Below are 115,343 nucleotides of genomic sequence, written 5' to 3' on the forward strand. Positions count from 1 at the left end.
AGGCGCGTTCAGCTACTACGCCACCAGATACTGGTCGAAGCGCGCAGGCTTCATCTCCGGATGGAACTACTGGTTCAACTATGTGCTCGTCTCCATGGTGGAGCTATCCGTGGTCGGCTCGTTCGTCAATTACTGGTTCCCGTCGATTCCGCAATGGGCGTCGGCTGCGTTCTTCCTCGTAGTCATCATGGCCGGCAACCTGCTGGGCGTCAGCAAATTCGGCGAATTTGAATTCTGGTTCGCCATCATCAAAATCGTCGCCGTCATCGCCATGGTCATCGGAGGCCTGTTCGTCATCATCGCCAACGTGCCTACGTCATCAGGCGTGGCCGCATCATTCGCCAATCTCATCAACATCGACGGCGGATTCCTACCGAACGGCCTCATGACGAAAACCGCGGACGGCCAATGGACGGGCCTGCTCATGGCGTTGGTAGTCGTCATGTTCAGTTTCGGCGGCACCGAACTGATCGGCGTGACCGCAGGCGAAACCGAAAATCCGCGTGTCACCATTCCAAAGGCCACCAATGGCATCATCTGGCGCATACTCGTGTTCTACATCGTCGCATTGGGCGTCATCATGGCCGTAGTACCATGGAACACCATCGACGGCACCTCCAGCCCGTTTGTGCAGATCTTCGATTCCGTCGGTGTGCACGCGGCCGCAGGCATCCTGAATTTCGTGTGCCTGACCGCCGTGATGAGCGTCTACAATTCCGGCCTGTATTCAAATTCGCGCATGCTGTATTCGCTGGCCAAGCAAGGCAACGCCCCCGCATATCTGGGCCGTGTCAACTTCCACGGCGTGCCGCTGGCGGGCGTGCTCACTTCCGCTGCGCTGACCGCGGTGGCCGTTGTGGTCGTCTTCGTCTGGCCGGAATTCGCCTTCAACTATCTGATGAGCATCGCGACGATTTCAGCAATCATCAACTGGACCATGCTCATGGTCACCGAGCTGAAATTCCGCAGGAAGATCGCCGCAGGCGAAGGCCCCGGCGAACTTGCCGGATTGAAGGGGCGCGAGGCGCTTGACCGCATTCAGTTCAAGCTGCCGTTCGCTTCCGTGACGCCGTATGTGGTGATTGCGTTCCTCGCGATGATCGTGGTGCTGATGTGCTTCTCCCCCAGCTATCGCATCGCCGTCGTGGCCGGCGTGATCTGGCTGGCGGTGCTGTTCGGGGCGTATCAGGTGACGCAGAGGAAGTAGCCGGAGACTTCACAGCCGAAGCGGCTGCCGCATAAGCCATATACAAGGCCTTGCAGATTTGTAGTTAAAACCTGCAAGGCCTTGCAGATTTGTAGTTAAAACCTGCAAGGCCTTGTCGTGTTTTCGCATGCCTGCTTGTTGCGACGTTTTGGGGAGGGCAAAACGCTAGTAGTCTCCCCATTCAGTCACAAAACACCCTTTTTGCGACTGAATGGGGAGACCGGATGAGTTTCGACCTCCGCAAACCGTCACCAGCGGTACAGGACAGGCCGTAGACCGCCCTCAGCGGTACAAATCGGGGAGCACGTCCAATTCGAGGACGATATGCAGCCAAACGATTTGGGCATCACCTTGGCATGCAATACCGAACCCGTCGCCGTGCGCTACGCGTGGCGCAGCTGGGGTCCCGCCCCACTGCTCAACGGCGCCCCAACATGCCAAATGGCCGCCACCCCGATCGGGGTGGCGGCCATTTGGCATAAGAACCGTGTCCTTAGGCGACGCCCATTACGGTCACAGGCTCACTGCACCTGGGCGCGAGCGATCTTGCCGGTGAAGGAGTTGGCTTCATCGGCGTCCTTGGCAGCACCGTTGTTCCAGGAGAACATGGCACGCAGCTTCGGGCCGACGGACTCGATGCGGACGTTGGAGTACTTCTCCTGCAGTTCCTTGAACTTCGGAGCGCCGGCGTCCTGATCGTCAATGAACTCCTTGGCGAAGGAGCCGTCCTGAATGCGCTTCAGGTGGTATTCCATGCGCTTACGGCAATCCTCGTTGATCACGGTGTTGGTGTAGTCGCCGTACTGAGCAGTGTCAGAGCAGGACCAACGAGCCTTGTTCAGACCGCCTTCGTTCATCAGGTCGACGAGCATCTTCAGCTCGTGGCAGACCTCGAAGTAGGCGATTTCCGGCTGGTAGCCAGCGTCGGTCAGGACTTCAAAGCCCATTTCGACGAGCTTGTTCACGCCGCCCATGAGGACGTTCTGCTCACCAAACAGATCGGTTTCGGTCTCTTCCTTGAAGGTGGTCTTGATAGCGCCTGCGCGCAGAGCGCCCAGAGCCTTGGCATAAGCCAGGCACATTGCCCAGCCGTCACCGCGCGGATCCTGCTCAACGGCCACGACGACCGGGACGCCACGGCCAGCGGCGTACTCACGACGAACGATGTGGCCCGGGCCCTTCGGAGCGACCATGAAGACCGGATGGTCTTCGGTCGGCTTGATGTAGCCGTAGTGGATGTTGAAGCCGTGGGCGAAGGCAACGGCTGCGCCCGGCTTGATGTTCGGCTCGATGTCATCCTTCCAGATGTTGCGCTGGAACTGATCAGGAGCCAGGATCATGATGATGTCGGCTTCAGCGGCGGCTTCCGGCACGGACTTGACTTCCAGGCCCTGCTCCTTGGCGAATGCGACCGACTTGGAGGTCGGGCGCAGGCCGACGACAACGTCTACACCGGAGTCACGCAGGTTCAGTGCGTGAGCATGGCCCTGAGAGCCGTAACCGATGATGGCGACCTTCTTGCCCTCGAGCACGGAGAGGTCTGCATCGTTCTCGTACCAGATTTGTGCTGCCATTGTGGCGCTCCTTTGAATTTGATTTTCGGGCTCCCCTAATCAAGAGTCCACGTTTCTGATTGTTCATATACGGACGGCCGTTCGCCGTCCGTTCGGGCGTTGCCCCATTATTTTTTTCGGTCAGGAGGATTTTGTCCTCAAATCTGGGGACCATCCTAACCATAGATTTTGCGCGTCACGGGCGCCCCGTCCAAAACGTGAACGCCCGCGCACAAACTTGTTACCCGAGGTCACTTCGTGAAATCGACGTCCTTAGTCTCATGGCAACTCACGACCGCTACCAAGCAGCACACGGCCATGGCGCCAAGGTACAGGCCGACAGAGTGCACACCCCAGTTGGCGGACAGCCAGGTGGCGATGGTCGGTACGAAGGCGGCGCCGACGATGGCAGCCAGGTTGTAGCCGATGCCGGAGCCGGAGTAGCGCACGTTGGCGTCGAAAAGTTCCGGCAGGAAGGCGCCGATCGGACCGAAGGCGGTACCCATCAGGGCAAAGCCGACGCACAGGAACACCATGTTGGCCAGGAAGTTGCGGGTGCCGACGACATCAGCATTCAGCAGGAACGGGAACAGGACGGCGAATACGACCAGCAGCACCGAAGAGGTGATGATCACACGACGACGACCGAAACGGTCTGCGTTCACGCAGGAAATCACGATGAACAGCGCGAACACGCACACGGCGAGCATGAGCATCAGCAGATATTCCTGATTGGTGAAGCCCAGACCGCCGCCGCCTTCGCCCGGCTCCTTGGTCCCCCATGCGAGCGACCAAGTGGCCAGCGTGTAGAACAGCGTGTAGGTGACGGCCACGAGGAAGGTGGCCTGCAGTACTTGCTTCCAAGACTTCTTGAACACTTCGACGAGCGGAGCCTTAACGACCTTCTTCTGCTCCTGGGCCATGCGGAAGATCGGGGTTTCCTCCATATGCACTCGCACGACGAGGCCGACGATCACGAGGATTGCACTCAGCAGGAACGGCACGCGCCAGCCCCATGCGAGCATTGCTTCCTGATTGTTAAAGCTTTCGAGCACGAAATACGTGCCGTTGGAAAGGAAGAAGCCAATCGGCGCGCCCAGCTCCGGGAAAGATCCGTACAATGCGCGCTTGTTTTCCGGCGCGTTCTCAGTAGCAACGAGCGCGGCGCCGGACCATTCACCACCCAGGCCGATGCCTTGGATGAAGCGGCACAGGCACAGCAGCACGACGGCGGCCAGCCCCCACTGGTTGTAGGTCGGCAGGCAGCCGATCAGGAAGGTTGCCACGCCCATAGCCATCAGAGAGACGACCAACGTAGTCTTGCGGCCCATGCGATCGCCGAAATGGCCGAAAATCAGTGAGCCGACCGGGCGTGCGATGAATGCGACGGCGAAGGTCACGAGGCTCAAGAGCAGCGCGACGGTCGGATTGGTGGTGTCGGAGAAGAAGATGTGCGGGAAGTAGTTTGCCGCGGCGGTGCCGTAAGCGTAGAAATCGTAGAATTCGATGGCGGTGCCGACCATCGATGCCGCGATGACGGTTTTCACCGAATCGCGCACCATTGCGGCGGCTTTTCCAGTCGTAGCGTCGACTGCAGTCATATCAATGCTCCCAAAAATCGTGGTATACGTCCGTTTTTGGCTGAGCCTTCCGCATTTCGTCGCTGTGCCTTATGGGCTATATATGACGAAACCCTGCGTTTTGCAGGGTCTTACTTGGTTGAAGCCGAACCCTGCCACGCGTGGGACGGGGTTCAAGCCATGCTCGATCAGCCCGCCAACGACGACGGGATAATAATTCGTGCGGCTTGCATTGCATATGCATACATTCCAGTCATCGCGGCGAACCTCCTTTCGGGCTTTGCAAATCCTTCATGCTGAACCGTTGTTCAACTTTCGCTGTGCAATGTAGGTCTTGCCTGCGTCCACATTCCAGCAATAGTTCACTATTTGGACGCTGCCGTTTGCGCAGTAACAGTAAAAATTGTGATTGCGATCTGTAATCACAACAAAGAGGCGGCACCTTCCATATACGAAGACGCCGCCGCTTGCAATCGGGAAACCAGCAATAATACCGTGTGATTCAGGCGCGTACTGCGATTGCGGCAAGGCCGGACAGCACTACCGCAACGACCGCCGCAAGCAGCAGCACAGCATATGATGCGCCGGTTGTGGACATTAATGCCGCGCCAGCGACGATGCCAATCAGCATGCCGACGCTGCCGGCGAATTGCATCACGCCAACATATCGTCCGGATTCGCGGACATCCGGCAGCACCGACATTGCCATAGACTGTCCGACACCGTCAAACAATGCAAAAGCGAATCCACCGAGCGCGGCAAACGTCACCATTGCAGACGTCGACGGCATAGCCCAAACACCCATCAATCCCAGCGCATACAACACGCAGGCAGCAATCGTCGGAATGCGCAGATCATCGAAATGCCACACAATCGGCCCCAATACGAACGCGCCAATCAGCGATGCGACAAATGACGCGACCGCCATCATACACACCGTAACAACGGTAGCGGCCAGCCCGCTCATGGCATCAACAATGTAGTAGGCGACGATATACCACTGGAACACGCCAGTCAACGCGACCGCAGCCATCATCATCATGCGGGACACGCATGCGAACGTGAATTTCGGCGCGTTTTTCGGCAGACGATATGCGGCGAAAAATTCGGTTTTACGACGCACGGCGATTTCTTCGCTGGAACGTTCGCGCGGCAACACCAACACCGAAAGGATGCCAGAAATGGCGAAAGCAACTGCGTAATGTGGGAAAGCGGCGGCCGAATCGTTAGCGGAAAGAGCACCGAAAATCACGCCCAGCAGCTGGCCGAGGGCGAGGCCGACACCGCGCCAGGCGTCGGCTTTGTCGCGGAATTTGTCGGGGATTCGCTCGCCGAATGCGGAGGCCAGTGGAATCGCCATCATAATGTAGCCAAGCTGCAGCAACACCCAGCAAACCGTCATGAAAGCGACTTGGCCAGCACCAAGAAGCAGCGTGAACAGACCTGCAATCAAGCCACCGGAGATAATCCACGGCGTACGGCGGCCGAAAGATGTACGCGTATTGTCGGACTTCTGCGAAATCAGCGCATTGCACAGCACCGAAGCGACCACGCCGACGCTCATCAGCGTGGCAAGCGACATTGTACGGCCTTCTCCAGCGACGACTGCGATGCGAACGGGCACCAGCACAACATTCAATGCCGCCCAGGGGATGGTGATGAACAATGCGGCCAGCATGAAACCGATTTTCATGTGTGCCACTTCGCCGCGCGACGGGCGGTATCCGTCGGCGTCCACCATCGGGTCGCGCAAATCGAGGAAGGATGATTCCATATTCGGCACGGCAACGTCGATGCTGGCGGCTGCAGTAACCGGCGAGCCGGCGGCATTGAGGCGCGCCGCCTGTACTTCAGGCTTTTCGTTGGATGACTGCGGCTTACGCGGAGTTTGTTTGACGGTCAGCCGCGCGATGGCGCTTTTTTCTTCCGGACTCAGGACCTTGTCGAAATCAGGGTGATCGTCGATGCCGGGACGGATGAAGACCTGGCCGGGCAATGGCGGCGGGGTTGGTGTGGATTCGGTATCGTTGTTTTCTTCTGTCATCTTTTTCTCTCGCGTCAAACTACATCACAACAAAGAAAAACCACCCGCATGCGACTGCAACAGCGCATTACGAGCGGTTTATCAACATACCTGCATGCTATCAGGGCGGCGCGAAATGACGGACGGAAGACAACGACGGGCGGGAGACAGCGACGCGCCACGCGCTGTACGAACACGTGATGTTGCCGCTGACCGCCTAGGCCGGCAATGCCGGCGGGGACGCAAGACGCATTCTAATGCCGCGTACTGTCGCCCTGCACGAAGGTGACGGGAATCAAGTCCATGGCCTCAGTGATATCGTGTGGGGACAGGTCGTCTTCAGGCCCCACACCGACAATCCCGACCATGGACGCATCAAGCTTGCCGCCCTCGGCTTCGCGCGCCTGCAGCAATCGATGCACCAACCGCCGTGCAATGGCCCGACAATCCTGCCGTACACACGTCAATGCGACGCCCGCCGCATCAGCGACGAACGTGCCATCATACGCGACGATCTGCAAATCGTCCGGAATGCGAATGCCACGCCGGATGGCCTCTTGTGCGCAATACGCCACCACATGGTCAGCCCCGACGATGACATCGGCATCAGGATATCGGTCCAGCACGGACAGCGCGATTTTACGCTGCATCCCGAATTCCGCGACGTCGCCCACTTCCACGTAGTCATAGCGGACTCCGCTCTCGGACAGCAGGCCTTCCATTGCGGTGTGAAAACGCACCGTAGGGAACGTGGTGCCCATGCCACCGGCATAGTCGACGAATTGCGAACGCGGCCCTCCCATCGCCACGACATGCCTCACGCCGGTCTTCAGCAGATGCTCGGCAATCAGCCGTCCGCCCCTGTCATGATCCGAGCCGACAGCGGGGATGCCATCGCCCAGATACCGATCGAACGCAACGACCGGACGCCCGATGGAAGTCCAATACTCCGGCGGATAATCCGTATGAGACGCCATAATGATTCCGTCCACCATATGGCGGCGCAGCATATCCACATATTCTTTTTCGCCCTTGGTGCCCTCGGATGTAGAGCACAGCATCATGTGCAAGTCGTGATCGGAGAACTCGTGATGGATGGCCGAGATCAGCGCGGAGAAGAACGGATGCCGGATGGATGGGACAACGACCCCGACGATATCGGTACGATCGCGATACAGATTACGGGCAAGCTCGTTGGGGATGTAGTTGAGGTCCTTCATCGCGGATTCCACACGTGCACGCATATCATCGGAAACATATCCGCTATTGTTCACCACCAACGACACCGTGCTGAGCGAAACTCCGGCCTTCTTGGCCACGTCACGCATGCCGACCATTACTCCTCCATCCTTCATACAACAAATTTCCGACGACGCCCCAGCGAAAGAACGCGCATTACAGGATACTCAGGCGCTCACCATTGAGCGCGACGCATGCTGGAAGGCCGTCACGATTGGCAGGCAGTACAACAACATGAGCAGATTGACCATCATCAGGTCGAACACGACCCCCATAATGCAGAAGAACGCATTGTTTCTGATCAAAAAAAAACTTGGCCATGCCAGCATCCTCATGCATAAGACGCACCGTGTCGACATTTACCGGCGCGACAACGTATGACAAAGGCGGCGCCCTCTTCGCGAAGGCGCCGCCCCCAAACGAACCAATCAGGCGATAACCGGAGGGTTGGCGATCAGATCGTCGGTGCGATGCGAACCGCTGGCATCCGTCCAGGAGAGCGAAGCAACCGGGGTCTCGTTGTCCACGCCAAGCCCACGTCCCGGTTCGAAGGTGAGGCTGGCCGAAGTGGACTTTCCCTTCCACGTGAAGGTGATGGCCTTGTCGCCGTCCACTTCGTAGGAGAATTCGCCGTCGAAGGCATCGAGCATGTTGCGTAGTCGGCACAGCGCGTTCAGGGCTTTGACCACCGGGCGCTGAAGGTTTTCGTCGATTTCCTCGACCGTGTAATAGTGACGGTTGATGTCACGTCCGACATTACTGCGACGCAGCAGATCCATATCGTTCTTGCCGGCGAGTGCACCGACATAGTAGACCTGCGGCACGCCTGGCAGGAAGAACTGCACGGCGCGAGCCGCGATGTAGTGCTGGTCGTTGCAGCCCAGCGCGGAATAATACGTGCTGTTGACCTGGTAGAGGTCCAGATTGGAGGCTGCGGCGCCGGTGGCGGCCTGAGATTCGCCATTGGTGTTCGCGTGAATGGTGTTGACCAGATTGTCCACGTCTTCGTCCGGGATCAGCCCCTTCAAGCTGCGATCGAGCTGGTCGGATCCGATGTCGATGACACCGATGCCGTCATGCGTATCAAGCACGGTGACGGCGTTGTTCGGACGTACTTCCGTCCAGTGGGCGACCGGCTCGACATGTCCGGTGGACAGGCTGTGCAGCAGCAGCGGCGGCAGGGCGAAGTCGTAGACGCGGTCAACCTTGGACGCGATTTCAATCTGCTTCTTGTAGTAGGAGTGCACTTCAATGAGGATCTCCAGGCCGCGCTTGACACCTTCCTCACGCAGACGGGAGATCAGCTTAAAGGTCTTCGGTGTCATGAAGCAACTGGTACCGGCTTCCTTGGCGCCGTATCCGACGGCGTCGAGACGGATGTAGCTGACATGGCTGGCGGCCATCTGGTCGAAGATCGACATCAGGTATTCCCAGCCCTTGTCGGAATCGGTGTCGATATCGACCTGCTGCGGAGTGAAGCTCACCCACACCAGACGGGTCTTGCCGGCGAATTTGTAGTGGGTGAACGGCAGACCCGGGCGCGGGCGGTAAATGCCGGCCAGGTCCTCTTCGGTGGCGCCGTTCGGGAACACGGAGCTCATGGTAAGGAACATCGGATAGTATTCGGATTCCTCGCCCTTGGCGAGCACGTCCTGGAACTGCTTGGATTCCCAGCTCATGTGATTGACGATGGCGTCGACCATGATGCCGTGGGTTTTGGACAGTTCCGCGACATCGTCCCAGTCACCCAACCGCGAATCGACTTTGGTGTGGTCGATCGGGTCAAAACCTGCGTCAGCGCCGTCAAAAGGCGTGAAGAACGGCAGAATGTGAACGCCGTCGTATACGCCGTCGAAACGGGTACGCAGAATATCCGTCATTGATGCAATTGTGCCCTCACCCAGCCGGTCCGCATAGGTGATGAGCTGCACTTTGTTCTTCATTAGCCCTCCCTGGCCTCGGCGCATCATGCCGCCAATTTCATCGTTCGAGACGGGACGGTCCAATCGACCTCCCCGCTATCGAACCGGTTCGACAATAATAACGCAAAGAGTCTGCCTTCACACGACTTCGCGTGTCGAACCGGTTTTGCGCGACGAATCGAATTATGGCGTCCGCCGTCACCGGATATTGCGAATACGCATGATAAGCCCAGCCGCAACCAACACCACGACAATGCAGACGGGGAACACCAGCTGGTAGTTGTTGGTCATCGCCACGATAGCCGACGTCAGGGCAGAACCGATCACCGAGCTCAACGTATTGGCCATGTTGAGCACTCCCAGATCCTTGCCCGCCTCCTTCGGGTTCGGCAGAATGGACACATTCAACGCCTGATCGATTGCGTTATACACGCCATAGCCGAAGCCGGCGATTCCCGCGAACAGGTACATGCCCATCTCATTCGGAATCAACCACGGCATGGCCGCACCGACCGCGAACAGGCAGCTGGACAGCGCGACCGGCAACTTCCTCATGCCAAGGTAATCGGCGACCGGCCCTGCGACCACGGCCGCAACCAGGGAGGCGACCATGGTGACCACCGACATCTTCGCAATGATCGTCGCGGCGGCGTTCGAGACACCGACGGCGTCCATGCCCGAATCAGCGAGTATGTAGTACTTGATGATGTACAGCTGATACCCCGTGATCATCTGATAGCCGGCGACCATCATCATGCGGCCGAACAACGCATAATAAAAATTCGCGGATCCCTTGCCGTGCGGTGGGACGAATGCACGCAGAATCATGGCCAGGCTCAGCTGCTCACGAGGTTCGTCAACGTTGGAAGGCTCGCGAGGCCAGATGCCCACAACGACAATGCCGATCAAAGCGAAGCCGAGGGCACCGACCATGAAGCCCATCGGAACATTGTTGATCATCAGCGAGCCCACCAAGGAGCCGGCGGTCTGGCCCAGCACACCACCACCGCCCATGAACGAAGACACCGTGCCACGGAACTTATCCGGCACGCGATCGGACATCGTCGCGACGAACGGGGCGTTCATCCAGTTATAGAACAGCTGAATGCCGCACCACAGCAGCAGAATCAACGGCAGGGACTTCGCATGGACCAATCCATACACGCACAAGCCGCACAGCACACCGCCAGAAGCGATCCACAACGTGCGCTTGCCGAAACGGGACCGCGTCAAATCGGAGAACGTGCCGAACACGATGTTGGCGACCAACGCCACCACGGAACCGACACTGTTGATCAGGCCAATGAATGTGGCCCTTTCGCTCGGCGCGATCTGATCGACCAACTGCGGGACCAGGATACCGGACAGCGAAGTCCACACGATACCGGTGACAATCAGGCTGATGGTAAAGCCGGCGCCCAAGCGAAGCACGCCAACCACGCCAGGATGCTCACCATTGGCCGCGGCCAGAGAATCATACGAGTCAACCGATTCTGCGCCGACCGCCCGCGTCATTTTGCCATTGTTGCCCATAGAGTTGTTCCTCTCTTGATTCCCTGCATCAACATGACCCGCAGACCTCGGCATGGCAAAAAGAAATCACGCATCGAATTGCATTCATAAGAATCTCCACCGCCGAAGTCTCGACTCAGACGTAATACGTCGTCCGCGGCGCATGGGACATCATCCCTTTGCCATCGAACCGGTTTATGCTAATGCAAAACCACACCAGTTCGCATATTGTCCGCGTGTCGAACCGGTTTTATACAGCAGTCGGGAAAACCTTAGCGCCATGCCTAACATGCCATACGCGCATGTGTCACAACGCATTATCGGGTGAGAGAGACGAACCACCAGCCTAAAGCCACACACATCATTGGAACGACGACGGTTGCCAAGCAGTACGCACCGGCAACGGAAAAACGATGCTGACGGACAAGCGTGACCATTTCATTGATGGCCGTCGAAAATGTGGAGAAGCCCCCCAGGAACCCCGTCACAAACAGCAGATACGCATTCGAATCAGCCACACCGTAAAACGCCGACGCTGCAGCGATGCCGGCGAACAACGTCGCCGACACATTGATCACGAACGTGTTCAAAGGAAACGCGTTCTTCCAGCGCTGCTGAATGGACGTGTTCACCACGAAACGCGTCATCGCGCCCAGTCCGCCGAACAGGCACACACCCAAGAACAGCATCAGCGAGCCTCCCCCGTAATCGGATCAGCCACGACCGGGATCTCATCAGTGCTCGGATGCGCGCCATCGAACGGCGTCGGCACGACCACCCCCTCCGCGACTTGCGGGCGTTTCTTGTGATGCTCGGTCAACATGCGCACCGCAACCTGCGCCGCACGTTTCGAAGCCAGCTTCATCGCCACCGACACCGCAGCAAAGGCCACCATCAAACCGCACAGAAAGCTTACCGCCGTATACACGACGAATCCCACATATTCACCAGCCTGCAACGCATGGATGTTCTCGATCACCATTGCCGACAACGTGGAAAACCCGCCGCACAATCCCATACCAACGCCACGATTCGCCAATTGACGAACACGCTTATGAATCCACGTCGCCTGCGCCCAATACGCGGTCAAAAACGCAAACACAAAGCAGGCCAGCATATTCGCCACGAACGTTGCAGCGTGAAAAGCGCTGAACGCGCCGGTCTGTGCAGCCGCGGAAGGCATAAGCAGCGACAGGCCATAGCGCAGCGCTGTACCAACGCAGCCGCCTGCAAACACGACGACATACAGCATCACATCAGCCAACGGATTAAACCGCGCCTGCATACGCTTCATCGGCGCCAGCGGAATCTTCGGAGGATTGCCAGACGACGCGGGATTCACGCCAGCCGGCTGCAGTGTATCCATGGTGTTTTCTCCATCCTTTACGCAACGACGATGCCACTACACATCAACCGTACAAAACGCAATCCACCGCAAGCTGGCCGCATATCAATCATCAAACATGCCAAATATCGATGTGCACCGATGCCGGCAGCAGCAACAATATGACGGCCGACCACTGTCTTGCAACGGTCGGCCATGACATTTACGGAACATGCGAATCGTGATCCGATTGGAATCATCCGTTCAATCAATTCAGCCTAGCAGTGAATTGATTTCGATGATGTGATCGCGCTGCGGTCCGGTGCCGATCGCAGAGATGCGGCAGCCGGAGATCTCTTCCAAATGCTTCACATACGCCTGACAGTTGGCCGGCAGCTCCTCGAAAGAGTGCATTTGGGAAATGTCCTCGTCCCAGCCCGGCATGGATTCGTAAATCGGCTTCGCAGCGGTGAAAGCGGCCTGATCAGTCGGCATCTCGTCGAAACGTTCGCCGTCAACGTCGTAGGCCACACAGATTGGAATCTTCTTCAGCCCCGTCAGCACATCCAACTTGGTCAGCACGATGTCGGTCAGGCCATTCACGCGGGAGGCGTAACGGTTCACCACAGCGTCGAACCAGCCGCAGCGACGAGGGCGGCCGGTAGTCACACCATACTCATGGCCCTGGGCTCGCAGCCAATCGCCGTCCTCGCCGAACAGCTCGGTCGGGAACGGGCCCTCGCCGACGCGGGTCACGTATGCCTTCGAAACGCCAATCACACGTGTAATCTTCGTCGGGCCGACGCCAGTGCCGGTGCAGGCGCCGCCTGCAGTCGGGTTGGAGGAGGTCACGAACGGGTAGGTGCCGTGATCGACGTCTAGCATCGTGGCCTGGCCGCCTTCGAACAGCACGGTTTTGCCTTCATCAAGAGCCTTGTTCAAAATCAGGGAAGTGTTGGCAACGTACGGTTTCAGACGCTCACCCAGCTTCAACAGCTCCTCAGTGGTGGCGTCAACGTCGATGGCGCGACGGTTATACAGCTTGACCAGCATCTGATTCTTCTGATGTAGGCTGGCCTCGACCTTGTCATGCAAATGGTCGGCATTGAACAGGTCGTGCACTCGGATGCCAACGCGGTTGATCTTATCGGCATACGCCGGGCCGATGCCACGGCCGGTGGTGCCGATCTTATGCTTGCCGAGGAAACGTTCGGTCACCTTGTCGAGCACACGATGATACGGCGCAATCACATGCGCTTCTTCACTCACCAGCAGACGGGAGCAATCAACGCCACGGGATTCCAAGCCGTCGATCTCTTCAAACAGCACTTCCGGATCAACCACGACGCCGTTGCCGATCACCGGGGTCGCACGCGGGCTCATGATGCCGGACGGCAGCAGATGCAGCGCATAGGATTCATCGCCGACGACAACGGTATGGCCTGCATTGTTGCCGCCGTTGAAACGCGCGACATAATCGACGCTGCCGCCGATCAGATCCGTTGCCTTGCCTTTGCCTTCATCGCCCCATTGAGCACCGATCAACACGATTCCAGGCATGATTGCACCTCCGCTTGAAGCCCGATTCCGCCGGGCAATAAGCCTACCGTAGGCCCTCTACTGAAAGGTGGTGATTGTCCTTATTTCAAGCACGCGCTGCGCGAGGAGCTTACCGCATATCCCCAAACCGTTAGAACCACGTGGCTCTAACGGAACATGGCTCTCAATCTCGCCGTTTTCGTTAAAACCACGTGGTTTTAACGCCCCATCCTCGCTCCAATCTATCGCATCAACATGGAATTGCTCACGGAGTCTAATGCAATTGCGAGTAAGGGTTTTAAGGCACCTCTCGAATACCTATCTACACGCCCGCCCTCGGAACTCATCATTTTCACAGGCGACGCGCGGCAATGTGAACAACTTCGTCTCTTCGTCCACACCCGCCATTCTTCATATGCCACACCGGCACAATCCCGTATCGTATGACCATGTCCAAGGAAGTGCAACACCGCATCGACGCGCTTTTCGAAAAAGCAGCGATTACTCGCACGTACGTCATGCCAAAAGAGCCAGCTGACAGACAGGCCATGATACGCCGTGTCGCTGCCGGTACGGTAATCTCGCCTCTCACCGGGCTGTTCGTAGACACGGTCACATGGGACAGTCTGCAATATCACGAACGCATCGCACGTTTGCTACGTACAATCTGCCAGCGACACCCCGATTGGATATTATGTGGCCCATCTGCCGCTGGCGCTCACAATTTTTCCAACAACTTATATTTACATCGAAAAATCCATGTAGTCACCCGAATGCAAGCCCACTCTGGAATACATGGCGCAGTTTACTCACATTACATTCCCGAACCAATTCGTTCCGTTACCATCGACGGCATGCGGGTCACAGATTCCATGCGAACAATGCTGGACTGCGCCCGCGTGCTGGATTTCGAAAATGCGATGATCATCTGTTCTGCAGCGCTGCGCGCAGAACAAATCCCCAATTCACAGCTACAGGAATACGTGGAAGGACATCCACGTATCAAAGGCATTATTCGAGCGCGTTACGTCGCCGAAAAAGCCGAACCACTATGCGAAAACGGCGGCGAAGTCGCAGCATTGTGCGCTTTTCACGAAATGCATTTCAAAAAACCGGAGCATCAAAAAAAATTTGCTAGTCCTCTTGATGGGCATGAAATTCGCCCTGATTACGTGTGGACACGTGATGATGGCACCTTGATTGCAGGTGAATTGGATGGATTACAAAAATACACAGATTTGCGAATGACGCGCGGCTTGAGCCAAGCTGAAATATTGATGCGCGAAAAGGATCGCGAAAGCGAATTGAATATGTTGGGGATTGACGTTGTGCGATTCCAAATGCAGCATGTCCGCAACAAGGAGGCGCTGCAGCAACGACTAAACGCCGCGCGAGTCCCGCACGAGCTCAATCCATCACGTTCGCCATTTGCACGCTTTCAATGCAAGGCTTACTGACCTTGGTACGCACTGTGCACCACCTTTGCACCATTACCGACTAAACCCAAAGTATCTCCGCAAACCGTTAAAACCACGAGGTTTTAACGAAACTGGCCCTTCCACGCTATATGAACCGTTAAAACCTCGTGGTTTTAACGAAACGGGAGATTCGAACTCGCTGCGGCTCAGGCGGATTCTTGGGAGCAACACAGCGCAGAGCGGCGATGCTAAGGCGAAAGGGACGTGGTACACTGGCACAGTATGTGTCGGTGACTTTGACAGTGTTTGACGCTGAAGATGTGCACTAATCACCCTGCGGATGTAGTTCATCGGTAGAACGAAAGCTTCCCAAGCTTTAGAGGCGGGTTCGACTCCCGTCATCCGCTCCATTAAAAAAATATTGAGGATTCAATAATTTTTGCCCCCACACACAGGTTGTGACAATGTTTCGTCGCCAATGCCCGTCTCTACGATGTGATGCGAGAGCTGGTATTAATCGGCCGTCTATATCTTCTCCGGACAGATAAAAACGGTGCCGTGACAACACACACCGGCACCGTCTTTCCGTCTTCGAAACGGCAACATGCGGGCTTTGCCACCATTCTGCGAAGCTAAGGGAAAAGGCTTGGGCATCCTCATGCGAACAACCGATTTTCCTTGGAATTCCAACGGTGCAACCGTTGGTTGCGGGAAATACCGGTCGCTTTTTGCCGAAGCAACCAAAAGATGATGGCATGCAACCACACATCTGATGCAAGCTGAAGCTCTCCGATTGTATGCGAAGATGAAATCAGCGAAGGTCAGGTGATCGTGATGAGTTTCAGAGAGAATCTGCAGTATTTGCGCGGCTCCCGCAATATGACGCAGGAGCAGTTGGCGATGTTGCTGGGCGTATCCCGTCAGGCGATTTCCAAGTGGGAGTCGGAAAAGGCGTATCCGGAAATGGATAAATTGCTGATGATGTGCGATCTGTTCGGATGCACGCTGGACGATTTGGTGATGGGTGACGTACGGCATCCCTCGTCACCTGCGATGCAGGCCGCCGCCGTGAACGGAACGGCCACCGCGGACGATATGGCAGACTTCGGAGGATTGCCGGCAGCCGCGCCGATTTCGTCGGAGACATCAAGGACACAGTGCCGCCCGCAGGATGTCGTCGGCTATGACGAGCACATGCGTCGCTTTGCCTGGCAGATCGCGACCGGCGTGGCACTGATCATCGTCGGCTTAGGCGTGGGGCTGTTGTTCGACGGCAACGATTTTCCATTGTTCCTGTCCCTCATCATCGGCGTGGTGGCAGGCCTCTCGTTTTTGATTCCGGGCGGCCTGGCACACGGCGAATTCGTTCGGAGGCATCCGTATATCGAGGATTTCTATCAAGCCGAAGACCGTATGAAAGGCGTGCATGAGCTTGCGATTGGTATAGTGGCCGGCATCGCCTTGATTTTGGTCGGCCTGTCCGCATTGATATATTCCGACGAGGTGCTTGCGGCGAAGGACGGATGGTCGGTAGGCATGATGCTGTTGTTCGTTGCGGCGGGTGTGTTTTGCCTCGTACTGTTCGGCATGCGATATGGCCGTTTCAACATCGCCGAATACAATCATGAGGCGGAACAGGAGCGCGACGCCCAGTCACAGGAATATCAGCGCGACAGGTACGGCAAGACCAACGAAGCGGTGTGCGGCATCATCATGATGCTCGCCACCATCATCGGACTGTCGATGCTGTTCATCGGCAAATCCCAACTGTTTTGGCTGGCCTGGCCCATCGGTGGAATCCTGTGCAGCATCGTCTCCCTGATCATGAAGATTCTGCGCGCGTGGCATGACGACGATCATGAACATTGACCAACAGGCCGCGGCACCGTTCATGCCATACCATGCCGACGCCGATTCGTCGACTGCCATGAATCGGGGCGTCGTCCAATCCGCGTAACCAACATCACACCCACATGCGGCGGTTCTGTCTGCGGCACGGGCGTCATAGCGAGATAATGGAAACATGACAATCGCAACCCCTGAACGTTATGCCGAAATGCTTGATGCCGCCCGCCATGGCGGTTATGCCTATCCCGCCATCAACGTGACGAGCACGCAGACGCTGAATGCTGCTTTGCAGGGGTTCGCCGAGGCTGAATCCGATGGCATCATCCAGGTTTCCGTCGGCGGCTCCGCGTATTTTTCCGGCAAGACCGTGAACGATCGCGTTACCGGATCGCTTGCTTTCGCGGCGTTCGCACATGAAGTCGCCGCGCAATATCCGAATATCACCGTCGCCTTGCATACCGACCATTGCGCGAAACAATATCTGGACAAATGGGTGCGTCCGCTGCTCGCGTATGAGGCGGATCAGGTGAAGCATGGACAGGAGCCGACGTTCCAATCGCATATGTGGGACGGTTCGACCGTGCCATTGGAGGAAAATCTGAACATCGCCGAGGAGCTGCTGGAAAAATCCGTGAAAACGCATACCGTGCTGGAAATCGAAATCGGCGCGGTCGGCGGCGAAGAGGACGGACACCGGGCGGAAATCAACGAGAAACTATATTCAACACCCGCCGACGGCGTGCGTGTGGCCGAGCGTCTGGGCTTGGGCGAACACGGCCGTTATATGGCAGCGTTCACGTTCGGCAATGTGCATGGCTCATACAAGCCAGGAGTCGTGCAGCTACGACCGAAGCTGCTACACGACATTCAGCATGAAGTGTGGCAGGCCGCACATGATGGCCGTCTTAAGTCGGTGGGAGCCTCAGCCGTTTCCACCTGTTCGCTGCCTGACATCCCCGAAGGCAAGCCATTTGCGCTGGTATTCCACGGCGGCTCCGGATCGACGCCGGAAGAAATCGCGGAAGCTGTTTCGTACGGCGTGGTCAAGATGAACATCGATACTGATACGCAGTACGCGTTTTCGCGCGCGATTGCGGGGCATATGTTCCGCAACTATGACGCTGTGCTGAAGATCGACGGAGAAGTCGGTGACAAGAAGCTGTATGATCCACGCTCATGGGGCCGCGAGGCTGAGGATGCGATGGCCGCCCGCGTGGTCGAGGCGTGCGTGCAGCTGGGATCCGCCGGCAAGGCGCTCAAGTAGGCGGCACCGACTCTCCCTTTCGCAATACCCACCGGATTTTAACGTTTCCCACCCCGGCGATCCCCCATTTCCGATCCCCCATTCCGTTACAACCACATGGTTATTACGAAATGTGAGGCGATATTGGGATTTCAGTATTGAATTTGATTGGGGAAGCTGGTGTCGACGCCTTGGGCCCGCATTTCCTGACTCATCTGCATGAGGCGGGCGATGCGATCTTCGGTCGGCGGGTGTGTGGAAAACAGCTTTGACAGGCCCACTGAAGAGAATGGGTTGGCGATCATGAGAGCTGCAGCAGCCTGCGTGCCTGCGGTTTTCGGCATGTGATTAACTTGCGCGCCGTACGCGATTTTATTCAGCGCGGATGCCAACGCCTCCGGATCTCTCGTCAGACGGCTCCCGTCTTCATCGGCATCATATTCGCGCGTACGCGAAATAGCCATTTGAATCAGCGATGCCGCAATCGGAGCCAGAATCACACTCAGCAGCACGCCGACCAATCCAAGACCTCCGGCGGCACCATCGCGCGAATCCCGTGAATCACGACCACCACCCGAATACAGCAGCGCATATCCCAAGTACGAAATAACCGTTGCCAATGCGGAAGCCACCGCCGACGTCAGAATATCGCGGTTGTACACATGCATCAGTTCATGGCCGAGCACGCCGCGGATTTCACGCTCATTCAACAATTGCAGTATGCCTTGCGTGCAGCAGACCGCCGCGTGACGCTCGTTGCGACCCGTCGCAAACGCATTCGGACTCATCGTCGGCGCGACATAGATGCGGGGCATCGGCTTGCCGGCCTTCGCGCTCAACTCACGCACAATGCCATATAGCACAGGCGCCTCATGCTCGCCGACAGGGCGGGCATGCATCGATGCGATCGTGATGCGATCGGAAAACCAGTAAGACAAAAACGTAGCGCCTACGCCAATCAACAGGTACAGGCCCAACATTCCACGTTGCGCGCCGGTAGCCCACCAAATCAGCATGATGACGGCCCACATCAACGCAAACAGCAACGTCGTCTTCAGGCCATTGCAGTGGCCGTGCACGCGCAGTTTTCCATCCATACGGCCAGCCTAAACGGGCTGTCTGAAATTTTACTGGACATCAGCCGAAGAAGAAAGTTTCACGTGAAACCTCGCATGGGCGCCCCCCTATCGGCGAACATGGTGGGCATCGCAGAACGTATCACATGTCAGAGGTATGAATATCATCCAGCACCATCACCAGATCGGACAACAATGAATACTCATCACACGCGTCGGACAACACCGCCAACGACCAGCAGCACAACCACCAATACGGAAATCAACGTAATGATCATGCGATGCCGGCGCATTGCAATCACCGCATGGTAGCCACTCCCCTCCATCATCACATGGCGCCCGCCCACAGCATTCCCCCGCTATGCCTTCGACGACGTCGGCCTCAGACCGGGAAACTCATCGATGGGGTCGAAAACGGGAGACATTGTGATGCCGGTCCTTTCAAAAAAATGCAGTCAGTCGCGTCTCTTCTCAAACAAGAGCCGAGGTCACAGGCATTGCATGCCCGCGAACCTCGGCGAAATATGAGAATCATCTGCTCAATAGATGCAAGACCACCGGTCAGACGGGATGAACATCCACCGTCCTTGGACGGTCGCTAATCAGGCGTGCGCCAAAGCGCGCATCTGATCGGGCTCGATGACCTTCTTGTGCTCACGGCCTTCCTTCGCCCCCTCGGCGCGTTCGAAAGCGTCGATCTTCTTCCACCCGGCGAAGTCGATCGGTTTGACGCCGCGTTCCGCCAGCAAGCGGTCGATGGATTCCGGATCGCGATCCTCAGCCACGCGGCCGCCTTCGGCGGCCTTCGAAAGATCTTCGAGCATGTTGGTCACGATCATCAGGGCGTCGGATTTGGTCGAACCGATTAGGCCGACCGGCCCGCGCTTCGCCCAACCGGTGGCGTACAGGCGTTCACGCACATCGCCGCCTTCGGCTTCGGTCGTGATGCGTCCATCACCATTGGCATTGGCCAGATGCGCATGCTTCATGTCATAGGCGACGCCCGGCGCTTCAGCCGGCTGATAGCCAATCGCGTGATACACGGCCTGCACTGGATATTCCTCGAATTCACCAGTACGTGTCATATGGCCATCCGCAGAGGTTTCGGTCTTCTCCACGCGAATCGCGCACACCCTGCCATCCTCGCCCATCACTTCGACCGGAGCGGAATTAAAGTGAACATAATACTTGCGATTGGCCGGATTGCCTTCGAAATCGACGTCGCCATCGTCTTCCATGTCTTCGGCCATCTCGCGGATCGCAAACAGCTCTTCGACCATCTGACGGGTCAACTTATCCTTGCCGGCCTCCTCGATGGTGTCGTCATCCAATTCGAAATCGTCTTCGTTGATGATCAGCTGCACGCCCGGCAGCTTCTCCATTTCACGCAATTCCTGCACGGAGAACTTGGCCTGAGCCACGCCACGGCGAATGAACAGATGCAGCACGCGGGCCTTGTTCGCCCTGATGCCTTCGTACACATTATCCGGAATGTCGGTTCGGGCCTTCAGATCGTCAGCGTTGCGCATGAGTTCGCGCGCCACGTCCATGGCAACGTTACCGCCACCGATGACGGCGACTTCTTCGGCCTCCAGCGGCCATTCGCGGGCGCCGGTCGGATACCCGTCATACCATTCGACGAATTTCGCGGCACCGTACACGCCATCCAGATCAGCGCCCGGCAGTCCAAGCGGCTTGTCTTCGACCGCGCCGGTGGCGAACAGCACCGCATCATAGCGGGCAAGCAACTCGTCCAGCGTCACATCCTTGCCGAATTCCACGTCGCAATACAGGTGGATGTTCGGATTGTCGAGCGTCTTTTCCAGCGCGTCGGCAATGAATTTAATGGACGGATGATCCGGAGCGACACCGTAACGCACCAAACCGAACGGCACCGGCAATTTTTCGAACAGGTCGATACGGGCGCTTTCACCCAGGCCCAGCTCCGCACCGGTCTTCTTCAGCTGGCGCAGGAAAATGTCGGAGGAGTAGACGCCGGCCGGGCCAGCGCCGATTACAGCAATACGAAGTTCATTAGTCTCAGTCACGCTTTACAGGGTATCGCAAACCGGCGAATCGCGACAGAGGGGTGTATGGATTAGACGGCGACATCGGGGCGGCGCCGATGGGGCTCCGGCAGCCGCCGTCCAATCATCAGCGAATCCGCTTAATCCTTATCGATCAACGCGGTCAGCGCCCATAGAATCGACACTACGTCAATGGCTTCCTGCATGAACGCACCGGCCACCACCGGAATCAGATTGCAGGCGGCGGCGACCATGCACACCAACGCCAAGCCGAGGCCAAGGCAGACAGCCTGCAGCATCACGCGCTTCGTGCGGCGCGAAATGGAGATGGCCTTCGGCACGCAGGCGATATCGTCATTCATAATGATCACTTGCGCCGATTCGGACGCAGCTGTGGACGTGCCGTCGGTAATAGCCATGCCAATATCGGCCGCCGCCAACACGGGCGCGTCGTTCACACCATCGCCGACCATCATGGTGATGGCGCGGGTCAGTGATTCGCCGGTGAACTTCGATAGCAGACGATCCCACCACGGCACTTCGCGCTTTTCGAGCGAAGCATTGCGGACGATGGCCAGCTTACCTTCCGGCAGCAGTTCGGCGTTCACGTCGGTGATGCCGACTTCGTCCGCAATGATGCGGGCGGATGCCTCCTTGTCGCCAGTGACCATGGTCAGCTCGTTGACGCCCATTTCGCGCAGTTTGTTCAACGAGGAGACGGCATTGGCACGTGGCACGTCCTTCAATACGATGCGCGCGGCAAGACGGCCGTCGACGGCTACGAACGTGGCCATTTCGTCCGGCGCAAGCGCACCGAATATGTCGGTCGGCTTCAACGATTCCAACGGCACGGTGCTGCTGACATCCTCCATGACATAGGCGAAACGACCGACGCGCAGACGATGCCCGTTGACCTCACCGCCGACGCCCCTACCGGCATCTTCGACCACATCGCGCACGACCGGTGCGAGTCGGCCGCCGCCATCGACGCGCTTGGCCGCTTCAATACCGGCCGTGGCGATACCCTTGGCAAGGATATGCACGGAATACGTTTCGATGATGCCCGCCAGTTTCAGAATTTCGTCGGACGACATGCCGCTGGCGACGGCGGTTGACGACGACAGCGTCACGCTGGGTGTGTCCACGCGCACGACCTGCGGTTTTTTGACGGTGAGCGTACCGGTTTTGTCGAAGAAGATATGGTTAACGCGGCCGAGGAATTCCAACACCTCTTGCGTTTTGATGAGCACGCCAGCCTTGGCGAGGCGTCCTGTACCTGCGATGTAGGCAACAGGCGCCGCAATCAGCAACGGGCACGGGGTGGCCAGTACCAGCACTTGGGCGAAGCGCATGGAATCGCCGGAGACGAACCATGCGACACCCGCGATGACGAAGGAGATGACAGTGAACGGCACGGCGAGCAGGTCGGCGGTTTTGACGACTGCGGCGCGCGAATTCTGTGCGGACGACACCAATTCGAGGATGCGCTGGTACTGGGAGTCACAGGCCAATTCGGTGGCGCGCATGGTCAATGTCGCCGATCCATTGATGGCGCCGGACATAACGCGTGCACCGGCGTAGACTTCGCGCGGCACGGGTTCGCCATTGATGTTGCTCAGGTCGAGCGTGGCCGAATTGCTGAGCAATTCGCCATCGACGGGAACCGTTTCGCCGGGCAGCACGACAAGGACATCGCCGCATTTGACGCCTTCAACGGGAACAGTGTTGAAGTGTGATTGTTCCGCGAAGGATGATGCTTCCGATGACGTCGCTTCACGGAAACCGTCGGCGGCGACGCGGCGCGATGCGGGATCGTTGATGTTCTGCGGTCCGACGCCCGGCAGCGTGGCGACGTGCGCGATACGTGGCGCAGCTTCCAGCAAGGCGGTCAAATTGCGTTCCGCTTTGGAGTGCGCATATTCTTCAATGGCCTCGCCGGAGTAGATCATCAGCAGAACGGCCCAACTGGCCCAGTACTCCCGTACGGCGAGCGTGGCGAGGATGGCCACGACGGCAAGGATGTCAACGCCGAGATGACCGTGGCGGATATCATCGACTATGCCTCGAATGGTGTCGATGACCGTGTAGATGACCAGCAGGATGACGATCCACTGGCCCAGACTCGGATTGGCCTGCCAAGACAGTTCGCCCCACGGGCGGAAATCCCACCAGAACGCCAACGGCAATGCCGCAACAACGACAACCGGCAATAAGGGGACGAGTTTACAAAGAGCGATGATTTTTTTCATCGTTTCTCCTTACGTCGCAATCGGTATCGGCATATGAACCATTCATATGCCGGTGCTGCACTCACGCCTTGTTAGCCCATCGACGAATAGCTTCGCACGACACACGGCGTAAAGATCAACATCAATATTCAGTTATGGGTCTCATTATGCCATTGCACGGGAACTCCCGACATGCCGCTTGTACAGCGTGTCTTCGGCTGCCTCCGTGCAACAGGTCGAAACAGTATCAGATACGGCGGGTTTTTCATAACCGACACGCATGACGCCACACCCCGGCAACGGCAACGTGTGGGGGCCTGCACCGGACACACCGGATGCAGGCCCCCACACCATGCATGCGCTCATTCTGTAGCGCTTGTGATGGCGATATGCTTTACCACATGCCGAACGGATCGGACAGGCCGCCACCGTCCCAGCCGTCCCAACCATTGTCGTTCTGCCCGTTGCCATCGCTACCGCCGTTCTGGCCGTTGCCGTTGCCCTGATCGCTGTTGTCGTTGCTGGACGAGCTGCCGTTGACGGACGACTCCTCCTGATCCAACGTCACGTCCACGTCCATGGTCTTGCCGTCGCGTACGATGGTCAGCGTCACCTTGTCGCCAAGCGCCGCGGCACGAACGAATCCGAGCAGTGAATAGTTGTTGTTCACAGCGTTGCCATTGAACGCGACGATGGTGTCGTTGACCTTCAAACCGGCTTCATCGGCCGGGCCGCCGGACACGACCGCCGAGCCACCGGTGGATGGAGTGACGATCTGAGCGCCGCCACGGGTGACACCATCCGCCTCGACGGTGGCGCTGGTGATGGTCACGCCGAGAGCCACATGCTTGACGGAACCGTCCTTGATGATTTCATCGGCGACACGCTTGACCAGATTCGACGGAATGGCGAAACCGATGCCGATGGAGCCGGCGGTGCTGCTGGAGCTTGCCGTCGATGCGATGGACGAGTTAATGCCGATGACCTGGCCAGCGGCGTTAAAGGTCGGACCGCCGGAATTGCCCGGATTGATGGCCGCATCGAGCTGCACCGCGTTGGTGACGATTTCGTTGTTGTTGTCGTCGGTGACGGTGACGGGACGATTCAATGCGGAGACGATGCCGACGGTTGCGGTGTCGTCGTAGCCGAGCGGGTTGCCGATGGCCATGACGGATTCACCGACCGCCAAATTGTCGGAATCCGCGAATTCGACATTGGTCAGATCGCTTGGAGCGTCCTGCAGCTGGATTACCGCAAGGTCGGTGGTGGTGTCGGCGCCGACGACCTTTGCGGAATAAATCGTACCGTCGGCCAGCGTCACCTGAATGGTCTGAGCTCCGGAAATCACATGATTGTTCGTGACGATATGACCATCGGTGTCGAGGATTGCGCCGGAGCCAGCAGCAGTGCCTTCGCTGGTCGCCACTTGAATGGAGACAACAGCGGAGGACACCTTACTGGCCACCGAAGCCCAATCGACGGCGTCTCCGCTCTCTGCCTTGGCGGTACCGGATCCGGATTTATTCGACGAGATATTCGACAGGCTGTTGCTGGATGGGACGCTCACCCAGCCGTTGGTGATGGCGGCATATCCAACACCCAGGCATAATGCCGCGCTCACCAGAGCGGCGACCACACCGGTCGCCACGGAAACCGCCATCTTGCCCGGAGCCTTCGGCTGACCGGGCTGCGCCGGAGCGCCAGGCCAGCCACCCTGACCGTTGTGGCCGTTGGCCGCGCCCTGCTGCGGCGCGCCGAATGGGTTACCGGTTCCGTTGGCGCCGCCGTTCTGAGGCATACCAGCCGCCGGTCCAGCATCGAACATGCCACGATTCGGGTTGGCGAACGGGTTGCCGTTGCCCGTTTCATAGGGGTTGCGGCTCCCCTGCTGCTGGCCGGGCCGCCCGGCCTGGTGGCCCGAAGACAGCGGCGTTTGCATGGTCGGTGCGCCATTTGCGGCCCCCTGCTGATTGGGAGCGGTCGGAGCAGGGCCATATGCGCCATATTCCGGCGCCGGACGGTACAGCGGAGTCGTATTGGCGCTACCGCCATCATCCGTCGTCGGGGCTGCCGACACCACGGTCCGCTCCCCAGCCGCCGCGGAATAATCAGGCTTCGGCTCATCCGCATGCAGTTCGACGGTCGGCTGCGTATCAATCGGCTGTGCGACGGCAGCCTGCGCATCAGCCGGACGATCATCCTTCGGCTGCGACTGCCGAGCGCCGCCCTCAGCGTTCAAGCCATTATGTTCTTCAGCCATAATCCTGCTCCTTAAATCTTGCTACTGTTCGGCTCCGGCTGTCTGCCGCTTCCTCTGTACCGAACTTGCTATATATGAGTAAAAACACTCGTACTGGAAGTTTCCTGAATGTTTATTGGAAGAAATAGGCAAATATTCTTTTAGCTTGCATGATGATACGGCTCCGTCAATACGCCAATACATCGTATCCGGCGTAATACCGCCGACGCGGTGCGCCGCATTACCCGACGCAATACAGCGTTTCCAATACAGTGGAATACATGACCAGTCTTATCGAACATCCACGCGGCGTCGAACCAGGCAAGCCCGGCGACCGCAGCACATTCTCTTTCGAAACCATCACACGGCTCTCCGATTCCGCCGAGGGCAAAGGCCACGGCGGCGCACGCTACGGCCGCACCGGCATCATCCACACGCCGCACGGCGACATCCACACACCAGCCTTCGTGCCCGTGGCCACACAGGCGGCAATGAAGGCCGTACTGCCGGAAACCATGAAGGACATGGGTGCGCAATGCCTGCTGTCCAACGCATTCCACCTATACGAACGCCCCGGCGAAGATGTGCTTGACGCCGCCGGCGGCCTAAGCAAATTCATGAACTGGGACGGACCGACCTTCACCGATTCCGGCGGATTCCAAGTGCTCTCATTGGGCGCCGGCTTCAAAAAGACGCTAGCCATGGACGTCACTGGCATGAAATCCGACGACGTCATCGCCGAAGGCAAAGAACGCCTCGCCTTCGTCGACGAGGACGGCGTCACCTTCAAATCGCCGCTCAACGGCTCGATGCATCGATTCAGCGCCGAAATCTCCATGGGAATCCAACACAAGATCGGCGCGGACATCATGTTCGCCTTCGACGAGCTCACCACGCTCATGAACACGCGCCGATATCAGGAACAGTCCGTAGAGCGCACCTACCGCTGGGCGCAGCGCTGCGTCGCCGAGCATCAACGGCTGACCGAAGCACGCGTCGGCAAGCCGTATCAGGCGCTGTATGGCGTGGTACAGGGCGCGAATTATGAGGATCTGCGACGTCATGCAGCAGAACAGATTGCTTCGCTTGATTTCGACGGCGTCGGCATCGGCGGCGCCATGGAAAAGCGCATCATCGGCGACATCTGCGCCTGGATCTGCGACGCCATGCCGGAGAGCCGCCCGCGCCACGTGCTCGGCATCGCCGCAGTCGACGACATCTTCGCCTGCGTCGAAAACGGCGGCGACACCTTCGACTGCGTCGCCCCCGCCCGGTGCGGCCGCAACGGCGCCATCTTCACGCGTGACGGCCGCTACAACATCAAACGTGCGCAGTTCAAGACGGATTTCGGGCCGCTCGAGGAAGGCTGCACGTGCTACACGTGCACGCATTACACGCGAGCCTACGTCGACCACATGCTGCGCGCCCGCGAGATGAACGGATTCACGCTGGCGACGATTCACAACGAGCACTTCTTCATCAAACTGCTCGACGATATCCGCGCCTCGATCGACGGCGGGTACTTCGACGAATTCCGCGATGAGACGCTGGCCCGCTTCTATGCGAACGGATCGCGCGGCTGAATCCACGCAAGCGAAATCACATGCCGACACGACGCCGGTGAAAGGGAGGAAACATGGATTTGCTGGAGGCGATGGAAAAACGTCATGCAATCCGCATGTATACCGATGAGCCGGTGGACGCGTCGATTTTGGCGGCATTGCAGGATGAAATCGACGCCTGCAATGCCGCGTCCGGGCTGCATATTCAGATGATCGCCGAATTGGACGATGCGTTGCTGGGACTGAAGACGCATTACGGACGATTCAGCGGGGCGCACAATGCGATTGCGCTGATCGGCAGGGTCGGCGCTGACGGCACGGCTGCCTTGGAGGAAAAGGTCGGCTATTACGGTGAACGATTGGTGCTGCGCGCCGTACAGCTTGGGTTGGATACGTCGTGGGTGGTACTGGATGGCGCCGACACCGCGGCCGATGCCTGGTGGACACTGGATGATGGCGAATGCGCGGTCTGGTTCATCGTCTTCGGGCATGGCGCACGTGGCGGCACGAAACATCGCAGCAAGCCGATGGCTCAATTGTGCGCCATTGAGGACGATGCAGATGCAGCAAATGACACTGTTACGATTGACCCTTCGCTTGATGATGCCTCGATCGCCGCTGTGCCGGATTGGTTTCGCGCTGGCATGAACGCAGCAATGTTGGCGCCAACTTCGTTGAGCCAGCAGCCGTTCCTCCTTACACTACACAAGGATGGAACGGTGTCTGCCGAGGCAACGGAAGGATTATTCGCCCACGTCGGATTAGGATGCGCGAAATATCATTTCGAGATTGGCGCGGGAGTGAATAATTTCAGCTGGCGATAATCCGATTGAAGCTGCGCACATTATGATATTTGACTGGATGAATCTGCCAAATATAAAGCGACACGCCGTAACACGCCGCAATTTGCATTCCGCGTAAACCAGCTGTAAGTTATTCAACTGTTGCGCGAGCGTGGCGGAATGGTAGACGCGCTGTCTTCAGGTGGCAGTGAGTGTATGCTCGTGGGGGTTCAACTCCCCCCGCTCGCACCAGCGAAAAGGCCGGAACTTTCGGGTTCCGGCCTTTTTACTTTATTGAATTGCAACCGCTCCGCGACAGCGCAACAAAGGAAGGGACCGACAGTCAGGACCCGACATATCATGCGGCAGTGAGTGTCAGGACGGTTTTAAAACACACTTTTTGTCTATTAATCCCAATTGGTTTTATAACACCGCTAAGACGAAAAAGAAGCGACACGTCTGATTGCTCCAAAGATTCCAATAGCAAACACTCCGACGATGCGTTCGGCGCAATCGTCGAATTCGCTGCCGCTTATCCGTCTCACGTCACGATCATCAAACACGAAACGGCAATTACGAATCTCAGGGAGACCGCCGAAGTATTCGGCCGAGAGAACGGCCTACATCAGATTCATCTGGCATCGCCCGAAAACGTCAAAGAACATACCGGCTACGATATCGGCGTCGCCAGCCCACTGTTTTAAGGTATTCCCGTCTTCTTCGACCGTGCCCTGCTGCAGCATGACGTCGTCTACTGCGGCACAGCCGACCCCCACCACACGCTGCGCGTCGACCCCACTCTCTTGGAAGAGCACAACACCATCATCACTTACTTCGGCACCCCAACCGCATAAGACCGCCCCAGACGTCATCATCAGCAAAAGTGACCGCAGGAGAGCCAGCCGCCACTCCCTACCTCAAGATAAACACCATGACGATAATCATGGCGAAACCGACGAAGTCGGTGGGGAGGAATACGGTGCCGGTCCACCAGACTGCGGTCACAGTAGCCATCATCGGCTCGGTGGTGCCGACCATGGTGGCGCGCATCGAGCCGATGCGCATCACGCCAGCCATATATAGCCAGTATGCGCCAAACGTGCCGCCGATCACCGTGTACACCATCAAAGCAACGCCGAACGTGTCCAACGACGGCGCGCTCTCCCATGGGCGCACGATTGGCAACAGCACCAGACCGGAAATCATGAACATCACACCGTTGGCCACGAAATTGCCCCATTTGGCGATCAGTTTCGTTGGCACAATCGAAAGCGCAGCCGTGGCGAATGCATCTCCCAAACCCCACAGCAATCCCGGCAGAGGCAACTGCAGTGTGGTCAGATCGCCGCCGGTCGCAAGCAATACCGTTCCCGCAAACGCCAGCGCGATGCCAATCAGTTCGCGGCCTCCCGGCAATCGCCGACCACGCAAACACACGTATATCAGCACAAACACCAGGCTCAACGTCTGTAACACGGTCGCCGTCGCCGAATTCGTCCAATCAATTGCGGAAAGATACGTCACCTGCGTCATCAGCACGCATACCACCGCGCACATGATCATGTACGGGTAGCCGCGCACATCTTTGACGGCGCCGCGCAACGATCGCGGCGCGATGAACGCGGCGCACGCGCAAAACAGGATTCCTGCAAAAATTTGACGCACCGATGCAATCCACAGAGGGTCGGCGGCGTAATCATTCAGCAGGATTTTGGAAACGGTTGCGTTGGAACCCCATAAAATACCGCCGGCAGCGGTCAGCAGAATGCCGATGATGAGATCACGCGGCGACTTTTCCAAGGTGGCCTCATCTGTTACAACAGCGGCCTCCCGCGATGATTGCGTCTGTGACACCGACAAATCATCATCGGTTGGACGCCTGGTATTCTGCCATTTGCCTTGACTCGCGCGCTCCACTGCCACAGCCCGTCCTCTTCATGCCGTTCTTTTCACCCACGTATTCCACCGACATACTAATGGATGCTGTCAACGCCGCCGACGCCTAATTTCGGTCACACATGCTGGAAACAGCCACCAACACCAGCAAAAGTGACCGTTCTTGGGCCGGTTTTCGGTCACATTTGCTGAAGAAAACCATCCCTGCCAGCAGGTGTGACCGTTTTAAGGCCGGTTTTCGGTCAGATCTGCTGATGGGGTACGTCAGCACCAGCAAAAGTGGCCGCTGGAACGTTATTTCAGCGCAACGACGGCTTCCGGCGTATCGTAGAAAGCCAGAATTTCCTGCAAATACGGGGCGTATGTGCTATTGGGCATGGAGAAGATTTCGTGCAGCGAATCCGGGAAGCGACGCACTTGAATGCTGCCACCACCTTCGCGCACGCGTTCCGCGAAGCGGTTTTGCGGCGCGTTCAGCACCCACACGTCCTTTCCGGCCTGGAACAACATGATTGGCGTCTCGATTGCAGCGCAAGATTCAGGATTCAGCACAGCGCGGGAAAGCCGCAGGGACTGACGCACCCATTCGAATGTCGGCGAGAACATGCGATTTGCTTCATCGTCGAGTCGCAGCTGGTGATACCAGTGCATACGCGCTTCGGAGGCCGCTTCGTAGCCTTCGATATGGAATTCGGGGTCGAAGTCGCTCTGACCTGTCACTTTGCGGCGTCCAAATCCACAGGTGCAGACGATTTCGGCCAGGATACGAGCAAACCAGTTTGGGACGCCGGTTTGCGGCGCGATCATTGGAGCAGACAACACAGCCTTGTCGAAAAGAGTTGGATATTGTTCCAAGACAGCCGCGCCAATACCACCGCCCATGGAATGGCTGAATAGATTCAGCGGCCGCCCGTCCGCATATTGAAGCGCAATCGTGGACGCGAACTTGGCCGAATCGGCCACGTAACGCTTCCAATCGTCAATCCACACCAATCCGGGCGATTTCACATCGCGCGCGGAATGCCCGTGCCCGCGATGCTCCAAAATGCAAACCGAATATCCGGACAGTAGGAAATACCAGACCAACTCGCTATATTTCGGCGCGAATTCGGTGAAGCCGTGACTGATCACGACCGCCCCGCGGAAGACGCCCGATGCCTGCGGCTCGCATAGCGCATCGAATTTGGCAGCGTCATAGCACAGATAATGCAGGCGACCAGGGTTCACCAAAGCCGGCAAAGCCTCACCGGAAGCGTCCGCAGCAGCCGGCTCCATCCAACCTTCAACGCGGCAAGCATCCAGCGCCGGCAGCACATGCGCATGCATGTAACCGGCATAATCGGCGTACGACGCATCGTCAATCAGCGAAAAGTCCATCACTCCCCCATTGTTGCAGCGCAATATCAACATACCGCATACCAACATGGCCGGTCTGCGGCGGCATCCGATCCGCCACAAGCCGGCCATGCAAGCCACGCGCGGTATCACATGCAACACCGCGCGAGCAGCATCAGATCAGCACACGATCGACGCTTGCTCAGCGCATATGCAACGCGTCATACAGGAAGTCGCGCTGCAGCGTGAGCAGATTCTGCGCCACCGTCTCGTCGTTGGTCATATGCGTGATGCCGGTCAGGGGCAGGAAGGTGTGCGGGCGGCCCGCCGCCATCAAGGCCTGGCTAAGACGCAGGCTGTGTGCGATGGTGACGTTGTCGTCGGCGAAGCCGTGGATCAGCATCAGCGGGCGGCGCAGTTTCGGCGCGTCCGCGACGATGCTGTTACGCGCGTACACATCCGGGTCGAGGCCGAGATAACGCTCGGTGTAATGCGTGTCGTACAGAGTCCAATCGGTGGGCGGCGCGCCGGCGCAGGCCGCGTGGAAGGTGCCAGGGGCGTCGAGCACGGCCAGTGCGGAAAGGAACCCGCCGTACGACCAGCCGATCATGCACACGCGCTCGGTGTCGGCCTGGGGGAGTGCCGCCTCGCCGCGGGCAGCACGCTCAACGTTCAGCACTCCGATGGCGCCGGGCAGCGCGTTGACGGCATCCACCTGATCGGTAAGCGTGACGTCCTTCATGTTTTCGAAGATTTCGCGATCCCACTTCGGGCCGCGCCCGGTGGTGCCGCGGCCATCCGTGGTGACGACGAGGAAGCCTTGATCAGCCCACCATTGCGCGTCCCAATAGTAGGACTGCGCCGACACGACCTGTTGGAAGCCGGGGCCGCCGTACGGCTTCATCAGCACCGGCAGCTTTTCGGCGTTGGCATAGGCGCTGCCGCTGCTCGGTGCGATGATGGCGGTGTACAGATTGCGTTCGCCCATGCGCGTGAAGGTGACATTCGGGGAGAAGCCCGGTTCGGCGGCGTTGTTGTTGATGACGGCGACCGATACGCTGGCCTTCACAGCATCGACAGCGGCGTCGCTTTCAGACAGCGTCGCCACTTCGCAGGAATGCGTCATACGGGTGTGCGCGGATTGCATGGTGCGGCCGGTGATGATGCTGCCGCGTTCGCCGCGCGACATCATCCACACGCCGGCTTCGACGGTTTGCGGCGTCCATTCACCGTCGTACGAGATGCTGACGACGTCGAAGCTGCGGGCGTCATGTTCGGCGGCGTTGCCGGACCAGATGGCCGGCACGTCGGTCATGATTTCAGGCGTGCGCTGGATGACGCACAATACATCGTCGTCGGTGATGTCGAGGACTTCGCGCACTTGCAGGCCGGCGGGGGTGAAAGCCTTGCCGTTGACGGTCAGTCGGTTGGTGTCGGCGGCCATGTCGTTGAGCGCGCAGACGAGGCGGCCGTCCGGCGTGTAGGCCGGGGTGCCGGCGATCAGATCGATCCACTGGTCGTTGTGATGTTCTTCCAGCACACGAACCGTGCCGTCGGGGCAGACGGACAGCACCTGATCGTTGCGCTGCAGGCGATCCTGTACGAGAATCAACGGCTCGTGCCCCTTGCGCCAATTCACGGCTGCCACATATTCGTAGGTGTCGCGATCCCAATGCACTTCCGTGCTTTCACCGGCGCCGTAATGGCAGCGGCCGGATTCGTCGAACAGCAGGGCTAGCAGGGTCAAATGCACGTCGGCGTTGGCGGTCAACGCGCGCGGGTAGCGCGTGCCGCCCGCGGGGCGGTCCGGGTTGGCCGGATCACTGATATACCACGTGGGTTCGGGGGATTCGTCATAGGTTTCAAACAGCACCTGCGTGGAGTCCGGGCTCCACCAGAATCCGTCGTAGCGGTCCATTTCCTCGCCGGCGGCGAATTCGGCAAGACCGATCTTCCACGTATTTTCAGCGCCGTCATCCACAGGGCATACGCCGAATACGATGCCGATGCCGTCGGCTTCAGCGGGAGAGGCGGCACCTTCGGCCCAGTCGGCGATGTCAACCAGCACCAGATGTTCACCGGTCGTATACATCACATGGCGTCCGTCGGGGGAGATGCGCGGATTCAGCACCGGTGCATAGTCACCGCTGATTTCGCCGGCGGCCAGTTCACGGGTACGCGCGCCGTCACCGGCGGCGTCGATTTCCGTGACGAACAGCATGCCGTTGATCGTGAACACCACACGGCGGCCGGCAGCATCCACGGAGTAGCTCACGATGCCGGAGCCGCCTTCGCGGGCGCGTTCACGACGCGCCTTTTCTTCAGCCGGCACGTCTTCGGCATCAGCGTCGGTCAGCAGCACACGCGGATCGGCGAGCAGTGTTTCACGTGAATCTCCGGCAGAGTCAATCACGCTCATCCACAGCGAAGTCACCAGATCTTCAGGCCCGTCGGAACGCAGGAACAGCGCGCGTGAACCGTCACCGATCACACGCGCGGAACGCGGGGCGCCACACGTGAAACGCAGCGTACGCGCCTTCGTACGAGGGAAAACAGCAATGGCGTCATCGCCGGCAGCCGTCGCAGCGGCCGCATCCGGCATCATATTCATTTCACTCATGCCACACACGCTATCACCAACGCCGTCACAAATCACAGCGCGCGAAAACGTCATATTTCAATGTAAAAGCGGCGAGGATTCCCCACTTGCACCCTATTTTCATTGAATTTTTTGCAATTATTGCCCGCCAAAATTGGCACACGCACCCATCCCGCGTAGGATTAGGTGAGGATAGAAAGGGACTAACATGAGCGTTCTCGACCGTTTTGAGAAGAGCGTAGAAGGCGCAGTCAATGGCGTATTCGCGAAGTTCGGATCCAAAGACCTGCAGCCTGTCGACCTCTCCAGCGCCTTGGAGCGCGAGATCGACGCCGAGGCAATGCCCGTCGGCCGCGATCGTACGGTGGCCCCGAACGAATATCGTTTTAAGCTCAGCACGCCCGACTTCGATCGCATCGAACAGTGGGGTTCCGAAACTCTCGCCAATGAGCTCGCCGACAACCTGACACAATATGCGAAAAGCCAACATTACGCGTTTGTTGGACCGGTCGTCGTGATTTTCGAAGAGGATCTCGACCTATCCAAGGGCAATTTCAACCTCAGCTCCGAATCCGTCCAGGGCAACGCCGTCCCGGTCACCACGGATGCTCAGAATGAGGACAGCCCGATGCTTGAGATCAACGGCAACCAATACCTGCTGACCAAGGAAAAGACGGTTATCGGCCGCGGATCCGGATGCGACATCGTTATCGACGATCCGGGCATCTCCCGTAAGCATCTTGAAATCGATATTACCGACAATGGCACGATCGCACGTGACCTCGGTTCCACCAACGGCACCTACGTTGAGGGGCATCAGGTTCCTGCCGCCACACTGTTGGACGGCAACACCATTACGATCGGCCGTACGCGCATCCTGTACTGGGCTTCGTCTCAGGATCAGGAGTAGCCCCACCCTAACAAGGGATTTCCCGTTATGCTCACCGAACTGACTTTCGCGATCTTCAAGTATGGCTTTTTGGTACTGCTTTGGCTGTTTGTGCTGCTGGCCATGCGTTCGTTGTACCGCGATATCGAAACATTCAGCCCGCGCAAATCGCGGGCGCACCGCCGTAAGGAGCGACATGCCAAGAAGGCTGTTGCCGCTCCTGCGCCCGTCGCAACCGGGCGTCCGGCGCCAACCAGTGATATGTCTCGAGCAGGCGCACCGTCGTTGCTGATTATTATTGACGGCCCGCTTGCAGGCACTTCCGTTCCTCTTACCGGCGATGTCATCACATTGGGCCGTGCCGCCTCAAATACTGTGGTGCTGGACGACGAATTCGTTTCGTCCCACCACGCCCGCGTATATCGCGATCCGGCCACCAATCGTTGGGCTATTGAAGATTTAGGCAGCACCAATGGCACCGTGGTCAATCAGAGGCGGCTGGCCGAGCCCACTGTTTTGGCTCCTCGTGTTGCGGTGCGTATCGGTGCGACCACCTTTGAATTGAGGTGACCCGTGTCGATTCAGCCTAATCAGAAAGATCAGTCAGACCAGTCAGATATGCCTACGCAGCCGATTGAGCGGGGCGAGCGGACTCAGCCGATTCACCAGACGCAACGGATTCCGCAGTCTGCAACTCAGGCGGCGCAAATTGCCGCACAGGCCTCAGCGCAAACCGCCCAATCCCCGACGGGTTCCGACACTCCATCGCTGTTCATGTATTCCACGACCGTCTCAGATGTCGGCACAGTGCGTTCCAACAATCAGGATTCCTCCTTTGCAGGCGAGCGTCTAATCGCCGTCTGCGACGGCATGGGCGGCCATGCAGGCGGCGACACCGCTTCGACAATCGCCATTCGTTCGCTGGCGCATATCGAACAGGACAATCTGCAAAGCGATATCGCCGCAGTGGCGAAAATGATGGTCACTTCCGTTATGGCGGCGCATGACGCCATCGTCGGCAAGGCCAAGCGTGAACGCCGTCTCGCCGGCATGGGCACGACGGTGGTTGCCGTCACGCTTGTCGCCGGATATTGGGTTTTGGCCCATATCGGCGATTCACGAGCGTATCTGCTGCGCGACGGCAAGCTGACGCGCATGACCACTGATCACAGCTATGTCCAGCATTTGATCGACACAGGCCGCATTACGGAAAGCGAGGCGCGCAATCATCCACAGCGCAATGTCGTCATGCGCGTATTAGGTGATTTCGATATCGATTCCCATCCGGATGTCGCCATTCGCAAAGCGCGTCCTACGGATCGCTGGCTGCTGTGTTCGGACGGCCTGTGTGGAGTCTTGGAGGACGCCACACTGCAGGAGGCTTTGTCGACCTATTCTTCGCAGGATGAATGCGCACAGCGGCTGGTCGCGATGGCTTTGCGTGCAGGCAGCACCGATAATGTAACCGCCGTTATCGCCGATGCCACGTATGCGTTGGATGAGAAGGCTTTCGACCTGCCGCATCAGACGCCGCTGGTTGGCGGCGCCGCTAGCGCCAGCCTTGAGCCGATCGCAGACATTATCAATGAGCCGGTCGCTTCCGCACCCGTGTTGCGTAGCGACGAGAAAGAATCCCCGGCGCAGCGTGCCGCCGCTCTGATGCAGGGCGTGGCCGCGCAAACGGAGGAAGAGTCAGAGCCGGAGCAGCACATCGCTCAGCCGTCCACCGTCCGCGAGGAAAGGGGAATTCTGACGAATCCTGATACCGGCGAAATTCCGGTGGTGCAGAAAACCGACGGCCGCGTCACCTCGGATCCGAACGATCCGGAGGTCGCGTCAGCGATTCGCAACGAGCAGCTTGAGCAGCGCAAAGCGACTCGCGCCAAGTCAAAGCGCGCCCGCTTCATCGTGCTAATCATCACCCTGTTGACTTTGCTGGCCCTTACGGCAGCTGCGGTGGGCACGTATTACTGGTCGCAGACGAAGTATTATTTGGGTGATAACAATGGCTCAATGACGATTTTCCAAGGCATTCCGACAAGCGTGTTTGGCTTTGAGCTGTCACACCCGGTTGAGTCGACCGGCATGAAAACCTCTGATATGCCGCAGTCGTGGCGCCAGCAATTGGAGCGCGGCATCACGGTTGATTCGTATGATGAAGCGTTGCAGCATGCCGATTTGATTAAGACGCAGGTGCAGCAATTCGAGGAAGAGAAGAATTCGAAGAATTCGGATGCCTCGAAGAAGTCCGACACAACGACTTCTGACGACGCCGCAGATAAGAGCAGCGGAACGGACAAAACGACTTCCGATACCACCGATGCGGCGGACGGCAGCAATGCCGGCAACAGCGCCGACGACAAGCAGCAAAACGCTGATGCCGCCACTGATGGCACGCAGGACGGTGATGCCGCATGATCGTATCCCGTTTGAAACAAGGCGCATTGCTGCTGTTCACCATGTTGGTGTGCTACCTCGCCTTTTTCCAGATGTTTGCGCGCACAACAGGCGGTTTCCCAGCGGATTATCTGTGGCTGCTGCTGTTCGTCGGCGCATTGTATCTCGTGTTCTGGGGTTTGCTGATTACATTCCAGCCATACGCGAATCAGACGATTCTGCCATGTGTGATGCTGCTGACCGGCATCGGCATCATGATGATCACACGTCTTGACCAAGAAAGCGGCACATCCGTCGGCACACGCCAGCTGATTTGGCTGACGCTTGCCCTGGTGTTGTGCGCGCTGCTTGTCGTTTTCATGCGCGATTACCGCATTTTGCGCCGTTTTTCGTATATCAGCATGATTGTGGGCTTGGCGCTGCTGCTTTCCCCGATGCTGCCGATTATCGGTTCCACGCAATATGGCGCGCGCATTTGGGTGCAGATTCCCGGACTTGGTTCCTTCCAGCCGAGCGAATTCGCAAAGCTGTTTTTGGCCGTGTTCTTCGCGGCCTATCTGTTCGACCACCGCGACCAGCTTGCCGTGGGCGGCAAGAAATTCTTAGGACTGCAGCTGCCGCGTATCAAAGACATGGGCCCGATCATTATCGTATGGCTCGTGTCGATGGGCGTGCTGATCGTTCAGCGCGATTTGGGCACGTCGTTGATGTTCTTCGCCATGTTCGTGTCGATGCTATATGTGGCGACGGGCCGTAAAAGTTGGATCGCCATCGGCATTATCGCCTTCGCCGTCGGCGCTGCGCTGTCCGCAAGCATTTTCAGCCATGTCGGCGCCCGCGTCGACGCTTGGCTGCACCCGTTCAGCACCGAACAATACGGCAAGGAATATGGCGGATCCTACCAGCTGGTCACAGGCATTTTCGGCATGGCTTCCGGCGGCATGATGGGCACTGGCTTGGGTCAAGGTCATCCGTCGATTACGCCGCTTGCCAATTCGGATTACATTTACGCTTCCGTCGGCGAAGAGCTTGGTTTGACCGGTTTGATGGCAGTGCTGATGATTTATCTGCTGATTATTTCGGCCGGTATGCTTACTGCGATGAAAATCAAGGATGGTTTCGGCAAGCTGCTTGCTTCCGGTCTGGTGTTCACCATGGCATTCCAGGTGTTCACCGTCGTCGGCGGCATCACGTTGGTGATTCCGTTGACTGGCTTGACCATGCCGTATATGGCCGCTGGTGGTTCCTCGCTGATCGCGAACTATATTCTTGCCGCGTTGTTGATCGTTATTTCCAACTCCGCGAATAAACCGGAGCCGGAATTATCGAGCGACACCTTCCAGCACGAGGCGCTGCTGGCCCTGCGCAATCGCAAGGCGAACAGCGAAGCGGCTACGGCGAATCCGCGTACGGTTTCGGGAGGCGCACGATGAATAAATCCTTGCGTCAACTGTTTACCGTCGTCCTGATCCTGTTCGTCATTTTGGGTGGATCGACCAGCATCATCATGGCGATTCGCGCAAACGAATTCAATGCGGATCCTCGTAATTCCCGCGCGCTGTATTACGAATACGGCACGCCTCGCGGCGCTATTCTTGCCAGCGACGGCACTATCATCGCCGAATCAGTGCCGGTTAATGACGCGTTCTCATATCAACGCCAATATACGGAAGGCTCGATCTACGCGCCGATCACCGGTTATTTTTCCATCAGCCAACGCGCTGACCGCGGCTTGGAGGCGTCCCGCAGCGAATTGCTTTCCGGCCAGGCGGACCAGCTATTCTGGCAGCGTTTCAAGGCAACGCTGACGGGGGAGACAAATGAGGGCGCTTCCATCGAAACGTCCATCGACCCGAATCTGCAGAAAACCGCGTATGCTGCGCTCGGTGCGAATGATGGAGCCGCCGTCGTAATGGAAATCGACACCGGCCGTATTCTCGCCATGGCCAGCACGCCAAGCTATGATCCGAACGAATTGGCGGGGCATGATACCACCGAGGTGAACGATAATTACGCTCAACTGACATCAGATCCGACCAATCCGATGCTGAATCGCGCGTTAAGCCAGTTGTATCCGCCGGGATCCACATTTAAAACCGTTGTTGCGGCAGCGGCGTTGGAAAGCGGTGATTACAATGTGGATACGCAGATTCCCGCAGGTTCTTCGTATACGCTGCCTGGCACGAATACGGCGTTGACGAATGCCGTTTCCAGCGCTGACGGCACAAATGGCACAATTTCGCTGGAAGACGCCTTGGCGTATTCGTCCAATACCGCGTTCGCCCAATTAGGCGTGGCTTTGGGCGAGCAAAAGATTGCCGACATGGCTGAAAAGCTCGGTTATGGCACTGCGATTACGGTGGACGGCAATGATTCGACCGGCCTGCCGATGATGGCGGTGGCGTCTCAGTTCCCGTCCGATATGACTGATGACAAGCTGGCGCTTGCGTCGATTGGTCAGGGAGATACGCAATCCACGGTGTTGCAGAATGTGATGATCGCCGCGGCTATCGCAAATGACGGCGTACTGATGGCGCCAACGCTGGTCGATTGCGTGCGCGCCAGTGATTTGTCGGTGATTTCCCAAACGCGTCCGAAGGTGATGTCTCAAGCGTTCAGCGCGGACACCGCCAATAAGCTGACGCAGATGATGGAATCGGTCGTCACCAAGGAGAATCAGAATCTGGAGATCAGCGGCGTACAGGTCGCCGCGAAAACCGGCACCGCGCAGATCGGCGCGAATAACGAATCCATTGACGGTTGGGTCATCGGTTTTGCGCCGGCGGACAATCCGAAATATGCGGTATCCGTGGTGGTGCACAACGTAGACTTGTATGGCTCGTTTGCGGCCGGTCCTATTATGAAGGCTCTGTTGGAGGAGGCGATGGCTGAATGAAACTGATTGAAGGACAGCTGATTCATCGGCGTTATCGTCTTGACTCCCGTCTCGCGCAGGGCGGCATGGGCGAAGTGTGGAAGGGCTACGACATTCAGTTGGGCCGTCCCGTCGCCATTAAGGCTTTGCGCGACGATATCGACAATCCTGAGGCGAAGCGTCGCCGCCTGCGCGCGGAGGCGCATAATTCCGCCAATTTGGCGCATCCAAATATTGCCGCGCTGTTCGAATATTATGAGCATGACGGCATCGGATTCCTGATCATGGAATATGTGCCGAGCAAATCCTTGGCTGATCTGTATCGTGAGAAGCATGTGATGGAGCCGACGGAATTGTTGCCGATCCTTATCCAGACGGCACGCGGCCTGTTCGTAGCGCATTCGCATGGTGTGATTCATCGCGATGTGAAACCGGCAAATATTATGGTGTCGGATAGCGGGGAAGTGAAGATCACTGATTTCGGCGTCTCCTATTCGACGAATCAGGAGCAGATCACGCAGGATGGCATGGTCGTCGGAACCGCGCAATATATTTCGCCGGAACAGGCGCAGGGTCAGCAGGCGACGCCGCAATCCGATATTTATTCGTTGGGCGTGGTCGCATATGAAGGACTGTGTGGACGGCGTCCTTTCACCGGCACGACGCCGGTCGATATCGCCGCGGCGCATGTGAATAATCCGGTGCCGCCAATGTCTGACACCGTGGATGTGCAGTTGCGTGAATTCGTCATGTCAATGTTGGCAAAGGATCCGCTTGACCGTCCCAAAGACGCACTTGTCGTCTCCCGTACGCTTTCTCGCATCGAACGACGTCTGCTCGACCAGCAGACCATGATGACCGATATGACGACGGTTACGCCGTCCGGTCGCATACCACGACGCGTTTCCAGCAAACCCCATCTGGTTCTTAACGGCAATTGGAGGGAACAACAATGAGCAATCACATGCCCACCTCACTGGCGAACGGCCGCTATCAGCTTGTGCAGCTGATCGGGCGCGGCGGCATGGCCGAAGTGTATATGGCTTCGGACACCCGCTTGGGCCGTACCGTAGCCGTTAAGCTGATGCGCGCCGATTTCGCCTCCGACCAGATCTTCCTGAGCCGTTTCCGCAGAGAAGCGCGCTCCGTCGCCCAGATGAACAATCCGAATATCGTCAACATCTACGATTCCGGCGAAGAGGAAATGATCGGCGACAACGGTCAGGTCGAACGGCTGCCGTATCTGGTGATGGAATATGTCAAGGGCCAGACGTTGCGCGATATTCTCAAGGTCAACGGCGCGTTGAGCCAACGCGACGCCGAACAGGTGATGCTCGGCGTGCTCGGCGCTTTGGAATATTCGCATCGTATGGGCATCATCCACCGTGACATCAAGCCCGGCAACATCATGATTTCCGAGCAGGGAATTGTCAAGGTCATGGATTTCGGCATCGCCCGCGCTTTGGACGATTCCGCCACGACCATGACGCAAAGCCAGGGCGTGGTGGGAACGGCGCAGTATCTTTCTCCGGAGCAGGCTCGCGGTGAAAGCGTCGATATGCGTTCCGACCTGTATTCCGCCGGATGCGTGCTGTATGAAATGCTGACCGGTCGCCCGCCGTTCACCGGCGATTCCGCAGTGGCAATCGCGTACCAGCATGTTTCCGAAGTGGCCACGCCACCGAGCACGCTGGTGCCTGGTCTGCCGAAGATGTGGGATTCCATTTGCGCCAAGGCGATGGCCAAGGATCGTCAGAATCGTTATGCGACGGCCAGCGATTTCAAGAACGATCTGCTGACGTATATGAACGGTGGCGTTCCGGTCGCCGCCGCCTTCAATCCGCTGACCGATCTGTCGAATATGAAGGCCCGTAAGCAGGCCGAACAGGATGCAGCCACGGTTGCATTGAATCCGATGGATGATTCGATGGCCACGCAGGCATTCAATCCGGTAACCGGCCAATTCCAACGCGTGGCGCCGGCTTCCACTGCGACGATGACGCGAACCGAGCAGCGCGCGGAAGCTGCGAAGAAGAAGCGTCGTACGCAGATCATCGCAGGTTCGGTTATTGCCGCAATCGTCGCCATCGCGCTGATATTCACCGTTTTCGCAATGATGGGTGGCGGCCACGATGATACGACGGATGAGCAGATTACCGTTCCGACGCTGGCCTCCGGCGACAGCGAGTCCCGCGCCATCGAAAAACTAATCGCCGCGGGCTTCGAACGTAGTGACATCACCATTGAGAAAGACACCGATTCGGACCTGCCTGAAGGCGCGTTGACCAAGCAGGATCCGGAAGGCGGCACCAAGGTCGACAAGGGCACGGAAATCACCGTATGGTTCTCCGCAGGCCCGCAGAGCATCGAAGTGCCCGACGTGTCGAATATGACGCAGGATGAGGCCAGCGCCGCTTTGGAGAAGAAGGGATTGACCGTTGCCGGCGTGCAGAGCGAAAACAGCGGCGTCATCGACAAAGACAAGGTGATCCGCACGACGCCGGCTGCAAAGAGCACGGCCAAGAAGGGCGACAGCGTCACTCTGGTGATTTCCAACGGCATGGTATCTGTACCCGATGTGACCGGATTGGATGAGAACACCGCCGCAAACACGTTGCAGCAGCAAGGTTTCGAGAATCGTACCGTCAAATATGAGGAATCTTCCAGCGTGGAGAAGGGCAAGGTAATCCGCACCACGCCGGAAGCGAATACCACGGTGGAAAAGGGCACAGCAATCACCATCTACGTGTCGTCCGGCATTACTCAGGTCACCATTCCAAGCGTGCAGCTGGGTGTTGATACGTATGCGACGGTTGTGCAGAAGCTGCAGGCCGCAGGCTTGGCAATCAACGTGTCCGGCCCGCAGGATGACAACGCCATCGTCATTTCGATGAGCCCTGCACCGGGAACCGCTGTGGATGCCGGCAGCACGGTGACGATCACCACCGCACAAGGCGCCGGCAATAACGGCGGTACCGGCAACGGTGACAACGGCCAAACCGACGACGGCGACGAGACTGTTCAGTAATAATCAACATCTCCCATATGATTGTGGCGGCGCTTCCGATAAGGGGCGCCGCCACAATCATATGCAACGAAATTCACGTATTCAGACACTGATTGATTGCAATAATCAATCGAAGCAAATCAATTACACGACCGTGTAATTCGACATTTGCCGCAGCATCGGGATATTGGATGCCGCCCACGGGAATCCCCATTCAAACAGCGCGGCGGCGGCTATGAATACCAAAATCAACAGCAACAGCAGTCGGATCGGCAGCACGCCCGGTTGCAATCGCAACAGCGCGCCATACAAGCTGAAATCAGGCTTACGGCGACGGCCCTCACGAATTGCGCGGCGTACCGGCCAACGCCATGCCAGCGCCGCGGCGGCGAACAGCACCACGTATACGGCCAACGCGCCGAGAATCAGCGGCTGCAGGGAATCGATCCGCGCGGCAGGCGAGGTTTCGCCGGTATTCACAAAATGCACGGCTCCCGATTCATCGACTGACGCCAATTCTTCAGGCACGCCGTCGGAGACTTTCGCCCAATATTTCAATTCGCCATAGCTGATCCAACGATGCGTCGGCGTCGAATACTTCGGCTCGCATGTCGTCATCGTAATCATGCGTTTGGTCGGCGCCGCACCAGGGGTCTCCGGATTCGCCGAAATCACGTCGACATCTTCCGGCAGCACGATTTCGTAACTGGTATACGTGTAGACATACCAGTAATCCTGTGTGCGAATGATAATCGCGTCACCGGCCTGCAGTTTGTCGACGTCGCCAAGCGGCTGGCCGTAGCCATTGCGATGCCCGGCAAACGCGAAATTACCGATTTCGCCTGGCATTTGCGATGTGCTGTAATGGCCAAGACCATGCTTGTTCAATTCGGCCAGCGACGTGCCTTCCACCAGATTGCGGCTCCACTGTTCGCCGAAACGAGGAATATACACTTGGGCGATCAGGTCGCCTTCGGCTGCGGATTGGGGCTGAACAGGCGGATCGCCTTCCTGCGGCTGGGCGATGGCCGTTTCGCTGCCATCTTCGCCAGGATCCTCCCACGATACCGACTGTCGCGTCTGATTCTGCACATGCTCGGCCTGTACGCCCGTCCACCACATTTGCCAAACGATATACAGCGCACAGATTGCGGCCATGGTCAGCAGTAATTCGGCGATGATGCCAAGCAGTGTCCATATGACGCCGCGCGAGCTTGTTGCGCGCAACGTGTTTCCACGTGTGCCGTTTGTGCTGTCTACGTTATCCCCACTGCTTGCACGAAGATGACGGCCGACATGTTTCCCTTTCTTCATCTGCCCTTCCTATTCTTCCGCGCCCGAGTCCTCATCATCCGTGCTTTGCACCGACGCATATTCCAGCGGCTGCAACACGGCATCGGTTGCGTCGAAGCGCAGTTTCTCCTTCGTTTCAACGCTCCAGCCCAAGCCGAACGCCGACACATACTGCTTGTAGATCTTGATCGCGGTGGAATCGTCCAACGCCTGCAGCATCGCATCCGTCGGGCCAATTGCGGAAATCTTGAACGGCGGCGAATATTTCTTACCCTGTAACAGCAACACATTGCCCACGCAACGCACCGCCGAATTCGACAGCACTCGCTGATCCATAATCATCATCGACTCCGCGCCGCCAGCCCACAAAGCATTCACCACCGCTTCAACATCCTGTTGGTGAATCACATACGCGTCAATATCAGTGCTGGAACCCGAGCCGTCAACCGCATTCTGCCACAACGGTGAATCGTCAAGCGTAACCGTCACGCCCGGGCCTTCAACGGCTTTCAGCAAAGTGCCCGAACCGGCGTCCTCACCCGTGCTTGAACTGCTGCCGTCGCCAAGCGTTTCACTTAATGTGTTGATCTGCGAGCTCAAATCATTGATTTCATGCTGCAGATCATTCGCATACTTCACCTGATGCTCGACCAGTTCGGCAGTATCAGACGACACCGTCACCGAACGGTTCACGCGCAGATTCGTCGCCAACAGCATGCCCGTCAATGCAAGAACAACAAGCACAGCCGCGCTGCCGATCCGCGTATGCCGGGCATGTTTTCCCGCGGTATGTCTGCCCATCGCTCCTCCAATCGGCGTTTGGTGCCGTATACGGGCGCATTCCAACGCGACTTTTTACAAAAACCAGTGATTTGCCTCAAATATTGAGCGATTTTTCGCGATTATGCGCATCACGGTCGCCGCTTTCGAGTCTAACCACTATTATGACTTTTAGCCTATTGAATGGAGACTATGCTGATGGCTAACGAAGAGCTACACGAAACCACCTCGGAAGAGCAGAAGGATGTGCAGGCCGAGGCTTCCGGTGACACTGTTGAGATGACCCGCGCACAGGCTGAGGCCGCTGATAAGAACGCCGCCGAAGCTGCCGCAGCCAGCAAGGATGAGGCTGCGGACGAGGGTGAGCTGGGCATTCCGATGGATAAGGTTGAGGCCGTGCTGAACGCAACCATCGATAAGAACGACATGTCCCCGCAGATGCGTCGCATGATGCAGCGTCAGGCTGAAAACACCCGCCGCGTCGAGGAATCCATCAAGGGCACCAAATCTAATCCGCGCTGGTTTGTGCCGCTGTTCTGCACGCTGATGATCATCGGCCTGATTTGGGCTGTGGTGTACTACCTGTCCGGCAACTATCCGATTCCGAATATCGGCGCCGGAAATCTGGCCATCGCTTTCGCACTGATCATGGTCGGATTCCTTATGACCATGGGATGGCGTTAGTTTCACGCCTCCTATCAGCATGATCGCTTATGCGCGAACGCGCGCAGCTCACTTGGGCTTTGTGCGTGTTCGCGCTTTTTGTGCTGCCTGCAGGATAACGTTCCCCCCAAGGGCCACCGGCCAGTCCGTTACGTTTCGGTCGTTCCGTCTCACGCGATTTTGTGCGTTTTTATCAACACACGGCGCCTGCCCTGCATGGTCGTCGCAAAAACATAGACGTCTCCGCCATCTTTCAGCTTTAATTTTTTGCGCAAATCAGCAGCACTTATCGGCATATTGCGTACGGCGATATTGGCATGCGTCATGCCTTGCAGCAAAGTTCTCAGATCTTTTTTCCCCATGCTGGAGATCGTGTCAACAACGAATCCTCGACCGGGGAAATTCGGGCTCTTCTGCTCTGAGACCATCAAATGACTGCTCGGCCCGATTTGGGTCACGCCATAGCGTTGCTCCACTAAATCGAAGCAGCCGGCTTTCATAATCGAGGCATTCGGCTCGTATATATACCGTATTTCAGGCAGCGGCGCGCTGCCGACGCTCATGCCGCACGTCGATTCGCTGGCCCGATATTGCAGCTTTTGATCGTCATTAATGCACGTGATTTGCGGGTCCGTTGCCGTACCGCGCTGCAAGACCAGCAGTAATTCCTTACATTCGTTACTTGTTGAAACAATATGTATTTCGCTGACATGACCATGGAAATCGGCGACGGTTTTGCGCCAGTCCAACATCGGCGACAACTTGATGATGATATGCGGCGCTTTTTCAAGCAATGCGTCACATAAGGCCAACACATTGGGCGTGCAGTCTTCGATGGCATACGTGCGACCGCCATGCGCGTCGCGGCGCGCAGGATCGATAACAATTAAATCGACCGGTTGCATGGATTGCAAATATTCGATGGCGTCGGCATTGATGATTCGAACCTGATTGAGGCCAAGCGCGCGCATATTATGTTCGGCGAGCTCACATAAACGCGGTTGGCGTTCCACGTAAACGGCGTGAGCAAATTCGGCACCCATGTAGGAAAAGTCGACGCCGAAACCGCCGGTAAGGTCGACCATAGTAGTGCCGGCGTTGTTGGTGATTACGTTATCCGCGACGGTATTGCTTTGATGAGGCAGATTGCATAGACGGCGGGCGATTCCGGCTTTATATCGCGCTGTGAATTCGGATGAGCATTGTTCCATGGAGATGTGCGCAGGATAGACGATATCGTCACAGGCGGCCCATTGGGGGAGTTTGACTGAGGCTATGCGACGGCCTGCAATCTGGTCCAAAGCAAGGGGAATGTCCAATCCGCCCATTGGTTTTGCGCTTAACGCCAGAACCCGGACGTCGTCGTTGCGATGCGCGGCGACGAAGGCTTTGGTTTGTGCCGTAATCTCCATACGCGGCATTGTACCCAGTGTGGGATATCAGCACTCCACTTACTTCACTTATGCACAATTCACTGTTAATAATGTGTGGATAAAAATTTATGGCCCTACATATAGGGGATGCTTCTTGGCTGAAACCTATTTGCGGGGCCAATTTCAAGGGTTTTCCACTATGTGGATAACTCATTTTCCACATTTTTCACCCCTTGAAAAGGGCGGAAACTGTGGATTTGTGTATATGTCTGTGGATAACTTATCGAGTTTTCCCCGACTTATGCGCAAGTTATTCCCACTTTATCCACATGCTTTTCCACATGTGTGCATAAGTCGATTATGCACACATATTTGCTTCGTATCGAAGATATCCCGCTCGTATCACATCAAAACAAACATCAACGGATTTGAGATATTGCACAACAGCGACATTGCAATAATCAACACGAGTATCACCAGCCCATACGTAACCGTGCGATATGTCAGACTCTTGCCGCGCAGCGCGTGCAGGCCCGAAACCAGCAACCATGTAAACACACCGCCGCACACAAATCCGCCCAAATGTGCCTGCCAAGCGATACCACCAATCACAAACGGCATTAAAAAGTTGATGACCATCCAAATCAGCATCGGACGAATGTCATAACCGACCCGACGGAACACTACAAGAATCGCGGCGAACAAACCGAACAGCGCACCGGAAGCGCCGTACGAACTGGTCAGCCAACCCGCGCTATCCGGGCTGATCACAGCCCACACCATCATGCCCGCATCGCCACCAAGACCGGAGAGCATGTACAACGCAAGGAAAGGAAGATGGCCCATCAATCGTTCAAGCATCGGCGCCACGCTCCACAACGTCAACATGTTGAACAGAATGTGCACAATGCCGCTCGGATCATGCATGAACATCGATGAGATAAACGTCCATGGATGCTGCAGCGACATCAGCGGCGTAAACGCACCGTATGCGACCATCAGGCGTGCTCCCGTCGGCCGGATAATCGACAGCAGAACTTCAACAAGCCATACGAATATGCACAATGCCATAATCCCGGTGGTGATCACCGGATCGTTATTGCGCCAGTGATATGTGAGCGCACGTTTGGAAAACATGTCATTAAGCGAAGGGGAGCCCGGGAAAAGGCTGAATCGTTGATATGCCATGTTCTTACTGTAACGGGCGATATGCCGGCTTTGAGGCAAGAAGCATGGAAAATATCACTGGCGAACGAATAGTTCGCCACTTGTGGCTGAATTAATTCGACTACGCTGTGCAGAAGCTGGTATCCGTAATGTTCAATCGTGGTTAAGCCGACTTTCTCTGTAGCAGTGCCGACTTGCCACGCCGCAAATCACCCAATCGTCACAAACAACGCCTTATGATGGAAGGCAGATTGGTCTGAACGTGCAGGCCAACGCCAAGGGAAAGGAGCCGTAATGGAGAACAAGTCTTCTAACGGTTGGAAGTTCTTCGCGCTGCTCTTCGGTGCATTGCTCGCCGCAGTCGTCGGACTGTACATCTACAAGCAGCAGAATCCGGATTACGACCCGTGGGAAGAGCCGTGGGAGAACAGCTCTTCTCCGGTCGACCTGGGTCTAGCCAAAGATGAGGAACCCGACGAAGAAGCCGAGCCCGCTGCTGAAGCTGCCTGATTTATCCAGCTATACGTAACAGGAACGCCGTCCATACACGGTCATATCTGCTGATTGTGGCGGTGAAACACGAAAAAAAAAAAGGGGGAACCCCTAGCGGGTTCCCCCTTCGCCGTTTAGACCGCTAAACGGTTAAACTCAGGCAGCCATCGGGCCGGTGTGCCAGATGCGCTCCAGGTAATCTTCGATAGAGCGATCAGAGCTGAAGTAGCCCGAGTTCGCCACGTTGAGCAGGGCCTTACGGTTCCACTCGAGCGGATCACGGTACAGGGCCTCGATATCGGACTGAATCTCCGTGTAGGCGTGGAAGTCAGCCAAGGTCATGAACCAATCCTTGGTCAGCCAATCAGCAACCAGCGGGGCATAGGCGTTGCGGTCACCGTTGGAGAAGGTGCCACCAGCCACCATGTCGATGGCGTTCTTCAGACGCGGATCAGCCTCATAGTAGGCGGCCGGGCCATAGCCGTCGGCGTACAGCTTGTCCACTTCGTCGACGGTCATGCCGAACAGGAAGAAGTTCTCCGGACCCACCAGCTGGCGGATTTCCACATTGGCGCCGTCAAGGGTGCCGACGGTCATCGCGCCGTTGAGGGCGAACTTCATGTTGCCGGTGCCAGAGGCTTCCTTGCCGGCCTGGGAGATCTGCTCGTCCAGATCTGTGGCCGGGATAAGGTGCTGGGCCAGACGGATGTTGTAGTTGCTCGGGAAGAACACGCTGAGCTTGCCCTTGACATCCGGATCATTGTTGACCACGCGAGCCACATTGTTGATCAGCTGGATGGTCATCTTGGCCAGATAGTAGCCCGGAGCGGCCTTGGCGCCGAAAATCACCGTACGAGGCAGCACTTCGTCCGCATCAACGGCGCCGTTCTTGATATCGGCGTAGCGGGCGATGACGGCCAAGATTTTCAGGGACTGACGCTTGTACTCGTGCAGACGCTTGACCATGGTGTTGAACATCGTGCTTGGATCGAGTTCAACGCCGTACTCGCGCTTGGCGTAGTTGGCGAAATCGACCTTATTGGCCTGCTTGACTTCGGCGAATCGACGCACGAACTCATCGTCTTCGGCCAGCGGCACCAGACCCTTGAGCATGTCCAAATCGCTCAGCCAGCGGTCGGTGCCCAAGCCTTCGGTAATCAGGTCGGACAGACGCGGGTTGGCGAGCTTGATGAAACGACGAGGAGTAACGCCGTTGGTCACATTGGCGAACTTATCCGGGTAGACATCGGAGAAGTTCTTCAGCGTGACATCCTTGAGCAGCTGGGAATGCAGTTCGGCAACACCGTTCACATAGGAGCCGCCGTAGGTGGCAAGATAGGCCATGCGCACGGAGTCACCGGTGAAGATGGCCATGTCGCGAATCTTGTCTTCGTCAATGCCCTTGGCCTTCAGTTCGGTGGCAAACTGGTCGCTGATCTTACGGATGATCTCCATATGGCGCGGCAGCAGTTCGCCGATCAAATCGGCCGGCCACACTTCCAAGGCTTCCGGGAGCAGCGTATGGCAGGTGTAGTTGAAGGTCTTGGTGGTGATGGACCACGCGGTATCCCAGTCGTAGTCGTATTCGTCCATAAGAACGCGCATCAGCTCGGGAATGCCGATAACCGGATGGGTGTCGTTGAGCTGGAAGCAGATCTTGTTCGGGAAAGTGGTCAGATCCGGCTTGTCTTCTCCCGGGTAGAACACGCGGATGGCGTCGTGGATGGAGGCGGAGACGAAGAAGTACTGCTGTTCGAGACGCAGTTCCTTGCCGACACGGGTGGAGTCTTCCGGGTACAGGATCTTGGAGATGTTCTCGGCGGCGACCTGCGGTTTGACGGCATCGAGGTATTCGCTGCGGTTGAATGCCAGCAGATCGAATTCGTCGTAGCTCTTGGCGCTCCACAGGCGCAGTGTGTTCACACGACCGGAGGCGTAGCCCGGAACCATGTAATCGACCGGCACCGCGCGCACGGACCAGGCCGGCTTCCAGACCTTCTTGCCGTTTTCTTCAACGACTTCGCCACCGAAGCTCACACGCTGGGAACGGTTGTAATCGATGTGGCCCCACGGCTCTTCATTGGCCAGCCAGTAGTCCGGACGCTCGATCTGCTTGCCGTCGACGTCGAATTCCTGCTTGAAGATACCGTACTTGTACTGGATGCCGTAGCCGAAGGCCGGCACGCCAAGAGAAGCCAACGAATCGATGAAGCAGGCAGCCAGGCGTCCCAGACCACCGTTGCCCAGGCCCGGCTCGTATTCGGCGTCGATGACGTCCTGTACATCGAAGCCCAATTCCTTGACGGCACCGTCAAACTGGTCGGTCAGCCCAGCGTTCAGCAGAGCATTGCGCAGCTGCTTGCCCATCAGGAATTCGGCGCTCAGATAGCCGACGGCCTTGGTATCGCCGTTGACCATGTCGTGCTGCGTCGTCATCCAAGAGTCCATCAGATGACGGCGGACGGCCGTCGCCGCAGCCACATACACATCGGCAGCGGTTGCTTGTTCGACGGTTACGCCCTGCGTGTACTTGAGCTGTTCACGGATTTCATCGGCGAACTCATTCACGGTGATAGGTGACTGTGGTGCGGTAATTTCAGCCATATATCCGACTCCCTTTAACGAATCATTCTGCGAGAACCATTATGCCGTGCGTCAAGCATCTTCGCATGAACGGAAGCTAAACAAACGACAACTTTTATGAATACGTTCTCACAATACAACGATAACACGTTATAAAAGAAAACAAAATTCGTTATTTTACAAGATTGCACTCGTTTGCATTCATTGGTTCTCCTCTTGCACAGCAACCACTACGTTGCCGTGCACAACATTGTAGTCGTTTCGTTGTTTCACAATGGTTGATATGCCAGTCATTCGCGAACAGGATATTGAAAAAGGACGCGCCGCATGGAAACAGTGGCAGCAGGCGGCATCCAATTTGCTCGCCGCGCAAGGCGTTTCCTCTCCACACATCTCATCACAACCACATAATCGCAATGATGACGCCTTCAGCAGCGACATCGCATTTCGATTAGAAGTATCACCGACTTTGCCACGTCAAATTTGGGCGATGGCAGTGCGATATACACTATTTTTATTGGAGCGAAAAGCGCCCGGCGAGGGCGTCGAAGTACGTGTCGCCCCATGGGGCGCCATCAAAATTTTGGAAGGCCCCGCATCCGACCCGCATAATCTCACGCCGCCCGACGTCATCGAATTGGATCCCGACGTGTGGCTGCGTCTCGCCGCCGGCATCACGACATGGGACGAAGAAAAGGATAGAGGCCGCATCAGTGCAGTCGGCGAACGCGACAATCTCAGCGATCTGCTGCCCCTGCGCTAATCGCTCCATCCTCAAAATGTCATATCAGTACTGTTGTGACATTCAGGCATCCCGAACACCCCAAAACGTCACATCAGTACTAATATGACGGAATCGGTGGTCCTCATATAACGTTGCCGGTGTTGCATGCACCAGACTGCAAATAAAAAAAAACCGCCTGCAGAATCCTGTACATTCTGCAGGCGGCCGAAATAAGTCACATGTCACTGCTTCGGCTTCAACGCGCTCGGCATAGGCATCGGAATGGGCTTATGCGGCTTGAGCGCAGACGGTTTCGATGCAGGGAACTCGCCGCTCGTCGCCTTCGCGGCGGCTTCGGCAGCCCACTTGGCATACTCGTCAAGATCATCATCCACTGCTGATTCGTCCGCTTCGGCCGAATGCTCTTCAACCGCATCATTGACATCATCATCGTGGGCATACTGCTCTTCGATGTCTGCAAAAGGATCGAACGAACCGGTTCCCGGCTCCTGCGCACCCAGCTCCTTGGCGAGCTCGTCGTAATCCGTATCAGTGGTCAGGTACTTGAGCTTTCGAGCAATCTTCTGCTGCTTGGCTTTTTGACGTCCGCGGCCCATCTGACCCCCTGGGAAATTACTGTGCTATCAAATTCATCAACATAAGAGAGTACCACTAGTTTTGTTTTCTTTCGTTGTCGGCTCAGACTTTTACGATAAAAACCAATTCTTTTACAAGATTTCAACATAGTTTTTCATACGTAAGGGGCGTACACGATGGCGGACGAGACCCAAGAACAGCAGATCACCGCAGCCGGCAACGAAATGAGCGCAAGCTTCCTCGCCGCAAAGAAACGCTCCGACGCAACCATGGCCAAGCTGGAAGAAAACCCCGGCAAATTCACCATGCTTACCGGAGACCGCCCGACCGGCCGCCTGCATTTGGGCCACTATTTCGGCTCCATCCGTGAACGCGTCGCCATGCAGAATCGCGGCGTCAACACGAATATCATCATCGCCGACTATCAGGTCATCACCGACCGCGACACCACCGAACACATCGAAGACAATGTGCTCAACCTCGTACTCGACTACATGGCCGCAGGCATCGACCCCGCCAAGACGATGATCTTCACCCATTCCGCGATACCGGCCGAAAACCAGCTCATGCTGCCGTTCCTCTCGCTCGTCACCGAGGCCGAACTGCACCGCAACCCCACCGTGAAGTCCGAAATGGAAGCCTCCGGCCATGCGCTGACCGGCCTGCTTCTGACCTATCCTGTGCATCAGGCTTGCGACATTCTCTTCTGCAAGGCCAACGTCGTGCCAATCGGCAAAGACAACCTGCCGCATGTGGAGATCACGCGCACTATCGCACGTCGTTTCAACGAACGTTACGCCAAGAAGAATCCCGTTTTCCCGGAGCCGTCCGCAATCCTGTCCGAAGCGCCGGAAATCCCCGGTCTTGACGGACGCAAGATGAGCAAGTCGTACGGCAATTCCATCATGCTGGGCGCCACCGCCGAAGAAACGGCAAAGCTCATCAAGAAGAGTCCGACCGATTCCGAGCGCCGCATCACCTTCGACCCGATCGCCCGCCCGCAGGTTTCCGCATTGCTGACCACCGCAGGATTGGTCACCGGCCGCAACCCGAAGGAAATCGCCGAAGAAATCGGTGATTCCGGCGCAGGTGCATTGAAGGCGTATGTCATCGAATCCGTGAATAACTTCCTAGCTCCGCATCGCGAGCGTCGCGCCGAACTCGCCAAGGATATGGATTCCATCCGCGACATTCTGCATGACGGCAACAAGCGCGCCAACGACATCGCCGAAGAAACGCTGGCCCAGGTGCGCGACGCCATGGGCATGAAATACTGAGGTCCGCAGGTACTGAGGTGCAGTCCGGCCATCTGGAGGCCACCGGCACCTTGGACCCAGTCCATACAGCAGTCCAGCAGGTCACATTTGCTGAAATCAACGACACCCTTCAGCAAGTGTGACCGAAAAAGGGAATAAAAACGGTCACATCCGCTGAAGGCAATGCCTCATATCAGCAGATGTGACCGCATCGCAGCAGGCTGTGGTCATCAAACGTCGTAACGCCAGGATTTGTCAGTAAGCACGCGGGCCATCGCCAAGCCAATCGGCAGGCAGATAATCACCATGAACGCGCGGAACGCCCAATCCAGCGCGCCTTGCGTATCAAAATCACCCAAATGATACATCGCCTGATACATGTACAAACCAGGTACCATGATCACAATCGACGGCACAGTCAAACAAATACGCGGATAGCCCAAATAGGTCGGCAGCAGGCCACGTCGCACTGAATTGCGCCACACCGCAGCCAGCAGGCCCGCCAACAACGCACCCACGAATGCGCCCACCTCAGCCGGCACGCCGAAATCCACCAATTCCAATCGCAGCGTATTTGTAATCGCACCGATTAGCGCCGCCACCAGGCACATGCGCTGCGGCGAATTGAACATCACGGAGAAGCCCCACACGCCTAAGAACGAGAACAGCGCACGCAGCGAAGCGTTCAGCACAGGATCCAGGCCCAACGATTCAAAGCCGGTCGGATGCAGATGCACGACGGAGGCGACCATCCAGCCCGCCAATGTGCCAATCAGCACGATGCACAGCACGTAGGCGATGCGTTGTATGCCAGAGGGGAAATCGATTTTCGCCATATCCAAACCGCCTGTGATCAGCGGAAAACCGGGGATTACGAACAGCATCGAGCCGATGTACGCCGTGTCGTGTTCCAGCGCGACCGGATCGAAGATGCCGATCAGTCGCAGCATGCCGGTGCAGGCCAGCGCGGCGACGGCAACGCAGATGAATGTCACGAAGAATTGGTTGAGATGATGCGCGAACATGCGGCGGCGCAGCCAATGGCCAAGACCGGCGCCGGCGAACGCACCGATCATGTCGTATGGGCCGCCGCCGAGCAGGAATACGAAGGATGCGCAGGCCAGCGCCGACGCGAAGCCGGCGAAGGCGGGGGAGTAGAGCGGCTTGCGGCGTTCAATCAGATCAAGTCGCTCATGCGCCTGCCTCACGGTGATGCCGTGCGGGCGAGACGCCGCATTACCGGCATTCACATGATCAAAATGCGCAGCATACCGGCCTTTCGGCGGCTTGTGCTGCTTCGCTGATTTTTGCGGTTTCGCCGATGCGCAATCGGCTGGAGTCGTCGCAATATTACCGGAATCGTCAGCGGCGTTGTTCTGCGATGATTGCGTATTGGTGTGATCGGATTGAATGTCTGATTGCTGTTCCGTCTGCTGTTCACGCCCTAATTTGACGGCATGCATCATGGAATGCCGCGCATTGGGATCGTCCAAATGCTCGACGAGTTCTTCGGAAATATCGGAATGCAGGTGATACATGCTGCTGTTGCCGAGATTCACATTGAACCAATCGGCAAAATGTTCCAGCAGCCAGATTCGTTCAGTATTGACACCGGTTGTGGGCAGGTCGATGACTTCGGTGATGCGGTTTTTGCCGTCCGTGCAGGATGCTTCGATGTCGGTCAAATTGACGTCGGCGCGCACATGCACGCCCAACGGGTAGGCAAGGCGGTGCATCATTTCACGCACACGGAAGCTGCCTGTGCCTGCTCCCAAATCAAGCATGCCGACACGGACAATCACACTGGCTTTCGCCGCGATGCCGGCTTCTGTAATCGGCTTATCCCAATCTCTTTCAATGTCTTCCATATCAAGAGGAATGGAATGCGTATGGTATTTGGCTACTGCGGCGGCGCCGCTTCCTTTATTCTCATTTTGCGCATGCTCTGAATTCACACATATAAGTATGTACCGCGCCCCACCCGCGGCATTTTCTGGGCAATTAACATTTCTGTCGATTGGTCGGACATACAATAAGCAGCAACTTGCCAAGCAACGGCTGTGGGCTCGCAACGACCGGCCAAAACAACCGCGGAGGAGCCGCGGATGACCGGTAGACCGAGCAACCGAATGTTTGGAAGAAGGAGGTCTGATGACAGATATTGATCAACAGATCACGCCCGCGGACGCGACCATCACCACGTCCGGCACCGGGACCAAAGGCCCCGAAGAGCGCGATCTTCCCGTATCCCTCAAAGCCGATATGGACTTGTGCCTGCAGATTTTGCGCGAAGTCCTCGGCGAATTCGATGAGAAGTTGCTAGCCACATTCGACACGGTCCGCCAGTATGCGGTGGATGCCAGTGCGGAACGTTTTGCGGGCGCGCTCACCGACACTCACCCCGAGCAGGATGATTTGATGATGGCCGTCAAGACCATTGATTCGATGAACCTGCACGATGCGCAGCTGCTGGCTCGCGCATTCGCCACATACTTCCACCTCGCCAACCTGTGCGAAGAGAACTATCGTGTTTCCGTACTGCAGGAGCGAGAGGCTCAGGTCGACGAAAACCAGTCGGTTGACCCGGTTAACGAAATGACGTGCGCCTACCACAAGCTGCTCAGCGAAATGGGTCCGGCCAAGGCCAAGGAATTGCTGAACAAGCTGGAATTCCATCCTGTGTTCACCGCGCATCCAACCGAAGCCCGCCGTAAGGCCGTCGAAGGCAAGATCCGCCGTATTTCCCAGCTGCTGGTTGCTCACAAAACGCTCGGCGGCTCCGATAAGAAGGAAAATTACCGTCGACTGTTCAACGAGGTCGACGCGTTGTTCCGCACGTCCCCGATCGCACTGAAGAAGCCGACCCCTGTTGAAGAAGCGGACACGATTCTCGACATTTTCGACAATACGCTGTTCGAAACCATTCCGATGGTGTATCGCCGTTTCGACGACTGGCTGCTCGGAGACAAGGCCGGCCTGGTTCCGCCGGAATGCCCCGCGTTCTTCCGTCCGGGAAGCTGGATCGGTTCCGACCGTGACGGCAATCCGAACGTCACTGCGAAGGTCAGCCGCCAGGTGGCCCGCAAGTTCAGCGACCATGTGCTCGCCGCCTTGGAAGAGGCCACGCGCACCGTCGGCAAGAACATGACGATGGAAAACGATACGACGCCGCCGAGCGACGAGCTCAAGAACCTGTGGAATCATCAGAAGGAAATGAGCGAGCGTCTGACGGACAAGGCCGCCCTGATTTCCACCAAGGAAATGCATCGCGCGGTCATGCTGGTCATGGCTGACCGTCTGCATTGCACGATTGAACGCGATGCCGATCTGATGTATCACAGCTGCGACGATTTCATCGCCGATCTGAAGGTTGTGCAGCGTTCTTTGGCTGAAGCCAACGCCAAGCGTTCCGCTTACGGCCCGCTGCAGGATCTGATTTGGCAGACCGAAACCTTCGGCTTCCACATGGTGGAGATGGAGTTCCGTCAGCATTCCGTCGTGCATTCCCGTGCCTTGGACGATATCCGCGAGCATGGCCTGCATGGCGAACGTGGCCCGCTGCAGCCGATGACGCATGAAGTGCTGGATACGTTCCGCGCTCTCGGCGCCATTCAGAAGCGCAATGGCATGAAGGCCGCCCGCCGTTACATCATCTCCTTCACGAAGAGCGCCCAGAACGTCAAGGACGTGTACGAGCTGAATCGTTTGGCTTTCGCGCATCCGGAAGACATGCCGACCATCGACGTGATCCCGCTGTTCGAGCAGCTTGAGGATTTGCAGAATTCGGTGGACGTGCTCGAGGATATCATCAAGATCCCCGAAGTGCAGGCTCGTCTGAAGGCCACCGGCGGCAAGATGGAGGTCATGCTCGGCTATTCCGATTCTTCGAAGGATGCCGGCCCGACGTCCGCAACGCTGGCGTTGCATTCCGCTCAGGAGCGTATCGCCAAGTGGGCTGAATCGCATGATATCGATCTGACGCTGTTCCATGGCCGCGGCGGCGCCGTCGGTCGTGGCGGCGGACCGGCCAACCGTGCTGTGCTGGCGCAGCCTGTCGGTTCGGTGAAGTGCCGTTTCAAGCTGACCGAGCAGGGTGAGGTTATTTTCGCCCGCTACGGTAACCCGGCTCTGGCCGTTCGCCATGTTGAATCCGTTGCCGGCGCTACGCTGCTGCAGTCCGCGCCGAGCGTCGAAAAGATCAACACCGATATGACGCAGAAGTATGCGGATATGGCCGCCGCCCTCGATGAGGATGCGCACGCCCGCTACCTGGACCTGCTGAATACGGACGATTTCGCTCCGTGGTTCTCCACGGTGACGCCGCTGACCGAAATCGGCCTGCTGCCGATCGGCTCCCGCCCGGCCAAGCGTGGTCTTGGAGCCAAGTCCTTGGACGATCTGCGTACGATTCCGTGGATTTTCTCTTGGGCTCAGGCTCGTATCAACCTGGCCGCATGGTACGGGCTCGGTTCCGCCTGCGAACAGTTCGGCGACCTGGATACGCTGCGCAAGGCGTATCAGGAGTGGCCGCTGTTCTCGACGTTCATCGACAATATCGAAATGTCGCTGGCGAAGACTGACGAGCGTATCGCCAAGATGTATCTAGCGCTCGGCGACCGCGATGATCTGCGCGACAAGGTGCTGAACGAAATGGAACTCACCCGTCGTTGGGTTCTGAAGATCGTCGGCGACGAATGGCCGCTGCAGCATCGTCATGTGCTCGGCCAGGCCATCCGCATCCGTTCCCCGTATGTGGATGCGCTGTCCGTCACCCAGGTGCTGACGCTGCGTTCGTTGCGCAAGCGCGTGGATAAGGAAGAGCTGAGCCAAAGCCAGCAGGCGGGCTTCATCTACCTGATCCTGTGCACCGTTTCGGGTGTCGCTGCCGGCCTGCAGAACACCGGCTGATCCGAAGCTTTACCGTATAACGCAGTGTGGGCGTGAACCTGGGGGATTCCAATTCCCCGGGTTCACGCCCACACTGCGTTATGCGGTCACTTTTACTGACACCAACACCCCATCAGCAAAGGTGATTACAAAAGTTCTAATATGAAAAAACAGGATTCCAACATGTTAGAACTATTGAAAGGAAGCCCCGGCGCCATCGCTTACGCGCCCAACAAATCCAGCATTTGCGGGATGTTCTTCTTACCGAATTCCACGTGCTGGCTGCCGTCGGCGTGGTCGATGACGATGCAGGGCACGCTCATCGCGCCGTACTGGTCCTTCATTTCGGGGAAGCGGGACACATCATAGGCTTCCGCTCGCACGTTCGGATTGAGCGAGGCGATGCGCTGCGCGGAGAGCACGGTTTCTGGACACATGGTGCAGGTCAGCGAGACGAGCACGATCACATTCACCGGTTCAGCAATCGACATGGCACGTTCCACCAGTTCTTCGCCAAGCGGCTGGCCGGGGCCCGCCGCATTGTAGAGACCCAGCACGAAGGAGTTGAATTCGTGGCCGCCGGGCACGCCATGGAAGGCGAGACCGGTGTACACAAGCTGATTCGCGTCGCCGGATTCGCTTTCCACGCATACGCGCACGCAGGGGCGCGCTCCAGGCATCACGTTAGCGGCATTGAAGACTGCCCGCCCTCCGGCATCTTGTTCGGCAGCGCCGCCGATTACAATGCCGCCATTTGCGGCGTCACCATGAGGAACGGCGATATTCGGAGCTTCGCCGCCACCGATGATTTCACCCGCAGCATCGAAGGCGATGCTGCGCAGTTTTCCATCGGAAAGCTTGACCATATCGGTGATGAATCCTTGCAATTCCGCCGATGCAGCAGTGTCGTCCAATTCGAGGACGAGTATTGCCGGACGGGCCATTCGCTCGAACACCATCGCCAATTGCGCGCGCACGGCTTCGGAGAAGATTTCACCCGGCTGGCGATTCGCATTTGCGGAAGACGCGCCAGCAGCGGGGGAGGATTGCGCGACCTTTGCCTTCGCCGTAACAGACCCCGCAGTAGAACCAGCAGACCCCTTCGCCGCCATATCCGGCCTCGGCGGAGTCAATCCGGTCTTCTCGCTCATCTGTTTGGCGTACCGCTCCAATTCCACCGCGGCGATAGCACCGTCAGCGGTGGCCGTAACGACCTGGCGCAAGTTCTTGACGCGCAGATCGCCCGCCGCATACACGCCCGGCACGGAGGTTTGCAGATATCCGTGCGTTACGACATAGCCCTGCTCGTCCAATTCAACGACGCCCTTGACCAGCGAGGTGGCCGGCACGTATCCGGCGAACACGAAGACGCCGAACACACCGCCATCGGCAGGCTTCCACACGGAGTCCGCGTCGGTATGCACGTCGCGAATCATGGCTTCTTTTAGCCCGCCGAGCCCGCCTATCACGCCGTCGAGCACAGTGTGATATCGCACTTCGATCTTCGGATTGTTCTTCGCTTCGGCCGCAACGGACGCGTCACAGGTGAAGTCGTCTTCACGCACGAGAATCGTGACTTTGCTGGCATATTTGGTAAGGAACACCGCTTCTTCGGCCGCAGCGAAACCGCCGCCGATGACGAGCACTTCCTTGCCGGTGAAGAATTCGCCGTCGCAGGTCGCACAGTAGGCGACGCCGCGTCCTGCGTACTCGCTTTCGCCGGAGAAGCCGAGTTTGCGCGGGGCTGCGCCGGTTGCGAGGAGGATGCCGAATGTGCGCAAATCGCCACGGGTGGTATGCACGGTTTTGATATCACCGTCGATGTCAAGGCCGGTCGCTTCGGCGGACATGAATTCCGCACCGAAATCCTGCGCTTGCTGGCGCATTGTTGCGGTGAGAGCCTGACCGGAAGCGCGGCCGACGCCCGGATAGTTGACGACTTCGTCGGTGATGGTGATCTGTCCGCCGAAATCACCTTTTTCGAGGATAAGCACGCGATATCGCGCGCGAGCCAAGTACAGGCCTGCCGTCAGACCTGCGGGGCCGCCGCCGATGACGATGACATCATACAAATTATCTTGCTGCTGCATATTTCGCCTTTCATGCGAAAAGCCCCTCCGCCGCCTGCTGTACGGCAGTCGCGCGGAGGGGAGAGTTGGGCGTTACACGCGGATATATAGATCCAGAAAACCGAAAACGACTAGATTACCAGCAACGATCAGAGCTGGCCGACGAGATCCAGGCTCGGTTCGATGGTCTCTTCGCCCGGCTGCCACTTGGCGGGGCAGACCTGATCGCCATGCTCGTAAACGAACTGGGATGCCTGCACACGGCGCAGCAGCTCGTCGGCATTGCGGCCGACGTTGGAGGAGATCACTTCATAAGCCACGACCTTGCCTTCGGGATTGATGATGAAGGTGCCGCGTTCTGCCATGCCGTCGGCTTCGTTGTAGGTGTCGAGATCGCGGGCGAGGGTCGCGGTCGGATCAGCTACCATCGGGTATTCGATCTTGGCGATCTTGTCGTTGGCGTCATGCCATGCCTTGTGCACGAAGTGAGTGTCGCAGGAGACGGAGTAGATTTCGCAGCCGGCCTTCTTGAAGTCCTCATACTTTTCAGCGAGGTCTTCCAGTTCGGTCGGGCATACAAAAGTGAAGTCGGCCGGGTAGAAGAAGAACACGGACCAGTGGCCAAGCATATCCTGCTTGGTCAGGGTCTTGAATTCGTTGTTCTGGAATACGTTTGCGGTGAAGTCGGTGATTTCGTGCTGCAGCATCGTCATGATTTTCCTCCAGTCATTCGGCGCACCCGCCCGCGTGAAGGCACGGCGGCGTGCAGAACTGCACTATCAATCGTAAAGCAGCATTATTGAAAAATCATGATTTCCGCGACTGGCTTGATGTGAGAATACTCACTCCTCTTGCGACATTTTCCAAAGACTATGCACACAAAAATCATCAATGCGATTTCAAGAACTTTTCGCCGCCGCGGCATCGAAAAAGTTTCACGTGAAACACAATCGCAACAACAGTCCAGTGGTCACATGAATACAGAAGGGATACGGTTGCGAAACACAAACACAAGTACAAACGCATATACCGAACACAAGCACGCCGAACACGAGAAAAAGGTCGCCTCTGCCGACATTTCACAGAGGCATCCCCGACGCAATCCGCTAATTTTCGCCGGATTTCAACCGATTCCAACAGATTCGTCAGACTTCAGGGAACCCTTCGTCTTTCATCAGACGAAGCCAGATCGACAGATGCAAATTCTGATCATTTGACATTGCGTCGGCGCGATGCTCCGGCTGACCGTCAATGCTGGACGGATACATGAACGCGCATGTACCGGAGCCATCAGGATTGTAATTCGACATATTTGCACGCATAATGCGCAGCGCCAGCGCGTCAGTTTCAGCCGTACGCAATTCGTGCGGCAAGCGGGCCAACGCGGTTGCGGTCAACGCGGTCCAATAGTGGGGGGAACACGTCACCGAATTGGCGGCAAATACCGAACCAGTAGCCGTCCCAATACCGCAATCCGATGCCGTTGAGGCGTACGGACGGCTGCGGGCCGCCGAAGGCCAGAAGCCAGCGCAGCGTTTCCGCAGTAGCCGCCAAATATCGAGCGTCGCCGGTTATGCGATGCGCTTCAATATACAGATTCACCAGCGGCGCCGTAATGGACCGCTCATACGCGACTTCATGGTCGGGCAGATCCTTGCCGATGCCCAAGAAATAATCGGCGCTGGCAACAACACGGCTTTCGACGGCGTCCGTCTCGGCATCCCGTCCGGCCGCGCGCAGATATCACGCCACACGCGAGCTCGCTTCGCCGACGCGCACCCTCATCATCCCGCACGTCACCAAGCGTTCCACCACCTGAGCCGCATACCGCTGTACGCATATTGCGTGAAGCATATGCGATGTTTGGTTGATTCACCCGTGGATAATAGAGAGGAAACGTCCCACACATACGACGGAAAGGCAATGGCCACATGTCGAACGCTGAAGAACTGCATGAATCAACCGCCAATGCAACCTGGAGCCGCCTGCTCGCCGGCAACCGACGCTTCGCGGAAGGCAAAGCCGAACATCCATGGCAAGATCCGCAAACCCGCGAATCGTTGATTGAACGCCAAAATCCGGACGCCGCGATTCTGTGCTGCTCCGATTCTCGCGTCGCCCCGGAAATCATCTTCGACGCGGGGCTCGGCGACCTGTTCACCGTGCGTACAGCCGGCCAAATCATTGACGACGGCGTTCTCGCGTCCCTGGAATACGCTGTCTCTAAGTTGCATGTCAGCGTGCTGATAGTCATGGGCCACCAAGGATGCGCCGCCATCGAATTAGGCGAGCATGAATTGGAAGATCTGATGCGCCGCATCACCGAAGAAACCACCGACGCCAACGAAGCTGCGATCATCATTGAAAATTTGGATGAACATATCACCCAATCGCAATCGGCCATACTACGCTGCGTCGGCATGTCCTTGTGGCAGGCCCGCGAAGCCGAAATCCAAGATCATGACGACATCGAACGCGTACACATCGCGCACACCATTGAAGATCTTGTTATGCGCTCCGAAATTATTCAGCAGGCGCTGGCATCGGAACAGCTGATGATCGTCGGCGCGCGATATCAGCTTGATTCAGGCAAGGTGGAAGTGCTCAGCTTCTGATTGTGCGACGCATTGCTGCGTCATATTTCAAAACATCGCAGCATATTCGACGCAGCAATCGCGTCAATACGAAGAATCACCAATAATCAGCGAAGCCGTGCGCGCGGCAATAACGGACATTGCGCACACACTGTCCGTAACATTGCCGCGTGACATCAAAAAAATTGACATGACTTTCCCCTAATGTTGAACGTATGTCACTTGGTTTAAACATCCTGCTGATATTCGTTTTTCTTCTGCTCGGCGCCGTTTTTGCCGGCACGGAACTGGCGCTGGTCTCATTGCGCGGTTCTCAGGTGGATCAAATGGAACAGGAGGATGCTCGCGGGGCACGCGTCGCGAAGATCGCACGCGATCCGAACACATTCCTGTCCACTGTGCAGATCGGCGTAACCCTTTCAGGCTTCCTGTCCGCATCCTTCGGCGAATCATCCATCTCCCCGTTCATCGTTCCGGTCGTGGAAAGCTGGGGTGTACCTTTCCAAGTGGCGGCGCCGCTCACCACCATCGTTCTGACGCTTGTCATTTCCTACTGCTCCATCGTCATTTCCGAAATGGTGCCCAAGCGCATCGCCATGCAACGCAATGAGCAGATCTCCAAGGCCGTCGTGCCCGCCATCGACGGCTTCGCCAAAATCTGCCGCCCGATCATTTGGCTTATCGGCAAAAACACGAACGGCATCGTGCGCCTGCTCGGCTTCGACCCGAATGAGACCGAAAGCGAAGTTTCCGACGAAGAACTGCGCGTGCTCGTCAACTCGAATTCCAACCTCAGCAAAGATGAACGCACCATCCTCGACGATGTGTTCGACGCTTCCGAAACCATCGTCGCCGAAGTCATGCGCCCACGCGCCGATGTCGTGTTCCTCAGCGGCGATCAGAGCATTGGGGATGCCGTGAAATTCGTACGCGAAATGCCATATTCCCGATACCCCGTCACCGGCAAGGACTTCGACGACGTGCTCGGCTTCGTGCATGTACGCGACCTGCTGGACGTGCAGGATCCGAATGCGAAAACCGTGGCCGATGTCACGCGCGAAGGCATCTCCCTGCCTGGCACATCGCGACTGCTGCCCAGTCTGTCGTTACTGCGCAAGCGCGGCATTCATCTGGCCGTCGTCATCGACGAATACGGCGGTACCGACGGCATCGTCACGCTTGAAGATATGACCGAGGAATTGGTCGGTGATATTCGCGACGAATACGATCTGCCGGAAGATCGCGGCGGCGCATCCGGAAAGTCCGCTTTCGTCAATGGCGCCGCCGTGATTGACGGCGGCACCACCATTGAAGATTTCGCCGATCTGACCGGTATTGAACTAGAAGACGGCCCATATGAGACCGTTGCCGGATATTTCCTCGCCAATACCGGCAAAATGGGTGCGGTCGGCGATACGCTGCCGTCCGACGACGGATACGACATGGTCATCACAAAGGTGGACGGCCGCCGTATCGAAACCATTGAAGTGCGCAAGCATACCGGCGCCGACAAAAACGCATCCGATGCTGCAGGCAACAACGACAGCGTCAAGAAAGAATGACGAAGAAAAAGGACGATGATGGCCGAAACAGCGCGACAGCTTATTCATCATGCATTGGCGATCGCAGTGGGGCGCGGTGAAATCGCAGGCGCGAATCTGCTGGTTGTTCGCGAGGGAGAAAAGCTGTGTTTTGACGAAGTCGGCATGCGTTCCGTCGAACGCAATGAGCCGATGCCGCGCGATACGATTTTCCGCCTCTATTCTCAAACCAAACCGATTACCGGCACTGCAGCCATGATTCTGCTGGAACGTCGCCTTATCGATTTGGCCGAGCGGTCAGCGATTTCCTGCCGGGTTTCGCGAATCCTCGCGTTTCCGCTGAGCGGACTGGTCAGCTGAATAATGATATTCCGATGGAAGCCGCCGGCCAAAGCGAGGCCGCACAGGAAGCTGAGCCCACGATTCTCGCCAATCGTGGCCTTGTATTCCGCGACCTGCTGACCATGACTTCCGGCCTGACGTACCCAGATTCCAGTCATGCGCCAGGCCGTTATGCGGCAACCGTGTTCGACGAAATCGACCAGCGTCTGCATTCCGACAATCCGATGGGCACCGTTGGAATCGCCAATCGTCTCGGCGGCGGCCCACTGCTGTTCCAGCCGGGATCGCGTTGCATGTACAGCACTTCGGCCGATATCGTCGGCGCCGTCATCGAAGTGGTCTCCGGCAAACGTTTCGGCGACTTCGCGCGCGAGAAAATCCTCGAACTACTCGGCATGCACGACACCAATTTCTATACGCCGAAAGAAAGCAATATCGTCTCGCAGCCGTATACGACAATCCGAACAATCCGGTACGCCCCGAAAATGCGTGCAAGCCACTGCGCGAAATCCAAACCAATCATCTGGGCATCGACTATTTCGGCGAAACCGATCCGGCATTCCAGTCGGGTGGCGCCGGCCTCAAGTCCACCGTCGACGATTACATGCGTTTCGGACAGACGCTAATCAACGGCGGCAAATTGGATGGCGTGCGCATTCTGCAGCCAAGAACCGTGAAGTACATGACGACGTCGGCTCTCACGCCTCAGCAGTAGGCCGACTATGGGGATTGGCAGAACAGCTACGGATATAACGCATTCATGCGCATCGCACAATGCCCCGGCCGCTCTGAATCCATCTGCAATCCAGGCGAATTCGGCTGGGACGGCTGGTTCGGCACGTACTTCTGCGACGACCCGACCACCGGCACGACGATGCTGCTGATGTATCAGCTTACCAACGCCGGAACGACACCATTCACCCGCAAAGTGAAGGACATCGTTTTCACGCATCTGGATTAAAAGGATTACGACATAGCGTTGCGCAATAATCAGCCACATTTAGCCGCAGCCAGCCGCGGCTAAATGTGGCTGACACGACTACGAAATCACCACGCAACGATTCAATTCATTGCGCAGAGTCCGCCATTGCGACAAATACTGGTCCATACGGCGTTGGAACGCCTCACCGTGCCCTTTCTCCCACAAATGCGTCATTTCGTGGACCAGCACATACTCCAGGAATTTCGGTTCCATAATGCCCAATTGCAGATTCAGCCGAATGCGCCCGGTCGCCGGCGTGCACGAACCCCAGCGCGTTTTCATTGCGCGCAGCGTGATGTGGGTGGGGCGTCGGCCGATAATCGGCTCCCACGTTGCGAGCAACGCCGGCAATTGCTGATTGATGATATTTTTCGCGCGTTGCATGCGTTCGGGGGTCCACATGATGTCAGTGTCGCTGTTTTCGATGCCGGCTTGTATATCGACATTATTGATACCGCCGCTGGAGCCGCTGACGATGTTGCCTTGATTGTTGGCATCGCCGTTACGACTGGCCTTCCCGTTTTGCCCATCGACAAGACGCTGTCGAGATTGCAGCATTTCGTTGCGATGCTGATCGATCCACGGGCGGCGTTGCCGCACGAAATCAATGATGTGAACTTGCGCCAATCGCGGAGGCGCAGATATGACGACGTCGGCATTTGGCGGCTTCAATCGCAGATACACGTTACGGATCGGTTTGCGGATGATTGATATATGCAAGCCATCGACGTTCACTTCGGCACGACTTAATACTTGATTGCGAGCTGATGTGGAGGTACGGCGATACGACATACCGCCATTGTATCGGGCAGCGATCGAAGATTCGGGAAGTGACAGGCTTACGCCTGATGACGCAAAATCAAGCGCGACACGCCGAAAACACCAATGATTTTGACATATCTTTTTTCATCAGTAATATAACTACTCGTTGCGCCATTGAGGTGCATGAGATTGGGCCCGTAGCTCAGGTGGTTAGAGCGCATCCCTGATAAGGATGAGGTCGGAGGTTCAAGTCCTCCCGGGCCCACTTCAATAAAAAATACGGCGGCACACAGGCCGCTTATTTTTTACCACGGGGCTATAGCGCAGCTGGTAGCGCATCTGCTTTGCAAGCAGAGGGTCGCCGGTTCGAACCCGGCTAGCTCCACTTGATTTGATGAGTATTCATTGAATCTCCCTTTTGGGGCTATAGCGCAGCTGGTAGCGCACCTCCATGGCATGGAGGGGGTCAGGGGTTCGAATCCCCTTAGCTCCACAATTTCAACCGACTGCCTTGCAGTCGGTTTTTCATTTTCTTATCGAACTCGGCACCGCCTCCACGCCAATCACAACCAATGCGTTACCACACATGGATGCGACGGCATGCTAAACAGCCACGCACGGCCTTCACATGACAACCGAATGATGAACGTCCTCTTGTTTTCGCCAATACGGCCCGCATACAATAAACGCGGCGTTAAACAACTACTCAATAGGGGAGTGTATGTTCACTAACGAATACGTGAAGCGCGTCTACAATCAGGTGGAACAGCGCGATGGCGACCAGCCGGAATTCCTGCAAGCCGTGAAGGAAGTCTTCGAAAGCCTCGAACCGGTGATGGACAAGCATCCTGAATATGAGGCGAACGGCGTTCTGGAGCGCCTCGTCGAACCGGAACGCGTGGTCAAGTTCCGCGTCGCCTGGGTTGACGACGCCGGCAAGGTGCAGGTCAACCGCGGCTACCGCGTGCAGTTCAACTCCGCCATCGGCCCGTACAAGGGCGGCCTGCGCTTCCATCCGACCGTTAATGAAAGCGTCATCAAGTTCCTCGGCTTCGAACAGATTCTGAAGAACAGCCTGACCACGCTGCCGATGGGCGGCGGCAAGGGCGGCTCCGACTTCAATCCGAAGGGCAAGTCCGACGCTGAAGTCATGCGCTTCTGCCAGGCTTTCATGACCGAATTGTGCCGCCATATCGGCCAGTTCACCGATGTTCCGGCAGGCGACATCAACGTCGGCGGCCGTGAGATCGGCTACCTGTTCGGCCAGTACAAGCGTATTCGCGATGAATATTCCGGCGTGCTCACCGGCAAGGGCCTCGAATTCGGCGGTTCCCTCGCGCGTACCGAAGCCACCGGTTACGGCGTGTGCTACTACACCGCCGAAGCGCTGCGCGTGCTGCGCAACGACTCCTTCGAAGGCAAGACCGTCGTGATCTCCGGCTCCGGCAACGTCGCCATCTACGCTGCCCAGAAGGCTCAGCAGCTGGGCGGCAAGGTCGTCACCATGTCCGATTCCAACGGCTACGTGTACGATCCGAACGGCATTCAGGTCGACATCGTCAAGGACATCAAGGAAGTCAGGCGCGGCCGCATCAAGGAATACGCCGAGCGCGTGCCGAGCGCCGAATATCATGAAGGCTGCAAGGGCGTGTGGACCGTCAAGTGCGATATCGCCCTGCCGTGCGCCACTCAGAACGAAATCGACGAGGAATCCGCCAAGGCCCTCGTCGCCAACGGCTGCACCGTGGTGTGTGAAGGCGCCAACATGCCATCCACTCCGGAAGCCATCGAAGTGTACAAGTCCAACGGTCTGCTGTACGGCCCGGCCAAGGCCGCGAACGCCGGCGGCGTCGCAGTCTCCGGCCTGGAAATGAGCCAGAACAGCTACCGCTTGAGCTGGACCTTCGAAGAGGTCGACGCCAAGCTGAAGAACATCATGGAATCCATCGTCGCCAACTCTCTGGCCGCCGCCAAGGAATACGGCGAGGAAGGTGATCTGATGACAGGCGCCAACATCGCCGGCTTCGTCAAGGTCGCCAACGCCATGGTCGCTCAGGGCGTGCTGTAAATCCTCAATTCCGCAAACTGACTAAGTTTTTGCATCAGAGAACTGCCTTGATACTGTGAGAACACAGTATCAAGGCAGTTCTGTATGTATCACGTATATGCAGCGATTATTTTCTATACACGGACGCATGATGGCGGCTTATTGCTGGACTTCACATCGACCTTACCAGCGTCTCATCAGCGTCTCACAAACGTCTCACCAGAACTTCGTATCAATGTGCCAAGATGTTAGGTTGATTACGAAGTCCAAATAATAAGTTGGTAAGTTGATACGAAGTTCGCACGAAGTTGCGACGATGAGGATAGTTGCATATGAAAAAAGGCTCCGCAGGGGAGCCTTTTTTCATTGAAGCTTGATTATTTGAAGCTTGATTGATTGGATCAGTCGTCGCCGAGGGTGACGTGCAAGCCGCCGACCAGCGTGCTTGCCACGTTGTATAGCATGGCGCCGATGGTGACCAGAATGGTGACCAGCACCACTTCGACAATGGAGAAAATGGTGACGGCACTCAGCACGGTCGGCAAAGTGAAAATGGATTCCAGATCCAAGCCGTCAACGTCAAGGCCGGTGGAGGAGAACAACTGGGTCACGCTGTCGAAAACGCCGACCAGATTCAGCATAGCCCACACCAAACCGGCTGCGACGACCTGAATGATGCCACCGGCGACGGACAGCATGAAGCTGACTTTTGCGGCAGACCATGCGTCGATACGCGTAACCGAAAGGCTCATACGACGAGCGCGCGGAACATTACGACGATTTTTACGGACAGTGCCGCCGTTGCCGGCAGCGCCGCTAACTCCAGAAGCGGAACGCGCAGTGCGAGGTGCATGGACCTCATTGCTTTCAGCTGCGCCGGCAACCGGACCGCTGCCCTTCATCACGTTGATCGGCAGCTCATTGTTTTCGGAGTTCTCGCTCATTATTGCTCCTTAGCGACTAATACGCTCGGCCCAAAACGGCTCACACATCTTGGGCCGAGAATACCAGCTTTTACCGACGTTATTCAGCCTGCTGCACGGACTTGGATTCCGTTGCCTGTTCAACAGTCGGTTCGACTGCTGCGGTGTTCTCCGAAGCTGCGTTGCCGCTTTCTTCGGAATCATCTTCGTCCTTTTCTTCGTTGCGCGCGATGGAGATGATTTCGTCATCCTTATCCGGCTTTGCGAAAGTCACACCCTGCGTATTACGGCCGGTGCGGTTGACTTCGGCGACATCGGAACGAATCACCTTGCCGGACTTCATAATGGCCATGATCTGGTCATCTTCAGACACCACAACGGCACCAACCAGCGTGCCTCGGCCTTCAACCAGCTGCACGGCCTTCACGCCTAAACCGTTACGGCCCTGCAGACGGTATTCGCTGATGGCCGTACGCTTGGCAAAGCCTTCGTTCGTGACCACAAACAAGTCCTTGTCGGTGTCGCCCCACACCACATCCATGGCGAGCAGTTCGTCACCTTCGCGGAACTTCATGCCCTGAACGCCGGCGGTCTGGCGGCCCATCGGGCGCAGCTGTTCGTCATCGGCACGGAACTTCAAGCTCATGCCGAGCTTCGAAACCAGAATGATGTCGTCTTCCGCGTTGCACAGGGCTGCACCGATCAGTTCATCATTCGTCTCGCCGTTTTCGTCGGTCATCAGGCGCACCGCAATCAGACCGCCCTGACGCGGCGAATCATATTCAGCCAGTGCGGTCTTCTTGACCTTGCCGCTGCGCGTGGCGAGCACCAGATACTTGGCGACCTCGTAATTCGGAATCGACAGCACGGTCTGAATCTCTTCATCAGGGCCAAACTGCAGCAGATTCGCCACATGCTGGCCCTTGGAATCGCGAGAGCCTTCCGGCAGCTCATATGCCTTCAAGCGGTAGACGCGCCCCTTGTTCGTGAAGAACAACAGCCAGTTGTGCGTAGAAGTCAGGAAGAAGTGATCCACCACATCATCTTCACGTAGTTTCGCGCCCTTGATGCCCTTGCCGCCACGATGCTGTGCACGGTATTCGTCTGCCTTGGTGCGCTTGATGAAGCCCGAATGCGTGACGGTGACGACCACGTTCTCTTCGGCGATCAAATCTTCGACGTTCATTTCACCGGAGTACGGCAGAATGCGCGTACGACGCTCATCACCATACTTGGAGACGATTTCGTCCAATTCGTCGCCGATGATCTGACGCTGACGTTCCGGCTTGGCCAGAATGTCGGCGTAATCGGCGATCTTGCGCATAAGCTCTTCATGCTCGTCGAGAATCTTCTGACGTTCCAAAGCAGCCAGTCGGCGCAACTGCATCGACAGGATGGCATCCGCCTGCACCTGATCGACGTCAAGCAGTTCCATCAGGCCTGCGCGCGCAGCTTCAGTGTCAGAGGATCGGCGAATCAACGCCACAACCTCGTCGATCATATCGAGAGCCTTCAAATAGCCCTGCAGAATATGATCACGTTCTTCGGCCTCACGCTTCAGGTAAGCGGTACGGCGCGCGACCACATCGATCTGGTGATTGACCCAATGGCGGATGAACGCGTCCAGGCTCAGTGTGCGAGGCACGCCATCGACCAGCGCCAGCATGTTGGCGCCGAAGGTCTGCTGCAGCTGGGAATGCTTATACAGATTGTTGAGCACGACCTTCGGAACGGCGTCGCGCTTCAACACCAGCACCAAGCGCTGGCCGGTACGGCCGGAGGTTTCGTCACGCATGTCGGCGATGCCTTGGATCTTGCCGTCACGCACCGCTTCGCGAATGGAAACCACCAAACGGTCGGGATTGACCTGGTACGGCAGTTCGGTGACGACCAGGCACATACGCCCCTTGATTTCCTCCGTGTTGACGACGGCACGCATCGTAATCAGGCCACGGCCGGTACGGTAGGCCTGTTCGATGCCCTTATGGCCGAGAATCGTCGCGCCGGTCGGAAAATCCGGTCCCTTGATGCGAGCGATCAGGGCTTCCAGCAGCTCTTCACGGCTGGCGTCCGGGTGGTCAAGCGCCCAATGCACACCGTCTGCGACTTCGCGCATATTGTGCGGAGGAATATTGGTGGCCATGCCGACTGCGATGCCGGAAGAACCGTTGACCAACAGGTTTGGGAAGCGGGCCGGCAGCACGGTCGGTTCCTGCGTCTTGCCGTCATAGTTCGGCACGAAGTCGACGGTGTCCTTGTCGATGTCGCGCACCATTTCCATGGCGAGAGGCGCCATACGGCATTCGGTGTAACGCATTGCCGCGGCAGGATCGTCGCCAGGGGATCCGAAGTTACCCTGGCCGTCGACGAGCAGGTTACGCATCGACCACGGCTGTGCCATACGCACCAACGTGTCGTAAATGGCGGAGTCGCCGTGCGGATGGTACTTACCCATGACATCGCCGACCACGCGAGAGCACTTGTTGTACCCTCGGTCCGGACGATAGCCGCCGTCATACATCGCGTAAATCACACGACGATGCACCGGCTTCATACCATCGCGCACGTCAGGCAATGCACGCTCGACGATGACCGAAAGTGCGTATGCGAGGTACGAGTCGCGCATTTCCTGCTGCAGATCGGTCGGCTGGATGCGTTCACCGGTCATCAGACCATAATCGGTATCATCGGCCTCCTGCGGGCTCAACGGTTCCATAGAACCGTCGGGCAGGTTCTGTTCTTCATTATTGATGTCGTCTGCCACTGTTGTTCCTTGAATCTAATGGTCGAAAAGTCACTTATCCGAAAATCGATCACGCGTCGATGAATCGCGCATCATGCGCGTTACGTTGAATGAACAGACGGCGAGGTTCGACTTCGTCGCCCATCAACATGGAGAAGGTTTCATCGGCTTGTGCGGCGTCTTCGATGTGAATCTGCTTCAAAATACGATGCTCAGGATCCATGGTGGTCTCCCACAGTTCCTGATAACTCATTTCGCCCAGACCCTTATAGCGCTGGATGCCTTCGCCCTTCGGCAACTGGCGGCCTGCGGCCTTGCCTTCGGCAAGCACGCGGTCGCGTTCCTTATCGGTGTACACGAAATCGTGCGGTCCCTTGGTCCACTTCAGACGGTACAGCGGCGGCATGGCCACATACACATAGCCGGCGGTGATCATCGGACGCATGTAACGGAAGAACAACGTCAGATTCAGCGTAGCGATATGCGCGCCATCCACATCGGCATCGGCCATGATGATGACCTTGTGATAGCGCACCTTCGAAATATCGAAGTCCTCGCCGTAGCCGCCGCCGACGGCGGTGATCAGAGATTCGATGGTGTCGGACTTCATCATGCGGTCGAGGCTAGCCCGCTCGGTGTTGAGGATCTTACCGCGCAGCGGTAGGATGGCCTGGGTGATCGGGTTACGGCCCTGAATGGCGGAGCCGCCTGCGGAATCACCCTCGACGATGAACAGTTCGCACTCTTCAGGATTGCTGGACTGGCAGTCCTTGAGCTTGTCCGGCATGCCGGCCGATTCGAAGATCGACTTGCGACGAGTGTTTTCACGGGCCTTCTTGGCGGCAATGCGCGCACGGGACGCTTCAATGGCCTTTTGGATGATGTTCTTCGCTTCGCTCGGATGCGAATCGAACCAGTCGCCCAAACGTTCGGTCATCACACGCTGCACGAAGGTCTTCGCTTCGGAATTGCCCAGCTTCGTCTTGGTCTGGCCTTCGAACTGCGGGGTCGTCAGTTTTACGGACACGACTGCGGTCAGGCCTTCGCGAACATCATCGCCGGACAGGTTCTCATCCTTGTCCTTCAAAATGTTCTTTTCACGCGCGTAACGGTTGATCAGCGACGTCAATGCCGCGCGGAAGCCTTCTTCATGCGTGCCGCCTTCCGTGGTGGAAATTGTATTGGCGAACGTGTGCACGGCCTCGGAATAGGCAGTGGTCCACTGCAAGGCCACTTCGGCGGAGATACCAAGCTTCAGGTCTTCGGCTTCGAAGTCGATGACTTCGTCTTCAACAGGAGTCGCTTTACGGCTCTTGACCAGATAGCCGACATAATCCTTGATGCCGTGCATGTACTGGTAGCTCACGCTCTGATGCAGCTCTTCGACGACATTGTCACCGTCGCCGGCGACCTCGTCACCAGCCTGATCGACATGACGCATATCAGTCAGGGAAATCTTCAATCCCTTGTTCAGGAAGGCCATCTGCTGGAAACGGTTGCGCAACGTTTCGAAATCGTAGGTGGTCGTTTCAAAAATCGCCGGATCGGCCCAGAACGTCACGGAAGTGCCCGTGGATTCGCCTTCGGCCATCGGCTCGCCCTGGGCCAGACGCGCGGTCGGCTTCTGATTCAGATACGTCTGAGTCCAGTGGAATCCCTGACGGCGCACTTCGATGTCGACGCGGGTCGACAATGCGTTCACCACGGAGATGCCCACGCCATGCAGACCGCCGGACACCGCATATCCGCCGCCGCCGAACTTGCCGCCGGCGTGCAGCTTCGTCATCACCGTTTCGACACCGGAAATGCCTTCGCCCGGCACTTCATCGACCGGAATGCCACGACCGTCGTCGACGACGCGAATGCCGTTATCCGGCAGAATCGTCACTTCGATATGCGACGCATACCCGGCCAAAGCCTCATCGACGGAGTTGTCGACGATCTCATACACCAGATGGTGCAAGCCACGCGGTCCAGTGGAGCCGATATACATACCAGGCCTGATGCGTACTGCTTCAAGACCTTCAAGCACCTTCAGATCGGAGGCGTCATAATGTTCGGGAGCCAGAGATTCATCCAGCTGCGCATCTTCGAGCTGGCCGGTCTCCTGCTGTGCTTCTTGAGTACCTTCAGTTGAATCCTTCAGCGAATCCGCTTCAAGTTCTGCCACAGAGAATTCCTCCTGCATTTTCGTACGGCAGAAGGCTTTTTTATGGGCGACATCCGTCTAGAACGCACATAAAGGGGCCTTCTAGCCGCTTATATAGTCTGCATGTGATTCTACTAGTCTCCGGAGACACGTAAGGATATGGCGAAATTTTATATATCGGATTCACTCATCGCCTATATCGGGCACCGCCACCGCGTCGCAAGCGTCCATTTTGCGGGCCTGTCACACGAATTTCCCGCACATCCAATCCGGAAAGGCGTTCACGAATCGTATCGGTCAATTGCGGAATCAAATATGTCAGATTCGTGGCCCACACCGGCGAATCCGTTTGAATAACGAGCACGCCATCTCGAAAAGAGGCCGCATACGAATGCTGAGCGATGGCAGGTCCCACCACTTGCTCCCAATGATTGCGCATTTGAGCGATTTTCAAATACGGCGTCCACTGCCGGTCGGAAGCGAATATGCTCAGCACACCGCCCAATAAGTCGGGGTCGCGCCCCGGCTTGCCAAAGCTTTCCCACGCGCGCTCATTGCGTTCGGCGCGTTCACGCAGCAATCCAGCACGGGCGCTGACACGTTCGAACACTTCCGCAGGAAGCTTGCGCGCATCCACATGCAAGGTCTGGTATAGAGGAGGATCCGGCATGATCAGCCTTCCTTCATATCAGACCTGATATTCGTGGCGTCCATATCGGGGGAGGCCAGCAAAGAAGCGACGTCAATGGTATTGACGTCATCCGAAAACGACGGCACATCGCCGGCGGAGGCGACGGTAATCAGCACCTGATCCTGTTCGCTTGCAAAGCGCAGAATCTGTTCGCGACGATGATCGTCAAGCTGGGCGAACACATCATCAAGAATCACAATCGGCTTGACGCCGTGCACATCTTCCAGCACGTCGTACAGCGCCATTTTCAGCGCCAGCGCCATCGTCCACATTTCGCCGTTCGACGCAAATTCACGGGCCGGCATATCGTTGAGCATCAGCGTCATATCATCGCGATGAGGGCCGATCAGGTTCTGCCCGCGCGCGACTTCGCCCGGATAGATTCGCTGAAAATGACGGCTGATTTCCGCCGCCGGCTCCTCATATATGAGCACTTCGTCAAAAGACGGCTCGTATTGCAGCACAGCCTGCTGATTGTCGCCGGTCAACGAGCGATAGATACGATTGAACGGCTCAGAAAGACGGTGTACGATGTCGGCGCGCATACGAGTCAGCGCGATGCCGGCTTCAATGAATTGGCCAGTCCATATTTCAAGGCCGCTTAACGCGGCGTCGGCGGAATACTCCGCGCTGCCATGACCCGCATCAGACAATGTTTTCAGCAATGCCGCCCGCTGTTTGGCTATATGCGTGCACTGTTGCACCAGCTGCGGATATCGCATATCCAGCAATGAGCCGGCCTGGTTGATGAAATTTCGTCTGGTCGCGGGATCGCCGGAAACCAATCGTTGATCGTCCGGAGTGAAGGCGACGCAGGGTATGCGTCCGATAATTTCGCGCATATACAAGGATGCGCCGCCATTGATGCGTGCTCGGTTGGCGCCGCGTGCGCTGATGGTCGCCTCATATGTCGTCGGCTGGCTTTCGGCGATGTCGGCATGCACGTTGACACGGATCACCGCTGATGTTTCGCCGCGATGCACCAATGGCAAAGATGATGATGTGCGATGGCTGGAACCGGTAGACAGCACTTCGATAGCTTCGACGATATTGGTCTTGCCTAAACCGTTCGCACCTTGCAGGATGTTGACGCCGGGTTTCAAATCAAGCAGGCAATGCTCCCATGAGCGGAAACGGTCCAATGCAAGGCGCGAAATATACATGATGCGGGTTTTCGAAAATTGAATGCGGATATCAGCGATTCAGCCGTTTCAGCTGTTGAAACGCATCGGCACAAGCAGATAACGGTAATTCATCGACTCATCGGAATCCATGTCCTTCTGGCCGTTGAACTCCACCGGCTTCACCGGCGTGGTCATCTTCATATGCACGAACGGTTCGGCGATGGCGCTCAATCCTTCAATCAGGTAGGACGGGTTGAATGCGACGGTGATGTCGTCGCCATCCATATCGACTTCCAAGGTTTCGCTTGCATGGGCTTCGTCTATCGTTCCGGCGGCAAGCGTCAATTCCTGACCGGAGAACATCATGCGAATAGGGGCGTTGCGTTCGGCAACCAGGGAAACACGCTTGATGGCGCTGAGCAGAGCCTGCTTGTCAAGAACGGCATGAATCGGATAGGAGTCGGCATACAGGCGGTCAACAGCCGGGAATTCGCCGTCGATCAGCTGCATCGTCGAAATGCGGCCGGCGTTTTCGACGCCGATCAGCGACGAGGATTCCGGATCCAAATTGAGGGTGACGTCATGGTGTTCGTCCAAAGAGCGTGCGACATCACGCAGCAAAGAGCCCTTAACCAGTGCGGTGGTATTGATGTCCGGCTGCTGAGGCGTCCAAGCGACGGTGGATCGAGCAAGACGGAAGCGATCGGTGGAGCTCATAATGATGTTGCCGCCTTGGAACTGCACGCGAATGGCGGTAAGTACGGGACGGTTTTCTTCACGGGACACAGCGACGGAAGCCTGATTGACGGCCTGTATCAAAGCCTGGGCCTTCATCTGGCCAAGGGTTTGCGGAACCGTCGGCAAATCCGGATATTCGGATTCCGGCATCAACTGCATGGTGAAGGTTGATTTGCCGGAAGTGATGGTCAACGTCGAAGCATCGGTAGAAAGATAGGTTTTCTCATACGGCAAGGTTTTGGTGATGTCAGCAAGGAGCTTACCCAGAACCAGCACGGAACCGGATTCGTCGACACCTGCATCGATGTGGTGACGAGCGGATGTTTCGAAATTGAATGAGGAAAGATGCAAAGTTCCGTCTGCAGCTTCAAGACGAATGCCAGCAAGAATCGGGTTGGAAGGACGAGAGTCGATGATGCGAGTGGTCCAAGCGACCGCATCGGAAAAGCTTTGGGTATTGATTTCAACTTTCATGTCAATCCTCGTTTCTGCAGGGGTACTGAGGCAATTGTATCGGCAATCGGCTTCGAATATTGTGCCGCTGGTATGTGGCTGTAGTTGATATGGCTATGAACCGATAAAGCTGTAAATAATCGAAATAATAAAGCCGGTGGATTTGTGGATAACCATAAAATTACTTAGTAACAGCGCGAAAAATGTGCATAACTCAAGTGTGGATAACTTTTGAGTGGTATGTGGAAAAGTAGGCGACTTATCCACCGGGTTTTGAAGCCGGAAAACTTATCCACAGAGCGCCCGGGCAATTCCACTGCCTATCAACAAAAAATGTGGAGTATTTAACGTGTTGTCCAAAGGCTTTTCCCACAATTGTGCAAAAGTATGTGGATAACTTTTTTTAAAATAATCCACATTCCCGGTGTGTCGTTCTTTTGCCCAACCCCTACTTTTTGTTGTTGCGCTGCTTCAATCGAACCGTCAATTCCATGACGTAGTTGTAGATCTCCTGCTTTTCCTGCATCTCGTCGCTGATCTTCGTATATGCATGCAGCACGGTCGTATGGTCCTTGCCGCCGAATACGCGTCCGATGTCGACCAAGCTCATGCTGGTCATCTCACGGGATAGATACATGGCGACCTGACGTGCCAAGGCGATGTTCTTCGTACGACGCGAGCCGACGATGTCATCAAAGGAAACGTGGAAATACTTGGCGACCTGACCAATGATATCGGTGGGTTTGATTTCCACATCCGTGGTGAAGAAATCCTGTAAGGTCTGCTCGGCCAACGCTCGCGTAACCGGTTGGCTGCTCAACGAAGCCACTGCGGTAACACGCGTCAGCGCGCCTTCGAGCTCACGGATGTTTTCGGTGAAACGTTCCGCGATCAGATCCAACACGTCATTGGGAATATTGGTGCCGTTCATGGACGACATCATGCGAAGAATGGCGATTCGGGTTTCCAAATCCGGCGGCTTGACATCGACGGTCAGACCGGATTCGAATCGTGAAATCAGACGTGCTTCGAAGCCCTTAAGATTCTTCGGAGCCACATCGGAGGCGATGACGATACGCTTATTGGCCTGATGCAGGCTGTTGAACGTATGGAAGAACTGCTCCAGCGTCGCTTCCTTACCGCCCAGGAACTGGATATCGTCGATCAGCAATACATCCACTTCGCGATAGCGGCGGTTGAATTCCGCGATCTGGCCCTGGCTTTGGTTCGGAGTCTGCAGCGCTTCGATGAATTCGTTGGTGAACTCCTCGCTGGTCACATAACGGACTTTAAGCTTGGGGTCCTTCAACAGCGCATAATTGCCGATGGCGTTCAACAAATGGGTTTTGCCCAGTCCGGAACCGCCATAAATACAAAGCGGGTTGAAATCACGGCCCGAGCCTTCGGCCACGGCCAAAGCGACCGTACGCGCGAAACGGTTGGAATCGCCGGGCACGAACGTGTCGAACGTGGCATTTTTATTCAGATGGGTCTGGGAATCAAGCAGCGGCTTGTTACGCCCGCCCGCAAACTGGGTTTTTGAGGGGAAGGTCTGTTCCGGCATGGAGCTTGGAATAGGCAGCTGCCCCTGCGCGGAGGATTCGGCGCTATTGTCTTTTTTCTCTTTTTTCGAAGATTTATGGGCAGGGAATGCGGGTTGCGGTTCTGGTTCCGCTGCAGGTTCCTCCACCGGAACGATCTTGAATGCCGGGAACATGTTCTGGCCGGTCGCAATCTGCAGGGATTCGAGCAGCGGCTTGTTCAGCTCCGTTTGCAGTGCTTCCTGAGTCGCCCAATCCGGCAGGCTCAATACGATGGTGTTGCCGACCATCGTTTCCGGAGTGACGCGTTCGAACCAGGACTTGTCTCGCGCGGTCAACGAGGAATTGACTTTAAGCAGTGCCAGCGTGTCGGACCATACGCCGCGGGCTTGCGCCGACGGATCATGTGCTGTGTTTTCCATGGTCCTCCTCCCCGATATGCACACCGAATATAAGTACAAATTACCTTTTTACTCCGATTCCTAGAAGTTATCCACCGCCTCGCGTGTTGAAAAAGATGCGTTTGTGAATAAAATTCTCGGTAAATGGGGATAAGATTGAACCGCATATCGGCGGAATATCAACATTTTTTGTGGATAGCCCGCGAAAAAGTTATCGACAAAAAATGTGAAAAGAAGTTTGTTGTTTTGACTTGGTATAGGGGTCAGAGTAATTTAGTAGAGCTTGACTCATGAGGAGCCGTGCCTAAGCATGGCAAAAAACCGGGAGCATTACATATGAAGAGGACATTCCAGCCGAACAACCGCCGTCGCCACATGAAGCACGGTTTCCGCCTGCGCATGCGCACCCGTTCCGGTCGCGCCGTGATCAACCGTCGCCGCGCCAAGGGCCGCAAGTCCCTCTCTGCCTGAGTTTTAACGGCATAGCAGTGGAACGGCTGAAAAGTCACCGCGATTTCGTTGCGGTGCTCAAACGCCGTCGTAGGGTATCTCGTGAAGACATCGTCGTGCACTATCTTGTGCATGACGATGTCTGCGATATTGCCTCCGCGGATGCATCGGCCAAACGTATAGGTCTGGCCGTATCCAAAGCCGTCGGCAATGCGGTGACCCGCAATGCCGTCAAACGGCGTTTTCGTGTGTTGGCTAAAAAATACGAGGCCGATCTTCCCGAATCCTGCGACATTGTCCTTCGAGCGAAGCCCAGCGCAGCGCACGCGGATTTTCAATCGCTTGACAGGCAGATGTCGGAATTATTCGCAGCTGTTCGGCGGAAAGCCGTACGCTGATGAGCACTGATTCCCAGCGCAACGTGCTGATTCGCGGTATTCGTTGGTATCAGAAGCATATTTCCGCGAACACCGCGCCATGCTGCAGGTATTACCCCAGCTGTTCGAATTACGCGTTGCAGGCGATACTGCGATATGGGTCGTTGCGTGGGGGGATTTTGGCGGTATTACGCCTGTTACGTTGTCGTCCGTGGAGTCGTGGGGGAATTGACGACGTTCCGCGGCGATACTCCATTTTCTACCGATTTTCATGGTCCAAGGCTCATGAGGAGCCTCGTTTGACCCCTTTGGCCTCAGACGATAAGGAGAAGGTCTGACGATGAATCAAGATCAATTCCTGCTCGATAGCGGATTTTGGGGATGGCTGTACAAGCTGCTGACCCCGGTTGAATGGCTGATGACCCAGATCATGGCCATCTTCCATGATTTTCTGACATTGCTGGGACTGCCGTCCGTCGGTTTCTCCTGGGTGTTCGCAATCATCTTCCTTGTGCTGGTGGTGCAGGCCTGCATCTTCCCGCTGTATTACAAGACGATGAAATCGATGCGTAAGATGCAGGCGATTCAGCCGAAGATGCAGCATATCCAGAACAAGTACAAGGGCAAGAACGACGCCGCCAGCAAAGAGGCGATGCAGCGCGAGATGATGAAGCTGTATCAGGATAACGACGCGAACCCGATGGGCTCGTGCCTGCCGATGCTGATTCAGGGTCCTGTGTTCATGTGTATGTTCTACACGCTGTCCGCGATTCCTTATATTGCTAACGGCAAGCGTGCCCCGCTCGGCGCCTTCGACGTGGCGACGGCGAAGGAATTCACCAAAACCACGGTATTCGGCACGAACGTGACCGATACATTCGTCACCGCCGATTCCATGGGCAAAGTCGTCATCGGCTGCTTCGTGGCGTTGATGTGTGGCTGCTTGTGGTTCATGCAGTACAACAACATGAAGCGCAATATGCCGGCAGGCTCTGCAAACAAGCAGGCCGAAATGATGCAGAAGATGATGCTGTGGGTGTTCCCGATCATGTACATCTTCTCCGGTGTCGCCATGCCGTTCGCTGTGCTGGTGTACTGGCTGACCAACAACATTTGCAATCTGGGACGTTCGTTGTGGCAGGTGTACGCCTTCCCGACCCCGGGCTCCCCAGCCGCCGAAGCCAAGAAGATTCGCGACCACAAGAACGAGAACGCGCGTCGTGAACGCGCCGGCCTCCCTTCTTTGGAAGATGAAGCTTTGCAGAAGGCTCGCGAGGAAGCTGCCAACCGAGAGAAGAACGGTTATCAGCGCCAGCAGCCGCAGCGCAAGAAGCGTAGGAAGTAGCGAATAATGTCCCGTATTCCGGTTCGGAGTGCGGGACACGCCCTTATCTTGAGGTCGCGTTGGGGAGACCGTTGGGGCAGTAGACTTGATCATTAATTCATGTAAAAGGAGCAGTCACTATGGCGCAGGATGATGACAAGACCATCGATCAGCTCAATGACGAAGCTGACATCGCCGCCGATTATTTGGAGGGGCTTCTCGATATCGTCGATTACGAGGGTGACATTGAACTGGGCATTCGCAACAATCGCCCGATGATTCAGATTGTCGCCGATGACGATACCGATATCAAGAACCTGATCGGACGTAACGGCGAAGTCGTTGATGCGCTGCAGCAGCTGACCAGGCTTGCTGTGCAGCAGAAGACGGGCGACCGTTCCCATTTGATCGTTGACGTGGATGGATTCCTGAAACGTAAGCGTCAGCATCTGCATGACATCGCTTTGGATGCCGTTGATGAGGTTCGTGAAACCGGTGAACCGGTGAACTTGAAGCCGATGAATTCCTTCGAACGTAAGGTGATTCACGATGTCGTTCGGGAAGAGGGGCTGAAGTCCCGCTCCCATGGCGAAGAGCCGCGCCGTTACGTTACCGTGTACATGCGCGCCACCGTGGATGAGACCGACGATGAATTCGAGGATCTCGTAGACGCCTGATTTGCAGGTTTCACGTGAAACACGCTTAGCGCCGCCATAGTGCGGCGCTTTTTTATAGGATGTCATGTATGACTGATGTGTTTGATGGGCCAAAATTAGACGATGAGATAGAAGGTTCCGGAATTCTGGAGCAAGTATTGGGCGACGCTTTGCCGAAACTTCGTGTTTTTCATTCGAAGTTGGTTGAAGAGGGGGAGCCTCGTGGTCTGATCGGACCTCGTGATGTGCCGATTATCTGGGAACGTCATATTTTGAATTCCGCCGCGATTGTTCCTTTTGTGAAGAGCGCGACGGAAAATCGTCGATTCAAAACAGTCGCCGATGTCGGTAGCGGTGGCGGATTCCCCGGAATCGTTGCGGCGGCATGCTTGCCGGATCATGATATTGTACTGATCGAGCCGATGGAGCGACGCGTGGAATGGCTGAAGGAATGCGCCTCCGCCATGGAATTGAACAATGTCGCTGTGGTACGTGCGCGCGCCGATGAGATGATTGCCGCCGTTGGGCGCGGCGGTAAGGCGTCTTCGCGAAAAGCCGCTTGCGATTTGGATGGCAATCCGATTTCCCAGAAGCATCCTTTTGCGGTGGTGACCTGCCGTGCGGTCGCTCCGATGACGAAACTGTCGGGCTGGACGCTGCCTTTGTTGGTTTCGGGCGGTCGTTTGGCTGCCTTGAAGGGACGATCGGCGCAGGCTGAAATCGAAAAAGCAGCCAAAGAAATCGGCAAGTGGGGAGGAGTGAATCCGCGTGTGATCGAAGCGCCCGTCGGCGAAGGGCTTGAAGAAACGCATGTGGTTGTTGTGGATAGGAAATAAGCGAGTTATCCACAAGATTACATAAGTGGAATATTTATCCACACTTCTTGACGTGATGCGAATTCGCGTGGAAAAGTATTGGAAATATTCGCGTTAGAGGGGTGGATAAACAATGGGGGTGCATGAGTTTTCCACTGCTTATCCACAATTATCCACAATGTTGGAAAAGTGTGGGATGAAGTCCGACACTGTCCATGCGACTGAAGAAACTGATACATGTTTAATGACTTTCAAGGGGGTACAGGTTCATGAGCGACTCCGAGCGCATTGATGAGGCGGCTGCGGTCGAATCCGCTGCAGACACCATCAAACGTATTTTTGGAGATCATAATTCTCCACTTGGCATTCAAATTGCTGATGAAGCCTCCCGTTATGCGGCATTGCAGGAACAAACGTTCCCCCTGCCGGAGAAAACCCGTCGTATCGCAGTCGCCAATCAGAAAGGCGGCGTGGGCAAAACCACTACGGCGGTCAACCTTTCCGCGGCCTTGGCGCAAGGCGGCGCTCATGTCTTGCTGCTCGATATGGATCCTCAGGGCAATGCTTCCACAGCGTTGGGTGTGGCGCATGCGTCCGGCGAACCTTCCATCTACGACGTGCTTGAAGGACGTATGGGCATCGCCGAAGTCAAGCAGACCTGTCCTGACTTCGAAACTCTTGACGTTGTTCCCGCGTCCATCGATCTGAGTGGCGCCGAACTGGAAATCGCCGATCTCGCGGACCGCAATGTACTGCTGAAGCGAGCTGTCGACGGCTTCCTTGAATCCAGCGAACAGCGTTATGACTATGTCATCGTCGACTGCCCGCCAAGCCTGGGCCTGCTGGTCATCAACGCGATGTGCGCGGTGACGGAAATGCTTATTCCGATTCAGGCCGAATACTATGCGTTGGAAGGCCTGGGACAGCTGATCAACACCATTGGCCTGGTCCAGACGCATTTCAACCCCACGCTGCTTGTTTCCACCATGCTGATCACCATGTTCGATCGGCGCACGATCTTGAGCCGCGAAGTGTATGAGGAAGTCAAAAGCCACTATCCGACCATCGTCCTCGACACGACGATCCCTCGAACGGTAAAAATCTCCGAAGCGCCAAGCTTCGGCAAAACCGTTGTGGCCTATGACCCGCGTGGCATGGGAGCCATCTCGTATTGCGAGGCCGCATTGGAACTCGCCCGTAAATCCCCGTTGGTGTTGCAGGCAATCGAAGCAAGAAGGAATGAGAACTGATTATGTCCACGAAAACACGTTTGGGCAAGGGTTTGGGCGCACTGTTTCCCGTGCTGCCCGGCGCACAGGACGAAGCGTCCAAACAGCATGAGGAAGTCTCATCCAATTCGGTGATTCCTGCCGCTCCGAAGGTCACTCCAGTCCACGAAACGGCGAAAGCATCAGGCGTTGCGCATGTTGCGGCTAGTGGCGATCTCACCGCTGAAAAGCAGCAGAATACTGCGGCGATCAAGCAGAAGGCCGAAAAGAAGGAATCTCCGGCATCCCACAAAAACTCCAAGTCCTCGAAGTCTTCCGCTCGCCGCGCTGAAATGCCTGGTCTGAACGATATCGCCCATCCGGCGGACATGTTCTTCAGCCCCGGCGTCGTCGCACTTGATCCGACGCCGCAGGTCGCAGCTCAAGCCGCCGAAGCCAAGTTGAAATCCAAGAAGGATGACGGCAATGAGGAACCGCAGCTGGCTCCGGTGCAGGGTGGCTATCTCGTCGAACTGAAGTTGACGGATGTCGGACCGAACACCCATCAGCCAAGAACCATTTTCGACGAAGATGATTTGCGCGAGCTGGCCGAATCCATCAAGGAAGTCGGCGTGCTGCAGCCTATCGTCGTACGGAAACGCCCTCTGGAGCAGATTGAAGCCGCAATCGCGGCCAAGCGTGCCGACAATGCCGACAAGGGCTCTCAGGACGCAATAGAACGTTTTGGCGAGGTTGATTCGCTGAACTTCGACGATCGTATGGACAGCATGTATGAGCTGATTATGGGCGAACGTCGCTGGCGTGCGTCGCAGATCGCAGGTCTCACCACGATTCCGGCTATTGTGAAAACCACCGCCGACACCGATATGCTGCGTGACGCGCTGCTGGAAAATCTGCATCGCGTGGCCCTGAATCCGTTGGAAGAAGCCGCTGCCTATCAGCAGATGATCGACGAATTCGGTCTGACGCAAGCGCAATTGTCGAAATCCGTGTCCAAGTCACGTCCGCAGATCGCCAACACCCTGCGCCTGCTGAACCTTCCTGCAGGAGTACAGAAGAAGGTCGCCGCCGGCGTGCTGTCGGCAGGCCACGCGCGTGCGCTGCTGGGTCTGCGCAATGATGAGGATATGGAATCCCTGGCCGATCGCATTATCGCGGAAGGCCTATCCGTGCGCAGCACTGAGGAAATCGTCGCCATGAAGGTCGCCGAAAGCGATCAGCCGAAGAAGCCGAAAACCAACCGACTTAATCCGTGGCTGGGCTCTCCGGTACAGCAGGGATTGGAAAATCATTTCGATACGAAGGTATCCATCAAGGGCACCAAGCAGCATGGCCGTATCGAAATCGTATTCTCCTCGCCTGAAGATATGGATCGTATTCTCGGCATGCTGATGCCGCAATCCGACGGCGATGATACGGATACCGGCAACGGCTGGGTCTGATAATTCAGCACAGCATAGCGACACATGACGAAGGGCCGCTGTGAGGGAACCCCACAGCGGCCCTTCGTCATACACAGCCCTGCAACAGCCGATATCAGCGTTCCTCAGTCAGATACGCTTGCGCATCCAATGCGGCGCGGCATCCCATGCCGGCGGCGGAAATCGCCTGACGATACACGCTGTCAACGCAGTCGCCTGCGGCGAAAACGCCGGCGGCGCTGGTGCGCGTGCTGGCTCCAGCCACCAACACATAACCCTGCTCGTCACGCTCGACGATATTCTTGGCGAAATCCGTGGCCGGAGTGTGGCCGATGGCAACGAACACGCCATTGGCTGCCATGTCGGAAGTCTCTCCGGTGACGACATTGCGCACGGTAACGGACTGTGCGCCGGAATCGTCTCCATTGACACGTTCCACAACGGAATCGGTCAGGAAGCTGATCTTCTCATTCGCCTGCGCGCGCTCGACCATAATGCGGGAAGCTCGGAATTCGCTGCGACGATGAATCAGCGTTACCGAAGATCCGAAACGAGACAAGAAGTCGGCCTCCTCGAAGGCACTGTCACCGCCACCGACCACAACGATCGGCTTATCACGGAAGAAGAAACCGTCGCAAGTCGCACAATAGGAGACGCCCTTGCCGGAATACTCCGCCTCGCCTTCAATGCCGAGCTTACGATAGCGTGAGCCGGTGGCGATGACAACGGCGCGAGCGGTATACACGTCGCCCTGATCGCAAGCGACGGTGAACAGGCCATCGTCTGCGCGCGAAACATTCGTCACATCATCCCAGACAAGTCGTGCGCCGAATTTCTCCGCCTGACGCTGCATGTTATCCATCAGGTCAGGTCCCATAATGCCATCAGGGAATCCGGGGAAATTCTCCACTTCCGTAGTGTTCACCAGCTGGCCACCAGGCGTCAGAGCGCCTGCGATAACAAGAGGCTGATAGCCGGCACGACCCAGATAGATGGCAGCAGTGTAGCCAGCCGGGCCAGAGCCGATGATAATTGCGTCATGAATCTGTTCTGTCATGATTCCACAATAGGGAATCTCAATGACGTGCACGCTGCTTCCTCTTACAGCGCATATCCACAAACGATATGGCGGCCGAAAGAGAAAATGGCGTGCGCGACGCGAAATCGGAGGAATCCGAGGAACTGAACGATTGACAGGTCAGACGGCTCAGTAGATCTCCACGGATTCGATGTACAGCTGGTTGCCGGGCAGGCTGTCCATCGGAACCCAAAGCATGACATCCTGGGTCTCCAGTACCTTGTCGAACTTGATCTCGGTGGTACCGCTTTCATCGAATGTGAATTGCGCGACCTGCTCACCCTGCGTCGGATCGTCGGTTGTATTCACACGAATAAAGCCCTGGCCGCCGGAAGAACGAATCGTAATAACCATACGGTAGGGCTTTTCCGGCTGTGACAAATGCATGTAATAGCCGAAGCCGGACTGGCCAGCTGGGCTTTGCAGGAAGTTCCGGTTATCAATCTGGAATGCGACGGTATTTTCCGGAACCTTCGGATCCGGCACGGCCTTGGCGTCCTTGTCTGCGGTGACAACCTCGGTTGAAGAATCCTGCGAAGAATCAGAGGAGCCGTCGGAATCGTTCTTCGAAGCGTCAGCCGAAGCGCCGGTTCCATCGCCGAACGGAACCTCATCAAGGTTCATCTCAGGCCAAGCGTTATCCTTCTCGTCAATCGTGAAAGAGCTGTCATTAACAGGATTTGAAAGGCTATGCAACGCCAAAGCAAGCGCAATCGCCACAACAACGACCATGGCGATAATAGCCACGGCCTTCGTCTGCAGATTGCCCAGAAGGCGGGCGTCGGCAACCTGCTCTTCCTGATTCTCGCGATTGGCGGCACGCGTCGCCTGAGGTTCGAACGAAGGCGGAACCGGCATATTGCGCGTGGGAGAAGGCACAAAGGAAATCGCTTCGTTCTGCTGCTCCTCATTCAGCTCACGCTGCGAAGCAGTACCCGGTTCAATAATGGAGCCATCAGGCGCAATCACGGGCAGACGATGAGTAGACTCGGCAAAAGACGGCTCATCTGCTGCAGCGGCCGAGGAATCGGTCGGAGTCAGTGGAAAAGAGAACTGGTCGGTTTCGCTCATGCCATTGAGATTCTCCTGACTCCACACCTGCTTGCTTTCCGCCCAAATGGATTTCAGCGTGCCGGGAGCGTCATTTTCGGCATTCGATGCAGAAGATGCAATATTGGCCGTCGCAATCGGAGAAGTCACCGCAGCCATGCCGTACGGGGACTGGAAATCCATAACCGGCACACGTTCCGAAGTGACAACGCCATCCGGATAATCATTGATATCACTTGCGGAAACCGGCGCCAAAGCGGCCCCAATAATTGAGCATTCGCCATCAATGGACGGAATATCAAGATCGGAAGCGTCCAGCTCCCTTACCGGTGTGAAACGGCCAAGCAATGCATCCAGCTCATCCAACGTGGCCAAAGCGACAACCGAATCATCATCACCATCCGACAACGCCAATCCACGGCGACAAATCACACGCAAATCCATTGGAACATTGTCGCCAAGTGCATCAAGATCGAAATCGCCAATCGCATATGACGGCTTACGCGTCAGCATCGCATACAGCAACGCCGCCAACTGGCGGATAATGTACTGCACTTCATTTGACGTCACTTCAGCATGCGTGTGATCCAGCAGCAGCGGGCTGATCGGAGTGTCAGCCAGTTGTACTCCGTGACGTGTAATGCGAACGGTATCGGTCGTAATCGCGTGATGTGTCAGCCCTTCGTCAAGCAGCGCGCGCGCACACTGCAGCGTTTCCGACATAATCGAACGTATCGCGTCAAACGTCAAAGGCCTGCTCAATCCGTCCTCAATATAATCGGACAGGCTGATGCCGGTATCAAGGCGTGTGACGATAACGATGGCGCCTTCAACACGATTCACCTGCAACACATGCGTGAAATGATCGTCATTCGTCACGGCCTTGCAGGAAGCCAAAGCGAGCACCGGATCCAACGCCTTCGCATTGTTGACAATGAACACCTGGCAATCGCGCGACAGCAGGTAATCATTGGCCTTCCAAGCCTGAATTCCGCCCGCTTCACGCAGCAACGACACCAGAACATACCTGTTGTTGACGGTATCACCCAATTGAGGTTTCATCGTTCCCTTTGACCTTACGATTCGCACGTTCGCATAAGAGCCCGGCCCGGCCGGCGCTGTTGTTATTCTAACGGGCGGGATGGTCCGCGGAACTCCTGCCGTTACGCATCGGAAAACGGCGAGAGATTATGCCGAACAAGGCATTCAACTCGTCGGTTTTCAGAAGCCTCAGCACAATCACATACACGCCTAATGTGGCGACTCCAAGCAGCGCGCACGAGCCCACGGCCTGCAGCCAATTCATATGTCCGGCATCAAAAGAGCCGGCCAAAGCCGGATTAAGAATTCCCGATATATTCACATGTGCACCCAGCAAGGAATGCACTGGAGTGCGCAGTATAAGGCCCGCCATGGCCGCGCACAGTGCGGCGACAATGGCTTTCGCAAAAGCGCGAGTAATACGTGCCCCATCCAAATCGCCCGCAAAACGACGGCGCAACATCACCACAAGCGGCGGGAACGACAGCAAATAACTCACCGTCGACGAAATTCCCATCATCAACACCCATTGCGTCGGGGGCAGCAGAGCGGCACCGCCCAGCAGAATCGCCACCTGCAACACCACCTGCAACACGGTGAAAATGAACGGACTACGCCCGTCCTCAAACGCGTAGAACGTACGCTGAATAATCAAATACGTGCTCGTCAACGGCAGCGCGCATGCCAACGTCATCAGCGGAAACGAAATCAGCACAGCCTCTTTCACGCTGACCGAAGGCAGCAGCGCAAGCGCGATCTCCGATGGCATCACAATAAAACCGGCCGCAAAATAGCACATGATCAAACCTACATTGCGCAAAGCCTCGCTCAAGGCATTACGCGCCGCATTCAGATCATGCGCAGCCGCAGCGCGTGAAATCAGCGGGAAAACAGCCGTCGAAACCGATACCGCAATCAGCGAATACGGCAGCACGTTAATCGTATTGGCATTTTGGAAAGTCGCATTGCCCGCAACATCAAACTGCGACAGCCCATACAGCGCTTCAGCCTGGGCGGGCGCGCCCGTCGTCACACGCGTAAGCACAATATTCACCAGCTGATCGACGATAACGATGCCAATGCTCCAGGCGGCGACCGGGCCCATCGAACGAAGGCCGATGCCGCGCACGCCCCACGTCGGGCGGAAATGAATGCCGAGACGGCGCAATGGCACGAACAGGATCAGCGCTTGGAAGGCCACGCCCAACGTCCACGTGCCGGCGGTGAGCAGAATGGTATTGCCGGTCCAAAAATCAAGCGGCTGCTCACTTGCACGGCCAAACAACGCGATGAACAGCGTGAAACCGGCACAGCTGATAACATTCGCACCCACCGAGCTCCACGCGTACGTGGCGAAATGGTTTTTCGCCGCCAAAATCTGGCCGAGTACCGTATACAGGCCGTAGAAGAAAATCTGCGGCATGCACCACAGTGTGAAGGCGTTGGTCAACGCCATCATGTCCGGATTGCCATTCACATACAGCATGGTCAGCAATGGCGTGGCGCAGGCCATAATCAGCGTGACGCCGGCCAGCAGCACAATGGCGAATGTGATCAGGCGGTTAAGCTTCGTTTCCGCATCGTCATCCTGCAACGTGCGCACAATCTGCGGCACCAACACCGCATTGAAAATGCCGCCGGACACCAGTGTGAAAATCACCTGCGGAATCATCGATCCGGCTTGGTACGCGTTGGCGGCCATGCCGGTTGTGCCCATCGCCCACGCCAGCAGAATCGTACGAAGCTGTCCGGTGATGCGGGAAGCGGCTGTGCCGCTGGCCATAATCAGTGAATTGCGGCCTACTGATGAACTCATTCGTCGGGATCCTTCGTACGGTTGAATTGGCGCCACAAGCCCACAATGCCCAGCAATACGGCGAATGCGATGATTACAAAGCCGCTTTTATCGTTGATTTGCAGCGCGCTGGTGATGGTGGTGGTCTGCGATAAGCCGAATACGTTGCCATTACGGTCGAGCAGCGTGGTCGTCGCAGTCGCCCGGCCGGATGTGATAACACGAATATTGAACGTCACCTGAGCTTCGGAATTCGCTGGAATACGAATATCTTCATGCCTGGATGTGACGATTTGCGCCGAATCGGTGATGGACGCCACCTGAATGCTGATGGCAAACGGCAAATCATTACTCACTGTCACCGGCATATTGGCCGTTTCACTGACAACAGACACGGTTTCGGACGGCGTGATGCGCACTGTATCGCCAAGATCGCTACGGATATTGCGTATCGCTTCGAGCAATGCGCCTTGTGAGTCGTCGTCCGCTTCGAGCGCGGCCAAAGTGAGATTCGTGGCGGTATTGGAAAGGCCGGAAGCCCATTCTTTAATGGTGCTTGCAGTATTGCTGGCGGCGGTCGATTCGCCGTCGATAATGGCGTTGCGGAAACGCGCAATCGTTGTGTTGGTCCGCTGCGACTGCTGCAAAACGGTATCAATCGACGTTTTGTGCTGCGCTTTCAATCCGGATTCCGTCGGAACGGCCTGCAACGCGTCCTCTCCGACCATGTAGGCATCGGCGGCGGCCAACGTCTGCAAATCGGTGGTGTTTAGCCAAGACGACTGCTCAATGGCCTGCATCAGAGCGTCCGCAAAAGCCGGGTCGACGTCTTGATCCATGCATACCAGCAGATTGCGTGACGCATACGGCTGTTCCATCTGGTAGAACGCGCTTTGCGCGACGAAACGCGACAGACGCCCCGCATCGGTGGTTTCGCCATCAGCCTGCGCGCTGGTCGGCTGGGATTGTGCCAATGCAGTGAGCACGTTTTGTGCGGCAAGCACAGTGACGTCGCCAGAATCGGTCGGCACGACATATTTGCCGGTTTCAACAGTGGCAGAGTCGTCCGTATCAAAATCATGTGTCGCAATGACAGTGGAGTATCCCTGCTCTGCAGCGACGTTCAACGCATCCAGTGTCCAATTGGCGTCGCCTTGCCATGCGTACACATTCGACTGCGCCTGCGCGTCGCCGAGCGCATCGCGCAAATCGTCAACTGCGGTTTCCGCATTCCAATCCTGTTCGCTGATGCCGGCATTGTCGAAAGCGTCACGATCGTCGTATGCGCTGTAATTGGTGATGTCGAAATTGGCTGGCTGCATGATGCCATCGGTTTGCGTCGGCATGGTAAGCGTGGTCAAATATGTCGGATCTCCGACGACCTGCAAATCATCATGCTTGGCGATTGTCTGTTCCAACGTTTTATGCTGCGCCGCCGCTTCTTTGCTGGGGGAGATGACATCGGATGCGCTGTCGCCTGCAATCTGATCGTCGATGGCATCGGTATTCACGCTCCAGCTGTCGCCGGTAAGCGGCATTGCCATGGTGATATTCAAGGCTGGCGTCTGCGCATTATTCAGATCAGCAGGCGATCGCGTCACAAACGTGTGGATGGCGTCAATGTGGCCGGCATCGTCGCTTAATGACACCAATACCGGTTTGGGCCCCCACGTGGTGAATGATTGCATGATGCGCGCGTCGGCGGCGACGTCAATGGAAACGGTGGTCGTTTGGCCGGGATTCAATGATGCGATTGCGGCCTGTCCGAGTGTGCTCGGCGTGGGGATTCGCGCGGTGCCTTCGGCCCATTGCTGAATGTCAGTGCGGGAAACGAATAAGTATGATGCGTTCGCAGATACGGTAAGCGTCGCATTATTGATGATTTCGTCAGTGGTGTTGCTGACGGTGACGCTCATATGATAGCCGGATGTGTCGGTGATGGTGGATGTCGCGGTGTCGACGCGCAAAATATCGGTGATGACATTGCCGTTGTCGGCCTCGCCTTGTGATTGCGTGTCACCGACCTGTGACGTGTTTCCGTCGGTATTGGCGTCGGATTGCGACGCGTCCTCGGCATATGCCGGCAATCCTGGAAGGCACGTCATCATAAGAGCTGCGGATGCGGTGGCGGCGAAAATCACATGCCATATCCGGCCGAGGGCGGAACGCCGGCGATCTGTCGGTGTGACGCGATGCTTCACTGTTGTGCCTGCCTATTCATCTTTCTTGCATACAGCCATGCGATTTTTCGTTCATTCGGATAACTCAATACACTATCCAATTCGCGGAAATCCACCCAGATTGCGTCTTCCGCTTCATGATCCGGATCGCCTTCCACAGTCAGTTCGCCGCCGACCTGACGAAGCGCAAAATGATGGACCAGTTTATGTACGCGCTGGCTGGTTCCGGTGAACCAATAGTCGATGGTGGCGATGGAATCCACTACTTCGCCTTTAATGCCTGTTTCTTCGAACACTTCGCGTACAGCGGTCTGCTGCGGTGTTTCGCCTTTTTCAATATGCCCCTTCGGCAAACACCATTCCAGATGCCCGCTGCGTGAATGCCGGGCGATAATCGCAACGCGTCCACGATCGTCGAATACCAGACCGCCTGCCGAATATTCACGCACCACCGGCAGATCCTGAGCATCCAAAGACGCGAAAGTCGTCGGCGCGTCGCTGGTCCGGCGTTGCGGCATAATTGCCGGCGTCGGCGTGTTGGACGTGTTTTCCTTCTGAGATTCCGGCGGCGTCGTGGTCACGACGGTGCGCTCCACACCTTGTCGATGTACCGAAATCGACTCGGACGTATACAGCAATTTGTCCGGTTCCAAGCCATTTTGGGTATGCGCGTCCGCAGCATGGGCAAGCATGCGTGCAAGGTCTGCGGGCGTAATCATGCATTCCACCTTACTCAACTCTGTGTGCAGGTGGGGTAACGGTATGCTGGTAGATGCATAAAACTTGTGCCGGAAAGGGTAGGCGTGAACTTCGAAGTATGGCCTGAAGCCATTGAATTAGGGCGACTGTTCGCCGATGAAGGTTATGAATTGGCATTGGTCGGAGGACCTGTGCGCGATGTCCTTCTGCATCGCAAATCTCATGATCTGGATTTCTGCACATCGGCGCGTCCCGAGGAATTCGAACACATTCTGCGTCATTGGGGGCGTGACGGATTCTGGGATATGGGCCGTAAATTCGGCACGTTGGGCGCTATGCGTCGCCGTGAAGACGGCACCGAAGTGCAGGTGGAAATCACCACATACCGTTCGGACGTGTATGACCCGGATTCTCGCAAGCCGGAAGTCAATTATGGCGACACGCTGGAGGGCGATTTGTCGCGTCGTGATTTCACGGTGAACGCGATGGCTTTGCGCGTGCCCGACTTGGAGTTCGTCGATCCTTTCGGTGGCGCGAATGATTTGGCGAAGGGCGTGTTGCGTACGCCGGTCGACCCGAGGCAGTCGTTTGCCGACGATCCGCTGCGCATGATGCGCGCGGTGCGTTTCGTCGCCCAATTGGGATTCCGTATCGAGCCGGAAACGGCGGAGGCGATTACCGATATGGTCGATCGCATTTCGATTGTGTCCGCGGAACGTGTGCGGGACGAATTGACGAAGCTGCTGTTGTCGGATCGCCCGCGTGCCGGCATTGAAGCATTGGTCGAATCCGGTCTCGCCGATATCGTCTTCCCGGAAATCCCGGCTTTGCAATTGGAGATCGACGAGCATCATCGTCATAAGGATGTGTTCGAACATACGATGACCGTTATCGAGCAGGCCGTTGCATTGGAAACGGATGATGACGGTCCTGTTCCCGCTCCGGATCTGACGCTGCGTCTGGCGGCTCTCGTGCACGATATCGGCAAGTCCAAGACCCGTCGTTTCGAGCCAGGCGGCAAGGTCAGTTTCCATCATCATGACGCCGTCGGCGCGAAGATGACACGTAAACGTTTGAAGGCTCTGCATTTCGACCATCATCTGGTTGAAGACGTCGCCAGTCTGGTGAATTTGCATCTGCGTTTTCATGGCTATGTGGAAGAACCGTGGACGGATGCCGCGGTACGTCGTTATGTGAAGGATGCAGGCCACTTGTATGAGCGTCTGAACCGTCTGACGCGTGCCGATGTGACCACGCAGAACCGTCGCAAGGCCATGACCTTCTCCGCCGCAATGGACGAGATGGAACAGCGTGTACGCGACCTGAAAGAGAAGGAGGATTTCGATGCCATCCGTCCGGATGTGAATGGCGATGAAATCATGGAACTGCTTGGCCTGGAACCTGGGCCGATGGTAGGCCGCGCCTACAAGCATATGCTGGAATACCGTCTTGATAACGGTCCTGTCGAGCATGATGCGGCCGTCGCCGAATTGAAGCGCTGGTATGAGGAGATTTCGGCGGCCTGATGGCGAGAAGCTCATGGCTGCAACGACTGTATAACGTCGTTGCGGTTTGCATGTGGCCCGCACTCGGGAAAAGTGCGGGCCACATGCAAATGGACGTTTTCGGATATTTGGATGGCGAGGAGCGGAAACCGTATAAGCCTGCGAATCAGCCTTCCGCGCCTGCCGCAGCGTTCGAATCCGTGGCCGAATCATCGCTTTGCGTGCCGGAAGACGGCAGGTCGGTCATGGAATCCGCAGCAACACAGCCTTCGATGTCTGTAATCTTTGTGCCGGCCTCCGGCACATCCTCCAAATCCTTCAAATCCTTGAAGGTCGCTCCCAACACAACGTCGATGACGGCATCCTGACGATCATCCATCACCATAACCGCGTCCGTGAAATTACTGGCCAACGTATACGCCTGATTAATGGAGTTCACGCCGAACAGAATCTTGGTGCGCTTCACATTCGTGCTGGTATAATTGCCGGCTTCCTGCATGCTGAAATCGCGCAGCTGCAGCGCTTCGCTCACCGCGCCGGCGAATCCGGAGAAGGACGTGCCGTTCAGCACGCGCACCTGAACATTGTTGTTCTTCTCATACACCGCATGCGTGCCGTCTTCCTTGCTGACGCTGCACGGCGCCGTCTGGCCATAATTGGGCAGAACTCGCTCGGAATTGGCGCGGCCCAAGCCGCCGACATGGAAGAAGAACAGCGAAGCGATAATCAGCGCCACTACAAGCAGCGCAGACACCATGACGATCACGTTTTTTTGGTGGCGTTGTACGTAACGTTTGCGAGCGGTGCGCTCGTCAAAGATTTGAGTCATGCCATTCCTCCATCCGGGCAAGCAATTGTTATCACCATATCGTCACTGGATGACGCATCAGCCGCCGCGATTATTGGTCTGCACGGATAGTCGGCTTCGCCGGAGCGACGGCTGTGATGATGCGGTCCACACACATATGCTGCGCCCAACTATCACGTACTGCCGTAGCGGTGGAATCATCCGCAACAAAGGCCACGACGGAAGGTCCGGAACCGGAAACGAACGCATGCGTGGCGCCGGCCTGCAATGCGGCATTAATTGCCTGCCCGCTGCGAGGATGCAGCGAAATCGCGGCGCGCTGCAAATGATTATCATCACGTTCGTCTGCGCCCAACACATCAAACGTCGCATACACTTCCGGTGTGCGCAATTCAGCCTTGTATGCGCCAATCAATACCGTTCCCGCATAGCCCTGCCGGCGTAATTCCATAGCAGCATCGCCGTCATCCGGCAACATTGTGATCTGCTCGCCGAAGCCGGTGCCGCGCGCATATCCGCCCGACAAGCAGAACGGCATATCCGCGCCCAACGTCGCGGCGACCTCACGCAACCGCTCAATCGGCCAATGCAATCCCCACAATGCGTTCAAGCCAAGTATGGTGGCCGCAGCATCGGCGGAACCGCCGGCAAGACCTGCGCCAACAGGAATGCGTTTTGTAATGCTGATTGCCACATCCGGATCACGCCCGCAAGCCTGCGCCATGGCAAACAGCGCCAACATGGCATGGTTGCGGCGCATCTCGCTGCACGACGAAGCGAGATCGCCCAAATGCGCGCCCTCCAACTGCAACGAAAAACCGGCTCCAGGGTGTTTCGCCTCAACAACAACCGTGTCATACACGCCGACCGCGCAATATGTTGTGTCCAATTCATGGCGACCGCCCCACTCGGCGCGAGGTTTGCCGACATGCAGCGTCAGATTCGTTTTGGCGGGGCAATCGACGCTGACGATTGACGGAAGATCGTCGTGGACTGAACAATTCTGGACTGAAGAGGCGGTCATTGTGCCGCCTCACATGCTTCAACGGCGCGCGCCAATGCGACGAATTCAGTGATGGTCAGCGTTTCGCCGCGTCGCGTCGCGTCAACGCCGGCTTCGTCGAAAGCCTGAGCTGGAATGATCTTCTTCAATGCGGCGTGCAGTGTTTTGCGGCGCTGGCCGAAAGCCGCGTCAATCAGCTCGAATACACGCTTGCGAAGCCGCTCCTCCTGCTGCGCGTCCAAATTGAGACCTGTCAGCGGGCCTTCCCCGGCCGCGTAACGCTTGAACAGCACCAGCGCGGAATCCACATTCGGGGCTGGCCAGAACACGTTACGGCCGATATTACCGGCGCGCTCGGCACTGCCGTACCAAGCCAGCTTCACACTCGGAGTACCGTAGATTTTGCTGCCGGGCGTGGCCGCAAGACGGTCGGCGACCTCCTTTTGCACCATGACGAGGAAGGTATCGAGATTATCGAAACGTTCCAGCAGCGTCAGCAGAATCGGCGTCGCCACGTTATACGGCAGATTCGCCACCAACGTGAAATGCTCGTCATCGTTGAAATCGGTGAGATTCTCCGGTGTGACAGCCAGTGCGTCCATATTGACGACGCGGAAACGATCCAGCGCATTCGGCATATATTCGCCGATGGTGCGCGGGAGCCTTTCGGCGACCGGAGGATCGATTTCAACCGCAGTCATGCGCGCGCCCGTTTCCAAAATCGCCAACGTCAGCGAGCCCAGGCCGGGGCCGACTTCAAGCACATGGTCGCTGGCGGTGACGCCGGCTTCGCGCACAATACGACGCACCGTGCCCGGATCGATTACGAAATTCTGCCCGAATTTCTTTGTCGGGCTGATGCCGGCATCGGCGGCGATACGGCGAATGTCGGCCGCGCCCAGCAGACGGCCTTCGGCGGCATCATGTTCGTTGGTGTCAGTCATGCTTCTCGTCTTCTCTTTCTTGCTCTGCTATCTGCCGTCTTTCTGGTGGCTTCTGTTTTCGTTGGCGTTGGCGGCATGGTAATTGGAATCGTCAGGAACCGTTCGGAAATCAGTACCAGCCGACTTCTTCGGAATGCTGCCAGGCCGCGGAAGGACTGCCGTATCGTTGGGCGATGTAATTCAAGCCCCAATCGATTTGCACAGCGGCATCATCGCGCCATAATGCTCCGAATGATGCCATTTTGTCGGCCGGCAACGACTGTGGAATGCCGTAGGCGCCGGAATCTGGGTTCTCCGCATACCACAGCCACGAGGATTCACGCGTCCACAGTTTGACCAGATCCGTCCAATTCTGACCGGTCCATCCGTATTGGGCCGCCGCTCCTGCGGCATAGGCCTGCGCCTGGGCCGGTGTCGGATGGTACAGACGGTACTGCGACATATCGGTGCCGCCGTCGGTGTTGCCATTGTCGGAGGATCCATTGTCGGCGGCATCGTCGTTGGAAGCGTCGTCATTACCGGAATTGCTGCCGGCATCATTGTTGTTTGCGCCACCATTGCTGTCGGCGTTACCATTAGCGTCGCTGTTGCCAGAATCGTTGGAGTTATCAGAATTTCCGGAATCAGCGTTGACATCATTATTGGCCTCGCCATTGGCGTTGCCGCTATTGTTGGTGCCGCCGTTGTTGGCATCGCCATCATTATTGGAACCTGTTCCATTGTTGGCGCTGTCGCCTGTATTGTTGTCGCTGCCGTTATTGGCCTCGCCATTGCTGGCACCACCATTATTCGGCGCCGACGCATCCGGGCCAATAGCAATAATCTGATCGACTGCGATTTTCGTCGTCGTTTCCGAAATCAGCTCTTCGCTTTCGATTTCACCATCCACATAGGTGACGTCATACACCTGCTGCACTTCGCCATTTTCTCCTTGCTGGCGGATCTCGGTTTGACCGGGCGCCAAATTGGCGTCAACGATTGTGATGGTGTCAAAAGGCACGGTTTTCGTACGTGTTTCCTGCCCATGCGTGACGCGGCGAACGCGCAGAATCGTTTCGTCGCCGTTCTTTTCGACGCTGACGCGATCCTCCTTGTTCAGCACGATGCCCTTGGAATCGAGTATGGATGCCGCCGACAGCTTGCCATTCGGCGCAATCGAGCTTTTCCCGTCGGCGACAACCGTCACCGGGCCGTCTTCATTGATGGACAGGCCGCCGGTGAGCTGATTGTACACATTGTCGATATTGACGGTGACGCGCGAAGCATCCACCTCGTTCGCCTCGAAAAAGCCCAGCAGCTGCTCGGCGCTTGTCGCCACGGTCCAGAACGGCACTTCCTTACCATCAATGGTGATGGTCGTCTGATACGCGCTTTGCACCGTCACCACAGCGTGATCGGTCAGCGTTTCTCCGGAAGTGGATACCACCACATCATGCGTTTTGACACCAACCTTCTGCTCATCGAGCAGCCGGTCGACGCTCATCGCATACGTGGTAAGCGTCGTGGTCTCGCCATTAACCGTAAGAGCAACGGTTTTTCGTGCCGTAACACCAAATACGATGCATGAGGACAGTACCAAAGACGCGGCACATGCCGCCACGCGAACACGACGAAGCAGGACAAACCGTTGCGGAGTCCATCTGCGAGCCATGACACCTCTTTCCGACGGTTTGATTTCAACGCACGTAATTGTATCGTGAGTGCCGTTACAAAGGCCAAGAATTCGGTAAATACGATCATACCCGCACAACATGCCGTATCGTGGATTCGGATGGCAAAGTAGAAGGGGTGCGGGAGAGAAGGGGATGTCCCGCACCCCTGCGGACGAAGCAGGTTGGGGGAACGCTTCGTCCGGCCACCAGAAGCCATGAGTTAGGGGGGAAGGCTTCTGGATTTGACTTACTCGAGGTAAGACCTGCTACATGGTTGCGAACCGTGTATGTCTATAATCATACGTGATTTTTGCGAAAGAGAGCCTCCTGTCGGGATCGAACCGACGACCTGCCGCTTACAAGGCGGCCGCTCTGGCCATCTGAGCTAAGGAGGCGTTTGTGCTTTCCCTCCGTGCGTGTGCGGAAGGAACGAAGAACAGCTTACCAGTACCTATGACAAGGGCGGCGACAAGACAGGTCCGCCGACGTGGATCCACGCGCATCGGCACGAATTCGTATCGGCGGGCCAATCATTCCGGCAGCGGAATCACTCCCCGGTCATATTGGGAATCGGATCGCCGTCGGCGCCAATGGACGGCATCACCTCGGCGTTGCCGACATCGTCGGAGGACAGGCCGATCGCTTCAAGAAGACCGTCATAAATCGTCATGTCCGCAGCGGCGACCTCATTCAAATCCCAACGTGTACCGTTGATCGTAAGCGTCGGCGTGGTCATGGACCCCTTGTAGCTGCCGCTGGTGTTCCACAATTCGGAGCGCTTCGGCGTATACAGGTTGACCGCGTCCAACCAGTCCTGATAATCACGGCCAAAAGCGGCGTCCGCGACATCTTGCGCGACGCCGGCATCGAGCATCTGCTGCTTTATCTGCTCGTCGCTTACCGATTCATAGTCGGATCCTTCTCCTGGCTGGAAATCCTCCGCATACATTTTTTGGACGAATGTCAGCAGGTGCATCGGATCGTCGTCGTGATCGGCAAGATACAGCGCCGCATTCGCGGCACGGCTGGAATATTCGTCGGTGGACAGCCGATCCATAAACGACATGAAGTGCAGGTCGACGTTAAGCTGCCCCGCCTGCACCATTTCAATCAGGCCTTCATCCAATGAGCGGTGCACGCTGCCGCAGCCGGGGCACAGGAAATCCATATAGATCGCAAGGGTGGGCGCGCCGTCGACCGACGTGCCGTAGCCGTCCTTGGAGATAAGGACGCCGCCCTGATCGTCTGCCCGCTCAGGCTTCACCGATACGTCCTGCAGTTGGCCGTAGGCCTGTTCCACGGTGACGCTGTCGCTTGCGCTGCTGGAATGCGTCGCTTTATATACCGACACTGCGCCGATGACGATCAGAATGGCGACGATAGCGAGGACGATGGCGCCGATCAGCGTCTGCTGCTTACGTTCCTTCGCCGACTGTTCGGCCTGCGCCTTCATCGCGGCGGCTTCGGCGGCACGCCGCTCGGCGCGGGACCGGCGTTTTTCCGGACTGTTGGGATCCTGTGGCATATATGATCCTTTCCCATACGATTCACGCTCATAATAACGGGACGCTGGCATATCCGGCATTGGATGGACGCGGGGCACGCATGTCGATATGACGCGGTGCAAGCGTGGACAGTCGTCGGCATGATGCGTTTCGTCGGGCTCGTGATTTTCAGCGGGCCTTTCCGCGAAGACGTCCTGCCCCCAAGGCCAATGAGGTTCCGCCGGGAGCAAAGACCGCGGCCAGACAGCCAGCCGCACACGAGATCGTGCGGGCGAGTCCCGTCGTGGAGAATGCGCCATCCGCGGGCACCGGCAGTCGAACAGGCTGGCCGAACATGTTGATATCCAGTAGTTCGTAAGGCAGGTGCAACGCAATCATCAGAACGGCAAGCGTCGTCGCGGCGACGCCGGCCATGATCAGCGCACGCGTAATCGCGATGCCGGCCCCGCGCAGCATATGCCAAGGCAGCGCGCCAATGCGCAGCAGCCAATCGAAGCCATGCTTTGCGCCGTCGATGCGACGTTCCTGCCGTGCCAATTGCGCGTCAACGTTGAAACCATACGAAGCGATGGCCCATACCGCAAGCGCAATGCACAATACGGCCCAATGCAGGCCGGGCGCCCCGGCGATCATTGCGGGGAGCGCAAGCAACAGGCGCGGCTGCCTACTGCGTGACATGTAATGGGTTCTTGCGATCACCGCAGGATTCTGTGTCGTTTGAGGAGGTTGGGGCACTGCGAATTGCAGCCCTGCATACTGCGGATCTGCACATTGTCGATCCGTGCATCGCGTGATGCCGGATGGCTGAATCGTCGCATTATATGTTGGGGCGAAGGTCGTTTCAGAAGTCGCATACGATGGCGGCAACATTGCGGTTTGCGTCGGATCCGCCTGCCATGGACGGGATTCGGGCATCGCCGTGGTCGCTCCGGTGGATGGACCCGATGTCTTCTCGGCCGGCAGCAGTGACGTCGCATCGGTCGGCATGGCTGCCGTCGCGTCTGATTCCGACGGTGATGCCGTTGTCGGCATGACGGTTGTTCCGGAGGACATGATGATTCGCGTGTGATGCGTCGTCGTATCGGCATTGGTTTCGATGCTGGCAATGGAGGCATCGTCGAGATCATCATCGTGCCACAATCGACGCAAATTGCCTTCCGGCATGCCGTCAAAAGGGGGCATCATCTCCGCGTCGGACACATCCGTCGCGGCGGATGCGACGGCGGTTCGCCACGCGGTGGAATCAAGCGCATCCATGGAAATCGTCTGCAGCAATTCGTCCGGCGTGCAGCGTTGTTCGCGGTTCGGATGCAGCGCCGCACGAAAGGCCGCCATTGTGCGCGGCGGCAATCCGGTCAGACTCGCATTGCCCGAGGCGGCGCGTTCCAGCACCGCCATCATCGGCTTTGTGCCGAAGACCGGTGTGCCCGTCGCTGCAAACGCCAGTACCGATGCAAGCGACCACCAATCCGTCATCTCGTCCGAATCGGCGCCCTCGATGATCTCCGGTGCGATGAAACCGGGCGTGCCCATCACCAAGCCGGTGCGGGTCACGTGGCTTTCTCCTGCACCCATGGCAATGCCGAAATCCACCAATACCGGTCCCGTCTCGGCCACCATAACGTTCGTCGGCTTGATGTCGCGATGTATGATGCCGGACGCGTGCACCGCTTTCACGGCAGAGATAAGTTTACGGGCCAACCGTTCCAGGTCGTCGCCCATATAGCGGCCGTTCTCTCCGACGTCCTCACGCAGGTTCCTGCCTTCGATCAATTCCGTGACGATGAAGGCAAGGGAATCATCCAGTTCCATGTCGACGATCGAGCATACGCCGGGATGACGCACCTTCCGCAGTGCCATCGCTTCGCGGCGTAGCCGTTCGCGTGCGGTCTGGTGCTCCCGCTCATCCTGTGCACCGTCCATCGACAGGGAATCGCGTAGAATCTTCATCGCATATGAATGTCCGCCATCGTCGCGAACACGCCATACCGATCCCATCGCGCCCGCCCCCAAGCGGGATATCAGCGTATAGCCGCCCACAATCTGTCCGGGCTTCAAATCCAAGGCATGCATGTCGCTCATGGTTCTCATCCTAGCCTTGTTGCTGTGTTCCGCGGGAAGGGATGACGGTGGAATGAGAATGATTGCGTTATCAGTCTGCGTGCAGATTATGCGAGTGAAACGACAGGATGTGCAGAGCATGATGCGAGGAAGCTTCGAATTTGGTGAAATCGCGGTTAGCGACATGAGGGCGTGTATGCGGAGCAATCCTCAACGGTGAGCCTAGCGGAGACACCAACCCTCGCCATCGGAAGAACGGGGCAGCGTTTTTCCGGTGCAAACGAGCGGTGACAAGGAAATCGCCGTCCGTGTCGTCGAAGTATCGAGAACAAGGAGGAGACAGATGCTCGGCATCAATTGGAGTGACGTGATCAACGTCATTGCCTCACTGACACCTCAGCTGATCGCCATCGGCGTTGTGCTGGTTCTGGCGCTTGTGCTGACCTTTGCCGTCAACAAGAAGACGGTCAAGGAGGTTGCCACCCGTAAGCTGGTCCATTCCGAATCCTGGCTGGTGTTCCTGGTCGCGGTCGTCGTGTCCGTGTCCATGATGCTGTATGGCCCGCTGGCGAGCCTGTTGAACAGCGCCACCGCCACCAAGTACGAGCTGAGCGACACCACCATCGCCAGCGCCAAGGATCTGGCCAAGGAAATCCAGTCCGAAGCCATCACGATGCTCAAGAACGACGACGGCAACCTGCCGTTGGGCGACAAGAAGCTCAACGTGTTCGGCTGGGGCTCCACCAATCCGGTCTACGGCGGCACGGGCTCCGGCTCCATGAACGCGAACTACGAGACCACGTCGCTGTTGGACGGCCTGAAGGAAGCCGGCATCGAGACCAACGCCGACCTGAGCAAGCTGTACACCGATTACCGCGCCGACCGCCCGGCTGTGGCTATGGCGGAACAGGATTGGACGCTGCCGGAAGTGCCGGCCGCGGACTATTCCGACTCCCTGATCTCCGATGCCAAGGCGTTCTCCGATGAGGCCCTCATCGTCATCACCCGCGTAGGCGGCGAAGGCGCTGACCTGCCGACGAACATGAAGGCCGACGGCATCACCTACACCGACAACTCCACCGAATACGCCGACTTCGAAGACGGCGAAAGCTTCCTGGAATTGTCCCAGACCGAACAGGACATGATCGATCTGGTGACCTCCAACTTCGATAACGTCACCCTTGTCTACAACGGCGCCAACACCTTCGAGCTCGGCTTCGTTGACGAGTATCCGCAGATCAAGTCCGTGCTGTGGTGCCCGCCGGCCGGCCAGACCGGCTTCTCCGCCCTGGGCGACATCCTCGCCGGTGCGACCAACCCGTCCGGCAAGACCTCCGACACCTTCGTCAAGGATCTGACCCAGCAGCCGAGCTATAACAACTTCGGTGATTTCAAGTACGACAACATGACCGAATTCGGCACTGAGAACTTCGAGGAGGGCGAAACCAGCCCGGCGTTTGTGAACTACGCAGAAGGCATCTACGTCGGCTACAAGTTCTACGAAACCGCGGCCGACGAGGGTGCGATCGACTACGATTCCGTGGTGCAGTACCCGTTCGGATACGGCCTTTCCTACACCACTTTCTCCCAGGAGATGGGCGACGTGACCTATGCCGACGGTACCGTGAGCTTCGATGTGACCGTGACGAACACGGGCGACGTGGCCGGCAAGGATGTCGTGGAGACCTATTACAACCCGCCGTACACCAACGGCGGCATCGAGAAGGCGTCGGCGAACCTCGTGGCCTTCGAGAAGACCGACCTGCTGGAGCCGGGCGAGTCCCAGACCGTTTCCATCTCTTTCGATGATGACGACATGGCCTCCTACGACGATCAGAACGCCAAGGCCTGGGTGCTGGAAGCCGGCGACTACGGAATCTCCATCCAGTCCGACTCCCACACCACGATCGACGAAGCGACCGTGAACGTGCCGGAGACCATCACCTACGACTCCGACGACAACACGCACGACGGCGATGCCGTCGCCGCGACCAACGCCTTCGACGACACCCGTGGCGACGACGTGACCTACCTGTCCCGCGCCGACGGCTTCGCCAACCTGGAAGAAGCCACCGCCGCTCCGACGAATTACACGCTGTCCGACGAGATGAAGGCCACCTTCTACAACAACTCGAACTACGACCCGACCCAGTTCAACGACGATTCCGACGAGATGCCGACCACCGACGCCGACAACGGCGTGCGTCTGGCCGACCTGACCGGCAAGGAATACGACGACCCGCTATGGGACGAGCTGCTTGACCAGATGACCTTCGACGACATGGACAATCTGATCGCCTTCGGCGGCTACGGCACCCAGGCAGTCGATTCCGTCGGCAAGATCGCACTGACCGACGTCGACGGCCCGGCCTCGCTGAACAACAACTTCACCGGCGTCGGCTCCATCGGCTTCCCGTCCTCCACCTCCGTGGCCTGCACGTGGAACAAGGACCTGGCTCGCCAGTTCGGCGAAGGCATCGGCGACATGGCCCACGACATGCACGTAGCCGGCTGGTACGCCCCGGCCATGAACATCCACCGCAATGCATTCGCAGGCCGTACCTTCGAGTACTTCTCCGAGGACGCCACCCTCTCCGCAGCCATGGCTTCCCAGCAGGTCGCCGGCGCGGAATCCAAGGGAGTGTACGCCTTCATGAAGCACTTCGCCCTGAACGACCAGGAAACCAACCGTCTGAGCATGCTCTGCACCTGGTCCACCGAACAGGCAATCCGCGAAATTTACTTGAAGCCGTTCGAGGCTTCAGTGAAGGAAGGCGGCGCCGGTGCGGTCATGAGCTCCTTCAACTACATCGGCAACACCTGGGCCGGTGCCGATGAAGGCCTGCTCAACACCGTCCTGCGTGACGAATGGGGCTTCCGCGGCATGGTCCTGACCGACTACTTCGGTGGCTACGGCTATCAGGACGCCGACTGGGCGATTCGTGGCGGCACCGACGCCATGCTGGCCACCACGGACGTCACGAACCATATCGATGACAAGTCCGCCACCTCGGTGATCGCCATGCGCACCGCTTGCCACAACATCCTGTACACGGCCGCCAACAGCTGGCTGTATGCGGATGGCGAACCGGAAGTCGCAACCCCGATCTGGAAGACGATCACCTATGTGGTCTGGGGCGTGACCGCGGTTCTGGTCATCGGTCTGGAGGCACTGACCATCAAGCGCTACCTGGCTCGCCGCAAGGCCGCCAAGAGCGCCGCCGAGGTCGAAGCCTGATTTCGATGACGATGTGGATTGGATGCCCGACTCCATAGTCTGGGACGGGCATCCATGATGAGGATACGGTGAATGGCCGGATCTGCCACATGGTTGATCCGGCCATTCACCATACTTGTTTCGGGGCCGCATCCTTCCGTTTCCGGTGTTGCCCCAATACGTCCGGTTTCCGTATTTCGCGCCAGTGCCGCAGAGAGGAGCGTCGATGATATCCATTGCAGTGGTCGACGATGACGCCAGTGATGCGTCAGTGACCGAATCGTTCGTTGCAAGATACTTCCACGATGATGATGCAGGATACACGTTGCATTATTTCCCTGACGCAAATGCGTTGCTGCGGGATTACCGTGCGGAATTCGATGTGATTTTCCTCGACGTGGAGATGCCCGGCATCGATGGATTGGAAACGGCGCGGCGACTGCGTGAAATCGATGAACAGACCGTGCTGATATTCACAACGAAGATGGCGCAGTATGCGGCTGCGGGATATGACGTGGACGCGATCGGGTATCTGCTGAAGCCGTTGAACTATTACGCGTTCGACATCAAGATGCGCAAAGCGCAGGACATTGTCGGGCGGCGTCGTAACGTCACCGTCCCGTTGACGGTAGGGTCCGGAACCCAGTTTCTGTCCTCATCGGATATCCGGTATGTGGAAGTGCTGGATCATACATTGATCTATCATGTCGGAGAGAGGCAATATCGAACATGGTCGAGCCTGAAGGCCGCCGCATCGGTGCTGGAGCCGGTGGGATTCGTCATCGCGAACCGGTACTGCCTGGTCAATCTGGAGTGGGTGCGTGCGGTGGACGGCGATGTGGTCGATGTGGATGGCGAGAGCATACGGATCAGCAGGTCGCGGCGTAAGACGCTGATGCAGGCCCTGGTCGAATACCATGGGGGCTGATGTGCAACTCGGTGCGATTTTCTACACGTTCCCCGTTGAATTGTTGTGTGCGGTGCTGCTGTTCTGCGTTCATGTCCGGTGGCGCATGCCGCGTGTCGGCGCGGCGGCATTGCTGGGCATCGTCACTGTGGGCGGGTTCATCTACGCTCCGCTGGTGCGTCCTTTTGACGGGTACGATGAGATTTTTCCGTGGATTATACGGATGGTCGGGTTCTTCGGTCTATGTGCCGGCGCGCTTGTCGCAGTCCTGCATCAGTGTGCGGAGCTTCGGTGGATTGAATCACTGGTGATTGTGGCCGCCGGCTATTCGGTGCAGCATGTCGCCTTTGACGTATGCCAGCTGTTCTGCTTCGCGTTCTGGCCCGCGAGCATGCCCCAGATCGGGCTGGAATATTTGGGTGTGGTCGTCGCGACCTATGCGGTGGTGTATGGCATGGCGTATTGGCTGTGTTGCCGGAGGTTCGTCATAGACGGCGATCGCGTGATGCGTCGCATCGCATGGCTTTTGATCTCCATCGGCGTGATTGTTCTGGTCATTGTCTTCAATCTGGTGTTTGTGCAGCATCGTGCTGCTGAAACGCAATTGACGGGATACGTCTATGACATCGTCTGCGTGTCGCTGGCGTTGTCCGTGATGATGCTGGTGTCCGTCAACGACCATCTTCATGACGACCTTCTGCTCATCAGGGAGACGGATCGCCTGCGCGACCAGCATTATGAGCTGGCCAAGGAAAGCATCGAACTGATCAACATCAAATGTCACGACATCCGTAGGATCATCGCGTCGGCATCCGAAGGTGGCGGACGTCTCGATGCCGAAGCCATGCGTGACATGGAGAACGACATCCGCGTCTATGATTCGATGTTCCGTACGGGCAACAAGTCGTTGGATACGCTGTTGACCGAGAAAAGCCTGTATTGTTCCAAGAACGGCATCATGTTCGTTTGCTCGGCCGACGGTCGTCGGCTGGATTTTCTTGCGCGATCCGATCTCTATTCCCTGTTCGGCAACTTGCTGGACAACGCCGTGGAGAGCGTCGCGCAGGTGCGGGAGCCCGATAAACGCGTGATCGACCTGTCCGTGTCCGTCAAAGGCGGTTTGCTGTTCATCGAAGAGCGGAATTACTATGCCGCGGATAAACAGCCGAGCTTCCGTAACGGTCTTCCTGTCAGCACGAAACAGGACCGGCGGTATCACGGATTCGGTGTGCGGTCCATCGCCCGTCAGGTGAGACGATATGGGGGAGAGCTTTCCATGACCGCCGAGCATGAACGATTCTCGGTGTCGATCGTCATTCCCATCCCCTCATCCGCGGCGGATTCATGATGGTGTGACGTCATGAGCATGCGTTTCGCGCGATGAATCGGACGTTTCGCGTAATGCCCCGCCATGTGCCGACCGCACCGACGGTATCGTGACCTTGCCGCAAGGGGTGCGGCCGTCGGCGATGGCGTCGGCGTGAGAGAAAAGGAACGCAGCATGATCGGCGTGAATATGGATGATGTCATATCGGTGCTGAATAACCTCAGACCGTATTTGATCGCCATCGGTGTGGTATTGGTGTTGGCGATCGTCGCCACCATCGCGGTCAACAGGAAGACGGTGAAAGACGTCGCCGTGCGCAAGCTCGTTCATTCCGAATCCTGGTTGGTCGTATTGGTGGCGTCCGTGGTCGTCATCGCGATGATGTTGTTCGGCCCGTTATCCAGTCTGCTGAACCTGGCCACCAACCGTCACGTGCTGCAGGAATCGACTATTGAAGCGGCCGATGAGCTTGCATCCAAGGTCCAGCAGGAAGCCGTCACGTTGTTGAAGAACGATGACGATACTTTGCCGTTGAAGGAAAACAAGGTCAACGTGTTCGGCTGGGGATCGACCAATCCCGTATACGGCGGCACTGGTTCCGGCTCGATGTCTGACGCGTATCCCACCGTATCGATTCTGAGCGGCATGGCGAATGCCGGGTTGAAGACCAACGAGGAACTGTCCAAGCTGTATACGGACTATCGTTCCGACCGTCCCACAGTGGCCATCAACGATCAGGACTGGACTTTGCCCGAAGTGCCGGCTGCCGACTACTCCGACGATCTGATCGCCGACGCAAAGGACTTCTCCGATCAGGCGGTCATCGTGCTGACCCGTGTCGGCGGCGAGGGCGCGGATCTGCCTACCGATATGAAAGCGGACGATATCGTATATAACGAAAATTCGTCCGACTATCAGGATTTCCAGAAGGGCGAGCATTTCCTGCAGCTGAGCCGAACCGAACAGGATATGATCGATCTGGTCACCAGGAACTTTGACGATGTGACGCTGGTCTACAACGGTGCCAATGCGTTCCAGTTCGATTTCCTGGAAGACTATCCGCAGATTTCCTCCGTGGTGTGGTGCCCGCCGGCAGGACAGTCGGGCTTCAACGCGTTGGGCGATGTGCTTGCCGGCAAGACCAACCCGTCTGGCCGTACATCAGACACCTTTGTTCGTGATCTGACCAAGACCCCCACGTGGAACAACTTCGGTGATTTCTTGTATGACAACATGGACGAATTCGCCGTTGACGAGACGCCGTATGCGCCGACGTTCGTTGACTACGTCGAAGGCATCTATGTCGGCTACAAGTATTACGAGACCGCCGACGATGAGGGCGCCATCGATTATGATTCCATGGTGCGCTACCCGTTCGGCTACGGCTTGTCGTACACCTCTTTTGAGCAGAAGATGGGGGACGTGTCCTATGACGCCTCCTCCGGCGCGATTGCATTCGACGTGACCGTGACCAATACCGGTGACGTGGCCGGCAAGGACGTGGTGGAGGTCTATTACAACCCGCCATATACCAACGGGGGCATCGAAAAGGCGTCGACGAATCTGGTTGCCTTCGATAAGACCGACAACATCAAGCCGGGCGATTCCCAAACGCTGCATATCGAATTCGACGACGACGACATGGCTTCCTATGACTATCAGGGAGCCAAGGCCTGGGTGCTTGAAAAAGGCGATTATGTGGTCTCGATCAATTCCGACGCGCATACGGTGCTCGATGAGCAGACGGTGAATGTGCCGGAAACGATCACCTATGACACGGCGGAGAACACCCATAATGGCGACGCGACGGTTGCGACGAACCAATTCGATTATGCCAATGGCGGTCTGTCGTATCTGAGCCGCGCCGATCACTTCGCAAACTATGACGAAGTGACCGCCGCTCCGGCATCGTTCTCGATGCGCGATGAAGATAAGGCCAACTTCCTGAACAACAGCAATTACGATCCGACTCAGTACGACAACGACGAGGATAAGATGCCGACCACCGGCGCCGATAACGGCATCGAGCTATACGAACTGTACGGTGCCGATTATGATGACGCGCGTTGGGACCAGTTGCTCGATCAGCTGACCGTGGAGGATATGGATAATCTGAGCGCGAATGCGGGCTTCGGCACGCAGGCGATCGACTCGGTGGGCAAGATCGCCCTGACCGACTTGGACGGTCCGGCCTCGCTGAACAATACCTTCACCGGCGTCGGCTCGATCGGTTTCCCCTCCTCCACGTCGTTCGCATGCACATGGAACGTTGATCTTGCCGCCGCATTCGGCGACATGATCGGCCGCATGGCTCATGACATGGACGCTTCCGGTTGGTATGCGCCTGCGATGAACATCCACCGCAGCGCATTCGGTGGCCGTAATTTCGAATATTTCTCCGAGGACGCAACGCTGTCCGGAATGATGGCTTCCACGGAGATCGCTGCGGCCCGCAAGCAGGGTGTATACGCGTTCATGAAGCATTTCGCGTTGAACGACCAGGAGACCAACCGTAACAATATGATCTGTACATGGTCGAATGAACAGGCGATGAGGGAGATCTATTTCAAGCCGTTCGAAATGTCCGTGAAGGATGGCGACACCGGCGCGGTCATGAGTTCGTTCAATTACATCGGACCGGTCTATGCCGGTGCGAGCAGCGCGTTGCTTAACACCGTCCTGCGCGATGAGTGGGGTTTCCGAGGCATGGTCCTGACCGATTGGTACGGCAACTACGGATATCAGACCGGCGACCAGCTTGTCCGCAACGGCAATGATGCGATGTTGGCCACGTTCAAGAGCACCAATCATGTGACCGACCTGTCGGCCACGGGCGTGCAGGCGTTGCGCACTTCCGCCCATAACATCCTGTATACCGCTGTCAATAGCTGGAAGTATGCGGATGGTGAACCTCGCGTCGCCGCTCCCATCTGGAAGACCGCCACGTATGCGGTGATCGGTGTGACGGCTGTGGTCTTCCTCGCCCTTGAGGTCCTGGCCATCAAGCGTTTCCATGGACGTAGGGCGGCCGCGGCCGAATGATGTGGTGCGTTCGCCCCTCTCCTCCGGGGCGTTCGCTCCGTCCTGCCGGCCGCTGCCCGCGGCCGGCTTTTTGTTCGGGCTGAAGAGCGGTGAGCCGATGCGCATGGCGGCGGCATTCGAATATGCGCACGGTCATATGCCAGGCGGCAACCGATTGTGCGACCAAAACGACAGGTTGTGTAATCCTCCTTATGCGGCGCCTGCCAGACTGCTTGAATCAAGATAGCGACGGAATCGCGTGCGATGCAGCAGCGCGGCTTCGTGACGATAGGACAATTCAGTGCAAGGGAGAACGAATGGAACTCGAAGAGCTTTCGGTCGTTGAGAAGGCAGCCATGCTTTCCGGCGCCTCCGAATGGGACTCGCGCGGTAACGATAAGGCGGGTATTCCGAGCTTTGTCATGAGCGATGGTCCTCATGGCGTACGCCGTCAGCTGGGCGAGGGCGATCATTTGGGTTTGGGGGCGTCCAAGCCCGCCACCTGCTTCCCGACGGCGGGTACGGTGGCCAATTCCTGGGATCCGGAACTGGCACAGGCCATGGGCGAGGCCTTGGGCAAGGAAGCGCATGACTTGGATGTGAATGTGCTGCTTGGCCCGGGCATGAACATCAAGCGCAATCCGTTGTGCGGTCGTAATTTCGAGTATTATTCGGAAGATCCGATTGTGGCCGGCCGTATGGCTTCGGGTCTGATCCGCGGCATCCAGTCCAATGGCGTGGCCGCCTGTCCGAAGCATTTCGCGGTCAACAGCCAGGAACTGCGTCGTCAGGCCAGCAATTCCGTGGTTGATGAGCGCACGATGCGTGAGATCTATCTGACCGCTTTTGAAATCGCCGTTCGTGAAGCCGCTCCGTTGACGATCATGACCTCGTACAACGAAATCAACGGTGTGTACGCTCACGAGAACAAGCACCTGCTGCAGGAGATTCTGCGTGACGAGTGGGGCTTCGATGGCATGGTCGTTTCCGATTGGGGCGGTTCCAATTCCGCCGTCGCCGCCGTGAAGGCCGGCGGCTCGCTGGAAATGCCGTCTCCGGGATACACGTCCGTGCGCGAGCTGGTCGGTGCGGTCGCCGCCGGCACGCTGTCGGAGGCTGATCTGAATGCGCGCGCCGCCGAGGTTGCGAAGATCGCGAAGCTGACGAAGACGGAAGGAGTCGGCCGTGACGATCTGCTGACTGATGCCGTTGCGAAGGCGCATCATGAGGTCGCGCGCCGTGTCGCCGAAAACGCCAGCGTGCTGTTGAAGAACGATGATGCCGCGCTGCCGCTGAAGCAGGGCGTTCGCGTCGCCGTCGTCGGTGATATGGCGAAGGCCGCCCGTTTCCAGGGATCCGGTTCGTCGAAGGTGAACGCCACCCGCGAGGAGAACCTGCTTGATGAGCTGAATCACAGCGATAAGGTGTCCGTTACGGGCTACAGCCAGGGATATGATCGCCAGGGTGTTGCGAACAAGAAGCTGATTGATGATGCCGCCGCATTGGCCTCCCGCGATGACGTCGATGTCGTGATCGCTGTCATCGGTCTTGACGAGCGCAGCGAATCGGAAGGCTTGGATCGTTCCACGATGGCCATTCCGCAGGTGCAGAATGACATGATCGAAGGTCTGAAGAAGGCCGGCAAGCCGATTGTGGCCGTGCTGGTCGCCGGCTCTCCGGTTGAGCTGCCCTGGTTCAATGATGTGGCTTCCGTGCTGTACATCGGTCTGTCTGGTCAGGCCGGCGCATCCGCCGCAGTGCGTGTGCTGACCGGCGAAGTCAACCCGTCCGGACATCTGACTGAAACCTGGCCGATGCGCTATGAGGACTGCCCGAGCGCTGGCTGGTATCCCGCCATCGGCCGTGACGCGATCTACCGTGAAGGCCCGTTCGTTGGCTACCGCTACTACGAGACGGTTTCCATGCCGGTGCGTTTCCCGTTCGGCTACGGTCTGAGCTACAGCACGTTCACGTATTCCGGTCTGGTCGCCGACGAAACCGGCGTGGAATTTACCATAACCAACGATTCCGATGTCGCCGGCGCCACGGTCGCCCAGCTGTATGTCCGGGGCGTCGAAGGCGGCGTGCTGCGTCCGGCCCGCGAGTTGAAGGGCTTCCGGAAGGTTTGGCTTGACGCGCATGAAAGCAAGACCGTACGCGTCGATTTCGACCGTTACACGTTCCGTCATTTCGATGTCGAATCCAATGCGTGGAAGATCGAATCCGGTATCTGGACGCTGATGGTCGGCGACAATGCCGAGCACCTGCCGTTGGAAACCCGTTTCGCCGTTGCCGGTGACGCCAATCCGAAACCGGCCGATCCGGCTCTTGGAGCATACCTGACCGGACGTGTCAAGGAAGTCACCGACGCCGAAATGGCCACGCTGTTCGGCCATGAGATCGTTGCCCCCGGCAAGCCGGTGACGTTCGGTGTGAATGACCCGATTTCTTCCTGGGTGGATTCCAAGGGCTTCGCCGCGCGCACGGTGGCCAAGACTCTGGTCAGCCGCGAGGCGAAGGTCCGTCAGAAGACCGGTGCGCCTGACCTGAACACGCTGTTCATCCTGAACATGCCGCCGCGCGCCATGAGCAAGATGACTCAGGGCATGGTAGATTCCGCAATGGTTGACGCCATCGTCCGTATCGCCAACGGGCACACGTTCCGTGGTCTCGGCGGCGTGATCGCGGGATTCTTCCGCAACCAATCCGCTAACAAGCGTACAGCGAAGGAGCTTGAGCAATGAGTGAGAAGAGCAATCAGCAGGCCGTAGTCAAGGAGAATCCCAACGCGTTGGTCGCGTGGTGGCTCCGTGTGTGGGGTGAATTCTCCCGCAACCATCCGGTGCTGGCGAAGTGGGTCTATCAGATTTTCTACTTCTTCGTCTTCAGCATGGGCGTGACGATTTTCCAGTATCTGGTGTTTACGTTCCTGCCGCCGATCCTGGGCAAGGGGCTTGCCGGCACGGAATTCATGTGGCCGCAGGTGCACATGAACCTGTTCGGCGTGGATTTCACGTGGAGCCTGCTTGGCTATAACGTCGTC

87 protein-coding genes and 6 tRNA genes (2 of these 93 running past the window's edge) are annotated in these 115,343 nt (G+C 57.1%); 44 read left to right on the forward strand and 49 right to left on the reverse strand.

All coding sequences use genetic code 11. The features are described from left to right. Positions 1 to 1,207: the 3' portion of an amino acid permease gene (locus AC1AWD_RS06330; protein WP_476564799.1), read on the forward strand. The gene continues 257 nt to the left of window position 1, outside the view; 1,207 of the gene's 1,464 nt are visible here — the last part of the coding sequence; its start codon lies off the left edge, out of view; its stop codon occupies positions 1,205 to 1,207. Between the two features lie 521 nt (positions 1,208 to 1,728). Here the strand turns inward: AC1AWD_RS06330 and ilvC are convergent. From ilvC to AC1AWD_RS06375, 9 genes are all read right to left on the reverse strand, one after another. After that, positions 1,729 to 2,781, reverse strand: coding sequence for a ketol-acid reductoisomerase (ilvC, locus tag AC1AWD_RS06335; protein ID WP_476564801.1), 1,053 nt, complete (start codon positions 2,779 to 2,781; stop codon positions 1,729 to 1,731). Between the two features lie 230 nt (positions 2,782 to 3,011). Next, entirely contained in the window at positions 3,012 to 4,361 is a 1,350-nt protein-coding gene (locus AC1AWD_RS06340; RefSeq protein WP_476564803.1) for an MFS transporter, read from the reverse strand. Between the two features lie 481 nt (positions 4,362 to 4,842). Continuing rightward, on the reverse strand, positions 4,843 to 6,384 hold the full coding sequence (locus tag AC1AWD_RS06345; protein WP_476564805.1) for an MFS transporter: 1,542 nt from the start codon (positions 6,382 to 6,384) through the stop codon (positions 4,843 to 4,845). Between the two features lie 233 nt (positions 6,385 to 6,617). Next, positions 6,618 to 7,700: a LacI family DNA-binding transcriptional regulator gene (locus AC1AWD_RS06350; RefSeq protein WP_476564807.1), complete on the reverse strand. Its 1,083-nt coding sequence runs from the start codon at positions 7,698 to 7,700 to the stop codon at positions 6,618 to 6,620. 330 nt (positions 7,701 to 8,030) lie between these two features. Then, on the reverse strand, positions 8,031 to 9,545 hold the full coding sequence (gene gtfA, locus AC1AWD_RS06355; protein ID WP_476564809.1) for a sucrose phosphorylase: 1,515 nt from the start codon (positions 9,543 to 9,545) through the stop codon (positions 8,031 to 8,033). Positions 9,546 to 9,722: 177 nt separating this feature from the next. Beyond that, on the reverse strand, positions 9,723 to 11,057 hold the full coding sequence (locus AC1AWD_RS06360) for an MFS transporter (protein WP_476564811.1): 1,335 nt from the start codon (positions 11,055 to 11,057) through the stop codon (positions 9,723 to 9,725). Between the two features lie 296 nt (positions 11,058 to 11,353). Then, positions 11,354 to 11,725, reverse strand: a complete 372-nt coding sequence (locus AC1AWD_RS06365; protein ID WP_476564813.1) for a fluoride efflux transporter FluC — start codon at positions 11,723 to 11,725, stop codon at positions 11,354 to 11,356. Further along, entirely contained in the window at positions 11,725 to 12,402 is a 678-nt protein-coding gene (locus AC1AWD_RS06370) for a fluoride efflux transporter FluC (RefSeq protein ID WP_476564815.1), read from the reverse strand. Before AC1AWD_RS06370 ends, AC1AWD_RS06365 begins: the two co-directional genes overlap by 1 nt. 231 nt (positions 12,403 to 12,633) lie before the next feature. Then, entirely contained in the window at positions 12,634 to 13,920 is a 1,287-nt protein-coding gene (locus AC1AWD_RS06375) for an adenylosuccinate synthase (protein WP_476564817.1), read from the reverse strand. A 428-nt stretch (positions 13,921 to 14,348) separates the two neighbouring features. Between AC1AWD_RS06375 and AC1AWD_RS06380 the strand changes: the two genes are divergently transcribed. The 4 genes from AC1AWD_RS06380 to fbaA all read left to right on the forward strand — a co-directional run bounded on the left by AC1AWD_RS06380 (position 14,349) and on the right by fbaA (position 18,429). After that, a complete protein-coding gene (locus AC1AWD_RS06380; protein ID WP_476564818.1) occupies positions 14,349 to 15,356 on the forward strand; it encodes a hypothetical protein in 1,008 nt (335 codons plus the stop codon). 297 nt (positions 15,357 to 15,653) lie between these two features. Further along, a tRNA-Gly gene (locus AC1AWD_RS06385) sits at positions 15,654 to 15,727 on the forward strand. A 424-nt stretch (positions 15,728 to 16,151) separates the two neighbouring features. Next, positions 16,152 to 17,186: a helix-turn-helix transcriptional regulator gene (locus AC1AWD_RS06390; RefSeq protein ID WP_476564819.1), complete on the forward strand. Its 1,035-nt coding sequence runs from the start codon at positions 16,152 to 16,154 to the stop codon at positions 17,184 to 17,186. A 154-nt stretch (positions 17,187 to 17,340) separates the two neighbouring features. Beyond that, positions 17,341 to 18,429, forward strand: a complete 1,089-nt coding sequence (fbaA, locus tag AC1AWD_RS06395) for a class II fructose-bisphosphate aldolase (RefSeq protein WP_476564820.1) — start codon at positions 17,341 to 17,343, stop codon at positions 18,427 to 18,429. A gap of 131 nt (positions 18,430 to 18,560) precedes the next feature. On the opposite strand, the gene htpX is transcribed toward fbaA, so the two are convergent. The 5 genes from htpX to AC1AWD_RS06420 form a co-directional block, all read right to left on the reverse strand. Next, positions 18,561 to 19,505, reverse strand: a complete 945-nt coding sequence (gene htpX, locus AC1AWD_RS06400) for a zinc metalloprotease HtpX (RefSeq protein WP_476564821.1) — start codon at positions 19,503 to 19,505, stop codon at positions 18,561 to 18,563. A 185-nt stretch (positions 19,506 to 19,690) separates the two neighbouring features. After that, positions 19,691 to 19,813, reverse strand: a complete 123-nt coding sequence (locus AC1AWD_RS06405; protein WP_476564823.1) for a hypothetical protein — start codon at positions 19,811 to 19,813, stop codon at positions 19,691 to 19,693. A gap of 273 nt (positions 19,814 to 20,086) precedes the next feature. Next, positions 20,087 to 21,532, reverse strand: coding sequence for an FAD-dependent oxidoreductase (locus AC1AWD_RS06410; RefSeq protein WP_476564825.1), 1,446 nt, complete (start codon positions 21,530 to 21,532; stop codon positions 20,087 to 20,089). 119 nt (positions 21,533 to 21,651) lie between these two features. Next, a complete protein-coding gene (locus AC1AWD_RS06415) occupies positions 21,652 to 23,760 on the reverse strand; it encodes a heavy metal translocating P-type ATPase (protein WP_476564826.1) in 2,109 nt (702 codons plus the stop codon). Positions 23,761 to 24,133: 373 nt separating this feature from the next. Beyond that, positions 24,134 to 25,999 carry a S1C family serine protease gene (locus AC1AWD_RS06420; protein ID WP_476564827.1) on the reverse strand — a complete coding sequence of 622 codons (1,866 nt, stop codon included), beginning with the start codon at positions 25,997 to 25,999 and terminating at the stop codon, positions 24,134 to 24,136. A 260-nt stretch (positions 26,000 to 26,259) separates the two neighbouring features. Between AC1AWD_RS06420 and tgt the strand changes: the two genes are divergently transcribed. The 3 genes from tgt to AC1AWD_RS06435 all read left to right on the forward strand — a co-directional run bounded on the left by tgt (position 26,260) and on the right by AC1AWD_RS06435 (position 28,574). Continuing rightward, complete coding sequence (gene tgt, locus AC1AWD_RS06425) at positions 26,260 to 27,561, forward strand: tRNA guanosine(34) transglycosylase Tgt (protein ID WP_476564828.1); 1,302 nt, start codon at positions 26,260 to 26,262, stop codon at positions 27,559 to 27,561. A 53-nt stretch (positions 27,562 to 27,614) separates the two neighbouring features. Further along, entirely contained in the window at positions 27,615 to 28,364 is a 750-nt protein-coding gene (locus tag AC1AWD_RS06430) for a nitroreductase family protein (protein ID WP_476564829.1), read from the forward strand. 124 nt (positions 28,365 to 28,488) lie between these two features. Further along, a tRNA-Leu gene (locus AC1AWD_RS06435) sits at positions 28,489 to 28,574 on the forward strand. A 368-nt stretch (positions 28,575 to 28,942) separates the two neighbouring features. On the opposite strand, the gene AC1AWD_RS06440 is transcribed toward AC1AWD_RS06435, so the two are convergent. The 4 genes from AC1AWD_RS06440 to AC1AWD_RS06455 form a co-directional block, all read right to left on the reverse strand. Next, the gene (locus AC1AWD_RS06440; protein ID WP_476564830.1) at positions 28,943 to 29,197 is read right to left on the reverse strand and encodes a hypothetical protein; all 255 of its coding nucleotides are present in this window, start codon (positions 29,195 to 29,197) and stop codon (positions 28,943 to 28,945) included. A 37-nt stretch (positions 29,198 to 29,234) separates the two neighbouring features. Further along, complete coding sequence (locus AC1AWD_RS06445; protein WP_476564990.1) at positions 29,235 to 30,182, reverse strand: DMT family transporter; 948 nt, start codon at positions 30,180 to 30,182, stop codon at positions 29,235 to 29,237. 330 nt (positions 30,183 to 30,512) lie between these two features. After that, entirely contained in the window at positions 30,513 to 31,595 is a 1,083-nt protein-coding gene (locus AC1AWD_RS06450) for an alpha/beta fold hydrolase (protein ID WP_476564992.1), read from the reverse strand. Between the two features lie 160 nt (positions 31,596 to 31,755). Then, complete coding sequence (locus tag AC1AWD_RS06455) at positions 31,756 to 34,164, reverse strand: S9 family peptidase (RefSeq protein ID WP_476564994.1); 2,409 nt, start codon at positions 34,162 to 34,164, stop codon at positions 31,756 to 31,758. Positions 34,165 to 34,360: 196 nt separating this feature from the next. On the opposite strand from AC1AWD_RS06455, the gene AC1AWD_RS06460 reads away from it, so the two are divergent. The 7 genes from AC1AWD_RS06460 (at position 34,361) to pknB (ending at position 43,341) form a co-directional block, all read left to right on the forward strand. Then, entirely contained in the window at positions 34,361 to 35,062 is a 702-nt protein-coding gene (locus tag AC1AWD_RS06460) for an FhaA domain-containing protein (RefSeq protein ID WP_476564831.1), read from the forward strand. A gap of 27 nt (positions 35,063 to 35,089) precedes the next feature. Then, positions 35,090 to 35,611, forward strand: coding sequence for an FHA domain-containing protein FhaB/FipA (locus tag AC1AWD_RS06465; protein WP_476564833.1), 522 nt, complete (start codon positions 35,090 to 35,092; stop codon positions 35,609 to 35,611). A gap of 204 nt (positions 35,612 to 35,815) precedes the next feature. Next, positions 35,816 to 37,459 carry a PP2C family protein-serine/threonine phosphatase gene (locus AC1AWD_RS06470; RefSeq protein ID WP_476564996.1) on the forward strand — a complete coding sequence of 548 codons (1,644 nt, stop codon included), beginning with the start codon at positions 35,816 to 35,818 and terminating at the stop codon, positions 37,457 to 37,459. Beyond that, a complete protein-coding gene (locus AC1AWD_RS06475; RefSeq protein WP_476564835.1) occupies positions 37,456 to 38,871 on the forward strand; it encodes an FtsW/RodA/SpoVE family cell cycle protein in 1,416 nt (471 codons plus the stop codon). Before AC1AWD_RS06470 ends, AC1AWD_RS06475 begins: the two co-directional genes overlap by 4 nt. Then, positions 38,868 to 40,334: a peptidoglycan D,D-transpeptidase FtsI family protein gene (locus AC1AWD_RS06480; protein ID WP_476564837.1), complete on the forward strand. Its 1,467-nt coding sequence runs from the start codon at positions 38,868 to 38,870 to the stop codon at positions 40,332 to 40,334. The genes AC1AWD_RS06475 and AC1AWD_RS06480 overlap by 4 nt, the downstream gene beginning before the upstream one ends. After that, positions 40,331 to 41,269 (forward strand): serine/threonine-protein kinase, encoded by a 939-nt coding sequence (locus AC1AWD_RS06485; RefSeq protein WP_476564839.1) that lies wholly within the window; start codon positions 40,331 to 40,333, stop codon positions 41,267 to 41,269. The genes AC1AWD_RS06480 and AC1AWD_RS06485 overlap by 4 nt, the downstream gene beginning before the upstream one ends. Beyond that, on the forward strand, positions 41,266 to 43,341 hold the full coding sequence (gene pknB / locus AC1AWD_RS06490) for a Stk1 family PASTA domain-containing Ser/Thr kinase (protein WP_476564841.1): 2,076 nt from the start codon (positions 41,266 to 41,268) through the stop codon (positions 43,339 to 43,341). The genes AC1AWD_RS06485 and pknB overlap by 4 nt, the downstream gene beginning before the upstream one ends. Positions 43,342 to 43,464: 123 nt before the next feature. Here the strand turns inward: pknB and AC1AWD_RS06495 are convergent, their stop codons facing one another. Both AC1AWD_RS06495 and AC1AWD_RS06500 read right to left on the reverse strand, forming a co-directional pair. Beyond that, on the reverse strand, positions 43,465 to 44,634 hold the full coding sequence (locus AC1AWD_RS06495; RefSeq protein ID WP_476564843.1) for a class E sortase: 1,170 nt from the start codon (positions 44,632 to 44,634) through the stop codon (positions 43,465 to 43,467). Positions 44,635 to 44,643: 9 nt separating this feature from the next. After that, positions 44,644 to 45,414 carry a DUF881 domain-containing protein gene (locus tag AC1AWD_RS06500; RefSeq protein ID WP_476564845.1) on the reverse strand — a complete coding sequence of 257 codons (771 nt, stop codon included), beginning with the start codon at positions 45,412 to 45,414 and terminating at the stop codon, positions 44,644 to 44,646. A gap of 171 nt (positions 45,415 to 45,585) precedes the next feature. Between AC1AWD_RS06500 and crgA the strand changes: the two genes are divergently transcribed. After that, on the forward strand, positions 45,586 to 46,077 hold the full coding sequence (gene crgA / locus AC1AWD_RS06505; RefSeq protein WP_476564846.1) for a cell division protein CrgA: 492 nt from the start codon (positions 45,586 to 45,588) through the stop codon (positions 46,075 to 46,077). Between the two features lie 149 nt (positions 46,078 to 46,226). Here the strand turns inward: crgA and AC1AWD_RS06510 are convergent, their stop codons facing one another. Next, positions 46,227 to 47,468, reverse strand: coding sequence for a THUMP-like domain-containing protein (locus AC1AWD_RS06510; protein WP_476564847.1), 1,242 nt, complete (start codon positions 47,466 to 47,468; stop codon positions 46,227 to 46,229). 363 nt (positions 47,469 to 47,831) lie between these two features. Next, a complete protein-coding gene (locus AC1AWD_RS06515; protein WP_476564849.1) occupies positions 47,832 to 48,617 on the reverse strand; it encodes a rhomboid family intramembrane serine protease in 786 nt (261 codons plus the stop codon). Between the two features lie 273 nt (positions 48,618 to 48,890). Here AC1AWD_RS06515 and AC1AWD_RS06520 point away from each other — a divergent pair, with 273 nt between their 5' ends. Beyond that, on the forward strand, positions 48,891 to 49,106 hold the full coding sequence (locus AC1AWD_RS06520; RefSeq protein ID WP_476564851.1) for a hypothetical protein: 216 nt from the start codon (positions 48,891 to 48,893) through the stop codon (positions 49,104 to 49,106). A gap of 138 nt (positions 49,107 to 49,244) precedes the next feature. Here AC1AWD_RS06520 and AC1AWD_RS06525 read toward each other — a convergent pair whose 3' ends face one another. Next, on the reverse strand, positions 49,245 to 51,692 hold the full coding sequence (locus AC1AWD_RS06525) for a glycogen/starch/alpha-glucan phosphorylase (protein WP_476564853.1): 2,448 nt from the start codon (positions 51,690 to 51,692) through the stop codon (positions 49,245 to 49,247). 262 nt (positions 51,693 to 51,954) lie between these two features. On the opposite strand from AC1AWD_RS06525, the gene AC1AWD_RS06530 reads away from it, so the two are divergent. Then, positions 51,955 to 52,434: a sterol carrier family protein gene (locus AC1AWD_RS06530; RefSeq protein ID WP_476564855.1), complete on the forward strand. Its 480-nt coding sequence runs from the start codon at positions 51,955 to 51,957 to the stop codon at positions 52,432 to 52,434. Positions 52,435 to 52,637: 203 nt separating this feature from the next. Here the strand turns inward: AC1AWD_RS06530 and AC1AWD_RS06535 are convergent, their stop codons facing one another. Beyond that, positions 52,638 to 53,012, reverse strand: coding sequence for a DUF3073 domain-containing protein (locus AC1AWD_RS06535; protein ID WP_476564857.1), 375 nt, complete (start codon positions 53,010 to 53,012; stop codon positions 52,638 to 52,640). A 156-nt stretch (positions 53,013 to 53,168) separates the two neighbouring features. Here AC1AWD_RS06535 and trpS point away from each other — a divergent pair, with 156 nt between their 5' ends. Further along, entirely contained in the window at positions 53,169 to 54,269 is a 1,101-nt protein-coding gene (trpS, locus tag AC1AWD_RS06540; RefSeq protein WP_476564859.1) for a tryptophan--tRNA ligase, read from the forward strand. A 209-nt stretch (positions 54,270 to 54,478) separates the two neighbouring features. Here trpS and AC1AWD_RS06545 read toward each other — a convergent pair whose 3' ends face one another. Beyond that, positions 54,479 to 56,116 carry a threonine/serine exporter family protein gene (locus AC1AWD_RS06545; RefSeq protein ID WP_476564998.1) on the reverse strand — a complete coding sequence of 546 codons (1,638 nt, stop codon included), beginning with the start codon at positions 56,114 to 56,116 and terminating at the stop codon, positions 54,479 to 54,481. A 283-nt stretch (positions 56,117 to 56,399) separates the two neighbouring features. Here AC1AWD_RS06545 and AC1AWD_RS06550 point away from each other — a divergent pair, with 283 nt between their 5' ends. Beyond that, positions 56,400 to 59,156 (forward strand): phosphoenolpyruvate carboxylase, encoded by a 2,757-nt coding sequence (locus AC1AWD_RS06550; protein WP_476564860.1) that lies wholly within the window; start codon positions 56,400 to 56,402, stop codon positions 59,154 to 59,156. Positions 59,157 to 59,356: 200 nt separating this feature from the next. On the opposite strand, the gene AC1AWD_RS06555 is transcribed toward AC1AWD_RS06550, so the two are convergent. From AC1AWD_RS06555 to AC1AWD_RS06570, 4 genes are all read right to left on the reverse strand, one after another. After that, complete coding sequence (locus tag AC1AWD_RS06555; protein WP_476564862.1) at positions 59,357 to 61,225, reverse strand: FAD-dependent oxidoreductase; 1,869 nt, start codon at positions 61,223 to 61,225, stop codon at positions 59,357 to 59,359. 128 nt (positions 61,226 to 61,353) lie between these two features. Continuing rightward, on the reverse strand, positions 61,354 to 61,917 hold the full coding sequence (ahpC, locus tag AC1AWD_RS06560) for an alkyl hydroperoxide reductase subunit C (protein WP_476564864.1): 564 nt from the start codon (positions 61,915 to 61,917) through the stop codon (positions 61,354 to 61,356). 432 nt (positions 61,918 to 62,349) lie between these two features. Then, positions 62,350 to 62,514: a hypothetical protein gene (locus AC1AWD_RS06565; protein WP_476564866.1), complete on the reverse strand. Its 165-nt coding sequence runs from the start codon at positions 62,512 to 62,514 to the stop codon at positions 62,350 to 62,352. A gap of 37 nt (positions 62,515 to 62,551) precedes the next feature. Further along, on the reverse strand, positions 62,552 to 62,872 hold the full coding sequence (locus AC1AWD_RS06570) for a hypothetical protein (RefSeq protein ID WP_476564868.1): 321 nt from the start codon (positions 62,870 to 62,872) through the stop codon (positions 62,552 to 62,554). Between the two features lie 263 nt (positions 62,873 to 63,135). Between AC1AWD_RS06570 and AC1AWD_RS06575 the strand changes: the two genes are divergently transcribed. From AC1AWD_RS06575 to AC1AWD_RS06595, 5 genes are all read left to right on the forward strand, one after another. Then, the gene (locus AC1AWD_RS06575) at positions 63,136 to 63,819 is read left to right on the forward strand and encodes a carbonic anhydrase (protein ID WP_476564870.1); all 684 of its coding nucleotides are present in this window, start codon (positions 63,136 to 63,138) and stop codon (positions 63,817 to 63,819) included. 194 nt (positions 63,820 to 64,013) lie between these two features. Beyond that, positions 64,014 to 65,360, forward strand: a complete 1,347-nt coding sequence (locus AC1AWD_RS06580) for a hemolysin family protein (RefSeq protein WP_476564872.1) — start codon at positions 64,014 to 64,016, stop codon at positions 65,358 to 65,360. Positions 65,361 to 65,378: 18 nt separating this feature from the next. Then, positions 65,379 to 65,699 (forward strand): serine hydrolase, encoded by a 321-nt coding sequence (locus AC1AWD_RS06585; RefSeq protein ID WP_476564874.1) that lies wholly within the window; start codon positions 65,379 to 65,381, stop codon positions 65,697 to 65,699. Between the two features lie 14 nt (positions 65,700 to 65,713). Then, positions 65,714 to 66,307, forward strand: coding sequence for a serine hydrolase domain-containing protein (locus AC1AWD_RS06590; RefSeq protein ID WP_476564876.1), 594 nt, complete (start codon positions 65,714 to 65,716; stop codon positions 66,305 to 66,307). A 134-nt stretch (positions 66,308 to 66,441) separates the two neighbouring features. After that, positions 66,442 to 66,642: a hypothetical protein gene (locus tag AC1AWD_RS06595; protein WP_476564877.1), complete on the forward strand. Its 201-nt coding sequence runs from the start codon at positions 66,442 to 66,444 to the stop codon at positions 66,640 to 66,642. 78 nt (positions 66,643 to 66,720) lie between these two features. On the opposite strand, the gene AC1AWD_RS06600 is transcribed toward AC1AWD_RS06595, so the two are convergent. Next, entirely contained in the window at positions 66,721 to 67,455 is a 735-nt protein-coding gene (locus tag AC1AWD_RS06600) for a M48 family metallopeptidase (RefSeq protein WP_476564879.1), read from the reverse strand. A gap of 161 nt (positions 67,456 to 67,616) precedes the next feature. Between AC1AWD_RS06600 and AC1AWD_RS06605 the strand changes: the two genes are divergently transcribed. From AC1AWD_RS06605 to gdhA, 4 genes are all read left to right on the forward strand, one after another. Next, positions 67,617 to 67,690 (forward strand) — tRNA-Ile (locus tag AC1AWD_RS06605). A 47-nt stretch (positions 67,691 to 67,737) separates the two neighbouring features. Beyond that, positions 67,738 to 67,810: transfer RNA gene (locus AC1AWD_RS06610), tRNA-Ala, on the forward strand. A 35-nt stretch (positions 67,811 to 67,845) separates the two neighbouring features. Next, positions 67,846 to 67,918, forward strand: a tRNA-Ala gene (locus AC1AWD_RS06615). 228 nt (positions 67,919 to 68,146) lie between these two features. Continuing rightward, positions 68,147 to 69,493 carry an NADP-specific glutamate dehydrogenase gene (gdhA, locus tag AC1AWD_RS06620; RefSeq protein WP_476564880.1) on the forward strand — a complete coding sequence of 449 codons (1,347 nt, stop codon included), beginning with the start codon at positions 68,147 to 68,149 and terminating at the stop codon, positions 69,491 to 69,493. Positions 69,494 to 69,873: 380 nt separating this feature from the next. Here the strand turns inward: gdhA and AC1AWD_RS06625 are convergent, their stop codons facing one another. From AC1AWD_RS06625 to dnaA, 7 genes are all read right to left on the reverse strand, one after another. Then, positions 69,874 to 70,416 (reverse strand): DUF3566 domain-containing protein, encoded by a 543-nt coding sequence (locus AC1AWD_RS06625; RefSeq protein ID WP_476564882.1) that lies wholly within the window; start codon positions 70,414 to 70,416, stop codon positions 69,874 to 69,876. A 79-nt stretch (positions 70,417 to 70,495) separates the two neighbouring features. Beyond that, a complete protein-coding gene (gene gyrA / locus AC1AWD_RS06630; RefSeq protein ID WP_476565000.1) occupies positions 70,496 to 73,111 on the reverse strand; it encodes a DNA gyrase subunit A in 2,616 nt (871 codons plus the stop codon). A gap of 97 nt (positions 73,112 to 73,208) precedes the next feature. Then, positions 73,209 to 75,326, reverse strand: a complete 2,118-nt coding sequence (gene gyrB / locus AC1AWD_RS06635) for a DNA topoisomerase (ATP-hydrolyzing) subunit B (RefSeq protein ID WP_476564884.1) — start codon at positions 75,324 to 75,326, stop codon at positions 73,209 to 73,211. 148 nt (positions 75,327 to 75,474) lie between these two features. Further along, on the reverse strand, positions 75,475 to 75,957 hold the full coding sequence (locus AC1AWD_RS06640; protein WP_476564885.1) for a DciA family protein: 483 nt from the start codon (positions 75,955 to 75,957) through the stop codon (positions 75,475 to 75,477). A gap of 2 nt (positions 75,958 to 75,959) precedes the next feature. Further along, positions 75,960 to 77,141, reverse strand: a complete 1,182-nt coding sequence (recF, locus tag AC1AWD_RS06645; protein WP_476564887.1) for a DNA replication/repair protein RecF — start codon at positions 77,139 to 77,141, stop codon at positions 75,960 to 75,962. A 48-nt stretch (positions 77,142 to 77,189) separates the two neighbouring features. Further along, the gene (gene dnaN, locus AC1AWD_RS06650) at positions 77,190 to 78,314 is read right to left on the reverse strand and encodes a DNA polymerase III subunit beta (RefSeq protein ID WP_476564889.1); all 1,125 of its coding nucleotides are present in this window, start codon (positions 78,312 to 78,314) and stop codon (positions 77,190 to 77,192) included. A 427-nt stretch (positions 78,315 to 78,741) separates the two neighbouring features. Beyond that, on the reverse strand, positions 78,742 to 80,256 hold the full coding sequence (gene dnaA / locus AC1AWD_RS06655; protein WP_476564891.1) for a chromosomal replication initiator protein DnaA: 1,515 nt from the start codon (positions 80,254 to 80,256) through the stop codon (positions 78,742 to 78,744). Positions 80,257 to 80,571: 315 nt separating this feature from the next. Between dnaA and rpmH the strand changes: the two genes are divergently transcribed. The 8 genes from rpmH to AC1AWD_RS06695 all read left to right on the forward strand — a co-directional run bounded on the left by rpmH (position 80,572) and on the right by AC1AWD_RS06695 (position 86,528). Continuing rightward, positions 80,572 to 80,706, forward strand: coding sequence for a 50S ribosomal protein L34 (rpmH, locus tag AC1AWD_RS06660; RefSeq protein ID WP_007054596.1), 135 nt, complete (start codon positions 80,572 to 80,574; stop codon positions 80,704 to 80,706). Positions 80,707 to 80,723: 17 nt separating this feature from the next. Continuing rightward, complete coding sequence (gene rnpA / locus AC1AWD_RS06665) at positions 80,724 to 81,083, forward strand: ribonuclease P protein component (RefSeq protein ID WP_476564899.1); 360 nt, start codon at positions 80,724 to 80,726, stop codon at positions 81,081 to 81,083. Beyond that, positions 81,083 to 81,400, forward strand: a complete 318-nt coding sequence (yidD, locus tag AC1AWD_RS06670) for a membrane protein insertion efficiency factor YidD (protein ID WP_476564900.1) — start codon at positions 81,083 to 81,085, stop codon at positions 81,398 to 81,400. The genes rnpA and yidD overlap by 1 nt, the downstream gene beginning before the upstream one ends. Before the next feature lie 2 nt (positions 81,401 to 81,402). Continuing rightward, positions 81,403 to 82,407, forward strand: a complete 1,005-nt coding sequence (gene yidC / locus AC1AWD_RS06675) for a membrane protein insertase YidC (RefSeq protein ID WP_476564902.1) — start codon at positions 81,403 to 81,405, stop codon at positions 82,405 to 82,407. 119 nt (positions 82,408 to 82,526) lie between these two features. Further along, the gene (locus AC1AWD_RS06680) at positions 82,527 to 83,063 is read left to right on the forward strand and encodes a Jag family protein (protein WP_476564904.1); all 537 of its coding nucleotides are present in this window, start codon (positions 82,527 to 82,529) and stop codon (positions 83,061 to 83,063) included. Positions 83,064 to 83,131: 68 nt separating this feature from the next. Then, complete coding sequence (gene rsmG, locus AC1AWD_RS06685; protein ID WP_476564906.1) at positions 83,132 to 83,878, forward strand: 16S rRNA (guanine(527)-N(7))-methyltransferase RsmG; 747 nt, start codon at positions 83,132 to 83,134, stop codon at positions 83,876 to 83,878. A 248-nt stretch (positions 83,879 to 84,126) separates the two neighbouring features. Then, the gene (locus AC1AWD_RS06690; RefSeq protein WP_476564908.1) at positions 84,127 to 85,107 is read left to right on the forward strand and encodes a ParA family protein; all 981 of its coding nucleotides are present in this window, start codon (positions 84,127 to 84,129) and stop codon (positions 85,105 to 85,107) included. Between the two features lie 2 nt (positions 85,108 to 85,109). Next, positions 85,110 to 86,528 carry a ParB/RepB/Spo0J family partition protein gene (locus tag AC1AWD_RS06695; protein WP_476564909.1) on the forward strand — a complete coding sequence of 473 codons (1,419 nt, stop codon included), beginning with the start codon at positions 85,110 to 85,112 and terminating at the stop codon, positions 86,526 to 86,528. A 94-nt stretch (positions 86,529 to 86,622) separates the two neighbouring features. Here the strand turns inward: AC1AWD_RS06695 and trxB are convergent, their stop codons facing one another. From trxB to AC1AWD_RS06720, 5 genes are all read right to left on the reverse strand, one after another. Then, a complete protein-coding gene (gene trxB, locus AC1AWD_RS06700; protein WP_476564911.1) occupies positions 86,623 to 87,564 on the reverse strand; it encodes a thioredoxin-disulfide reductase in 942 nt (313 codons plus the stop codon). 150 nt (positions 87,565 to 87,714) lie between these two features. Further along, a complete protein-coding gene (locus AC1AWD_RS06705) occupies positions 87,715 to 89,697 on the reverse strand; it encodes a protein kinase family protein (protein WP_476564913.1) in 1,983 nt (660 codons plus the stop codon). Between the two features lie 67 nt (positions 89,698 to 89,764). After that, complete coding sequence (murJ, locus tag AC1AWD_RS06710; protein ID WP_476564915.1) at positions 89,765 to 91,492, reverse strand: murein biosynthesis integral membrane protein MurJ; 1,728 nt, start codon at positions 91,490 to 91,492, stop codon at positions 89,765 to 89,767. Next, positions 91,489 to 93,579, reverse strand: coding sequence for a DUF6049 family protein (locus AC1AWD_RS06715; RefSeq protein ID WP_476564917.1), 2,091 nt, complete (start codon positions 93,577 to 93,579; stop codon positions 91,489 to 91,491). The genes murJ and AC1AWD_RS06715 overlap by 4 nt, the downstream gene beginning before the upstream one ends. 89 nt (positions 93,580 to 93,668) lie before the next feature. Then, positions 93,669 to 94,370, reverse strand: a complete 702-nt coding sequence (locus tag AC1AWD_RS06720) for an NUDIX hydrolase (RefSeq protein WP_476564918.1) — start codon at positions 94,368 to 94,370, stop codon at positions 93,669 to 93,671. Positions 94,371 to 94,454: 84 nt separating this feature from the next. Here AC1AWD_RS06720 and AC1AWD_RS06725 point away from each other — a divergent pair, with 84 nt between their 5' ends. After that, positions 94,455 to 95,876, forward strand: a complete 1,422-nt coding sequence (locus tag AC1AWD_RS06725) for a CCA tRNA nucleotidyltransferase (protein ID WP_476564919.1) — start codon at positions 94,455 to 94,457, stop codon at positions 95,874 to 95,876. A gap of 145 nt (positions 95,877 to 96,021) precedes the next feature. Here the strand turns inward: AC1AWD_RS06725 and AC1AWD_RS06730 are convergent, their stop codons facing one another. The 7 genes from AC1AWD_RS06730 to AC1AWD_RS06760 form a co-directional block, all read right to left on the reverse strand. Next, a complete protein-coding gene (locus AC1AWD_RS06730; protein WP_476564921.1) occupies positions 96,022 to 96,684 on the reverse strand; it encodes a LytR C-terminal domain-containing protein in 663 nt (220 codons plus the stop codon). A 70-nt stretch (positions 96,685 to 96,754) separates the two neighbouring features. Then, on the reverse strand, positions 96,755 to 97,687 hold the full coding sequence (locus tag AC1AWD_RS06735) for a 4-(cytidine 5'-diphospho)-2-C-methyl-D-erythritol kinase (RefSeq protein WP_476564923.1): 933 nt from the start codon (positions 97,685 to 97,687) through the stop codon (positions 96,755 to 96,757). Beyond that, complete coding sequence (gene rsmA / locus AC1AWD_RS06740) at positions 97,684 to 98,610, reverse strand: 16S rRNA (adenine(1518)-N(6)/adenine(1519)-N(6))-dimethyltransferase RsmA (protein WP_476564925.1); 927 nt, start codon at positions 98,608 to 98,610, stop codon at positions 97,684 to 97,686. Before rsmA ends, AC1AWD_RS06735 begins: the two co-directional genes overlap by 4 nt. 109 nt (positions 98,611 to 98,719) lie before the next feature. Then, positions 98,720 to 100,261, reverse strand: coding sequence for an aggregation-promoting factor C-terminal-like domain-containing protein (locus tag AC1AWD_RS06745; protein ID WP_476564927.1), 1,542 nt, complete (start codon positions 100,259 to 100,261; stop codon positions 98,720 to 98,722). Positions 100,262 to 100,583: 322 nt separating this feature from the next. Continuing rightward, positions 100,584 to 100,657, reverse strand: a tRNA-Thr gene (locus tag AC1AWD_RS06750). A gap of 152 nt (positions 100,658 to 100,809) precedes the next feature. Beyond that, entirely contained in the window at positions 100,810 to 101,787 is a 978-nt protein-coding gene (locus AC1AWD_RS06755) for a DsbA family protein (protein WP_476564929.1), read from the reverse strand. A 148-nt stretch (positions 101,788 to 101,935) separates the two neighbouring features. Beyond that, a complete protein-coding gene (locus AC1AWD_RS06760) occupies positions 101,936 to 103,858 on the reverse strand; it encodes a serine/threonine-protein kinase (protein WP_476564931.1) in 1,923 nt (640 codons plus the stop codon). Between the two features lie 313 nt (positions 103,859 to 104,171). Here AC1AWD_RS06760 and AC1AWD_RS06765 point away from each other — a divergent pair, with 313 nt between their 5' ends. From AC1AWD_RS06765 to AC1AWD_RS06790, 6 genes are all read left to right on the forward strand, one after another. Further along, positions 104,172 to 107,066, forward strand: a complete 2,895-nt coding sequence (locus AC1AWD_RS06765) for a glycoside hydrolase family 3 N-terminal domain-containing protein (RefSeq protein WP_476564933.1) — start codon at positions 104,172 to 104,174, stop codon at positions 107,064 to 107,066. A 205-nt stretch (positions 107,067 to 107,271) separates the two neighbouring features. After that, positions 107,272 to 107,973 (forward strand): LytR/AlgR family response regulator transcription factor, encoded by a 702-nt coding sequence (locus AC1AWD_RS06770; RefSeq protein ID WP_476564935.1) that lies wholly within the window; start codon positions 107,272 to 107,274, stop codon positions 107,971 to 107,973. After that, the gene (locus tag AC1AWD_RS06775) at positions 107,963 to 109,300 is read left to right on the forward strand and encodes an ATP-binding protein (protein WP_476564937.1); all 1,338 of its coding nucleotides are present in this window, start codon (positions 107,963 to 107,965) and stop codon (positions 109,298 to 109,300) included. The genes AC1AWD_RS06770 and AC1AWD_RS06775 overlap by 11 nt, the downstream gene beginning before the upstream one ends. A 153-nt stretch (positions 109,301 to 109,453) precedes the next feature. Continuing rightward, positions 109,454 to 112,321, forward strand: a complete 2,868-nt coding sequence (locus AC1AWD_RS06780; RefSeq protein WP_476564939.1) for a glycoside hydrolase family 3 N-terminal domain-containing protein — start codon at positions 109,454 to 109,456, stop codon at positions 112,319 to 112,321. Between the two features lie 296 nt (positions 112,322 to 112,617). Then, positions 112,618 to 115,044 (forward strand): beta-glucosidase GluB, encoded by a 2,427-nt coding sequence (gluB, locus tag AC1AWD_RS06785; protein WP_476564941.1) that lies wholly within the window; start codon positions 112,618 to 112,620, stop codon positions 115,042 to 115,044. Then, positions 115,041 to 115,343, forward strand: the beginning of a protein-coding gene (locus tag AC1AWD_RS06790; RefSeq protein ID WP_476564943.1) for a hypothetical protein. Its footprint extends 351 nt past the window's final position; 303 of the gene's 654 nt are visible here — the first part of the coding sequence; its start codon is at positions 115,041 to 115,043; its stop codon lies beyond the right edge, outside the window. Before gluB ends, AC1AWD_RS06790 begins: the two co-directional genes overlap by 4 nt.

The sequence above is a fragment of the Bifidobacterium sp. LH_512 genome, from assembly GCF_056356435.1.

Bases quoted from the DNA above. Each gene is read 5' to 3' on its own strand.
- ilvC (WP_476564801.1), bottom strand. From the start codon at position 2,781: ATGGCAGCACAAATCTGGTACGAGAACGATGCAGACCTCTCCGTGCTC.
- AC1AWD_RS06340 (WP_476564803.1), bottom strand. From the start codon at position 4,361: ATGACTGCAGTCGACGCTACGACTGGAAAAGCCGCCGCAATGGTGCGC.
- AC1AWD_RS06345 (WP_476564805.1), bottom strand. From the start codon at position 6,384: ATGACAGAAGAAAACAACGATACCGAATCCACACCAACCCCGCCGCCA.
- AC1AWD_RS06350 (WP_476564807.1), bottom strand. From the start codon at position 7,700: ATGGTCGGCATGCGTGACGTGGCCAAGAAGGCCGGAGTTTCGCTCAGC.
- gtfA (WP_476564809.1), bottom strand. From the start codon at position 9,545: ATGAAGAACAAAGTGCAGCTCATCACCTATGCGGACCGGCTGGGTGAG.
- AC1AWD_RS06360 (WP_476564811.1), bottom strand. From the start codon at position 11,057: ATGGGCAACAATGGCAAAATGACGCGGGCGGTCGGCGCAGAATCGGTT.
- AC1AWD_RS06365 (WP_476564813.1), bottom strand. From the start codon at position 11,725: ATGCTGTTCTTGGGTGTGTGCCTGTTCGGCGGACTGGGCGCGATGACG.
- AC1AWD_RS06370 (WP_476564815.1), bottom strand. From the start codon at position 12,402: ATGGATACACTGCAGCCGGCTGGCGTGAATCCCGCGTCGTCTGGCAAT.
- AC1AWD_RS06375 (WP_476564817.1), bottom strand. From the start codon at position 13,920: ATGCCTGGAATCGTGTTGATCGGTGCTCAATGGGGCGATGAAGGCAAA.
- AC1AWD_RS06380 (WP_476564818.1), top strand. From the start codon at position 14,349: ATGTCCAAGGAAGTGCAACACCGCATCGACGCGCTTTTCGAAAAAGCA.
- AC1AWD_RS06390 (WP_476564819.1), top strand. From the start codon at position 16,152: ATGAGTTTCAGAGAGAATCTGCAGTATTTGCGCGGCTCCCGCAATATG.
- fbaA (WP_476564820.1), top strand. From the start codon at position 17,341: ATGACAATCGCAACCCCTGAACGTTATGCCGAAATGCTTGATGCCGCC.
- htpX (WP_476564821.1), bottom strand. From the start codon at position 19,505: ATGGATGGAAAACTGCGCGTGCACGGCCACTGCAATGGCCTGAAGACG.
- AC1AWD_RS06405 (WP_476564823.1), bottom strand. From the start codon at position 19,813: ATGATGGAGGGGAGTGGCTACCATGCGGTGATTGCAATGCGCCGGCAT.
- AC1AWD_RS06415 (WP_476564826.1), bottom strand. From the start codon at position 23,760: ATGAAAAAAATCATCGCTCTTTGTAAACTCGTCCCCTTATTGCCGGTT.
- AC1AWD_RS06420 (WP_476564827.1), bottom strand. From the start codon at position 25,999: ATGGCTGAAGAACATAATGGCTTGAACGCTGAGGGCGGCGCTCGGCAG.
- tgt (WP_476564828.1), top strand. From the start codon at position 26,260: ATGACCAGTCTTATCGAACATCCACGCGGCGTCGAACCAGGCAAGCCC.
- AC1AWD_RS06430 (WP_476564829.1), top strand. From the start codon at position 27,615: ATGGATTTGCTGGAGGCGATGGAAAAACGTCATGCAATCCGCATGTAT.
- AC1AWD_RS06440 (WP_476564830.1), bottom strand. From the start codon at position 29,197: ATGATGACGTCTGGGGCGGTCTTATGCGGTTGGGGTGCCGAAGTAAGT.
- AC1AWD_RS06450 (WP_476564992.1), bottom strand. From the start codon at position 31,595: ATGGACTTTTCGCTGATTGACGATGCGTCGTACGCCGATTATGCCGGT.
- AC1AWD_RS06455 (WP_476564994.1), bottom strand. From the start codon at position 34,164: ATGAATATGATGCCGGATGCGGCCGCTGCGACGGCTGCCGGCGATGAC.
- AC1AWD_RS06460 (WP_476564831.1), top strand. From the start codon at position 34,361: ATGAGCGTTCTCGACCGTTTTGAGAAGAGCGTAGAAGGCGCAGTCAAT.
- AC1AWD_RS06465 (WP_476564833.1), top strand. From the start codon at position 35,090: ATGCTCACCGAACTGACTTTCGCGATCTTCAAGTATGGCTTTTTGGTA.
- AC1AWD_RS06470 (WP_476564996.1), top strand. From the start codon at position 35,816: ATGTATTCCACGACCGTCTCAGATGTCGGCACAGTGCGTTCCAACAAT.
- AC1AWD_RS06475 (WP_476564835.1), top strand. From the start codon at position 37,456: ATGATCGTATCCCGTTTGAAACAAGGCGCATTGCTGCTGTTCACCATG.
- AC1AWD_RS06480 (WP_476564837.1), top strand. From the start codon at position 38,868: ATGAATAAATCCTTGCGTCAACTGTTTACCGTCGTCCTGATCCTGTTC.
- AC1AWD_RS06485 (WP_476564839.1), top strand. From the start codon at position 40,331: ATGAAACTGATTGAAGGACAGCTGATTCATCGGCGTTATCGTCTTGAC.
- pknB (WP_476564841.1), top strand. From the start codon at position 41,266: ATGAGCAATCACATGCCCACCTCACTGGCGAACGGCCGCTATCAGCTT.
- AC1AWD_RS06495 (WP_476564843.1), bottom strand. From the start codon at position 44,634: ATGAAGAAAGGGAAACATGTCGGCCGTCATCTTCGTGCAAGCAGTGGG.
- AC1AWD_RS06500 (WP_476564845.1), bottom strand. From the start codon at position 45,414: ATGGGCAGACATACCGCGGGAAAACATGCCCGGCATACGCGGATCGGC.
- crgA (WP_476564846.1), top strand. From the start codon at position 45,586: ATGCTGATGGCTAACGAAGAGCTACACGAAACCACCTCGGAAGAGCAG.
- AC1AWD_RS06510 (WP_476564847.1), bottom strand. From the start codon at position 47,468: ATGGAGATTACGGCACAAACCAAAGCCTTCGTCGCCGCGCATCGCAAC.
- AC1AWD_RS06515 (WP_476564849.1), bottom strand. From the start codon at position 48,617: ATGGCATATCAACGATTCAGCCTTTTCCCGGGCTCCCCTTCGCTTAAT.
- AC1AWD_RS06520 (WP_476564851.1), top strand. From the start codon at position 48,891: ATGGAGAACAAGTCTTCTAACGGTTGGAAGTTCTTCGCGCTGCTCTTC.
- AC1AWD_RS06525 (WP_476564853.1), bottom strand. From the start codon at position 51,692: ATGGCTGAAATTACCGCACCACAGTCACCTATCACCGTGAATGAGTTC.
- AC1AWD_RS06530 (WP_476564855.1), top strand. From the start codon at position 51,955: ATGCCAGTCATTCGCGAACAGGATATTGAAAAAGGACGCGCCGCATGG.
- AC1AWD_RS06535 (WP_476564857.1), bottom strand. From the start codon at position 53,012: ATGGGCCGCGGACGTCAAAAAGCCAAGCAGCAGAAGATTGCTCGAAAG.
- trpS (WP_476564859.1), top strand. From the start codon at position 53,169: ATGGCGGACGAGACCCAAGAACAGCAGATCACCGCAGCCGGCAACGAA.
- AC1AWD_RS06545 (WP_476564998.1), bottom strand. From the start codon at position 56,116: ATGGAAGACATTGAAAGAGATTGGGATAAGCCGATTACAGAAGCCGGC.
- AC1AWD_RS06550 (WP_476564860.1), top strand. From the start codon at position 56,400: ATGACAGATATTGATCAACAGATCACGCCCGCGGACGCGACCATCACC.
- AC1AWD_RS06555 (WP_476564862.1), bottom strand. From the start codon at position 61,225: ATGCAGCAGCAAGATAATTTGTATGATGTCATCGTCATCGGCGGCGGC.
- ahpC (WP_476564864.1), bottom strand. From the start codon at position 61,917: ATGACGATGCTGCAGCACGAAATCACCGACTTCACCGCAAACGTATTC.
- AC1AWD_RS06565 (WP_476564866.1), bottom strand. From the start codon at position 62,514: ATGTCGAATTACAATCCTGATGGCTCCGGTACATGCGCGTTCATGTAT.
- AC1AWD_RS06575 (WP_476564870.1), top strand. From the start codon at position 63,136: ATGTCGAACGCTGAAGAACTGCATGAATCAACCGCCAATGCAACCTGG.
- AC1AWD_RS06580 (WP_476564872.1), top strand. From the start codon at position 64,014: ATGTCACTTGGTTTAAACATCCTGCTGATATTCGTTTTTCTTCTGCTC.
- AC1AWD_RS06585 (WP_476564874.1), top strand. From the start codon at position 65,379: ATGGCCGAAACAGCGCGACAGCTTATTCATCATGCATTGGCGATCGCA.
- AC1AWD_RS06590 (WP_476564876.1), top strand. From the start codon at position 65,714: ATGGAAGCCGCCGGCCAAAGCGAGGCCGCACAGGAAGCTGAGCCCACG.
- AC1AWD_RS06595 (WP_476564877.1), top strand. From the start codon at position 66,442: ATGCGCATCGCACAATGCCCCGGCCGCTCTGAATCCATCTGCAATCCA.
- AC1AWD_RS06600 (WP_476564879.1), bottom strand. From the start codon at position 67,455: ATGTCGTATCGCCGTACCTCCACATCAGCTCGCAATCAAGTATTAAGT.
- gdhA (WP_476564880.1), top strand. From the start codon at position 68,147: ATGTTCACTAACGAATACGTGAAGCGCGTCTACAATCAGGTGGAACAG.
- AC1AWD_RS06625 (WP_476564882.1), bottom strand. From the start codon at position 70,416: ATGAGCGAGAACTCCGAAAACAATGAGCTGCCGATCAACGTGATGAAG.
- gyrA (WP_476565000.1), bottom strand. From the start codon at position 73,111: ATGGAACCGTTGAGCCCGCAGGAGGCCGATGATACCGATTATGGTCTG.
- gyrB (WP_476564884.1), bottom strand. From the start codon at position 75,326: ATGCAGGAGGAATTCTCTGTGGCAGAACTTGAAGCGGATTCGCTGAAG.
- AC1AWD_RS06640 (WP_476564885.1), bottom strand. From the start codon at position 75,957: ATGCCGGATCCTCCTCTATACCAGACCTTGCATGTGGATGCGCGCAAG.
- recF (WP_476564887.1), bottom strand. From the start codon at position 77,141: ATGTATATTTCGCGCCTTGCATTGGACCGTTTCCGCTCATGGGAGCAT.
- dnaN (WP_476564889.1), bottom strand. From the start codon at position 78,314: ATGAAAGTTGAAATCAATACCCAAAGCTTTTCCGATGCGGTCGCTTGG.
- dnaA (WP_476564891.1), bottom strand. From the start codon at position 80,256: ATGGAAAACACAGCACATGATCCGTCGGCGCAAGCCCGCGGCGTATGG.
- rpmH (WP_007054596.1), top strand. From the start codon at position 80,572: ATGAAGAGGACATTCCAGCCGAACAACCGCCGTCGCCACATGAAGCAC.
- yidD (WP_476564900.1), top strand. From the start codon at position 81,083: ATGAGCACTGATTCCCAGCGCAACGTGCTGATTCGCGGTATTCGTTGG.
- yidC (WP_476564902.1), top strand. From the start codon at position 81,403: ATGAATCAAGATCAATTCCTGCTCGATAGCGGATTTTGGGGATGGCTG.
- AC1AWD_RS06680 (WP_476564904.1), top strand. From the start codon at position 82,527: ATGGCGCAGGATGATGACAAGACCATCGATCAGCTCAATGACGAAGCT.
- rsmG (WP_476564906.1), top strand. From the start codon at position 83,132: ATGACTGATGTGTTTGATGGGCCAAAATTAGACGATGAGATAGAAGGT.
- AC1AWD_RS06690 (WP_476564908.1), top strand. From the start codon at position 84,127: ATGAGCGACTCCGAGCGCATTGATGAGGCGGCTGCGGTCGAATCCGCT.
- AC1AWD_RS06695 (WP_476564909.1), top strand. From the start codon at position 85,110: ATGTCCACGAAAACACGTTTGGGCAAGGGTTTGGGCGCACTGTTTCCC.
- trxB (WP_476564911.1), bottom strand. From the start codon at position 87,564: ATGACAGAACAGATTCATGACGCAATTATCATCGGCTCTGGCCCGGCT.
- AC1AWD_RS06705 (WP_476564913.1), bottom strand. From the start codon at position 89,697: ATGAAACCTCAATTGGGTGATACCGTCAACAACAGGTATGTTCTGGTG.
- murJ (WP_476564915.1), bottom strand. From the start codon at position 91,492: ATGAGTTCATCAGTAGGCCGCAATTCACTGATTATGGCCAGCGGCACA.
- AC1AWD_RS06715 (WP_476564917.1), bottom strand. From the start codon at position 93,579: ATGATGACGTGCCTTCCAGGATTGCCGGCATATGCCGAGGACGCGTCG.
- AC1AWD_RS06720 (WP_476564918.1), bottom strand. From the start codon at position 94,370: ATGATTACGCCCGCAGACCTTGCACGCATGCTTGCCCATGCTGCGGAC.
- AC1AWD_RS06730 (WP_476564921.1), bottom strand. From the start codon at position 96,684: ATGACTCAAATCTTTGACGAGCGCACCGCTCGCAAACGTTACGTACAA.
- AC1AWD_RS06735 (WP_476564923.1), bottom strand. From the start codon at position 97,687: ATGACCGCCTCTTCAGTCCAGAATTGTTCAGTCCACGACGATCTTCCG.
- rsmA (WP_476564925.1), bottom strand. From the start codon at position 98,610: ATGACTGACACCAACGAACATGATGCCGCCGAAGGCCGTCTGCTGGGC.
- AC1AWD_RS06745 (WP_476564927.1), bottom strand. From the start codon at position 100,261: ATGGCTCGCAGATGGACTCCGCAACGGTTTGTCCTGCTTCGTCGTGTT.
- AC1AWD_RS06755 (WP_476564929.1), bottom strand. From the start codon at position 101,787: ATGCCACAGGATCCCAACAGTCCGGAAAAACGCCGGTCCCGCGCCGAG.
- AC1AWD_RS06760 (WP_476564931.1), bottom strand. From the start codon at position 103,858: ATGAGAACCATGAGCGACATGCATGCCTTGGATTTGAAGCCCGGACAG.
- AC1AWD_RS06765 (WP_476564933.1), top strand. From the start codon at position 104,172: ATGCTCGGCATCAATTGGAGTGACGTGATCAACGTCATTGCCTCACTG.
- AC1AWD_RS06770 (WP_476564935.1), top strand. From the start codon at position 107,272: ATGATATCCATTGCAGTGGTCGACGATGACGCCAGTGATGCGTCAGTG.
- AC1AWD_RS06775 (WP_476564937.1), top strand. From the start codon at position 107,963: ATGGGGGCTGATGTGCAACTCGGTGCGATTTTCTACACGTTCCCCGTT.
- AC1AWD_RS06780 (WP_476564939.1), top strand. From the start codon at position 109,454: ATGATCGGCGTGAATATGGATGATGTCATATCGGTGCTGAATAACCTC.
- gluB (WP_476564941.1), top strand. From the start codon at position 112,618: ATGGAACTCGAAGAGCTTTCGGTCGTTGAGAAGGCAGCCATGCTTTCC.